Source organism: Pseudomonas sp. R2-37-08W, assembly GCF_003851705.1.
Classification (GTDB): Bacteria; Pseudomonadota; Gammaproteobacteria; order Pseudomonadales; family Pseudomonadaceae; genus Aquipseudomonas.
Genome location: NZ_CP027728.1, coordinates 2,861,435 through 2,976,777 on the forward strand (window position 1 = coordinate 2,861,435; position 115,343 = coordinate 2,976,777).

Annotated in this window: 91 protein-coding genes and 5 pseudogenes (2 of these 96 running past the window's edge); 45 read left to right on the forward strand and 51 right to left on the reverse strand. The window is 60.8% G+C overall.

The features are described 5' to 3' along the window. The 17 genes from C4J93_RS13155 to C4J93_RS13235 form a co-directional block, all read right to left on the reverse strand. A protein-coding gene (locus C4J93_RS13155) for a TolC family outer membrane protein (RefSeq protein ID WP_124366965.1) crosses the window boundary here: on the reverse strand, nucleotides 1–1,109 show its 5' portion. 235 nt of this gene lie to the left of the window's left edge; the window shows 1,109 of its 1,344 coding nt (coding positions 1–1,109); it begins with the start codon at nucleotides 1,107–1,109; its stop codon lies beyond the left edge, outside the window. Nucleotides 1,110–1,131: 22 nt separating this feature from the next. After that, the gene (locus C4J93_RS13160) at nucleotides 1,132–2,649 is read right to left on the reverse strand and encodes a DHA2 family efflux MFS transporter permease subunit (RefSeq protein ID WP_124366966.1); all 1,518 of its coding nucleotides are present in this window, start codon (nucleotides 2,647–2,649) and stop codon (nucleotides 1,132–1,134) included. Beyond that, nucleotides 2,646–3,713, reverse strand: a complete 1,068-nt coding sequence (locus tag C4J93_RS13165; protein WP_124409792.1) for an HlyD family secretion protein — start codon at nucleotides 3,711–3,713, stop codon at nucleotides 2,646–2,648. The genes C4J93_RS13160 and C4J93_RS13165 overlap by 4 nt, the downstream gene beginning before the upstream one ends. A 29-nt stretch (nucleotides 3,714–3,742) precedes the next feature. Then, nucleotides 3,743–4,558, reverse strand: coding sequence for a DUF3050 domain-containing protein (locus C4J93_RS13170; RefSeq protein WP_124407142.1), 816 nt, complete (start codon nucleotides 4,556–4,558; stop codon nucleotides 3,743–3,745). Nucleotides 4,559–4,605: 47 nt separating this feature from the next. Continuing rightward, nucleotides 4,606–5,565, reverse strand: a complete 960-nt coding sequence (locus tag C4J93_RS13175) for a fatty acid desaturase (protein WP_124429559.1) — start codon at nucleotides 5,563–5,565, stop codon at nucleotides 4,606–4,608. A 10-nt stretch (nucleotides 5,566–5,575) separates the two neighbouring features. Beyond that, a complete protein-coding gene (locus tag C4J93_RS13180; RefSeq protein ID WP_124429560.1) occupies nucleotides 5,576–6,403 on the reverse strand; it encodes an SDR family oxidoreductase in 828 nt (275 codons plus the stop codon). Continuing rightward, nucleotides 6,400–7,542 carry an acyl-CoA/acyl-ACP dehydrogenase gene (locus tag C4J93_RS13185; RefSeq protein WP_124429561.1) on the reverse strand — a complete coding sequence of 381 codons (1,143 nt, stop codon included), beginning with the start codon at nucleotides 7,540–7,542 and terminating at the stop codon, nucleotides 6,400–6,402. Before C4J93_RS13185 ends, C4J93_RS13180 begins: the two co-directional genes overlap by 4 nt. Before the next feature lie 3 nt (nucleotides 7,543–7,545). Further along, the gene (locus C4J93_RS13190; protein ID WP_124366971.1) at nucleotides 7,546–7,989 is read right to left on the reverse strand and encodes a type II toxin-antitoxin system RatA family toxin; all 444 of its coding nucleotides are present in this window, start codon (nucleotides 7,987–7,989) and stop codon (nucleotides 7,546–7,548) included. Between the two features lie 15 nt (nucleotides 7,990–8,004). After that, nucleotides 8,005–9,264, reverse strand: coding sequence for an aspartate aminotransferase family protein (locus C4J93_RS13195; RefSeq protein ID WP_124429562.1), 1,260 nt, complete (start codon nucleotides 9,262–9,264; stop codon nucleotides 8,005–8,007). Beyond that, a complete protein-coding gene (locus tag C4J93_RS13200) occupies nucleotides 9,261–10,325 on the reverse strand; it encodes an SDR family oxidoreductase (protein ID WP_124366973.1) in 1,065 nt (354 codons plus the stop codon). Before C4J93_RS13200 ends, C4J93_RS13195 begins: the two co-directional genes overlap by 4 nt. A 182-nt stretch (nucleotides 10,326–10,507) precedes the next feature. After that, nucleotides 10,508–11,236, reverse strand: a complete 729-nt coding sequence (locus C4J93_RS13205) for an AraC family transcriptional regulator (RefSeq protein ID WP_124429563.1) — start codon at nucleotides 11,234–11,236, stop codon at nucleotides 10,508–10,510. A 241-nt stretch (nucleotides 11,237–11,477) separates the two neighbouring features. Next, nucleotides 11,478–12,809 carry an ABC transporter substrate-binding protein gene (locus tag C4J93_RS13210; protein WP_124407147.1) on the reverse strand — a complete coding sequence of 444 codons (1,332 nt, stop codon included), beginning with the start codon at nucleotides 12,807–12,809 and terminating at the stop codon, nucleotides 11,478–11,480. A 28-nt stretch (nucleotides 12,810–12,837) separates the two neighbouring features. Then, the gene (locus C4J93_RS13215; protein ID WP_124429564.1) at nucleotides 12,838–13,905 is read right to left on the reverse strand and encodes a branched-chain amino acid ABC transporter permease; all 1,068 of its coding nucleotides are present in this window, start codon (nucleotides 13,903–13,905) and stop codon (nucleotides 12,838–12,840) included. Nucleotides 13,906–13,927: 22 nt separating this feature from the next. Then, nucleotides 13,928–14,809: a branched-chain amino acid ABC transporter permease gene (locus tag C4J93_RS13220; protein ID WP_124366977.1), complete on the reverse strand. Its 882-nt coding sequence runs from the start codon at nucleotides 14,807–14,809 to the stop codon at nucleotides 13,928–13,930. 2 nt (nucleotides 14,810–14,811) lie between these two features. Then, a complete protein-coding gene (locus C4J93_RS13225; RefSeq protein WP_124370652.1) occupies nucleotides 14,812–15,588 on the reverse strand; it encodes an ABC transporter ATP-binding protein in 777 nt (258 codons plus the stop codon). Nucleotides 15,589–15,598: 10 nt separating this feature from the next. Continuing rightward, a complete protein-coding gene (locus C4J93_RS13230; protein WP_124370653.1) occupies nucleotides 15,599–16,654 on the reverse strand; it encodes an AMP-binding protein in 1,056 nt (351 codons plus the stop codon). Nucleotides 16,655–16,884: 230 nt separating this feature from the next. Continuing rightward, a complete protein-coding gene (locus C4J93_RS13235) occupies nucleotides 16,885–17,823 on the reverse strand; it encodes a LysR family transcriptional regulator (protein WP_124429565.1) in 939 nt (312 codons plus the stop codon). 122 nt (nucleotides 17,824–17,945) lie between these two features. Here C4J93_RS13235 and C4J93_RS13240 point away from each other — a divergent pair, with 122 nt between their 5' ends. From C4J93_RS13240 to C4J93_RS13250, 4 genes are all read left to right on the forward strand, one after another. Then, nucleotides 17,946–18,791 carry an SDR family NAD(P)-dependent oxidoreductase gene (locus C4J93_RS13240; RefSeq protein WP_124429566.1) on the forward strand — a complete coding sequence of 282 codons (846 nt, stop codon included), beginning with the start codon at nucleotides 17,946–17,948 and terminating at the stop codon, nucleotides 18,789–18,791. Nucleotides 18,792–18,980: 189 nt separating this feature from the next. Next, complete coding sequence (locus C4J93_RS27685; RefSeq protein WP_372238165.1) at nucleotides 18,981–20,096, forward strand: HAMP domain-containing protein; 1,116 nt, start codon at nucleotides 18,981–18,983, stop codon at nucleotides 20,094–20,096. Between the two features lie 164 nt (nucleotides 20,097–20,260). Beyond that, nucleotides 20,261–20,965, forward strand: a complete 705-nt coding sequence (locus C4J93_RS27690) for a methyl-accepting chemotaxis protein (protein WP_372238181.1) — start codon at nucleotides 20,261–20,263, stop codon at nucleotides 20,963–20,965. 17 nt (nucleotides 20,966–20,982) lie between these two features. After that, entirely contained in the window at nucleotides 20,983–21,903 is a 921-nt protein-coding gene (locus tag C4J93_RS13250) for a substrate-binding domain-containing protein (RefSeq protein ID WP_124414659.1), read from the forward strand. A gap of 452 nt (nucleotides 21,904–22,355) precedes the next feature. Here the strand turns inward: C4J93_RS13250 and C4J93_RS13260 are convergent, their stop codons facing one another. From C4J93_RS13260 to C4J93_RS13270, 3 genes and pseudogenes are all read right to left on the reverse strand, one after another. Then, complete coding sequence (locus C4J93_RS13260; protein WP_124429567.1) at nucleotides 22,356–23,291, reverse strand: DMT family transporter; 936 nt, start codon at nucleotides 23,289–23,291, stop codon at nucleotides 22,356–22,358. A gap of 70 nt (nucleotides 23,292–23,361) precedes the next feature. Further along, nucleotides 23,362–23,492 (reverse strand): annotated as a pseudogene (locus C4J93_RS13265) (AraC family transcriptional regulator N-terminal domain-containing protein); the annotation flags it as partial. Nucleotides 23,493–23,559: 67 nt separating this feature from the next. Next, nucleotides 23,560–24,456 (reverse strand): LysR family transcriptional regulator, encoded by an 897-nt coding sequence (locus C4J93_RS13270; RefSeq protein ID WP_124429568.1) that lies wholly within the window; start codon nucleotides 24,454–24,456, stop codon nucleotides 23,560–23,562. 152 nt (nucleotides 24,457–24,608) lie between these two features. Between C4J93_RS13270 and C4J93_RS13275 the strand changes: the two genes are divergently transcribed. The 4 genes from C4J93_RS13275 (at nucleotide 24,609) to C4J93_RS13290 (ending at nucleotide 27,107) form a co-directional block, all read left to right on the forward strand. Next, on the forward strand, nucleotides 24,609–25,262 hold the full coding sequence (locus tag C4J93_RS13275) for a hydrolase (protein WP_124404140.1): 654 nt from the start codon (nucleotides 24,609–24,611) through the stop codon (nucleotides 25,260–25,262). A gap of 168 nt (nucleotides 25,263–25,430) precedes the next feature. Further along, nucleotides 25,431–25,733 (forward strand): helix-turn-helix transcriptional regulator, encoded by a 303-nt coding sequence (locus tag C4J93_RS13280; protein ID WP_124429569.1) that lies wholly within the window; start codon nucleotides 25,431–25,433, stop codon nucleotides 25,731–25,733. Between the two features lie 63 nt (nucleotides 25,734–25,796). Beyond that, complete coding sequence (locus tag C4J93_RS13285) at nucleotides 25,797–26,771, forward strand: zinc-dependent alcohol dehydrogenase family protein (RefSeq protein WP_124429570.1); 975 nt, start codon at nucleotides 25,797–25,799, stop codon at nucleotides 26,769–26,771. A 42-nt stretch (nucleotides 26,772–26,813) separates the two neighbouring features. After that, on the forward strand, nucleotides 26,814–27,107 hold the full coding sequence (locus C4J93_RS13290; RefSeq protein ID WP_124429571.1) for an antibiotic biosynthesis monooxygenase: 294 nt from the start codon (nucleotides 26,814–26,816) through the stop codon (nucleotides 27,105–27,107). A gap of 46 nt (nucleotides 27,108–27,153) precedes the next feature. Here the strand turns inward: C4J93_RS13290 and C4J93_RS13295 are convergent, their stop codons facing one another. Beyond that, nucleotides 27,154–29,013 carry an ABC transporter ATP-binding protein gene (locus tag C4J93_RS13295; RefSeq protein WP_124429572.1) on the reverse strand — a complete coding sequence of 620 codons (1,860 nt, stop codon included), beginning with the start codon at nucleotides 29,011–29,013 and terminating at the stop codon, nucleotides 27,154–27,156. 144 nt (nucleotides 29,014–29,157) lie between these two features. On the opposite strand from C4J93_RS13295, the pseudogene C4J93_RS27390 reads away from it, so the two are divergent. From C4J93_RS27390 to C4J93_RS13315, 4 genes and pseudogenes are all read left to right on the forward strand, one after another. Next, nucleotides 29,158–29,596, forward strand: a pseudogene (locus tag C4J93_RS27390) (adenylate kinase). 113 nt (nucleotides 29,597–29,709) lie between these two features. Next, entirely contained in the window at nucleotides 29,710–29,958 is a 249-nt protein-coding gene (locus tag C4J93_RS13305) for a hypothetical protein (RefSeq protein WP_124429573.1), read from the forward strand. Nucleotides 29,959–30,046: 88 nt separating this feature from the next. Next, nucleotides 30,047–30,505, forward strand: a complete 459-nt coding sequence (locus C4J93_RS13310; protein ID WP_372238166.1) for an Rrf2 family transcriptional regulator — start codon at nucleotides 30,047–30,049, stop codon at nucleotides 30,503–30,505. 269 nt (nucleotides 30,506–30,774) lie between these two features. Then, nucleotides 30,775–31,683, forward strand: a complete 909-nt coding sequence (locus C4J93_RS13315; RefSeq protein ID WP_124429574.1) for a LysR family transcriptional regulator — start codon at nucleotides 30,775–30,777, stop codon at nucleotides 31,681–31,683. Nucleotides 31,684–31,721: 38 nt separating this feature from the next. Here C4J93_RS13315 and C4J93_RS13320 read toward each other — a convergent pair whose 3' ends face one another. Both C4J93_RS13320 and C4J93_RS13325 read right to left on the reverse strand, forming a co-directional pair. Next, nucleotides 31,722–32,810, reverse strand: coding sequence for an alkene reductase (locus C4J93_RS13320; protein ID WP_124429575.1), 1,089 nt, complete (start codon nucleotides 32,808–32,810; stop codon nucleotides 31,722–31,724). 34 nt (nucleotides 32,811–32,844) lie between these two features. Beyond that, on the reverse strand, nucleotides 32,845–33,603 hold the full coding sequence (locus C4J93_RS13325; RefSeq protein WP_124429576.1) for an SDR family oxidoreductase: 759 nt from the start codon (nucleotides 33,601–33,603) through the stop codon (nucleotides 32,845–32,847). Nucleotides 33,604–33,703: 100 nt separating this feature from the next. Here C4J93_RS13325 and C4J93_RS13330 point away from each other — a divergent pair, with 100 nt between their 5' ends. Further along, a complete protein-coding gene (locus C4J93_RS13330; protein ID WP_124429577.1) occupies nucleotides 33,704–34,660 on the forward strand; it encodes a LysR family transcriptional regulator in 957 nt (318 codons plus the stop codon). Nucleotides 34,661–34,681: 21 nt separating this feature from the next. Here the strand turns inward: C4J93_RS13330 and C4J93_RS13335 are convergent, their stop codons facing one another. The 12 genes from C4J93_RS13335 to C4J93_RS13390 all read right to left on the reverse strand — a co-directional run bounded on the left by C4J93_RS13335 (nucleotide 34,682) and on the right by C4J93_RS13390 (nucleotide 49,508). Then, the gene (locus C4J93_RS13335) at nucleotides 34,682–35,248 is read right to left on the reverse strand and encodes a thioredoxin domain-containing protein (protein WP_177413532.1); all 567 of its coding nucleotides are present in this window, start codon (nucleotides 35,246–35,248) and stop codon (nucleotides 34,682–34,684) included. A 69-nt stretch (nucleotides 35,249–35,317) separates the two neighbouring features. Then, the gene (locus C4J93_RS13340) at nucleotides 35,318–35,965 is read right to left on the reverse strand and encodes a hypothetical protein (RefSeq protein ID WP_124429578.1); all 648 of its coding nucleotides are present in this window, start codon (nucleotides 35,963–35,965) and stop codon (nucleotides 35,318–35,320) included. Between the two features lie 90 nt (nucleotides 35,966–36,055). After that, nucleotides 36,056–37,477, reverse strand: coding sequence for a mechanosensitive ion channel family protein (locus C4J93_RS13345; RefSeq protein WP_256657482.1), 1,422 nt, complete (start codon nucleotides 37,475–37,477; stop codon nucleotides 36,056–36,058). Between the two features lie 60 nt (nucleotides 37,478–37,537). Beyond that, nucleotides 37,538–38,386 (reverse strand): alpha/beta fold hydrolase, encoded by an 849-nt coding sequence (locus tag C4J93_RS13350; protein ID WP_164485255.1) that lies wholly within the window; start codon nucleotides 38,384–38,386, stop codon nucleotides 37,538–37,540. A gap of 117 nt (nucleotides 38,387–38,503) precedes the next feature. Continuing rightward, entirely contained in the window at nucleotides 38,504–39,520 is a 1,017-nt protein-coding gene (locus tag C4J93_RS13355; protein ID WP_124404149.1) for an alpha/beta hydrolase, read from the reverse strand. A gap of 246 nt (nucleotides 39,521–39,766) precedes the next feature. After that, nucleotides 39,767–40,519, reverse strand: a complete 753-nt coding sequence (locus C4J93_RS13360) for an SDR family oxidoreductase (RefSeq protein WP_124429580.1) — start codon at nucleotides 40,517–40,519, stop codon at nucleotides 39,767–39,769. 53 nt (nucleotides 40,520–40,572) lie between these two features. Continuing rightward, nucleotides 40,573–41,103, reverse strand: coding sequence for a DJ-1/PfpI family protein (locus C4J93_RS13365; protein WP_124429581.1), 531 nt, complete (start codon nucleotides 41,101–41,103; stop codon nucleotides 40,573–40,575). An 880-nt stretch (nucleotides 41,104–41,983) separates the two neighbouring features. After that, on the reverse strand, nucleotides 41,984–43,597 hold the full coding sequence (locus C4J93_RS13370) for an ABC transporter ATP-binding protein (protein WP_124429582.1): 1,614 nt from the start codon (nucleotides 43,595–43,597) through the stop codon (nucleotides 41,984–41,986). Continuing rightward, entirely contained in the window at nucleotides 43,594–44,478 is an 885-nt protein-coding gene (locus tag C4J93_RS13375) for an ABC transporter permease (protein ID WP_124429583.1), read from the reverse strand. Before C4J93_RS13375 ends, C4J93_RS13370 begins: the two co-directional genes overlap by 4 nt. Nucleotides 44,479–44,481: 3 nt before the next feature. Then, nucleotides 44,482–45,432 carry an ABC transporter permease gene (locus tag C4J93_RS13380; protein WP_124429584.1) on the reverse strand — a complete coding sequence of 317 codons (951 nt, stop codon included), beginning with the start codon at nucleotides 45,430–45,432 and terminating at the stop codon, nucleotides 44,482–44,484. Further along, entirely contained in the window at nucleotides 45,429–47,042 is a 1,614-nt protein-coding gene (locus tag C4J93_RS13385; RefSeq protein WP_124430873.1) for an ABC transporter substrate-binding protein, read from the reverse strand. The genes C4J93_RS13380 and C4J93_RS13385 overlap by 4 nt, the downstream gene beginning before the upstream one ends. A 45-nt stretch (nucleotides 47,043–47,087) precedes the next feature. Next, entirely contained in the window at nucleotides 47,088–49,508 is a 2,421-nt protein-coding gene (locus tag C4J93_RS13390) for a TonB-dependent siderophore receptor (RefSeq protein ID WP_124429585.1), read from the reverse strand. 247 nt (nucleotides 49,509–49,755) lie between these two features. Between C4J93_RS13390 and C4J93_RS13395 the strand changes: the two genes are divergently transcribed. The 5 genes and pseudogenes from C4J93_RS13395 to C4J93_RS27705 all read left to right on the forward strand — a co-directional run. Then, nucleotides 49,756–51,564, forward strand: a complete 1,809-nt coding sequence (locus C4J93_RS13395; protein ID WP_124429586.1) for an ABC transporter ATP-binding protein — start codon at nucleotides 49,756–49,758, stop codon at nucleotides 51,562–51,564. A gap of 277 nt (nucleotides 51,565–51,841) precedes the next feature. Continuing rightward, nucleotides 51,842–52,939, forward strand: a complete 1,098-nt coding sequence (locus C4J93_RS13400; RefSeq protein WP_124429587.1) for an ABC transporter substrate-binding protein — start codon at nucleotides 51,842–51,844, stop codon at nucleotides 52,937–52,939. A 1,294-nt stretch (nucleotides 52,940–54,233) separates the two neighbouring features. Then, nucleotides 54,234–55,283: pseudogene (locus C4J93_RS27695) on the forward strand (sensor histidine kinase); the annotation flags it as partial. Nucleotides 55,284–55,481: 198 nt separating this feature from the next. After that, nucleotides 55,482–55,817, forward strand: a pseudogene (locus C4J93_RS27700) (response regulator transcription factor); the annotation flags it as partial. Nucleotides 55,818–56,336: 519 nt separating this feature from the next. After that, nucleotides 56,337–56,675, forward strand: a pseudogene (locus tag C4J93_RS27705) (ATP-binding protein); the annotation flags it as partial. A 164-nt stretch (nucleotides 56,676–56,839) separates the two neighbouring features. Here the strand turns inward: C4J93_RS27705 and C4J93_RS13410 are convergent. Next, nucleotides 56,840–57,754, reverse strand: coding sequence for a LysR family transcriptional regulator (locus tag C4J93_RS13410; RefSeq protein ID WP_124367023.1), 915 nt, complete (start codon nucleotides 57,752–57,754; stop codon nucleotides 56,840–56,842). Between the two features lie 269 nt (nucleotides 57,755–58,023). Between C4J93_RS13410 and C4J93_RS13415 the strand changes: the two genes are divergently transcribed. The 4 genes from C4J93_RS13415 to pgm all read left to right on the forward strand — a co-directional run bounded on the left by C4J93_RS13415 (nucleotide 58,024) and on the right by pgm (nucleotide 64,359). After that, nucleotides 58,024–59,046 (forward strand): zinc-dependent alcohol dehydrogenase family protein, encoded by a 1,023-nt coding sequence (locus C4J93_RS13415; RefSeq protein WP_124362828.1) that lies wholly within the window; start codon nucleotides 58,024–58,026, stop codon nucleotides 59,044–59,046. A 702-nt stretch (nucleotides 59,047–59,748) separates the two neighbouring features. Then, nucleotides 59,749–61,167, forward strand: a complete 1,419-nt coding sequence (locus C4J93_RS13420) for a hypothetical protein (protein ID WP_124429589.1) — start codon at nucleotides 59,749–59,751, stop codon at nucleotides 61,165–61,167. 36 nt (nucleotides 61,168–61,203) lie between these two features. Next, on the forward strand, nucleotides 61,204–62,607 hold the full coding sequence (locus C4J93_RS13425; protein ID WP_124429590.1) for a PLP-dependent aminotransferase family protein: 1,404 nt from the start codon (nucleotides 61,204–61,206) through the stop codon (nucleotides 62,605–62,607). Between the two features lie 108 nt (nucleotides 62,608–62,715). Continuing rightward, the gene (gene pgm, locus C4J93_RS13430; RefSeq protein ID WP_124429591.1) at nucleotides 62,716–64,359 is read left to right on the forward strand and encodes a phosphoglucomutase (alpha-D-glucose-1,6-bisphosphate-dependent); all 1,644 of its coding nucleotides are present in this window, start codon (nucleotides 62,716–62,718) and stop codon (nucleotides 64,357–64,359) included. A gap of 125 nt (nucleotides 64,360–64,484) precedes the next feature. On the opposite strand, the gene C4J93_RS13435 is transcribed toward pgm, so the two are convergent. After that, on the reverse strand, nucleotides 64,485–65,180 hold the full coding sequence (locus C4J93_RS13435) for a pirin family protein (RefSeq protein WP_124429592.1): 696 nt from the start codon (nucleotides 65,178–65,180) through the stop codon (nucleotides 64,485–64,487). A 217-nt stretch (nucleotides 65,181–65,397) separates the two neighbouring features. Here C4J93_RS13435 and C4J93_RS13440 point away from each other — a divergent pair, with 217 nt between their 5' ends. Continuing rightward, complete coding sequence (locus tag C4J93_RS13440; RefSeq protein ID WP_124429593.1) at nucleotides 65,398–67,845, forward strand: UvrD-helicase domain-containing protein; 2,448 nt, start codon at nucleotides 65,398–65,400, stop codon at nucleotides 67,843–67,845. A gap of 57 nt (nucleotides 67,846–67,902) precedes the next feature. Here the strand turns inward: C4J93_RS13440 and C4J93_RS13445 are convergent, their stop codons facing one another. Then, the gene (locus tag C4J93_RS13445) at nucleotides 67,903–68,175 is read right to left on the reverse strand and encodes a DUF1652 domain-containing protein (protein ID WP_124367027.1); all 273 of its coding nucleotides are present in this window, start codon (nucleotides 68,173–68,175) and stop codon (nucleotides 67,903–67,905) included. 578 nt (nucleotides 68,176–68,753) lie between these two features. Between C4J93_RS13445 and C4J93_RS13450 the strand changes: the two genes are divergently transcribed. The 8 genes from C4J93_RS13450 (at nucleotide 68,754) to C4J93_RS13485 (ending at nucleotide 82,946) form a co-directional block, all read left to right on the forward strand. Continuing rightward, on the forward strand, nucleotides 68,754–70,187 hold the full coding sequence (locus C4J93_RS13450; protein ID WP_124370688.1) for a serralysin family metalloprotease: 1,434 nt from the start codon (nucleotides 68,754–68,756) through the stop codon (nucleotides 70,185–70,187). Nucleotides 70,188–70,234: 47 nt separating this feature from the next. Further along, nucleotides 70,235–70,591: a protease inhibitor Inh/omp19 family protein gene (locus C4J93_RS13455; protein WP_124429594.1), complete on the forward strand. Its 357-nt coding sequence runs from the start codon at nucleotides 70,235–70,237 to the stop codon at nucleotides 70,589–70,591. A 103-nt stretch (nucleotides 70,592–70,694) separates the two neighbouring features. Beyond that, nucleotides 70,695–72,446 carry a type I secretion system permease/ATPase gene (locus C4J93_RS13460; protein ID WP_124429595.1) on the forward strand — a complete coding sequence of 584 codons (1,752 nt, stop codon included), beginning with the start codon at nucleotides 70,695–70,697 and terminating at the stop codon, nucleotides 72,444–72,446. Then, a complete protein-coding gene (locus C4J93_RS13465) occupies nucleotides 72,443–73,744 on the forward strand; it encodes an HlyD family type I secretion periplasmic adaptor subunit (protein ID WP_124429596.1) in 1,302 nt (433 codons plus the stop codon). The genes C4J93_RS13460 and C4J93_RS13465 overlap by 4 nt, the downstream gene beginning before the upstream one ends. 2 nt (nucleotides 73,745–73,746) lie before the next feature. Then, nucleotides 73,747–75,087, forward strand: a complete 1,341-nt coding sequence (locus tag C4J93_RS13470) for a TolC family outer membrane protein (RefSeq protein WP_124429597.1) — start codon at nucleotides 73,747–73,749, stop codon at nucleotides 75,085–75,087. Between the two features lie 32 nt (nucleotides 75,088–75,119). Beyond that, complete coding sequence (locus C4J93_RS13475) at nucleotides 75,120–78,077, forward strand: autotransporter serine protease (protein ID WP_124429598.1); 2,958 nt, start codon at nucleotides 75,120–75,122, stop codon at nucleotides 78,075–78,077. Nucleotides 78,078–78,235: 158 nt separating this feature from the next. Further along, nucleotides 78,236–81,343, forward strand: a complete 3,108-nt coding sequence (locus C4J93_RS13480) for an autotransporter serine protease (protein ID WP_124429599.1) — start codon at nucleotides 78,236–78,238, stop codon at nucleotides 81,341–81,343. 178 nt (nucleotides 81,344–81,521) lie between these two features. Next, nucleotides 81,522–82,946, forward strand: a complete 1,425-nt coding sequence (locus tag C4J93_RS13485; RefSeq protein ID WP_124429600.1) for a lipase — start codon at nucleotides 81,522–81,524, stop codon at nucleotides 82,944–82,946. Between the two features lie 133 nt (nucleotides 82,947–83,079). Here the strand turns inward: C4J93_RS13485 and C4J93_RS13490 are convergent, their stop codons facing one another. After that, on the reverse strand, nucleotides 83,080–83,304 hold the full coding sequence (locus C4J93_RS13490; RefSeq protein WP_124367036.1) for a YgdI/YgdR family lipoprotein: 225 nt from the start codon (nucleotides 83,302–83,304) through the stop codon (nucleotides 83,080–83,082). Nucleotides 83,305–83,491: 187 nt separating this feature from the next. Between C4J93_RS13490 and C4J93_RS13495 the strand changes: the two genes are divergently transcribed. Beyond that, entirely contained in the window at nucleotides 83,492–85,138 is a 1,647-nt protein-coding gene (locus tag C4J93_RS13495; protein WP_124429601.1) for a VRR-NUC domain-containing protein, read from the forward strand. Beyond that, complete coding sequence (locus C4J93_RS13500) at nucleotides 85,135–87,393, forward strand: ATP-dependent DNA helicase (protein ID WP_124429602.1); 2,259 nt, start codon at nucleotides 85,135–85,137, stop codon at nucleotides 87,391–87,393. Before C4J93_RS13495 ends, C4J93_RS13500 begins: the two co-directional genes overlap by 4 nt. Before the next feature lie 126 nt (nucleotides 87,394–87,519). Here C4J93_RS13500 and C4J93_RS13505 read toward each other — a convergent pair whose 3' ends face one another. Both C4J93_RS13505 and C4J93_RS13510 read right to left on the reverse strand, forming a co-directional pair. Next, nucleotides 87,520–88,470 carry an alpha-E domain-containing protein gene (locus tag C4J93_RS13505; protein WP_124362847.1) on the reverse strand — a complete coding sequence of 317 codons (951 nt, stop codon included), beginning with the start codon at nucleotides 88,468–88,470 and terminating at the stop codon, nucleotides 87,520–87,522. A 2-nt stretch (nucleotides 88,471–88,472) separates the two neighbouring features. Further along, complete coding sequence (locus C4J93_RS13510; protein WP_124362848.1) at nucleotides 88,473–89,882, reverse strand: circularly permuted type 2 ATP-grasp protein; 1,410 nt, start codon at nucleotides 89,880–89,882, stop codon at nucleotides 88,473–88,475. A gap of 350 nt (nucleotides 89,883–90,232) precedes the next feature. Here C4J93_RS13510 and C4J93_RS13515 point away from each other — a divergent pair, with 350 nt between their 5' ends. The 3 genes from C4J93_RS13515 (at nucleotide 90,233) to C4J93_RS27395 (ending at nucleotide 91,225) form a co-directional block, all read left to right on the forward strand. After that, a complete protein-coding gene (locus tag C4J93_RS13515) occupies nucleotides 90,233–90,778 on the forward strand; it encodes a hypothetical protein (RefSeq protein ID WP_124367040.1) in 546 nt (181 codons plus the stop codon). A gap of 85 nt (nucleotides 90,779–90,863) precedes the next feature. Next, nucleotides 90,864–91,079: a hypothetical protein gene (locus C4J93_RS13520; RefSeq protein WP_124429603.1), complete on the forward strand. Its 216-nt coding sequence runs from the start codon at nucleotides 90,864–90,866 to the stop codon at nucleotides 91,077–91,079. A gap of 11 nt (nucleotides 91,080–91,090) precedes the next feature. Beyond that, complete coding sequence (locus C4J93_RS27395) at nucleotides 91,091–91,225, forward strand: hypothetical protein (protein WP_256658857.1); 135 nt, start codon at nucleotides 91,091–91,093, stop codon at nucleotides 91,223–91,225. A 35-nt stretch (nucleotides 91,226–91,260) separates the two neighbouring features. Here C4J93_RS27395 and C4J93_RS13525 read toward each other — a convergent pair whose 3' ends face one another. The 6 genes from C4J93_RS13525 to C4J93_RS13550 form a co-directional block, all read right to left on the reverse strand. Then, nucleotides 91,261–96,234 carry a glycosyltransferase family 32 protein gene (locus tag C4J93_RS13525; RefSeq protein ID WP_124429604.1) on the reverse strand — a complete coding sequence of 1,658 codons (4,974 nt, stop codon included), beginning with the start codon at nucleotides 96,232–96,234 and terminating at the stop codon, nucleotides 91,261–91,263. Between the two features lie 136 nt (nucleotides 96,235–96,370). After that, nucleotides 96,371–97,720 (reverse strand): sodium:proton antiporter, encoded by a 1,350-nt coding sequence (locus C4J93_RS13530; RefSeq protein WP_124404172.1) that lies wholly within the window; start codon nucleotides 97,718–97,720, stop codon nucleotides 96,371–96,373. Between the two features lie 111 nt (nucleotides 97,721–97,831). Then, nucleotides 97,832–99,088, reverse strand: coding sequence for an EAL domain-containing response regulator (locus C4J93_RS13535; RefSeq protein ID WP_124404173.1), 1,257 nt, complete (start codon nucleotides 99,086–99,088; stop codon nucleotides 97,832–97,834). Between the two features lie 9 nt (nucleotides 99,089–99,097). After that, complete coding sequence (locus C4J93_RS13540; protein ID WP_124362853.1) at nucleotides 99,098–99,481, reverse strand: response regulator; 384 nt, start codon at nucleotides 99,479–99,481, stop codon at nucleotides 99,098–99,100. After that, entirely contained in the window at nucleotides 99,466–100,806 is a 1,341-nt protein-coding gene (locus C4J93_RS13545; protein WP_124429605.1) for a HAMP domain-containing sensor histidine kinase, read from the reverse strand. Before C4J93_RS13545 ends, C4J93_RS13540 begins: the two co-directional genes overlap by 16 nt. Nucleotides 100,807–100,927: 121 nt before the next feature. Then, the gene (locus C4J93_RS13550; RefSeq protein WP_124429606.1) at nucleotides 100,928–101,122 is read right to left on the reverse strand and encodes a hypothetical protein; all 195 of its coding nucleotides are present in this window, start codon (nucleotides 101,120–101,122) and stop codon (nucleotides 100,928–100,930) included. Here C4J93_RS13550 and C4J93_RS13555 point away from each other — a divergent pair. From C4J93_RS13555 to xylB, 5 genes are read left to right on the forward strand one after another with little or no spacing between them, the layout of a single operon-like run. Continuing rightward, entirely contained in the window at nucleotides 101,121–102,653 is a 1,533-nt protein-coding gene (locus C4J93_RS13555) for a sugar ABC transporter ATP-binding protein (RefSeq protein ID WP_124367047.1), read from the forward strand. The genes C4J93_RS13550 and C4J93_RS13555 overlap by 2 nt on opposite strands. Next, nucleotides 102,646–103,626: a ribose ABC transporter permease gene (locus tag C4J93_RS13560; RefSeq protein ID WP_124429607.1), complete on the forward strand. Its 981-nt coding sequence runs from the start codon at nucleotides 102,646–102,648 to the stop codon at nucleotides 103,624–103,626. Before C4J93_RS13555 ends, C4J93_RS13560 begins: the two co-directional genes overlap by 8 nt. A gap of 34 nt (nucleotides 103,627–103,660) precedes the next feature. Beyond that, nucleotides 103,661–104,593, forward strand: a complete 933-nt coding sequence (locus tag C4J93_RS13565) for an ABC transporter substrate-binding protein (protein WP_124429608.1) — start codon at nucleotides 103,661–103,663, stop codon at nucleotides 104,591–104,593. Nucleotides 104,594–104,614: 21 nt separating this feature from the next. Beyond that, nucleotides 104,615–105,607 (forward strand): LacI family DNA-binding transcriptional regulator, encoded by a 993-nt coding sequence (locus C4J93_RS13570; RefSeq protein ID WP_124429609.1) that lies wholly within the window; start codon nucleotides 104,615–104,617, stop codon nucleotides 105,605–105,607. A 15-nt stretch (nucleotides 105,608–105,622) separates the two neighbouring features. Beyond that, on the forward strand, nucleotides 105,623–107,083 hold the full coding sequence (gene xylB / locus C4J93_RS13575; RefSeq protein ID WP_124429610.1) for a xylulokinase: 1,461 nt from the start codon (nucleotides 105,623–105,625) through the stop codon (nucleotides 107,081–107,083). Between the two features lie 129 nt (nucleotides 107,084–107,212). On the opposite strand, the gene C4J93_RS13580 is transcribed toward xylB, so the two are convergent. Beyond that, nucleotides 107,213–107,653 (reverse strand): Lrp/AsnC family transcriptional regulator, encoded by a 441-nt coding sequence (locus C4J93_RS13580; RefSeq protein WP_124362860.1) that lies wholly within the window; start codon nucleotides 107,651–107,653, stop codon nucleotides 107,213–107,215. A 109-nt stretch (nucleotides 107,654–107,762) separates the two neighbouring features. Here C4J93_RS13580 and C4J93_RS13585 point away from each other — a divergent pair, with 109 nt between their 5' ends. Beyond that, nucleotides 107,763–108,665 (forward strand): DMT family transporter, encoded by a 903-nt coding sequence (locus C4J93_RS13585; protein WP_124429611.1) that lies wholly within the window; start codon nucleotides 107,763–107,765, stop codon nucleotides 108,663–108,665. Here the strand turns inward: C4J93_RS13585 and C4J93_RS13590 are convergent. The 3 genes from C4J93_RS13590 to C4J93_RS13600 form a co-directional block, all read right to left on the reverse strand. After that, on the reverse strand, nucleotides 108,643–110,622 hold the full coding sequence (locus C4J93_RS13590) for a U32 family peptidase (protein WP_124429612.1): 1,980 nt from the start codon (nucleotides 110,620–110,622) through the stop codon (nucleotides 108,643–108,645). The genes C4J93_RS13585 and C4J93_RS13590 overlap by 23 nt on opposite strands. Before the next feature lie 357 nt (nucleotides 110,623–110,979). Next, complete coding sequence (locus C4J93_RS13595; protein WP_124404182.1) at nucleotides 110,980–111,360, reverse strand: RidA family protein; 381 nt, start codon at nucleotides 111,358–111,360, stop codon at nucleotides 110,980–110,982. A 72-nt stretch (nucleotides 111,361–111,432) separates the two neighbouring features. Next, a complete protein-coding gene (locus C4J93_RS13600) occupies nucleotides 111,433–112,302 on the reverse strand; it encodes an oxaloacetate decarboxylase (RefSeq protein WP_124362864.1) in 870 nt (289 codons plus the stop codon). 290 nt (nucleotides 112,303–112,592) lie between these two features. Here C4J93_RS13600 and C4J93_RS13605 point away from each other — a divergent pair, with 290 nt between their 5' ends. The 3 genes from C4J93_RS13605 to C4J93_RS13615 all read left to right on the forward strand — a co-directional run. After that, complete coding sequence (locus C4J93_RS13605) at nucleotides 112,593–113,549, forward strand: ABC transporter substrate-binding protein (RefSeq protein WP_124429613.1); 957 nt, start codon at nucleotides 112,593–112,595, stop codon at nucleotides 113,547–113,549. A gap of 23 nt (nucleotides 113,550–113,572) precedes the next feature. After that, the gene (locus C4J93_RS13610; RefSeq protein ID WP_124429614.1) at nucleotides 113,573–114,895 is read left to right on the forward strand and encodes an LLM class flavin-dependent oxidoreductase; all 1,323 of its coding nucleotides are present in this window, start codon (nucleotides 113,573–113,575) and stop codon (nucleotides 114,893–114,895) included. A gap of 136 nt (nucleotides 114,896–115,031) precedes the next feature. Then, nucleotides 115,032–115,343 carry the 5' end (the start) of a cupin gene (locus C4J93_RS13615; RefSeq protein ID WP_124429615.1) on the forward strand. It continues 621 nt past the right edge of the window, so only the first 312 of its 933 coding nucleotides appear in the window; it begins with the start codon at nucleotides 115,032–115,034; its stop codon lies beyond the right edge, outside the window.

Here is a 115,343-nt window from a genome sequence, read left to right on the forward strand (position 1 = left end):
GCCTGGTATTGGCTTATGCCGTTAGTGACTTGCAGGTAGGCCTGACGTGCCATCAGCCCGGCGTTACGGCGCGCCTCTTCCACTTCATCCGCAGCCTTGCTTTGCAGTGCGTGAGCTTCGCGCACGCGGCTGCTGGTACGGCCGCCGCTGTAAAGTGGAACGCTCAACTTGACCCCTACCACGGTCTGGTTATAGCGATTCTGCGGCAACGTGACGTCGTACACATCACCGCCGACCGAAGCGAAGCGGCCATGGGCGGCGATCAGGTCAAGGGTCGGCAAGTGGCCGGCCCGTTCCTTGTCGATGTCCATTTCAGCCAGGCGCTGGGCAATCTGTGCCGATTGCACGGCCAGGTTGCCTTGTTGCGCGGTGCTGGCCCAATCACCAATGGCGGCGGGCATCGGGGCACTGAACTGCGGCTCTTTGCTTGACCAAGGGCGCGCCTGTGTGGCGGTCAATTGGGTGAGCGTTTCGTTGGCAATGTCCAATGCTCCACGCGCGCCAATCTGTTCGGCAAATGCCTGGTCGTACTTGGCCTGCACCTGTGCGAGCGTGTTGGCGGTGGTGGCGCCATCGGCCAGCAGTCGTCGGCTGCGATCCAGACGCTCGCGCAGCGTTTGCAGTTGTTGCGTGCGTGTATTCAACAGTTCCTGGTTGAGCAGTACATCGAAATAAGCGCGAGCAACGCGCAGCATCAGGTCCTGGCGCGCCTGTTCGGTGTGGACTTCACTGGCGCTGATCAATAGCTTGCTCTGATCGTGGGCGATCACGTTCTGCCAGCGCAGCAGTGGTTGTGTGAGGACCACAGCGTAGGCGTTGGTGTTATTGCGATTGCGGTGGTAGTCGGATGAATCCTCGGCATCGACCCAGGCCGCGCCGCCGGTGACAGACAAGTCCGGCAGCAGGTCGGCGCGGCTTTGCGGTTCCTTTTCCGCCGTGGCCAGTTGCTGGGCCTGTGCAGCGGCGAACTGCATGTCATGGGTCAGCGCCTTTTGGTACAGGTGATACAGGTCATCTGCCGACACCTGTGCGGGCGCGCAGGCCAGGGCCAGCAAGCACAGGGGCGTGAGCAGTGTGGTGGTTTCGAGACGCAGGCCTGGAATACGCAAGGGATGTGCTCCACTGAAAAATTTATCGACTGACGGTGCTTCTACGCATCATCAGCACCATTGGAATACCGATGGCCATCACGGCGCCCAAGGTGCCGAACAACATGCTGAACGCCAGCATTTGCCCCTGCTCGCGCGCTTGCAGGTAAGGCATCAGGGCTATGGCTTGCTGGTGGCTGGCCAGGCCCAGGGAGAGAAACAACGGGTCGGTCTCCACGCCTCCCCAGCCGCTCGCGACGAGACTGGATTCGGTGACGTGTTCGGAGAGCAGGCGATAGCGCTCCCACGAGAATCGCGTGAGCAGCGTGGCGGCGATGGCGATGCCGACACTGCCGCCCAGCTGGCGCATCAGGTTCAGGACCCCCGAGGCGCCGGAGATCAATGTCAGCGGCAGGCGGCGCATCGCCAGGTTGGTCAGCGGTACGAAGATCATGCCCAGGCCCAGGCCACGGATCACCAAGGGCCAGTAAAGCGTGTCCGGGTTACTGTCGAGGGTGAACTGGGTGTGCAGGAACATGGCATAGCAGTACATCACGATGCCCAAGGTCACGAACACGCGCTCGTCGATCCTGTTTTCCTGGGACAGCTTGCCGATCACCAGGGTGCTGATGGCGCTGGCCACCGCTCCTGGAAAAATCACCAGCCCGCTCTGGTAGGCGCTCTGTGCCAATAAGGTCTGCAGGAACAGCGGCACCATGAACAGGGTGCTGTACAGCCCGAAACCCACGCAAAAGGCACAGATGCAGCCCATCAGGAATTCTCGGTTCTGAAACAGGGCGACATTGACGATCGGATTGGTCACCCGCCGTTCCCACCAGAAGAAGCCCACCAGGCTGAAGCTGCTGAGCAACAGGCAGGCGACGGTCCAGTTGGACGCCATCCAGTCCCAGTGTTCGCCTCGCTCGAGCAGGATCTGCAGGCTACCGACCCCCACGGCCAGCAAGCAGAAGCCGCTGTAGTCGACGCTGGTGGGTTTTTGCTCGTTGGGCGAGTCATTGATACACATCCAGCACAGCAGCAGGGCCACGGCGCCGATCGGCAGGTTGATCAGGAAGATCCAATGCCACGACAACGTGTCGATCAGGTAGCCGCCGACGGTCGGGCCCAGAGTCGGCCCCATCATCACGCCCACGCCGTACAACGCCATGCCGCTGTTGACCTTTTCCTTGGGGAACACGTCGTAGATGATCGCCTGGGAAATCCCTAGCAACCCGCCGCCTGCCAGGCCTTGCAACACCCGGAACGCGACCAGTTGCCACAGTTCGGCCGACAGTGCGCAGCCCAGGGATGCCAGCACGAACACTGCGGTCGATACCAGGTAATAGGTACGCCGCCCAAACCACGCCGACAGCCAGCCACTGACCGGCAGAATGACCACGTTGGCCACGACGTAACCGGTGGAGACCCACGAGATTTCATCGACCGAGGCACCGTAGGTGCCCATCAGGCTGGGAATCGCCACGTTGACGATGGTGACATCCAGCAACTCCATCATCGACACCAGCGTGACGGTGAACGCAATCAGGTAGGGCGACCTCATAGCGTCTGGCTGCCGTTGTGGTGCGTGGCGACTTCAACAAAGGCACTCATGCCCGGGCTCAACAGCGCCTTGTAGTTATCCGGCACACCGGTAAGCGCGATGCGTACCTGCACACGCTGAACCACCTTGGTGAAGTTACCCGTGGCGTTTTCCTGGGGCAGCAAGGAGAACTTCGCCCCGGTGGCCGGTGCCAGGCTTTCGACGACGCCGTCGAAGGTGTGCCCGGGGAATGCGTCCACGGTGACGCGGGCATTCTGGCCGACGCGTACGCGGCCCACCTGGGTCTCCTTGAAGTTGGCGGTGATCCACAGCGGGTCGGTTGCAATCAGGCTCATGAGCTTTTGGCCGGCAACCACGAACTGGCCGGGCTCCACCTCTTTTTTCGAAACAATGCTGCGCACCGGCGCGGTCTGGCGGGCGTCGTTCAGCTTGATCCTGGCTTGTTCCACTTCGGCTTGCGCGGCGGCGATCCGGTAGTCCTGCACCTTGAGTTCAGCCTTGTTGGCCAAGGTACTTTGAGTGGCGGCCTGGGTATTACTGCGCGCCACTTCCTGAGCATGACGAAGGGCGTCGAAACGCGCCTTGGCCACTTCCTGGTCCTGAATGCTCAGCGCACCTTGAGCACCCAGGCGACGGGCACGTTGGTAGTCGTTACGCGCTTGCTCAAGGTTGGCGCTCGACTGCGCCAGGGCCGCCTGCGCGGCTTCGCGCAGGGCAACCGCACCGAGGACCTGGCTGTCCAGCGCACCCGGGGCTCCGGCGCGCCCGGCGGCGGCAAGCAACGCTTGCCATTGTGCTTCGCGCTGCTGCAGCTGGTAGTGATATTCACTGTCGCGGATTTGAAACAACAGGTCACCGCTTTGTACGGTGACGTTGTCCATCACCGGCACACTGATCACGACGCCCGATAGCTTGGCCCGCACCGGGATAATCACCCCATCGAGTTCTGCATTGTCGGTACTCACGTAGGTGCTGGAATACTGCCAGCGCTGCCAGCCCAGCATCAGCAGCCCGCCCACCACGACGCCGCACAGCGTCAGTTTTACCAGCTTGCCTTTGGTCATGAGGTACTCCCTGTAGTTGCGCGTCTGTGTCAAGCAGGCTCAGAAACGGTTTCGACCTCACGCACAGGGCGATCCGCAGTGGAATGGGCCTTGTCCAGCAGGAACTGCTGCACGCTGTTCCACAGCTCGATCCGTGAATTGATCGCGGTCTTGGCACTCTCGACCATATGCAGGTGTTGCGCAGGTGTGGTGACGATCTCGGCGATGATGCGCTTGGCTGCCGGACCATGGTCGTCGCCGTCCATTTCGATGTGGCGCTTCAAGTAGTACGTGAGCATCGGTACATCGTGCTCACTGACCGACCATTGCGACAGCAGTCGGCCGAACATATCGGGGATGATGTCTTCACGACCAAAGAAAAAGTACGCCAGCACCGCTTCGGTCGTGCCGTGTTGTGCAATGTCGAGGGTCTGGCACATGAACACTTTGGCGGCCGTTGGGATAGCCGGGTCGTTGAGCGCCTTTGCCAGGGGGACCTGGGCCTTGATCGCTGCCAGGAAGCGGCGGAATACCGTGCTGTCGGCACCGATTTCATCCATGGCCGTGAGGTACAGGTCCAAGTGGCTGATAAAACCGCCATCGGGGTGTTCGTCGGTTTCTTCGCCGACCACGATTTCATTGATCAGACGGGCGGCGGTGATGTGTACCGGCGGCACCCAAGGCAACTCCACACAGGTAAGGTCGCGCTGGATGCGCTTGAGCAAGGTCATGAAGTCCCACACGGCGAACACATGAAACTCCATCAGGGTGCGCACGTCTTCTACGGTGCGGATGTTTGCAAACAGCGGATGGCTGAACAGCTGTTCGCGTTCGGTTTCAATGTGGCTATCGATGTTAAAAGGCATAGGTGCTCCTGCGGCCTGAGGGTTCAGGCGGAAAATCCATGGGGAAATTAAGGGTGTTTGTCGTTCAGCGTGTTTCCACGATAGGGGTGGCGACTGCAGGCGTATCGGAAGGACCGAACGAAGCGCTTTTCAAGCAGGTATTGCCGGCCTGCATACCACCCCGCGTCCAACAGGTGGCGGTGTACCTGGGGCAGTCGCCAGCAGGGTACCGCGGGATAAAAATGATGCTCCAGGTGAAAGTTCGAGCCGGCGTGCAGCCAGGTGTTGACGCGCGAGGTGCGTGAGCGCGCTGGCGGCTGTTGATGGCCCGCTTCGAAAGCATGTTCCTGATAGGCATTGACCGCCGAGATCAGGAACGCCACCGCCAGGCTCAAGGAAAACCCCAGAAGCAGCCCGTCGATGCGCCAGATAACCAGCCCGTAAAGGCTGAGCCATCCAGCCTGGCAGGCAATATTGCAGCGAGCCAGCCGTTGCACCTCAATCGCACTCAGCGGCAGTGGCGATGGCGTGTTCAGTGGGCCGAAGGCCAGGCGCCAGGTGGCCTGCAGATAGCGCAGGGTGGCGACCAGGCGCGACAGCATGATGCGGCTTGCCAGCGTGTGGTAACGCGAAAAGAGCCGGTAGTCCGGGTCCTTCTCGCTGTTGCTGTAACGATGGTGTTGCCAATGGTCCACGAAATAACCGGTCACGCAGAACCCTGGCAGCAACGAACTGGTGGCAATGCCCAAGTAGCAACTGTGCAAGGGGTTCGCACTCAAGTTGAAGTGGAAACCTTCATGCCCAAGGATCGCTTGCAGAAACAACCCATATCCGGCCAATACCACCAACGGCGAGCACACCAGCACCCAAAAAACGGAGGAGGTGTTCACCACCCACACAAACAGCGCGAGAGGTAACAGGTAGAGACTCAAGGCGTAGGCAATGATCAGCAAGGACTCTGCTGATCGGACCCTGAACAAGGCACGGTCGAGGCGGACCTGGGGTTTGGGGTGCAGGTGACTGGCCATTGGCGGCGGCTTACTCGATCAGTTCAGGCTTGAGCGCCAGGTGGCCGCCACGCGTGAGCGTGCGCAGGCGCAGGGCGATAAAGGTATCAACCACGCTTGGCATGCAGCGCGCGGTGTACATGGCCAGCGTGCCCATGAACGTCAGCCCACGGTTGCGCAGGCCATTTTTCTGGCAGGCGCGCACCAGGCCGGCAGCGGCTGCCTCCAGTTTTTCTTCCAGCGACAGCAGGGTCTTGTCACCCCACTTGAACGTCACCAGGCGCTTGACCGACAGGCCCATACGCTGGGCCGGCAAGTGGATCGCAGTGTCAATGAACCCCGGGTACACCGTGACCACGTCGAGTTCGCCGCGATACTGCATGCGCAATACATCCGAATAAGCGCTCAGTGCGCGTTTGCTGGCAGCGTAGGCGGCCACGTAGGGCGCGTTCACCAGCGCGAACAGTGACGACACGTTGACCACTTTGCCGCGTTTGCGCAGCAACCCCGGCAGGAACCCCGAAACCAATTGCCACGGCGCGAACAGATTCACATCGACCGCGCGGGTCACTTCATCGGTAACGCCGGTTTCGCCGCGTTCCAGGGTGAGGATGCCGGCGTTATTGACCAAAATGTCGATGTCACCGAAATCGGTGCTGATAGCGCTGATTGCGGCGGCCAGGGCGTGACGGTCGCACAGGTCGACTTGATAAAACGCGTCCAGCAAGCTGCCGTCCTGCGGCGTAAGGATGTCGAGACCAATCACCGTGGCGCCCTGTTGCTTGAGCTTGCTGGCGGTCGCCAAGCCCAGGCCGCGCGCAGTGCCGGTGATTACGATGATTTTTCCGAGCAGGTTCATGGGTGCGCTCCGGTCATGCTGAAGGTTGAGTCGGTCAAGTAGGTGTCGAGGTTGGTCGCCATCGAGATCTTTGCCGGGGGATGGAATTGCAGGCCGCGGCAGGCCAGTAAGCCGTTGGAACTCTGGTTGCTGGTGATGAACGCCATCCCGCCCAACATGGCGTGGGCCTGGTCGGAAAGCTGGGCAAGCCGCTGCTCGATGCCGTAGCGGACCAGCAGCAGGCGGGCCAGCACGTTCGGCAAGTCCTGCGGGTTGCGCTCGATATCCAGGGCTGCGCCTTCCAGCGCACTGATCGCCAATTGCAGGTCGGCTGCCAGGTCCACGCGGTGATGGGCGTTCCAGCGTGCAGCGTCGGTCACTGACTCGACCAGACCCGCGCAGGCGCCTACATAAGACGCGCAAATCAGCAGTTCGAACCAGATAAACCCCACGGTCTGCACGTCACCCAGCAGGTGGGTGTAGCCGGCGGAAAACAGCATTCGCTCAGGCACCAGCACTTCGTTCAGGCGCACTTCGACGCTTTCAGCAGCGGCCAGGGCGCTGTTCTGCCAGAAGGCACTGCGGCTGATGCCCGATGCAGTGGCGGGAATCAAAGCGACCATCAGTTCTTCACCCGCCGGGGTTTGGCGGATATAGCTGGCAGTGAGCAGGTCCATCGACTGCCCGAGGCAGCAGGGCTTTTTGCTGCCGCTGAGCAATACCCCTTCTGGGGTGTGCACCGCCTGCATGGCCGAATCGAGGATCCCGGCGCCCGATGTGCCCTCGGCAAATCCCGACGACAGCAGCAGGCGGTTTTGTGCGACGGCGGCCAGCAACAGGCCTTCGGCGCCGCCGCCGTTTTGTGTGAGTGCCAACAAGCTCGCCACGGAAAACTGGTGCATGGTGCTGGCAACCGCCAGTGAGGGTGACCGTGCGCCAATAGCGATCTGCACATGCATTGCGTCGAGGATGTCCGCACCCAGCCCGCCTGCTGCGTGGTTGACCAACAGGCCCACCGGGCCATGTTGCTTGAACAGGGCGATGACGTCGCTTTGGGGGGCTTCGCGCTGGCCGGCCGGGATCGCCGCCAGACGCTCGTCAAAACCCGGGGCGTAGCGTTGAAGCAGGGCGCGCGAGCGGTTCAGCAGTGACAGTGACATGGTTCACGCCTTCAAGTAGCTCGCCGGAAACAGGCCGGTGATGATTGAGTGGATGTTTTCCCGAATGGCCTGTGTGGCCACCGGGTCGAGCATGTCCGCAAGCATCGGAAGGCCCAGGTCGAAGCGGGATTCAAAGGTGATGATCGCGTCTTTGCCGTCCGGCAAAACGTGCCAGGTGCCGGAGAAGTGATCGACATCGCCGGCCATTTGCTCGAAATGAATTTCCCGGGTCTGGGCATTGAACGTGTCGCGCTCCTGCCACTTGAGGATGCCGCTGTGGAAGTTGACCTCCCAGGAGGTGAACGAGACCTGGTCGCTGACTTTGTTGACGGTGATATTACGCACCGATTTACACAGCTCGACGTACTTGCTGAAATCGCTGATCACGGCAAATACTTCATCAGCGCAGGCATGGGGAATATGGGCCTGCACGTTGACTTCTTGCATGGGGAAAAACTCCATTCAAAGGGATGGCATTGAGGTGGTCAGCGCCTGCGCGAAGCCTTCGAGCAACCAGTTGCAATCCTCGGTGCTCAACAACGGCGACGGCGTGAGCCTCAGCACCCGATGATCATTGAGCGAGTGGCACACAATGATTCGTTGCTCGATAAGGGCCATGACCATGTTTGCTGCGATCGAGGCGTCGGCAAATTCAAAGCCGAACAGCAAACCCGCGCTGCGCAGCTCGACGCGCTCGGCCCAGCCCCGTTGTTGCAACAGCGCGCTGAAGCGGGCATGCAGGTCCTGGCCGAGCAGCCGAGCACGCGCTACCAGGTCTTCTTGCACCATCACCTGCAGCGTGGCCTGTACCGCCGCCATCGCCAGCGGATTGGCGCCAAAGGTCGAGGTATGGACCGTGGGGTTGCGGTTGAAAGGCGCATAGATCGTAGCGCTGGCAACCATGGCACTCACCGGTACGCAGCCGCCCGACAGGCTTTTACCTACCAGCATGATGTCGGGCACCACCTGCTCATGGTCGCAGCCCCACCAGTAGCCGGTGCGGCCCAGGCCCGACTGGATTTCATCGATAATCAGCACGGCGCCATATTGATTACACAGCTCGCGTACGCGTCGAAGGTAGCCCGGTGGCGGCAGGACCACCCCAGCTTCGGCCTGGATCGGTTCGAGGATCACGCAAGCCTTTTGCGACGATGCCCGCAGTTGCAGCTCCAGTGCCACGCTGTCGCCAAACGGCACAAAGTCGCTGTCGCTGAGCAATCCACTGAACGGCTCGCGATAGCTTTCGCGGCCGGTGACGGCGAGGGCACCGAGGGTCTTGCCGTGGAAGCCGCCGAGAGTTGACAACGTGCGGCGGCAGCCGTTGAGGCGGGCGAGTTTAAGACCGGCTTCAGTGGCCTCGGCGCCCGAGTTGCAAAAGAACACATACTCAAGATTGCCTGGGCAATGTGCAGCCAGTGCGTGCGCGGCGAAAGCCTGCTGCGGATTGAGCAACAGCTTGCTCGCCAGCGCATTTTTCTGCAGTTGCCGGGCGACCGCTTCCACGATCACCGGATGGCCATGGCCCAGGAAAAACACGCCGTATCCGCCGGCGTCCAGGTACTGGCGGCCTTGGTCGTCATAGATGTAGACGCCACGGCTGGACTGCTCGATCGGCAGGTTCATCAGCGAAGCGAGGCGTGCGTAGCCCGAGTTGACGTGCTTGCGTAAATACTGGTCGACCTGTGCGGCGTCGATGGCGGGTTCGACGACAAGCGGGTTCATGCCGCGCTCGCTTGTGTGGACGGTAACACCGGCTGCTTGAGCATCCTCGTCAAGGCTCCCAGCTTGGGTGCCAGGTGGTTGAGCGACAGCAGTAACTCACGGCTGACATCGCGCTGGCTGAACGCCGTTTCGCCGAGTAACTGCGGCAAGGACGTGGGCAGCGGCGTGCGCAGGCAGGCATAGCGGCACAGCTGCGTGGCGCGGGTCAGGGCGGCCTGGATATTGCCGGTCAGCGCCGGAAGAAATACCGGGCGGATCAACCGTTCGTAAATGTCCGGCGCCAGGCATCGTGGCCGTGTGAACGGTTGCGCCTGGGCTTGCATGGACTGGCACATCAGGTCCAGCAGACCATCTAGATCAAGGGACTGGGGACCGCTCGTAAGAAAATAGTCTTCGCCGATCAAACGCTGGCGCAGCGCATTGGTAATGGCCTGTGCCGCGACATCACGGGCGATCAGGTCGACATAGCCGGCAGACGGGCAGGGCACGATGGGCAGCACGCCGGACATCATCAGCCCCATGGTCATATGGAAGCCCTGGAAGTTAGGCATGAACCCGGTCTTCGCATCGCCAATGATGATGGATGGACGAAAAATCGACACATCGATACCGGCCGAGCGAACCAGGGTTTCGGCTTGGCGCTTGGCGACTTCGTAAGGGGTCTCGGCTTGCACGCCTTCGTAATAGTCGCAGGGATGGGTGAAGGCGGTGCTGATGTGATACAGCGGAACCTTGGCTTGCTTCACAAAGGCCACTACGTTTTCGGTGCCGAGATAGTTCACCGAAAAAATCTGATCGATATCGCCGTCCAGGCGAGTCACCGCTGCGGCGTGGATCACCCAGTCGACACGCTCAAGCAGCGCTGAATGAACGTCGGCGGCCAGCCCCAGGCGAGGGCTGCAGATATCGCCCGTGAGCACTTCCACTCGGGGATCGCGGATGCGGCTTTTACGCGCCAGGCAGACCAGGTCAAAGTCTTCCGCCAGGCAGTCGATCAGTGACTCACCCAGTACGCCTGAGCCTCCCGTGAGAAGAACAGTTAATTTTTGCTGTGCTGACATGTAGTTGCGCTTCCCTGCGGACTCATCGAAACAATTAACGGGGCCATTCGCCGAATCGCAGGCACAGGTGCCCCGAGCGAACACTTTTATTCACGGTCGGTGCCGCTGAGTTGCTCTGGAGGGAGACGATCAGCGCTTACCGTTTTTGCGAATAAGATGCGATCGATATTGGCGTTTTGATATCAGCGCGTCTTGAACGAAACGCTTGTCTTGCGCAAAACCTCTGCGGCGGTGCGCGGCGTCATACCGATCATGCGACGCATGATGCGGGCCAGGTGCGCCTGGTCGGAGAAGCCACCTTCGGCGGCGGCGTCCGATAACGTCGAACCGCCGGCCAGGGATTTGGAGGCCTGTTCCAATTTGTTCCAGATGATCCACTGGGAAAGGGACACCCCCATCTGGTGGGTGGCGACGCAGCGCAAGCGTGGGCTGGACAACCCCACCGCATGGGCAGCGCGACTGACGCAACCGGGACCGTCGCGGTCCAGGCGCAGAATATTCAGGGCTTTGTACAGCCTATGGTCGATCGGCGTGGTAATCGCGAGCAAACGCGAGAGGGCGTCGACAAATTGCAGGAGGGATGTGGCGCGGCGAAAGCACTCCAGTAATTCGTCACTGGCCAGGGCGATGCCATTGTTTTGCAGCAATGCACTGAGCGCACGGCCCAATGCCGAGTCCGGGCTGACATACACAAACGCCACTGGATGACTGTCGGCCACGGCCCGGTGTTCGACATTGGGGCCGATGATCACACCCGCTGCGCGGATCGACTGTCCGGGCAGTTCCAGGGTGACGGGTTGATCCAGACCGATGCACAGCTGAATGGCAACATGGGAGTGGGCGGTGTTTTGATCAGCACGGCCAATGTAGCCGGCCCACGAGTCGCCAAAGGTAACGCTGCCATCCCACATTTAAGGTCTTCCTGACGCATTGGGTGAGTGTTGCACGCGTGCAGGGTAGGCCTTCGCAGGTCTGGATTCAAGTGAGTGGCGTCCTCCAAAGCATGCCTGCGGGGTAGCGCGGGAACGCAATGGTGCTCGGTGGCACAGTCCTTTTGAAATGGCTGTGCCACCTGCCTTTGCGGTAGTTACGGGTTGTCGATGCCTATCGATGCAGATGAACAACTCACTGACAGCCCGGAACGCAAATGCCTCACTGCTCCTGGCTGCAATCACGCGGGGTGATGCCTTTCTCTTTCGCGTACCCGGCCGCGGAGGCTTCGATGATCGGTCGCAGCAGCGCACGGTCGGCTTGTACCCAGTCGCTGATCAGGTTCCAGCGCTGGCCGTCCCATTGCTGGAAGCGCACGGCGCCGCCGCCTTCGTGGTCGGCGCAGGACAGTTTCAGCGGTTGCACCAGGCCCTTGGCGCCCAGCGCTTGCAGGCGCGCGTCGTCCAGGTTCAGGTGTTCGAAGCCCCAGCGCACTTGCTCGCCCGTGAGGGGCTTCTGGCCATATTTTTCCTGGGCCAGGCGCAGGGCTTCGACGTTGAGAATGCCGTTGACCACGCCCAGGTTGTAATACACGGTGCCAAATCGTTTGGGGTCGGCCAGGTTGCCCTTGCCGGCATTCACCACGCTTTGCGCGATGCCTTGCAGCACCGGGAAGTCAGTGCCCGACGGGTGCGTGGTGATCGAGATAAACCCCTTGGCGGCGGCACCGGCCGGCACCACGTCTTCTTCGGAGTTGCTCCAGATATTGCCGATGATGTGATCGGCCGGGTAGCCGACTTTCTGCGCGGATTTGAGCGCCACCGGGTTCATCACGCCCCAGCCGCGCAGGATCACCCAGTCGGGCTTTAGGCGACGGATGTTCAGCCATTGCGATTGTTGCTCGTTACCGGGGTGCGGCACTTCCAGCAAGGTCAGTTCGAAGCCGGCGTTTTTCGCCAGGGTCTGGAGCACGCCGTTGGTTTCCTTGCCGTAGGGCGAACCGTGATAGAGCACCGCGATTTTCTTGCCCTTGAGCTTGTCGGCACCGCCTTCGCGCTGGCCGATGTAGTTGATGATCGCCGAGACTTCCGAATACGGGTTCAACTGCAACGGGAATACGTAAGGGAATACGCTGCCGTCGGTGGAGTCGGTGCGGCCATGGTTGATGGTGATCAGCGGCAACTTGTCGGCCGTGGAGCGTTCCAGCGTGGCGTAGGCGATGCCCACTGACAGCGGGTTGGTGGCGGCGGCCGGCGCACCGTTGAGCCCGCCCTTGAGGCGTTCATAGCATTCGACGCCTTTTTCCACCACGTACTCGGTCTCGCATTCGCTCCAGGTCAGCTTGACGCCGTTCACTCCGCCGTTGGCATTGATGTATTGCAGATAGTCGATGAAACCGCCGAAGAAACCGGTACCGCCAGCGGCGTAAGGGCCGACCCGGTAGCTCTGCAAGGGGAAGTACTGTTCGTTGGCGGCCTGGGCGCCGGCCGTGAGCCCAGCGGTGATCAGGGCCAGGCACAGGGCCAGGCGGCGCAGCGATAAGCGGTGTGTCATGGAGGTCATTCCTGGGGGGTTATTGAGTTCAGTAACGCAGCGGCCAGACCCTGGCCCGTTGACGAAAGCGCTGCCACAGACGGGCCAGCCCCTCCGGTTCCTTGATCAGAAAAACGATGATCAGCGCGCCAAACAGCATCTTCTGGATGTTCTCCAGTTGGCCCGCATCCATCAGCCCGGCGGGCAACAGGGCGAAGAGGTTGCCCAGCAGGATCGGGAATAACACGATGAACGCGGCGCCGAGGAGGTTGCCGAGCACGCTGCCCAGCCCGCCGATAATGATGATGAACAGCACCTGGAACGAACGGCTCAGGTCAAAGCCGTGAGGTTCCACCGTGCCCAGGTAGGCGAACGCCCACAGGGACCCGGCGACGCCCAGGTAGAAGCCGCTGATTGCAAACGCCAGCAGCTTGGCCTTCAACAGCCCAATACCGATCACGGCAGCGGCGGTGTCCATGTCGCGCACGGCCATCCAGTTACGCCCCAGTTCGCTGCGCACCAGGTTTTTACCCAGCCAGAACAGCGCCACCACCACGGCCAGCGTCAGTACGTAGCGGCCGCGCGGGGAACTGAAATCCAGTCCGGCAATCAGCAGCGGCGGGGAGGTGATCACGCCGGACGCGTTGTCGTTGGTAAACCAGCTGAAGCGGGTGAGCACCCACTCCACCACGAATTGCGCGGCGAGGGTCGCCACCAGCAGGTAAAACCCTTTGATGCGCAGGCTCGGCAACCCGAAGAACACCGCCACCCCGGCGGCGATCACGCCACCCAGGGCAAAGCTCACCAGCAGCGGCAGGCCGGGCAGGCGTAAATGCAGGTTGTAGGCGGCAAACGCGCCAACGGCCATGAACGCCGCCGAGCCCAGTGAGAGTTGCCCGGCGTAGCCCGTCAGCAGGTTGAGCCCCAGCCCGGCCAACGACAGCACCAGCAGCGGCACCAGGATCGCGCTGAACCAGTAGTCATTGCCCAGCCAAGGCACCGCAAAAAACGCCACGCCCAGCAGCAGCCACAGCGCGACGCGGTCCTGACGCAGGCGAAAGGTGCGGCGCTCGGCCGCATAGGAGGTGCTGATTTGACCGGTTTCTTGATACAGCATGCAGGTAGTTCCCCAAGGACAATCAAACCCGTTCGATGGCGCGCTCGCCGAACAGCCCGGCAGGCCGCACCAGCAGGAACAGCAACGCCAGGACATACGGCACCCAGTTTTCAATGCCGCTGCCGATGAGCGGGCCGAGGTAGATCTCGGCGACTTTCTCTGCCGCGCCGATGATCAAGCCGCCGACAATCGCCCCGCCGATGGACGAGAACCCGCCGATGATCAGCACCGGCAGCGCCTTGAGCACCACCAGCGAAAGCGAGAACTGCACGCCCAGACGCGCACCCCAGAGCAACCCGGCCACCAGGCCGACACACCCTGCCACCGCCCACACCAGGGCCCAGATGCGGGGCAGGCGGATACCGATGGCCATGGACGCCAGCGGGTCGTCGGCCACCGCGCGCAACGACAGGCCCACCCGCGTCTTGTTGAACAGCAGCGACAGGACGATCACCAGCACGGCTGCGGTGCCGGCGGCAAACAGATCGAATTGCGAGAGCAGCATGCCGCGGATTTCCAGCGGTTCGTCGGCGATGCCCAGGTCCAGTCCGTGCACCTGTGCGCCCCACAGGAACTGCGCAAACCCTTCGATCATGTAGGACAGCCCAAGGGTGACCATGAACAGGATGATCGGTGGCCGGTTGACCAGCGGGCGCAGCACGACCTTTTCAATCAGCAGCGCCAGCACCACCATGCTCGCCAGGGTGACCAGGAACGCCCAGGCGAACGGGAAGCCTCGCTCCAACAGGCTGACAAACGTCAGCGCGGCAAACAGCACCATGGCGCCCTGGGCAAAATTGAACACGCCGGAGGCCTTGTAGATCAGCACAAAACCAATCGCCACCAAGGCATACATCACACCCGCCAGCAGCCCGCCGATCAGCACTTCGAAGAAAAATTCCATGCTCAGGTACCCAGGTAGGCGGCGATCACATCGGGGTTGGCGCGCACCTGTTGCGGGGTGCCGTCGCCGATCTTGCGGCCGTAGTCGAGCACCACCACGTGGTCGCACAGGCCCATGACCACGCCGATGTCGTGTTCGATCAACACCACGGTGGTGCCGAACTCGCGGTTGATGTCGCGGATGAACTGGCTCATCTGCGCCTTCTCCTGGGCGTTCATGCCGGCCATGGGTTCATCCAGCAACAGCAGGGTGGGTTCGGCGGCCAGTGCGCGGGCCAGTTCGACACGTTTTTGCAGGCCATAGGGCAGGGTGCCGACCAGCACATGGCGCCAGGGATGGATCTGCAGAAAGGCAATCACCTTTTCCGCTTGCAGGCGGTGCGCGTCGTCCTCACGCGGTGCCCGGCCCAGGCGCAGCATTTGCTCGATCCAACTGCTGCGGCGCTTGAGGTTGCGCCCGGTGAGCACGTTATCGAGCACGCTCATGCCCTTGAACAGCGCGATATTCTGGAAGGTCCGCGCAATGCCGCCTTCGGCCGCCTGGTGCGAACGCATGCGTTTGCGGGTCTGGCCTGCGTACTGGATGCTGCCGCTTTGGGGGTGGTAGACCCCATTGATTACATTCAGCAACGAGCTTTTACCCGCGCCGTTAGGGCCGATCAGGCCGCAGATGTCGCCGGCCTTGACCTCGAAGCTGATGGAGGTGATGGCCTTGATGCCTTTGAACGACAGAGAGATGTCATCGAGCCGCAGTAATACCGCTTCAGTGGGTGTGCGCATGGAAGGCTCGTCAGGCAGATTGAGGCAGCAAGTGGTCGCTGGGTTCGTGGCGGGAAGCGGGTTCTTGCCAATGGCCGGGACGGATGCCCAGGGCACCGAAGAACGCCGCACTGTCCGGATTCAACGCTGGCCCGACCAACAAAGGCACGCGCAGGCGGCTCATCCCCAGTACATCCAGCAGTGGCCGACGGACCAGCCAGTGCCCCAGCCAGCGGCGTAGGGGGGATCGGCTCGGCTGCATGCCCCAGCGGTACACGCGATGGCTGAACGTTCCCGGCAGCGGCAGGCGTTCACGCACCCACTGCTCCAGGCGTGCATAGGATTCGCGGGTGCCCAGCACCAGGGTCGGGCCCAGTTCGCGACGGTCGGTGTCGCGGGTGGCCAGGGCCTCCGGAAAGTTCAGCCCAAAGCCGGCATGCAGCCAGGGCGCAAGCAGGTAGCGTGCTTGCCCGCTGGCGGCAAACACGCGTGCGGCCAGGGCCTCGTCGTCGGCGCCGAGGTGTTCCCGGTCGACCAGCGCACGGGCGCCCACGAGCAACTGCGCATGGGTCAGGCGCAGGGTGGTCTCGGCATGAAAGACGAAGGCCGTGGCGTCGGGTTGCGGCGTGTGGGCGGGGGGCGGGGCATCGGGACGCAAGTCGGCATAGTCGATCAAGCCGGCGTCCGGGTACTGGCTCAGGCCACGCCCGTCGAGGAACACCACCACGTCGCGCTCACGCAGTTGTTGCAACGTGTCCAGGTCTTGCACGACCACGAAGCGCGGCCGCAGCACGTTCAACAACGCCTGGTTGTCGCGCTCCGGGTCGAGCAGTGTGACGCTGGCGCCCAACCATTGCGCCGCCAGCGCCAGCAACAACGCTTCGGGACGCGCCTGGCTGATGATCAACAGGTCATCGTCACGCCCCAAGCTGCGCTGATGCAAGGCAGCGGCGAGCTGGCTGACCTCGCGAGCCACCTCGCTCCAGCTGCGCTCATGCCAGATGCCCAGGCGCTTGTAGCGCAAGGCGATCGCCGACCCGCGGATGTGGGCTTGACGCAACAGCGCCTGGGGCAATGTCTGGGGCATGGATACATCCTTCGGGGTAGGAGCAAAGGTGATTGCATGCGCCATGCCAGAGGGATAAATGCTTTTATTTCAATTAGATACGTAACATATCTGGTAATTGGCGTGTGTTGATTCAGTACAAGCTGTCCAGGCACTGTTGGTGCGTGAACAGTGCGGTCAGCCGGCGGCCGGGGGCAGAAGCAAACGCTGTAGCCCATGGGCGCATCGCTCAAGAATTACCCACTGGCGCTCTAACTGACCTGGACGGCCAGCGTCCTTTCAACCTGGGGGGCTGCGTTGAAGTCGAGCATGGAAATGAAGCTGTGCATCAACGGTGATTCGTTGTGGGTGTTCCAGCTCATATACAGGCCGATTGCCGGGTTGGGGGAGGCGGTCACCGGGTAGATCCGGCGGAACAGGACCTTGTCGCGCATGATTGAGCTGGCAATCGACTCAGGCACCAGGGCAACGCCGAAGCCACAGGCGACCAGGCCGATCAGGGTATGGATCTGTGCGGCCTCCTGCACCACCCTGGGATAAAAACCGGCGGCTTCACACAAGGCGATCAGCTGACTGTGATAGCCGGTGCCCAGGGCTTCGGGGGTGAATACGAAGTCTTCCCCGGCGAAGTCCCGCAAGTCGATCTGGCCTTCCTTCGCCTTGGGGTGATGGGCGGGCAGCGCCATCACGATCTCTTCATCCAGCAACAGGCGTGATTCCACGTTTTCTGCCGAAATCGGCATCTTGCGCATGAAGGCTATATCCGCTTCTCCCGCCAGAATGGCCTTGGCCTGGCTGGAGGAGGGCATATCCTTGATGATCAACTGGACTTTGGGGTAGGTCTCGCGGAACTGGCGCAGGGTACTGAGCAGTGACTCGTAGTAGGCGATGGACACCGCCGTCACCGTGAGTTTGCCGGCAATCCCCTCGGATACCTGACGTGCGTGTTCGGTGCCCAACTCCAGCTCTTTGAGGGTGCTATAGGCCGTGTTCAGGAACGCACCGCCGGCCGGGGTCAGTTTGACCCCGCGCTTATTACGGGTGAACAGGCTGAATCCCAGTTTGTCTTCGAGGCGATTGATGGCTTGGCTCAACGGGGGCTGGGCCATGTGCAGGCGAATAGCAGCCCTGTGGAAATGCAGTTCTTCAGCCACGGCGATGAATTGGCGTAACAGGCGGGTTTCGATCATTTCTTCTGTTCCTTCATTTGAACTGATTGATAGGCGCCAAGTATCAACTTGCGCCGCCGTTAGTATTAAACAGCGCGGATACACCTTGTTAAGGTGAGTTGGTACTCAAGAGGAAATCGCCAATGAACTTTACAGGAAAGACTGCGGTTATAACGGGCGCTGGCCGAGGGCTGGGTTTTAGTTACGCACAGGCGTTGGCCACGCTGGGCGCCAATGTGGTGATCAATGATGTCGGCGCAGATACGCTGGGCGCGGGAGGCGATGGCTCGATCGCCATGGAGGCTGCCAAGACCCTCAGGGACAAGGGCTTCAACGTGGTAGGGCATCATGGCGATCTGAGTAGCGAACAGGGTTGCGAGCAATTGATGGCAGCGGCCATCGAGGCGTTTGGCCAACTTGATATCTTGATTCACAACGCTGGCTGGGTCGGTTATCAACCCATTGAAGAAGCCGACGCGACCTTCATCGGCCGCGCAGTGGATATCAATATCTATACACCTGTGTGGTTATGCAAACATGCCTGGAAACACCTCAAGCAGTCCTCCGCCGCACGGGTGGTACTAACGTCGTCCGACCGTGCAATGTACCAGCAATATGCGCAAACGGGCCTGGTGGCCTATGCCGCCGGCAAGATGGCGCAATTGGGCATCATGAATGCGTTGAGCATGGAAGGCGCGGAGGTGGGCATCCTGGTTAATGCGGTATCGCCCGTGGCCAAGACGCGTATGTGGGGTGTTACCGGCGAACCGGAAAACCTCAAGCCCGAATGGGTTGCGCCTGGGGTGGTCTTTCTGGCATCCCAGCAATGCGAGGATTCTGGCTATGTCCTGCGCGCCAGCAACGGACAATTTACGGCGACGCGGTTTGTCGAAAACCCGGGTGTCGACTATCCCGTCGATCTGGCCCGAGTCAAAGCCGCCAGTGCCGAGCAGGTTGCTCAACTTTGGAACCAGATCAAGGAGTGTTGAATGAAGTCGGGTAGGGCGGCCACGCCCAGCCCGCAAAGGTCAATCTTAAAAACGCCGCTCAGGCGCTTTCTCCTTTCAAGTTCCTGGCTGCGCGGCCGATCCAGTCCTTAGCGCTCCGAGCAGTCTCCCTCGAAGTACGCCGACGCTTCAAACCAGCTCCACAACAATAAAAACCTAACGGGGTTAGCCATGACCATTTTACAGCGGGTTATCGGGGGCTTTGCGGTGCTTGTGCTGTTGCTGCTGACCATGGCAGGGGTCAGCTATCAAAGCACGCATTCCATAAGCGAGCGTCTGGGCATCATCACGAGCCAATCGGCACCATTGAGTCGTGCGGCCAGTGAGTTGTACGTGCATATCCTGCGCGCCAACCAGGCGTTGCTGGCCATGTTGATCAGCACCGATGTCAAACAGATCGACGCCGGCAAGCAAGCGTTCACCGACAGCATTACCCAGTTCAATCGCTTGCTCGACAGCACGGCGGTCTATGTGGTCGACCGCGACGAGCTGAAGGCTGGCCTCGCCCAGCAGCGCCAGTTAGTGACGGCCTACGCCGACCAGGCGCAAACCCTGATGGCCTCGCACCGTGAGCATGTGCAGCAACTCGCGTTGACGCGAGTGCTGCAAGGTTACAGCAGCGCCCAGGGTTCGCAGTTGGCGGGTTACCTGCGCGATTACATTGCTCGGGCCCGCAGTGCCGGCGACGTACAACAGGTGGCGGCGGCTGAAAAACTGCTGTTGGAAGTCAATAAATCCTATGACGGGCTGGCCGCGCATGCGGCGACGCCAGCCATCGACACCTTGCAACGCGTGCTGAACCTGCAGGACGAGGTCATCAGCACGCGCCTTCAGGCGCTGTTGGCCGTTGACCCCAGAGGCGGGCGGATTGCCGCCGTGATGGTCAATCGTCTACTCACCGATCTGACCGGCGCCGACGGCGTGTTCCATGCCTACCTCGCCGAGGCAAAATTGAGCGCGCAGGTTGTGCAGCAACGCACGGCGGTAGAAGTTGCCCTGCAATCCACCCTGGGCAAGATTGGCGAATTTGGCAGCCAGGCCCTTGAGGTCGCCAATCACGCCCGGGACGATGCCAACGCCACCATCGGCACCAGCCGCAGCCTGGTGTTGATCGCCTGTGTACTGGCGGTGCTGGCCGCCGTGCTGATCGGCATTTGGGTCGCCTTCAGCCTGCGTCGTCCCCTGGCGGCGTTTCGCGAGGTGCTCAAGCAACTGACAGCCGGCGATATGCGCGTCAGTTTCGATGTCTCGCGCAAGGACGAGTTCGGGGAACTGGGGGCTACCTGAATGAACTGACCATCGCCCTGCGCAAAACCTTCCGTGAGCTGATCAGCTCCGCCGATGCCCTGGCGACCACGGCGGACAACAATGCCTTGAGCAGCGAGCAGACCACTCGCGTAGTGGATGAGCAAAAAGACAGGTTGCAGTCGGCGGCCTCGGCCATGACTGAGATGGAAAGTACCGTGGAAGAAGTCGCACGGCGCGCGCAAGACACCCGCAAGGCGGTGGACGACACCAGTGACCTCACCGATCAAGTGCAGGAGCGTGTGGCCGAGACCATCGTCAACATTCGCCTTCAGGCCGAGCAGGTAAACAAAGCCACCGAGGTTACCGACGAACTGCAGAAGTACGGCCACAATATCGAAGGCATTGTGGTTGCCATTCGTACCATCGCCGAACAGACCAACTTGCTCGCACTCAACGCGGCTATCGAAGCCGCGCGTGCGGGCGAACAAGGTCGAGGTTTTGCAGTCGTCGCCGATGAAGTGCGCTCCCTGGCAAGTCGTACCCAGACCTCTACCAGCGAGATCCAGGAAATGATCGGACGGATGCAGGAAAAAATTCATTCCGTGGTCCAGGTGATGAACGAGAGCCAGGTGCAGTCGGGCCAATGCGTGTCGCTGGCCTCGGGTGCCGGTGAATTGCTGCATTCGATGAGCGAGGCGGTCGGCACGATTCGCGACATGAACATCCAGATTGCTGCGGCCACCGAGCAGCAGAGCGCCACCGTGGCGGAAACCAGCCGGATGGTCATCCAGATCAATGATTCGGCGCAGCAGACGGCCGAAGGCGCCGAGCAATCGGCCAGCAGCAGCCAACGCTTATCGGCCATGGCCAAAGTGCAGCGTGAACTGCTTCATCAATTCAGCGTTTGATCCTCGGGAGCTAGAAAATGAAAGCATGGTTCAGATGTTTCCTGGGGTCGGCGCTGTTAACCACAGGCCTGGCCCAGGCCTCTACGCCGCTGGTGGGCGTGGCCATGGCCAAATACGACGATAATTTCCAGGCGTTGCTGCGCAATGGCGTTCAGCAAAAGTCGGCGGCGATGGATATCGATATCTTTATGGAGAATGGGCAGGACAATTCCGAATTGCAGCTGCGGCAGTTTCGCAACCTGATCCATTCCAAAGTCGACGCGATCATCGTGGCCGTGGTCGACGGCAAAAGCACGCCGCAGATGATGCAGTTGGCCAGCGAAGCGAATATTCCCCTGGTCTTCGTCAACCGCAATCCCTCGCCCGAAAAGCTCACCGCGCGCGCTGCGTTTGTCGGCTCCAATGAACTGGAGTCAGGCACGTTGCAGATGGAAGAGCTGGCACGCCGGGCCGGCTACAAGGGCAACGTGGTGATTCTGGTCGGCGACCCCGCCAATGCGTCCTCATTGATGCGCACCGAGGACGTTGAAAAAGTCGTCGCCAAGTACCCGGACATGAAAGTCGTGCAGAAAAAAGTCGCCAACTGGGAGCGTAGCCAGGCCGCCACGGTGGTCATGGACTGGGTGAAGCAGGGCGTCGATTTTTCGATTGTCGCCGCCAATAACGACGAAATGGCGATCGGCGCGATCATGGGCCTGGAGAAGGCCGGCAAGCAGGCCAAGGATTACTGGGTAGGCGGCATCGACGGTACGTCGGATGGGCTCAAGCTCATGGCGGATGGAAAGATGGCTGTCAGTGTGTTCCAGGATGCCGTGGGGCAGGCGAGTGGAGCCGTTGATGCGGCTGTCCGCCTGGCGCGTGGCGAAAAGCTGGATACACCGATCATCTGGGTGCCGTTCCAGTTGATTACTCCGGAGAATCGTCAGCAGTTCGAGTGACGGGCGATGACGCTGATCATCGACTACTTCGAGGCGCAGAGCCCGGCTGAGCGAAAATTGATGCCACACCAGGCCGTGCCTCTGGCTGATTCGCTGCGGAACTTGGGGCTGGGAACGGCAATCGGTTGCCTCAGATCGGCCGGATCAGGTTGACGTCACCAGCGCCGTCGCCTGGTCGTTCATACAGTTGATGGTCGCTGATGTGGTCAGGGCGGCTGCTTTCCCAGCCTTGCAGGCTCACGCGGCACGCTGGGAAGCCACCGAGCTGTTTAAACGCTACCCTCAGGCTTGATGGCACCAGAGTGCCTGATGGTCAGTCCTTTATCAGGGGCCAGGGGCGTTGGCGTGCTTTGCGTCTTCATGAGTAAACGAGATTTATCAGTATGTCTGCAGCGAGTAATGCGACTGCCAGCATAAACAGCTCCTTGTTAAGGCCTGTGCATGTGAAGCGTTCAGCGCGCAGCAGTGGGCTTTTTCAGCAGGATGAAGCCTGAAATCAGGATAAGGGCCAGACCGACCGCGGTCCGGCCATTGAGCACTTCATTGAACAGCAACGCCCCCCAGGCAATCGCGAAGATCAGGTAGGTGTAATCGAATGCGCCGATGATCGAGGTCTCGCCGATTTGATAGGCCCGGGCGATGCCGGTACTGACCAGTACCATCAGAATCGCCAGCACCACCATCACGCCCCAGTCGCTGATCGCCATGGGCGACCAGCCGCCCACCAGAAACCGCAGGCCCTCGTTGGCCGGCAGGTGAGGGCCAGTCTGTGCAACGACAATGCTGCCGACCGCCCCCATCAACAACAGGACGATGTTCAGCGCCAGGGCCAGGTGCATGGGCACCTCATTGGCGCACTTGCCCTTGGTCACGACCGCTGCGAGGGCATAGAAAATCGCAGCGAGCACGGGCAGCAATGTCCATAGGTTGAAGTCAGCCTGGCTGGGTGCGAGCGCGACCAGCACCCCGGCGAACCCCACCAGAATGGCCACCCATTTGCGCGGTGTGACATGCTCGTCCAGGGTGACTGCCGAGAATAAAGCGATAAACAAAGGCGTCGTATAGATTGCCAATGCGGCTATGGTCAGGCTGATGAAGGGCAGTGCGCTGTAAAAGGCGAGCCACATCAAGGCAAGCAGCAGGCTTCTTGCGCCTATCCACAAAGGGGAAAGCGGCCGTTGCTGCAATGTGCCGCGGCGGTACATCAACAAGGCGACGAGCATGCCAATGGCCAGTAGCGAACGAATCACGTAGAGCTGCCACATCGATGTCTCGGCGCTGGTGGCCTTGATAAGAGCGTCTGACACCGACAACAGGAACACCGAACCTACGACGATGAGTATGCTTTGTCGGTTTTCAGCGGCGGTAACGGTTGTGGTTGCAGACATGATGGATCCTGATGTGATCGACCTGGAGGATTCTGGTTGAACTCGTAGTGCATTTAAAGTGACTTATGGTTTCCCGCAGCATCCAGCCATGGGGGCTCTGGAGCACACGAAAGATGATCTCCCGTTCATAAACCGGGGCCAGGGCTGCGATGGCGTCCGGATGCCCATTAATCGCAACATTCGCACCCACGCATCCATCAGGGCCTATCTTGGTCAACAACAAGCGCTCAGCACAGCAGGCAGCCACTCACTCAAACACCTCCCCCAATCAAACAGCAACATCTCCCGCAAAATACGGAGATTTCCCGAAATACTCGATCAACAATTGCGCAAAGACCCGGATCTTCTGCGCAGGATGCTGACCGGCCGGGCGGACTAAGTAAGCACCCGCTGGCGGTGGTGGATAACGCGTCATGATCGGCACCAGTGCGCCGGATGCCACGCTGTCATACGTGAGGCAATCGGGCAGGTACGCGACCCCGAGTCCTGCGACTGCGGCGGCGACTAGCGCGATGCCGTTGTCAGCCTTGAAGCGTCCTTGCGGGCGAATGGCGACGATCTTGTCGCCATCCATGAATTGCCAAGCTTCGGTGCTTTGCATCAGGGCTTGATGGGCGACTATCTCCTCAGGTTTCTCGGGTGAACCATAAGCCTTGATATAGCCCGGACTCGCGACCAGCTTGCCGTTGATCGGGCCGATGCGTCTTGCGATCAGGTTGGAATCCTGAAGGTAGCCAACGCGGATCGCGCAATCGTAACCTTCGGCGATGAGGTCAACGAAGCGGTCGCTGTAGCAGGTCTGGATCTGAAGTTGCGGGTGCCGCACGGCCATTTCCGCCAGTACGGGGGCGAAGTGAGTCGGGCCAAAAGAAAGCGGCGCGGCCACTCGTAAACGACCCTGCAGCGCTCCGGCAGGCAGGATCGCTTCCCTGGCTAACTCCATTTCTGAGCAGACCCTCGCTGCATAATCGCGAAAGGTCGCGCCGGCCTCAGTCAGCGCCGCGCCGCGAGTCGAGCGTGTCAGCAACTGCACGCCAAGCTGCGCTTCCAATCGCGCCAGCCTGCGACTGACGATTGACTTGGACACGCCCAGCCGGGCTGCGGCAGGCGAAACGCCCCCCGCGTCAGCAACCTCTACGAATGTCTGAAGCTCTTCGATATCCAAACGGTGTTCCTCATTTCGCGACACAGCCAAACACTTGGCAACACTACCGGATTAAGCATCGAAACAGCACAGTGTTGTTCGCAGGCAGCGTCGGCGCTGGCGTATGCCGCTCATTACCAATCCAATTCATAACGACAACACGGGATCTACTAATGACTTTTCGTAACGGCCTTACATCGCTTCTTCGTCCTGAAGATTCGGTACTCGTTCTGATCGACCACCAGCCATTCCAGCTCACTAATCTGAACAGCCATGAGCCGCAAATGGTGGTCAACAATGCGACGGCGTTGGCGAAGGCAGCCAAGGCGTTCAACGTGCCTACCATCTTGACCAGCGTGATCGCCGAGCGGGGCGGTTTCATCTTTCCGCAAATCCTCGATGTTTTCCCCGGCCAAGAGGTGATTGATCGGACGCTGATCAACACCTGGGAAGACCAGAAGGTGGTGGACGCGGTAAAAGCGACGGGCCGCAAGCAACTGGTTATTGCGGGTCTGTGGACCGAAGTCTGCGTCGCCATGCCGGTGATCCAGGCACTCGGCGAAGGTTGGGATGTAACGGTGATCACTGACGCATCCGGCGCGGTTTCGGTCGAGGCCCATCAAGTGGCGATCCAGCGCATGATTGCGGCGGGTGCGAACATGATGACTTGGCTCGCTCTCGCTGCAGAGTGGCAACGTGACTGGGCTCGGGAGGAAACCGCCGGTGCGCTGACCGATGTGCTGCTGCAGCATGCTGCCGGTAGCGGTATTGCGTATCTGTGGGAGCAGCAGTTGCTCAACGCGCCAGTGCCGGCCACCGCCGGGTGATCTGAGTGGGGGATGAAGAGCTGGTTGATCGATGTCTGGCCACAGACATTGCGAGCCTTCATCTCCTCTCGCAGCAACTGGAGAGGTCTGTTCAGCAGCATGTGAGCCGTCGGTCGCGAAGGGAAATCGGGTATTGATATATCGGAAAATCTCGATATCATCCGAACTATGGACTTACTCGAAATATTCAAAGCACTCTCAAATCCGGTACGCCTTCAAATTCTGAAAGGCTTGAAGGACCCCGTGAGCAATTTCCCTGCGCAGGATGAGGGTGACGTTTTCACGGTGGGTGTCTGCGTCAGCAGTATCCAGGAGGGTATCGGGCTGTCGCAGTCTACGGTGTCGGGTTATCTGGCAACCCTGCAACGAGTGGGCCTGGTCGAAGTCAGGCGCATCGGTCAGTGGACGTACTACAAACGCAATGAAGCAAGTATCAGTGCCCTTGCCGAGTTGATCGGGAAAGATCTGTAATTTTTTTACTGCATGATATCGAGATATCTCGATATTCCTTTTTATCGATACGAGGATTTCAAAATGAAAGCGATGCTACTCAAATCATTTGGCGGCCCGGAATCGTTCGAACTCTGCGACGTACCCAAGCCAGTGCCGGGTGTGGGACAGGTCTTGGTGCGGGTATACGCAACCTCCATCAACCCCTTGGATTTTCAGGTTCGGCGCGGCGATTATGCTGACCTGGTGCCACTGCCGGCGATCACCGGACATGACGTTTCGGGCGTTGTCGAAGAAGTCGGGCCGGGGGTGACGGGCTTCGCTCCGGGGGACGAAGTCTGGTACACCCCGCAAATATTCGACGGGCCAGGCAGTTATGCCGAGTACCACGTTGCGGCCGAAAGCATCATCGGCCACAAACCGCCATCGCTGAGCCATCTTGAGGCGGCAAGTCTGACTCTGGTTGGCGGCACGGTGTGGGAAGCACTGACCGTGCGAGCGGCGCTCAGGGTAGGGGAAAGCATTCTGATACACGGCGGCGCGGGAGGTGTGGGTCATGTCGCGATCCAAGTCGCAAAAGCCATTGGCGCGCGGGTCTTCACCACCGTGCGCGAAGCAAACTTTGAGTTCGCCCGTAGCATGGGTGCCGATGTGCTCATCGACTACAGAAAGGAAGATTACGTCGACGCCATCCTGCGCGAAACCGGCGGCCAAGGCGTGGATGTGGTGTTCGACACCATAGGCGGCGACACCCTGTCGCGAAGCCCGGATGCGCTGGCTCAACTGGGCCGTGTGGTCTCGATTGTCGACATCGCGCAGCCGCAAAATCTCGTTCAGGCCTGGGGCAAGAACGCCAGCTATCACTTCGTCTTCACCCGACAAAACCGCGGCAAGCTTGATGAGCTGAGCACGTTGGTGGCTCGCGGTCAGTTGCGCCCACACGTTGGCGCGGTCTATTCGCTGGCCGATATCGGCCTGGCCCATGCTCGGTTGGAAAGTCCCGAGAACGGCCTTCAAGGCAAAATCGCGATTGCAGTTGAGCCATCGCTTATTTCCTAAGCGCCTATTTTCAGCCGTCTAAGTCGTATCAGAGGAAATGCCATGATTTATGAAATTGCTCTGCTTCCCGTACACAAAGAACGCATTGAACACTTCAAAAGTGCCTTCGCCGAGGTCGCGCCGTTGCTCACCCGCGCGAAGGGTTACGGCGGCCACTTGCTCGCGCAAGGAATCGAAACCCCCGAGCATTTCAACCTGATAGTGCGCTGGGCTTCACTTGAAGATCACTCGCCGGGCTTCGAGGCGAGTGATGACCATCAGATGTTCATGCTGGGCCTTAAGGACTATTTTTCTGAAGAACCGAAGGTCCACCATATCGAAGGAGCAGTTTTCTAACTGGATCGATGCTCAGTGGACGGCATCGCTCGCCGCACTCCACCATTCACACCTGATCCAACGCCTCAATCACACCTTTGTCCTCGCCCAGAAAACCACCGCTCTGGTGCTGCCAAAGCCGCGCATAAACGCCATTCTTCGCCAGCAGTTCACTGTGGGTTCCCTGTTCGATAATGCGCCCGTCATCCATCACGATGAGCCGGTCCATGGCGGCAATCGTCGACAGTCGATGGGCGATGGCGATGACAGTTTTGCCTTGCATCATCTCATCGAGGCTTTCCTGGATTGCGACTTCGACTTCCGAGTCCAGCGCGCTGGTGGCTTCGTCGAGCAACAGGATCGGGGCGTTTTTGAGCATGACCCGGGCAATTGCCACGCGCTGGCGTTGGCCGCCCGACAACTTGATGCCGCGCTCACCGACCAAGGTGTCGTAGCCGCTATGACCTTGGCGGTCGCTGAGTTGGCTGATGAACTCGTCGGCCTGCGCATTGGCGGCGGCGCTGCGGATTTGTTCGTCGGTCGCGTCGGGTCGGCCGTAGGCAATGTTGTCGCGGATCGAACGGTGCAGCAGGGACGTATCCTGCGTGACCATTCCGATTGAGGCGCGCAGGCTGTCTTGCGTCACTTTTGCGATGTTTTGGCCGTCGATGCAAATCTCGCCGCTGTCGACGTCATAGAAACGCAGCAGCAGGTTGATCAGCGTGGATTTACCCGCACCGGAGCGTCCGACCAGGCCGATTTTTTCGCCAGGACGGATGTTCAGGTTGAGGCCGCTGAGCACTTGGCGCTCGCCGTTGTAGTTGAAGCTGACATTGTTGAAAGTCACCGCGCCGCCGGTGGTCTGCAGCGCGCCCGCATCCGGCGCGTCCTGCACTTTGGTGCCGAGGGTCAGCGTCGCCATGCCATCCTGGGCGGTGCCGATGCTTTCGAACAGCGAAGTCATTTGCCACATGATCCAGTTCGACATGCCGTTGATCCGCAACGCCATCGCAGTGATCGCCGCCACGGCACCCGCGCCGACCGCACCGTCATGCCAGAGCCACAACGCATAACCGCCCGCCGACATGATCAACGCCACTACCAGTGCCTGATTGACGATCTCGAACTGGCTGACCAGGCGCATCTGGCGGAAACCGGTTTGCTTGAAATCCTCCATCGCCGCACGCGCGAAATGCGCTTCGCGATTGGAGTGGGAAAACAGTTTCACCGTGGTGATGTTGGTGTAAGCGTCCGAAATTCGCCCGGTCATCATCGACCGTGCGTTGGCCTGCTCCTGACCGACTTTGCCCAGACGCGGCACGAAATACCACATGGCCAAGCCGAACAACACGAACCAGGCCATGAAGGGCAGGATCAGCTTCAGCGCGAAGCCGCCGGCCAGCGCGATGATCGCGATGAAATACACGCCGATCCCCGGCAGGATCTCGATCATTGTGAACAGCACGTCGCGCACGGCCAGCGCAGTCTGCATGACTTTGGTGGTAACGCGGCCGGAGAATTCATCGGAAAAAAACGCGAGGCTTTGTCGCAGCATCAGGCGATGGAAATCCCAGCGCAGCCGCAAAGGCAAGTTGATCGCCAATACCTGGTGCTGCAACATCGTGCGCAACGCCACCAGCCCGACGCTGGTCACCATGACAATGCCCATGCCCCACAACACGCGGCTTTCCTGCGCCGCCGCTTCACCGCCGGCCTGCCAGGTCGAGAGCAGGTCGACGATTTGCCCCAGAAACGAAAACAGCCACGCTTCGTAGATCGACACACCGGCACTCAGCACCGCCAGCGCCAGGATGTAACCGCGAGCGCCGCGCGTGCAGGCCCATAGGAACCGGGCCAGGCCCGCGGGCGGCGGTGGCACTTCGTCAGGCGGGAAGGGGTCGAGTCTTCGTTCAAATACACGAAGCATGCTGGTCTCCAAAACGATCAAGTTGAGGGGATTCTGCCATTGAACGGATGCTTTGAGGGTTTTGCGAACGTTGGGGGCGGCGATGAGGCGAGGTATGCGATATCTCGCCGACCTCGAAATCGGCTCATATTCATGGAGGAAAAAATGCGGATGTACATCACAGGTGCCTCGTGTGCGGGCGTCACCAAACTAGGGCTAAACCTCGCAACGCTGCTCGGTGTACGGCATGTCGATGTAATGATTTTTTCTGGATGCCGACCAATCCTCCTTTCACCACCAAGCGACCTGCCGAAGAACACGTGGCGCTGATCCAGCGAAAAAATTCGCTGACGCAGATTGGGTGCTGAGCGGCTCATGTATGGGGTGGGGAGAAGCGCTGATTGCTCATATCGATCTGATTGTATTCGTCGTGACGCCGACGCACGACGATCCCAATTTTTCAGGACGCAATCGAGTTTGGCACGAGGCTTTGGTATCTCGGCAGAAGGCGCCGGTGTTGCGTGTTGATGGGGTGGAGAGTGCTGAGAGGATAGTTGCGGGCGTGGTTCAGGAGGTGCGGATGCGACACGGAGCGATTCTGTAAATTACCCGGTCATTAATCGAATCAATAACGACCATTAACTCAATGAAGTTCTCATATCAGCACCGCGGCGTAAGATCGGCTCAATTCCAAACCACTCCACGGAGCACATGATAATGAAACGCCAAACCATCCTCGGCATCGCTTTCTCGATCTTCGCGCTGAATGCTTTCGCAGCGACTGCTGCCCAACCTGTGGTCGCTGAAGGCGGCTCGGATCGTCTGTTCAGCGACGCGGTCGCCGCTGCTACGCAAACCGATCCGCTGTTCAGCGATGCCGTCGCAGAGGATGGTTCGGATCGTTTGAAAGGCAACCTGGTTGCCGAAGGTGGCGCAGAACGTCTGCTCGAACGCCGTGCGGTCTGAATGCATGGTTCCAACGTAAGACTCGACGAAAAGCCCGGCCTCATCAGCCGGGCTTTTTTGCTTTAGAAATGACACGCGGCGGTCTCGCATGCTGCATGTGCTGTTCCACATGGCGCGCCACGACCAACCGGCCACGTCCGACACCATCGCGCAGATGCTCGGCACCAATCCGGTGGTGGTTCGGCGGACCATGGCACTGTTGAAAAAGGAAGGTTATGTGCGCTCGGAAAAGGCCCACAGGGGAGGGTGGACGCTGGCAAAAACGCTGGCAGAAATGACTCTGCTGGACATCCATCAGGCGCTGGGCTCGTCTTCGCTGTTTGCCATCGGTTTATCGACCGACCACCCACAATGCCTGGTCGAACAAGCGGTGAATGCCGCGCTGACCGAAGCGTTTGACGCGGCGCAGGCATTGCTGATTGATAGCTTACACCGTCTGCGGCGGGCAGGACCGGTGACCAAGCCCATTTGTGCCACCGCGGCATGTCTGAAATTCCATCTGATCGCATTTCCCTGGCTCCCCGAAACCCCTAATTTAGACGCCTAAGCATGTGATTGAAGGATGAAAGTTATTCTTCAAGTAGCGCTCGACCACTGTTGATCAACCCTGCAAAGCGCTTGGCGTCCAGAGGTGGAATGCGCGTTCAGGCGGTGACGACGTAGTACGCAGCCTCGGGTATGCGGTTAATGCACATGAATTGATTCAGGGAAATGATCAAAAAATTATGCCCCACGTGGAATGCCTATTTTTCTTCTGCCGTCTTATATGGCCTTTTAATTAAATGTCTATGGGTTTCATATTAATAGAGCGCAGTAATGATCAGATTTAATGACCTAGCCATTTTTGTGCGTGTGGCAACCGTTGACAGTTTCTCCGTCGTGGCTAGGGAAATGGATCTCTTTCCTGCTCAAATCAGCGCCGCTATCAAGCGCTTGGAGTGTGAACTTGATACGCGCCTGTTTGCGAGATCAACACGAAGTCTGCGCCTAACAGCCGAAGGCGAACGTTATCTGCCTTACGCTCGGGAGGTTTTGAATACGCTCAGTGAGGGGCGAGCCGGGTTACAACAGGATGATCGTAAACTCCATGGCGTCTTGCAGATCGCCAGTGCCTCAGATTTCGGGAGAAATGTGTTGCTTCCCTGGCTGATCGATTTTCGACGAGACAACCCTGGTCTGGTGCTTCGGGTGATGTTGTCCGATAGCGTCTCGGACATCTTTCGCGATCCGATAGACGTAGCCGTCAGGTATGGCACAGTACAAAACGCCGACTTTATCTCGTTGCCTTTAGTACCTGACAATCGCCGCGTACTGGCTGCATCGCCGGCTTATATAGCGCTGCACGGGCGGCCCAAGTCCGTGGAAGATCTTAAGACTCATGCGTGTCTTCGTTTCCATATGAATGGAAAACTCTACGACAGATGGATATTTCCCAAGTTGCCGGAAAGTGACTTCGTTATTGTAAACGGCCCGGTTTTAAGCGATGACGCAGACGTCATTCGACGATGCGCCATCGCGGGAGAGGGGATTTTGTACAAATCATGGATGGATGTTTGTGAAGATGTCAGTGCCGGTCACTTGGAAGTATTACTACCTGAGGTTCCAGGTGAGCTTTACCCTTTGAGTTTCGTTTGCCCGCACAGGAAACAGTTTACCCCGGCGATTCGTTTGCTTTACGCGTACTTGAAAGATAAGTGTGAATCGCTGTTGATGACGCACGCCTAGGCGTGCGCAAGCCGTTATTGTGCCAACACCTGGCTGTTTCAACCTGACTGGACAGAAAGCCCGGGATAGTCGGTGTAGCCTTCCTTCCCTTGGCTGAACCACGTCGAACGATCCTCCTGCCTCAATGGCAAGCGACGGCGAAGTACCTCTGGCAGCTGGGGATTAGCGATAAATGGTCGTCCGAACGCCACGGCATCGGCAATACCCGCTTCCACAACGGCCTTGGCCCGAGCCGAATCGTAATCTGAGTTGAGGATAAGCGTGCCTTTGAAGGCATTACGAATAATGGCTGCGCTTGGAGGGTATTCCGAGACGCCAAAACTCCCATCAGCCGGCGGCTCGCGAAGCTCGAGATGGGCGACACCGATCTCGGATAACACGTCAGCGGCATGGGTAAACAAAGGCACAGGATTACTGTCCCTCACGCCCTGGTCATGACTGCTGGGGGTTAATCGAACACCCGTCCGATCTGCTCCAACGACTCCCGCGACCGCTTGCGTCACTTCCTTGAGCAGCCTGACCCTGTTCTCAATTGAGCCTCCATAGGCATCGGTGCGAAAGTTGCCGCTGTCGCGTAAAAACTGATCGATCAGGTATCCGTTGGCGGCGTGAATCTGGACGCCATCAAACCCCGCCAGCAACGCATTCCTGCCTGCCTGGGCGAAATCGGCAATCAGTGACGGGATCTCCTCGAGCGGTAGCGCTCGAGCTTGGGAGTAGGGTTGTTTCCCTGCGTAGGTATGGGCCAGTCCAGGTGCTGTCGTCACCGAGGGACCTATGGGTTGTGCGCCATCAAGGAAGCTGGGATGTACCACCCGGCCCATGTGCCACAGTTGAGCGATTATTCGACCACCGCCAGCGTGCACTGCGTCGGTAACCAGTCGCCAGCCGGCAATTTGCTCAGCGGACCAGATACCGGTTGCATAGGCCCATCCCAGGCCTTGCTGGCTGATGCCGATCGCCTCGCTGATGATAAGCCCCGCCGTCGCACGTTGGGCATAGTAGTCGACCATGATCGGGGTAGGGACGTGGTTCTGCGTTCCCCTGGCCCGAGTCATTGGGGCCATGATGATGCGGTTGGGTAATGTCATGGCGCCCAGACGCAGAGACTCGAACAGTGTGGCCATGTGGATCTCCTTTGTGTTGACGAAATTGTCAGGTTTAAACCAGGCGTGCGCCGCCATCGACGTTGATCGTGGCGCCGTTCATGAAACCGTTGCTCATCAGGAAAACCACTGCCGCGGCCGCTTCGTCGGCAGTGCCCAGACGGTGCAGAGGCAAGGTTTTCTCCAGTGCAGCGACAAAGCCATCGCGCGCATCGCCCATGGCTTTCGCGAGGATCGGCGTATCGATAGGGCCTGGAGACAGGGTGTTGACCCGAATAGGCGCCAATTCGAGGGCCAGGCCGCGGGCGAATGCCTCCATGGCAGCTGATGCAGCGGCGAGCACCGCCGTGCCGTGCGCATTGGGTCTATCTGCGAGCGCACCGGAAATAAAGGTGACGGAGCCGTCTTTGGCAAGGCGATTACCAAGCGCTCTCAAGGCATATACCGAGGCCCAGATTCGCTCGTCGAAAGCGCGTTGCAAATACGCCACATCCGCTTCGAGCACTTTGCCGGCGACGAACGTACCGGCCAGCAGCACCAGGTGATCAACCTTTGGGATATCGGCCAGAGCGACCTCGATTTGTTCGGGCTTAGTGACATCAGCGGCACGCCAGCCATCCAGCTCGTGGGTATTGGCGGCTTGCTGTGCCCGGTCCGGATTGGAGCCGATCACGAAGACCTTTGCACCAGACGCCTTGGCCTGAATTGCAGTTGAAAGGCCGATTCCCGATGTGCCGCCCACGACTACCACGGTTTGACCCAGAAGGGGGTGTGGGCGTACGTTGCTATGGCCTGGGTTGGAAATATCAATCATCACTGTTGGCTCCTCTAGGGCATCGAATTGATGCTGTGAGGACAGCCTATGGGCAACCTTCAAAGTTGATAATAGGGGTTCAGGTAGTTACTATTGTTCCATGAAAGCACAAATTGGATTGGACCGCCTGACAGGCCTTATTGCGTTTGCTCGCACGGCCTCGCTGGGCAGCTATACAGCCGCTGCACGGGATCTCTCCGTGTCACCCTCGGCCGTCAGCAAAAGCGTTCAGCGCCTGGAAGAGCATTTAGGTCTGCGCCTCTTCAGTCGCACCACCCGCTCGCTGACCCTGACTCCCGAGGGACGTGAACTGTACGAACGTGCATTGCGGGTGATCCGAGAAATCGAGGACATTGAGCAGACTGCGGTAGCGTCGAGAGGCGAGCCGTCAGGCACTCTGAAAGTAACTGCGCCGCTTCCCATCGGCGTCAACATTCTTGCTCCTGCGCTCCCGGCGTTCCGTGAGCGTTACCCGAAACTGGCGGTGGACCTGCGGCTTGGCGATCACTTCGCCGACATTATCGAGCAGGGGATAGATGTCGCCATCAGGGTCGGCAACCTGGCTGACTCCAGGCTGGTTTCCAAGCCTCTCGGCCCACATCGAATCTGCACCTTCGCATCGCCCGGCTATCTCGCCAGAAAGGGCAAACCGCGCAACATCGATGATCTGGTCAATCATGATTGCATCAATTTCCGTTATCAGAGTTCGGGACAGGCGCTACGCTGGCCCTTCCAGGTGGGGGAGCGCGTTGTCGAGATCACTCCCGACGCCACCATGACCATTGATGTGAGCGACGCGGTCGCGATGACGCTCGCCGCAGGCGGCGGTATTGGTATCTCTCCGACTTATGTTGCCGCGCCTTATGTGCTTAGGGGTGAGTTGGTACCGGTGTTTCCCGAATATGCGGTAGACAGGTTCGTCATCACCGCTCTCTGGCCCGAAAGCCGCAGAGGCAATCCAAACGTGAAGGTATTTGTAGACTTTCTACAAGAAGTGTTCCCGGTACCGGCCCCTTGGGATGTGATAGTCGAATCGGCGGGTAATACTCATCCCTAAGGACGTACGATAGCGCAGCGCTCAGTTGAGTCGCTCGATCCAGGAGGACACCGGGTCACCACTGCTCATGTTCGGCCGGATAATCCCGTTGATCATGAACGTGGGCGAAACGTGGACGCCGTTCTGTCGAGCATACTTGCACTGCCATTTGATGGCCTGATCCAGGGTTGGAGTTGCGAAAGCCTCTGCCAGTTTGACGCCACTATAACGCTCAAGGCGCTCAATGATGTCTCTGGGCGTTACGTCCAGATTGGGACCTTCAGCGTGATTGTCGAATTCGAATTCCCTCCGGTGCGCTGCGACAGCGGCCATGACACCCTTGGCATTTTTTTTGCCGCCCTCAAGCGTCGCCGCGGCAAGGATGCACCGGATGATGACGCCTGAAAACATATGCCAGGGCTGGGACTGCAGGCGAATGATCAACGTGATCCGGTCTTCGCCGGCCTGTGCGAGGAGCGCATCGAATTTGAGGAACGCCTTGACGGAATAGGGGCAGGTGGGCTCAAGAAAAACTTCAAACAGGTGAGGGCCATGGCCCCACGAAAGCGTGTCCACTTTCACTGGCCGGTCGTTTTCAGGTTTTTGCATAAAGGTACCTTTCAGTGAATCAGATCGAAGTGAGGGGCCCCTGTGGGAGACAAAATAGCCTGAATGCACTCAGGCATAGAGCACATCCCAGAGCCGTTTCAACTTTAATGTCATATTGGTTTCAGACACGCTCTGAAGTGTTATGGCTTCTTTGAAATATTTGGCGTAAATCGCTTCAGTTACGTGTCGGACCTCGCCGTTTTCATCCAGTTCGACATCGGAAAATCGAAGGATACCTACAGGCTCGAACCCCGCACGCTCAGTGAACTGCTGCATGGCTTTCGACTTCATCGTGACGTATGAAAAAGCCATTGCGATACCCATCGCTTGAGCCAGGGCATCCACAATATAAGCCGCAAAAAGAGTAGCGCCCGTGCCCCGATGCGCCGGAGCGCACACACCATAGCGGCTATGGAGAGTCAGCGCGTCTCGATCCACTTCCAGGCACAAGGCGCAGACAATTTCCTCGCCGTGTCGACCGATGTAAACGATAACGTCCTTCGCCTTTTCACCCGAAAAGTAAACCTTTGTCTCATAGAATCGTGGCTCAATATACTTTTTGCCAGATCCGACACTGATGTCCGGATACCACGATTTGATAAGCGCGCATAGAAGGTCAATATCATTACGTTCCAATTGCTCGTAGTTATATTCAGTCGGAGTGATGGTATTTTTGGGCAGCTCCGTGAGTAGCGGCCAGGATGCGTGTTTTATCATGTCGATCTCGTTAAAGTTCAGGCGTGATGCTGCTGACGATTTGAAAGCAGTTGTTTGCCCGAAGTTATGGATTTTTAGGCTCGAAGCCGATCAGTGGTGCCTTAGCCATTTCAGAAACCCTCCAGGTACCGCCGTCGGCGCTTTCTGCATAAGAATGGAGCGGGCATGTTGCTGTCGGAGCATTTGGAGGCGGGTGAGGGACATGCGCAATTGCGACCTTTCACCCATACACCGACGTACTTCATCCCGATGCAGTTGAAGTACTTTCACGGCGGAAAGCGCAATGAATTGCGCGCCGTTTGGCTTGTTATCCATGACGCCTTCTTCGCCTAATACTTCCCCTGGCCCCATCCGCGCGACTTCGACCCAATGGGCTCCATCGTTCAACTGGACGGACACCACTCCACTGCCGATAACCAACAAGTGTTCGCTGATTGCGTTGGCTTTCAACACAAAGTCGCCAGTTGCCAGCCAGGTTGATAGCAGGTTCATGGCAAGACGGTCTTTATCCTCTGAAGTGAAACTTGCGAAAATGCGCACGTCGTCCAGCACAAAGCGAGTGATACCGGCCACCGGGATTTCAGCGGAATTGGCGATATCAACGCCGGATGCGCGTAGATGCCTGTAAGCAATGTCGTAAAGGCGATTACGTGCTGCAATTTTTTCGGCAGGCGTGCCGACAAAACCGATGACCTCATACTCCAATAAGCCTTCCGTTATGTTTTTGAGGATGACCTTGGGCGCAGGAACTGGCAGTAGCGCTGAATAACCCAGCAGCGCCTGCTCGAGTATTTCCTGGACGCGTTCGGGTCGAAACCGCAGAGGCAGGTGCAGGCTTATCGTCACCCCGTGTTGATCTTGGGGCCTGCTCATGTTTTGTATTTTGGTTTTCGCCGCCACCGAATTGGGTATGACGACGGTGCTGCCTTGCGAGGTCAGCAACAATGTGGCGCGCCAATCGATGTCGGTGACCCTGCCTTCCATGCCATCGATTTGAATCCAGTCGCCCACTTGATAAGGGCGAGTGGCATTCAGGACAATCCCGCTGAATACATCGCTGAGTGTGCTTTGCAAAGCCAGGCCGACGATAATGGCCAACGCGCCAGAAGTGGCGAGCAATCCTTTGACGGGAAGTTCCAGTACGTAGGCTGCCGCTGCGACGGTGGCGACCAGAAAAATCAGAGCGCCGAGCACTTCCCTGAGCAAGCGACCGCCTCCCTCAGTTCTGGATATCAGGATTGCGCCGAGCAACTCCGTCAGCATCCGCGCGCTTAAAAACCACCAGACGAGTACCAGCAGTGTTGCAGCCAACTGCCAGGAACCAGAGTCAGGATCGCGCACGGGTTGCAAGGGGGAGTTGCCGGACAGAAAGATGGCAGCGCTGTAACAGGCGTAGAGACAAATATTAATGCCCACGCGCAACCCCTGCAGCCTTCGGGGAACAACCCACCAACCAATAATATCGGCGATTAATATCGCCCCGAGGAGGGCGCACAGCCATTCAAGTGTCACGATGTGGCCCTCCCGGAGTCTGGTGCATTCGTGCTTTTCCACAAGCGGCGGAACAGGCGATCAAATGGCGACGCCACGCCAGAACTGGTGGAGTTCAGCACTGATGAATTCAGGCTTTTCCTCAAATACCCAATGTCCACACTGCGCGATGACACCACCTTTTGCCGACAGCGCGATGTGTTTTGCCGAGGTAAAACAATGGTCGCCAAATGACACTTCGCCACCCCAGGCCAACACTGGGATCTTTAGCTTCCCCTTGGTCAGTTGCGCGGTCTGCTCTGCCATTTGCGGGATAGAGCCATAGTGATTCAGGCTGGCACGCAGGTTGCCCGGTTGGCGCATCTGCATGACGTAATAGTCGATGCCGTTCTCGGGCATTGCCGTCGGGTTGTAGGCAAAATCTCTGAAGAAGTGCCGCAGGTACATATCCTCCCGACCTTCAATAAGGGCACGGCTGATGTCCATGTTCATGTGCATGCTCAGATGCCAGTAGGGCACCCGCGGATCGACATAACCGGGAAAATCCAGGCCAAAAAAAGGTGTTTCGATAGTGGCCAACGACAAAGCGCGTTCAGCCGCCAGGTAGGCCAGGGCAACCGAAGGCGGACCTCCCAGGTCATGGCTGAGGATGTGGAATGTATGAGCCTGTTCAACCTCCAGCAGACCGAGCATGTCTTTAGCGATATTGATGGGGTCGTAACCTTGATACGGCTTATCGCTGTCGGCGAAGCCGCGGAGGTCGGGGGCGATGAACGTGTAATGTTCTGCGAGCCTGTCGATGACCGGCATGAACTCTCGATGATTTTGTGGCCAGCCGTGCATACAGAGGACCACGGGGCCTTTCCCGGCAACCACGTAGTTGAGTCGAACACCGTTAACGGTGGCGCGTTTGTGCGTCAGGTTGGTCATGGCGAGTGCCTTTTTTGTCCCGTCTGACCCGGGCCTTTCGAGCCCGGGAGCGTAAGGCGGGTGTGCAATGTGATGCATGCCGGACCCGGCCGGGTGAACGGCATGCGCAAGGCTTGCTTAGTTAAGGTGAGCCTTGAGTTCTGTGCCCGCCTGCCTCATGGCCGCCTTGACTTCCGGTACCTGGCTCAACGGGTTCAGCAGGCCATAGTCATGGATCATGCCGTTGTAGCGAACCGCCGTGACATCGACCCCGGCCGCGTCCAGCTTCTGCGCGTAGGCTTCGCCTTCATCGCGCAACACGTCCAGCCCCGCAGTCTGTACGAGGGCAGGTGGAAGTCCTTTTAACTGATCGATGCTGGCCTTGAGCGGGGAGGCATGAATTTCCGCCCTGGCTTTCAGGTCGGTTGTGTAACTGTCCCAGAACCAGGTCATCATGTTCCTGGTCAGGAAGTGGCCTTCAGCGAACTGCTTGTAGGTGTCCGTCTCGAAGTTGGAGTCCGTGACCGGCCAGAGGAGCAGCTGAAATCGAATTTTCGGAGTGGCTTTTTCTTTAGCCATCAGGCTCACGACAGCGGCCATGTTGCCGCCGACACTGTTACCGGCCACCGCCAGGCGCTTGCCATCCACGTTGATCTGTTTGCCGTTTTCCGCCACCCACTTGGTGGCCGCGTAAGCCTGGTTAATGGCGGTGGGATAATGGGCCTCAGGGGATGGTGTGTAATCGACGTACACCGCGACCGCACCGGAGGAGACGACAAGGTCGCGAATCAGGCGCGCATGGGTGGGATAATCCCCCAGGACCCAGCCGCCACCATGAAAGAACATAAAAACAGGAAGCTCGCCTTTGGCTTTTTCAGGCCGAACCACCGTCAGCTTGATCGTCTTGCCATCGGCGGTAATGGTCTTGTCACTCACCTCAACGCCCGATAGATCAACCTTTACCGAGTTTTGCGCGCCCGTCAGCACCGCGCGGGCTTCTGTTGGACTCAATTGCTCGAGCGGCTTGCCGCCACCCGCCGCCAGCGCACTCAGAAAGTCTTGGGTTTGATGTTCCGGTATTGGATTGCCGGCGGCCATTGCGGACCCGACCGATAGGGCGATCATCGCCGGCACTGCTTTCACGACGTTTTTCATGTTGCCTCCTGAAGCCATTGGTTTGTATGAAGCGTGTAAGAACGAGGGCGACTATCGGTGTCATCCGGCCAGCCTCGTATGGGGGTTATTGGGCGAGATAACCGTTGCGGGCGATTGCGAAGCAGGCGGCTCGACCAATCCCGGTTAATGCTCCGGTCACAAGAACGACGTTGCTCATCATGGTTTCCTTTTTTCTAATAAGGCATGGTCACGTCAGGACGACGCAGCGCGTGAGGTGTCTCGACGTCAAACCAGTCGCGAACCTCCATCGATATTGATCGTGGCGCCGTTCATGAAGCCGTTGCTCATCAGAAACACCACGGCTGCACCCGCTTCGTCCGCCGTGCCGAGGCGATGCAGCGGCAGGGTTTGCTCCAGCGCGGCGACATAGCCATCGCGCGCATCGCCCAAGGCTTTCGCAAGGATCGGCGTGTTGATGGGCCCCGGAGACAGGGTGTTGACCCGGATAGGTGCAAGTTCCAGAGCAAGGCCACGGGCCAATGCCTCCATGGCAGCCGATGCAGCGGCGAGCACCGCGGTGCCGTAAGCGTTTGGCCGATCTGCCAACGCACCTGAAATCAAAGTCACCGAGCCCTTTTTGGAAAGGCGATCGCCGAGAGCCCGCAAGGCATGTACCGACGCCCAGATCCGCTCATCAAAAGCGCGCTGCAAGTACGGGATGTCCGCTTCGAGGACTTTGCCGGCGACGAAGGTCCCTGCCAACAGCACCAAATGGTCAACCTGCTGTATGTCTGCCAGCGCGGCATGGATCTGTTCGGGCCTGGTGATATCGGCCGCACGCCAGCCGTCCAGCTCATGGGTCTTGGCGGCCTGCTCTGCGCGTTGCGGATCTGAACCCAGAACAATGACCTTTGCACCCCGGCCCTTGGCCTGAATCGCGACAGCCAGGCCAATTCCGGAGGTCCCCCCAAAGACAACAATGTTTTTGCCTGCTAAATCACCGGTTAAGGCGTCCTGCGCGGAAGTAATAGAGTTCATGTCTTAATCCTCATACTGATAGCGGTGGTGTATTTTTGAAGTCTTGTCCGACGCTACTTGATGGTCTGCCGGAGGGACGTTCGGAGCCAGTTCGATACGGCCTGTGCAAAGGCTTCAACGTCTTTTCCATTGCCAGTGATGATCCACTTCAAGGCCACAACATCGTCGGGCATAAATATCGCGCCATAACTACTCAACTGAATCACCAATTCGACGGAGTTATTGATGGTTGCTTTTTTTCCAACCAAGATGCCTGCCTGGGCAAGCACTATTGCGCCAAGTCCAATTCCCGCAACCAACTTTCGGGCTTTATCGAATTCTTGTAGTTGAGCGATAACATTGATGTTATTCCACAAATACTCTTTAGTCCCCGCTCCCCCCATCACAGCGATGGCATCGAAACATTCGCTGTACAGCTCTTCCAGATCTTGAGTCTTGATGTGTTCAAAAGTCATTCCGTGCGTAATGCGTGCATCGACGGAGAAAATTTTCAGGTTATATTCTTTGCGCCATACACCCAGGCACGATAAGAGCATCGGTGCGTCTATACGTCTCGGCGGGATAATGATGGCTAAGCTTTTCATAGATGTATCCTAACGACCCAGCTAACTAAAGGTGTCGAAGTGCATATTGGCTATCGCTGTTACCTGTAGCCGCTGCACCGATTGCAGCTCTGGAGTGAGCATCACCCTGTCGCATTTAAAAATACAGGTGCGCTACGGATTAACACCTAAACTCTTGCGATGTAAATGCGTGCAGCCCAGAGTTTTAAAGGCGTAGTGGCATTAGCACTAAATTCATTTAAGTCCTAAATGCTGGCGTGCGTTCTCTTCTTCGCTGCTTGGAAATATGATCCAACTGCAAAGGGTTTACTCGTTGATCAATCTGCACGGTGACCCTTCTAAGGCGGCATGTCGTCAATTGAACATGTTAAGGAAATCCGTGAGGTGTAGAATGAGCGAGCCATCGGAAAAGCTGCAGGTGTTCGTAAGCTATAATCAAATCCGGGTGCAGTTCCATGCCTCTCCACCTCGGCCTTGCGCTGAACTTCAAGATGCCCTTGATCGCCTCGCATCGTTGCCTGGGTGCGTTAATTACGGATTAAGCTATTGGACACATAGTGCATTCCAATGGTCGATTATGGGTGTGTGGACTGACGAGGAAGACCGTGATCGTCATTACTGTAGTGAACAGATTCAAGTTCTTTTCAATTGCCTTATTCAGCAACATGCCGCATTGATCTGTTGCAGCGAGGGGCAGATTTGAGCTTTGTGGCGGGGAGCGTCTGAGCGTCCTACATGCGGGAGAATAAAAGTAATGAGCTTCGAAAAGCGTTATCAACCTTATCGCGGCCCCGCAGCAGGATGGGGAGCTCTTTTGTCCGTTGCGAAATATTGGATGCGAAGTGGTAATGCAATGAAAAATGTCCGCGCGCTTCGACTGTGCTGCCGAGTAAAGCGCCGCTCAGGCGGCGCTCGCGGTAGCGTGCCGGCCCGGGATGGCGCCAATCAGCTCACGGGTGTAATCGCTGGTCGGGCGGTTGAAGATGTGCTCCACCGAGCCCTGTTCGATCACCCGGCCATTGCGTAACACCAGCACCTCATGGGCGAAGTTGGCGACCACCGACAAGTCGTGGGACACCAGCACGTAGGCGATGCCCATGTCCCGTTGCAGCTCTTGCAGCAGTTCAAGGATGTGCGCCTGCACGGACACGTCGAGGGCGCTGACCGGTTCATCCAATAGCAATAGATCCGGTTTCAGCACCAGGGCGCGGGCGATGGCGATACGTTGGCACTGGCCGCCGGAAAGCTCGCGCGGCAGGCGATCGAGGAAACTCACCGGCAAATGCACGCGACTGATCAGCTCGCGCGCGGCCTGTTCCAGGGCCGCGCCCTTGAGCAAGCCGAACGACACCAGCGGTTCGACGATGCTGTCGAACACGGTGAAGCGTGGGTCCAGCGCCGCAAACGGGTTTTGTTGCACCAGTTGCAGGCGCTGGCGCAGCGGGCGGAAGTCGCGCCAGCTGAGGTCGGTGACGTCCTGTTGCTCGAACCACACCCGCCCGCGGCTGGGTTTTTCCAGGCCGAGGGCGATGCGCAACGCGGTGCTTTTGCCTGAGCCGGACTCGCCGACAATCGCCAGGGTCTGCCCGGGGTAGACCTGCAGGCTCAGGTCCTCCAGCGCTACAAAGGTCGCGTCTTCGCCCTTGACCTTGGGCAGCGCGAACGTCTTGCCAACGTTTTGCAGTTGCAGGATCGGCGGCTGCGTCGGGTTCGGTCGAACCAGTGGCTGGCGGCGCTTGGCGAACGCCGGCGCGGCGGCGATCAAGGCGCGGGTGTAGTCATGCAGCGGCGCGCCGAGAATCTGCCGGGGTGCCCCTTGCTCCACCACTTGCCCTTGTTGCATCACCAGGACGCGGTTGGCGCGATCCAGCGCCACGCCAAGGTCATGGGTGATGATCAGCAACGAAATCCCGCGCTCACTGACCAGCCGTTGCAGGTGGTCGAGGATCTTGCGCTGCACGGTGACGTCCAGAGCACTGGTCGGCTCGTCGGCGATGATCAAGCGTGGGTTGCCGGCCAGGGCGATGGCGATCAGCACGCGCTGGCGCATGCCGCCGGAGAGTTCATGCGGGTACTGGCGCGCGCGCAGTACCGGCTTGTCGATACCGACCTGTTGCAGCAGCTCGACGATATCGGCATCGACGCCGGGGTAGCGCTTGCCCTTGGCCAGGATCAGCGCCTCGGCAATCTGCTGGCCAATGCGCAGGGTCGGGTTGAGGCTGACCATCGGGTCCTGGGGCACCAGGCCGATGGTGCGCCCGCGCAGGCCGCGTCTCTGGCGTTCGCCGGCGTGGGTGAGGTTGTTGCCGTCCACCCACAGCTCGCCGGCGCTGATGGTTGCGCTTTCCGGCAACAGGCCGAGAATCGCGTTGGCCAGGGTGGATTTACCCGAGCCGGACTCGCCGACAATCGCCAGCGTCTCGCCTTGGGCGATGGTCAGTGACAGCTGGTTTACCGCCAGGTTGCCGTGCCGGTAGCTGACACTAAGCTGGCGAACATCCACTAAAGCATTCATCGCTGAACCTCCTCGAACGTGCGGGCAATGTGGTTGAGGCTGAACACCACCGCGACCAGGAACAGGCCGGGCAGCAACGACACCCAGGGGGCGGTGATCAAAAAGTGCCGACCGTTGGCGATCAACGTGCCCCATTCGGCGGCTGGCGGCGCGGCGCCAAAACCTAGAAAACTCAGGCCGGCGGTGGCGAGGATGGCTGCACCGAAATCCAGGGTCGCCAGTACCGCAACCGGGCCCCACGCGTTGGGCAGGATGTGCCGCAGCAAGGTGCGGCCCCAGCTGGCGCCGCCCAGGCGTGCGGCTTCCACGTACGGCAAGGTCTTGACCCGCAGCACTTCGGCGCGGGTGGTGCGGGCGAATCCGGGGATAATCCCGACGCCCACGGCGATAGCCACCGGCACCGTGCCGAAGCCGATGGCGGTGACAATCGCCAGGGCCAGCAGCAAGCCGGGCAGGGCGAGCAACACGTCGACAAACCGCATGATCACCGCATCGATACGTCCACCGGCAAAGCCGGACAGAATGCCCAGCCCGAGCCCGCCCAACAATGCGATCCCCACCGCCAGAAAGGCCGCCAGCACCGACAGCCTGGAGCCGTAGACCACCCGGGTGTACAGGTCGCGGCCCAGCTCGTCGGTGCCGAACCAGTAGCTCAGGTTCGGCGCCGTGAGCTTGACCGCAGGTGCGGTGGCATAGGGGTCGAAGCTGGTCAACCACTGCGGCGCCACGGCGGCCAGCAATGAAAACACCACAATCAACACCGCCAGGCTGAAACCCGGTCGCCGCAGCAAGGGCATTACTGCCGCCGTGGCACGCTGTCGGCGGGTGCGGCGTTGCCAGAGTGGGGGCGCAAGGCCGAGGTTTTGCTCAAGGATAGTCATGGTCTAGGACACCTTTGGCGTGTGGGAGATGCGCGGGTCGAGCCACGGGTACAGCAAGTCCACCAGCAGGTTGACCAGCACAAAGGCTGCCGCCGACACCGTGACAATCGCCAGCACCACCGGGATGTCCTGGCGCAGCACGGCCTCCTGGGCCAGGCGGCCGATACCGGAGCGGGCGAAGATGGTTTCCACCAGCACCGCACCGGACACCGTGTTGCCCACCTGCAGGCCGATCAGCGTGAGAATCGGCAGCGCCGCGTTGCGAAACCCATGGCGCGCCTGCACCTGGCCACGGCTCAGGCCCTTGGCGTAGGCGGTGACGATATACGACTCCTGCCACACTCCCTGGAAGCTGCGCTGCAGTACTTGGGCATACACCGCCGCACTTGGAATCGCCAGGGTGATCGCCGGCAGTACCAGGCTTTCAAAGCCCCGGCTGCCGGTGGCGGGGAACCAGCCGAGGCCGAAGGCGAACACCTGGATCAGCAACAGGCCCATCCAGAACACCGGCACCGAAAACCCCAGGGATGGCAGGCGCGCCAGGGCTTTTTTCAGCGGTTGCCAGCGGATATAGGCGGTCAGGTAGGCCAGGCCGACACCGCCGACCAGCGACAACACAATCGCCAGGCCGGCCAGGGACAGGGTTTGCGGCAGGCGCTCGGCGAGCAACTCGGCGACCGGGCGGTTCAGCGACAGGGACTGGCCGAAATCTCCGTGCAAGGTGCCCAGTAGCAGGTCGACATATTGCTCGAAGAGGCCCTTGTCCAGGCCGTAATAGGCGCGTGCCTTGGCCAGGTCGGCCACCGACAGCGAATCGGCCTCCATGCCTGAGGCGCTGAGCATGATTGACAGCGTGTCGCCCGGCAGCAGATAGAGGATGAAGTAGGTGATGCTATAGGCCCCCCACAGCACCAGCAGGGCCTGGCCGACGCGGCCGATCAGGTAGCGGCTCATGGCGTGCCGATCTCGATATCACCCAGCAGCGCGAAGCCCTCGGCGGTCCAGCGAAAGTTCTTCACCTTGGGCGACGTTGCAGCCTGCCACACGCGCTCGTACACCGGGAACGCCGAGCTTTCGTCGATCAGCAGGTCCTGCAGGTCGCCATAGGCGGCGGCACGTTGTGCGCCTTGGGTGGCTGTAATGCCGGCATCGAACAAGCCCTTGGCTTTTTCCAGGGTGGCTGGTTCGTAGGTGTTAGTGGCCACGGTGGAGCTGTTGGCGCTGCGCGGGTCGAGGATGGTTTGCAGGATGATCGGGTCGGCGCGGGTCATGTAGTTGATGGTCAGGTCGTAGTTGCCGGCGGAGTTGTTGGCCACCCATTCGGCGCGGGTCACCACGGCGAGTTTCAACTCGATGCCGACCTTGCGCAGTTGGTCCTGGATCAGCACGTCACCCGCGGTTTCGGCCGGGCTGATGTTGTAGCTCAGGCTCAGGCGCTTGCCGTTTTTGCTGCGGTAACCGTCCGCGCCCTTGGCCCAGCCGGCTTGATCCAACAGTTTTTCGGCAGCTGCCGGGTCGTAGCCGAGCTTGCTGCCCTGGCTTTTGAAGTAAGGCGTGGTCACGTCGAAGATGCCGTCCACTACCGGGAACTCGGCGTTATACACGGTGCTGGCGTAGCTCTTGCGGTCGATGGACTTCTGCACGGCCAGGCGCACGTGTTGATCGGCGAGAATGCGTTCGCCACGCGTGTTGGGGTACAGGTTCAGCGCCGGGCCCGGCAGCGAGCGGCTCTGGATGGTCGCGCCCTTGGACTGGAACAGCTTCAGGTCGACTTCCGAAAACGGGTTGCGTGGCCACAGGATGTCGGCCTTGCCCTGCAGGAACAGGCCGTTGCGCACGCTTTCTTCGGGGATGTAGCTGATGTCGACGGCGTCCAGGTGTGCCTCACCCGGGTTCTTCATATTCGCCGAGGGCCACGCGTAGCCCTTGCGTTTGGTCAGGTGCGCGCCGACTTCCGGGGTATAGCTGGCCAGCACAAATGGCCCGGTGCCGACGATCTTGCCCAGCGAGCGCTCCTTGACCGTGAGTGCATAGGACGCGGGCGCGAGGATTGCCAGGTTGGTGGTGGAGGTGGCTTGTAAAAAGCCCGCGTTGGGTTTGGCCAGTACCAGCTTGACGGTGAAATCGTCGACCACTTCGGCGTGGTCATAACCGGCCAGGTAGGTGGCGCCGAAGGTCGCCGGCAGCTCGGTGGCCAGGGCCTTGTCGCTGTCGAACGCGGTTTTCACCGCTTTTGCGTCGAAGCGCTCGCCGTTGCTGAACGTCACGTTGTCGCGCAGGTGAAAGGTGTAGGTCAACGCGTCGTCACTGATCTCCCAGCTCTTGGCCAGCCAGGGGATGATCTTGCCGGTGGCCGGGTCCTGGTCGGTGAGCGACTCGGCGACGTTGCGCAGCAGCACGCGGTGTTCCAGCCAGTAGACCTGGAACGGGTCGACGCTGACCAGGGTGGTGTTGTCGCCAAAAAATGCAATATTCAGGGTTTTGTTCGCTTGCGCCTGGTCACCCGAAGGTGAGCAGGCGGCCAGGCTGATCGCCAGGGCGCAGGGGGCCAGCAGACGGCTCATCAAGTTGGAGGTGTTCAATGGGGTGCCCTCGTTTGGCGATGTGAATCAGAAGTCGTAGGCCAGCTTTGTGTACCAGTAGCCGCCGCCCGGATAGAACGGCGGGTTGCCGTAAGGCGCCAGGCCCAGGTTGCTGTAGACGGCGTGCCGGTCGGGGCGCACGTCGAAGATGTTGGTGCCGCCGATGCTGACGGTGATGCTGTCGACGAAGGTGTAGCTGACGTCGAGGTCGGTGATCCATTTGGCGCCGAAGCTGCGATCCCCGGTGGGGTTGACCGCCAGGGTCTTGACCGCGCCGTAGCGGGCGGTTTGCAGGTTGACCGCGAGGTCCTCGACCTTCCAGTTCGCGCCGAGGATCCACTTGGTCTTGGGCGACGCCTGCGTGAGGTCACCCTCGCGGTCGCGGCCCACCAGGGTCACGCCGGAACCGTTCAGTGCGGCGGGGGTGTCGCGGGCGCCTTCGACGGTGGTCTTGTTCCAGTTAAAGCCCAGGCTCCAGCGCACGTCGCCCCAGGCATCCAGCGCCGTGGTGTGGTCGGCCACCACATCCAGGCCACGAGTGCGGGTGTCGAAGGCGTTGGTGTAATAGTTGACCCAGGTGCCGGTGGGCACGCCCTGGGCGGCGAGGATCGCGTTGACTGCGCCATTGCCCTGATCATAGATATTGCTGGTCAGGGCGATGCGGTCGTCGATGTCGATCAGGTAGGCGTCGGCGGTGATGCTGGTGCGCGGCGCGGGTTGCCAGGTGAGGCCCAGGCCGAGGTTGCGCGACTTCTCCGGTTTCAGGTCATCGCCCCCCAGCGCCTTGGCCAGGTTGCTGCCCGACGGGGTCAGGCGGGTGACTGCCGGAACCACGTTGCCGTTGACGTCGGTGGCCACGCGGTTGTCCGCCACGGTGTAGCCTATCTGGGTCAGCGACGGCGCACGAAAACCAGTGCCGACGGTGCCGCGCACCGCCACGCTGTCGGTCAGCTCGTAGCGCGAGTTCACCTTGAAACCGAAGGTGTTGCCCGAGTCATCGTCGTAATGTTCGACCCGCCCGGCCACATCGAGGAACCAGCGCTCGGTGAGGTCAAAGCCCAGGTCCAGGTAGCCGGCGTAGTTGTTGCGGATCAGGCTGACCTCATCTTCGGGGCGAATGGTCACTGCCGCCTGCGCGCCCGATGCCGCCGGGTAGGTGCCGGTGATGTAGGCCTCGGGGTCGCCGGCGAAGGTGCTGAAATGCTCCCAGCGATGCTCCAGGCCGGCCGACACCTGCACCGGCGACGTGAGGTTGAACAGGCTGTCGTAACGGCGGGTGACGTCGAGGTTGTTGACCCATTGCTCGAAGCGGAAGGTCGCCAGGTTGTCGAATTGGGTCGGCGAGGCGGTGCCCAGCGACGGGTTGATATTCAGGTCGCTGGAGTGGTGCACATTGTTGCGCCCGTAGGTGGTACTCAGGTCCCAGTTCCACTCCGCCACTTGGCCCTTGCCGCCAAACAGCAACTGGTAGTCGCGGTCCTTGATGTTGTTCAGCGGGAAGTAACCGTCGGAGAACACCTCGGGCACCGCCGCGCGGCCGGTGGGCAGGCGCAAATAGTTGGCCGCTTCGGCGTCGCGCTCGCCGTAGGTGGAGAACGAATAAAGAGTCAGGTCTTGCAGCGCCAGCTCGGCGTTGTAGGCCAGGTTGAAGGCCTTGAGGTCGGGGTCGCCGTTCTTGATTGCCACCCGGTCCCATGCCGCTTCCTTGGCCGGATCGTTGAACGCACGTACGCTGCTGTCGGCCTTGTCGTTCCAGGAGGCTTCGCCGCGTTTGCGCGCATCGGCCGAGAGGTGGAAGAAGCCGCCATCGCCGAGTTTGAAACCCTGGTCGCCGGCGACCTTGATGGTTTCGCCCTGGCCGGAATACAACTGCCCATAGCTGGTCTCCAGGTGCCCGCCGTTGTTGGCGGACTTGAGGATGATGTTGATCACCCCAGCCACCGCATCCGAGCCGTACTGGGCGGCGGCGCTGTCCTTGAGTACTTCGATATGGTCGACCGAGCTGACCGGGATCAGGTCGATGTCCACGGCATTCGCGCCGCTGTTGTCGATCGAGCCGCGCTGGCCGGTGGCGCCGTTGTGGCGCCGTTTGCCGTTGACCAGCACCAGGGTGTAGGCCGGGCCGAGGCTGCGGTTGCTCAGCGGGCGGGTCACCGAGTTGTAACCAGCGATATTGGTGCCGAAGTTGAAGGAGGGCAGCAGCTTGGCAATCGCCTCGGACAACTCGGCGCGGCCGGTCTTGAGCAACTGCTCGCTGTTGATCACATCAATGGGTGCCGGGCTGTCGGCGACCGTGCGCTCCTGGCCGCGCAAACCGGTGGAAATCACAGTTACCGTGCCGAGCTTGGCGTCCTCGGCGCAGACGGGCACCGCCGCCAGCAGCAGCGAGCTGGTTAACAGCGACAGGCGGAATTTTTTCAGCGGGCCGGGGAGAGAAATATCTGGCATATCGAGAGAGATCCATGTCAGGAGTACGTCCTCCGCCAGGCATGGGGTCGGTCTGTGAGGTGAAGATATCTCTATAAAAAACTGCGGGGAAAGTCTTTTTTGGAATAAGCTAATTATTAGATAATGTTATTTTTCCGATTAATAAGATCATCTATTTTTATTATCTGGCCGTTGGATGTGCGCGACGTCATCGCCTGTCATAATCCACCCGTCTCACCCCAGCCCCCACACGGAGTCCATCCCATTGATGGTGCTGTTCAATCGATTGAGCGCGTTTTCCATCCAGGCGCGCAGGGCGCTGAAGCTGGTGTGGGGGACGTCGCGGCCCTTATTCATAGGCCTGCTGCTGGCAACCATCGTTGCCGGTCTGTTGCCTGCGCTGGCGGCCTGGATCGGCCAGCGTATTGTCGATGGCGTGGTGCACGCGATGCAGATTCACGCAGCCGGCAGCCAGGCGCCCGTGTGGCCAGTGATGCAGTACGTGCTGGCCGAGGCGGGCGTGTTGGCGCTGCTGGCCGCCGCCCAGCGCGCGTTGTCGATGCAGCAATCGTTGCTGCGGGTGCAGTTGGGGGTGAAGGTCAACCTGATGATTCTGGAGAAAGCCCAGACCCTCTCACTCCTGCAATTTGAAGACGCCGAGTTCCACGACAAGCTGGTGCGCGTGCGCCAGGGCGCGTCGACACGGCCGCTGAGCCTGGTCACCAAGGGCCTGGGGCTGGTGCAGAACCTGATCTCGCTGATCAGCTTTGCCGTGCTGTTAGTGCACTTTTCGCCGTGGGCGCTGGTGATTCTGGTGGTCGGCGCCTTACCGGTGTTCTTCGCCGAGACGCATTTCTCGGGCAATGCGTTTCGCCTGTTCCACCGGCGCGCGCCCGAGACCCGTCAGCAGAATTACCTGGAATCGCTGCTGTCCCACGAGACCCATGCCAAAGAGGTCAAGCTGTTCGGCCTGGCGCCGCTGTTCCTCAAGCGCTACCGCGACAACGCCCGGCGCTTGTACACCGAAGACCGCCAGTTGACGGTGCGCCGGGATGCCTGGGGCTTTGCCCTGGGCCTGCTGGGCACCGCGGCGTTTTATGTGGCTTACGCCTGGGTGGTGCTGGACACCGTGCGCGGCCAGACCAGCCTGGGACAGATGACCATGTATATCGTGCTGTTCAAGCAGGGGCAAAGCGCGATCACCGCCAGCCTCAGCGCGATTGCCGGCCTGTATGACGACAGTCTGTTTCTGTCGGACCTTTATGAGTACCTGCTGACCCCGGTGGTCGTGCCAAGTGGCCGGCTTACCCAGGGCGCGCGTCCCGGCGACGGTCTGCGCTGCGAGCACGTGGGGTTCAGTTACCCAGGCGCTGAGCGGCCGGCATTGACTGACATCAACCTGCACTTGGCGCCGGGGCAAAGCCTGGCCCTGGTGGGCGAGAATGGCTCGGGCAAAACCAGCCTGATCAAACTGCTCACGCGCCTTTACACCCCGCACGAGGGGCGCATTCTGCTGGATGGCAGCGACTTGCAAGACTGGGATGAACAGACACTGCGCCAGCGCACTGGGGTGATTTTCCAGGATTACATCCGCTACCAGATGACCGTCGGCGAGAACCTTGGAGTGGGTGACGTCGATGCGCTGAACGACGAGGCGCGCTGGCGCACTGCCGCAACCCAGGGGGTGGCCGCCGAATTCATCGAGCGCCTGAGCAAGACCTACGGCACACAGTTAGGGCGCTGGCTTGGCGGCCAGGAGTTGTCGGGTGGGCAATGGCAGAAAGTCGCCTTGTCACGCGCGTATATGCGCCAGGAGGCGGATCTGCTGATTCTTGACGAGCCCACGGCCGCGCTGGACGCCGGCGCCGAGGCGGCGGTGTTCGAGCACTTTCGCGAACACGCCAAGGGCCGCATGACGTTGTTGATTTCCCATCGATTCTCCAGCGTGCGCAATGCCGACCACATCATCGTGCTGGACGGCGGGCGAATCCTGGAGGAGGGCAGCCATCACCAGCTGATGGCGGCGGGTGGGCGCTATGCCGAGTTGTTCGATGTTCAGGCGCGGGGTTATCGCTAGGTCTCCGAGCGCTCGTCCAGTCCATGGGGGCAGTCAGCTCGATTTCGCGCGCAGCAGGTCTGTTGAGACTATGCTCATTCCCACCTCAGGCCATGTGCTGGCTTCAGTTGTCGTCCGCCAAGGAAAGGAGTCTGTACATGTCTGGTTCTTCATACCGGGTTCTATTGTTGCACTGGCCGAACGAGCAGTCCGGCCTACTGAAATGGCTTCATCGACAGGCTGTCGGCAGGTGTAGAGGGATGACTGTGGGTCAATCCCAGGCGCGATGGAGGACGGCATGAAGACTCAACCGATCCACACAATCATGTGGCGCTTCGCCGGCTGCCTGGGTGGGCTAATGATGATTGCCGCCAATCCGGTCCAGGCCGCCGACGGTGGTATCGCCGGCGGCCCTACCGCAAGCTATGGCATTGCCTTCAGCAACTCCTATGCGGGCAGTGATTTTCGCAAGGTGATGGTGCGCAACTGGCAGGAGATTGCGCTCCAGGCGCAAAAAGAGGGTTTGATCGGCGAGGCTCCGGTGGTCAGCGCCAATAACTCGGCCTCGGAACAAGCGGCCCATATCCAGGAGATGATCGTCAACGGCGTCAACGCCATCGTCATCCTGGCCGCGTCCGACACGGCCCTCAACGGGGTCATCCGCGATGCCTGCAACGCCGGCATCGTGGTGGTGGTCATGGCCAGCCTGGTCACCGAACCCTGTGTCTATACGGTGGACTACAACTGGTCCGCCATGGGCCGCGTGGAAATGGATTACATTGCCGAGCGCCTCAAGGGCAAAGGGACACTGCTGGAAATCCGCGGCATTGCCGGCGATGCCACCGATAAAAATATCAGCGACGGCATTCGCAAGGCCGCCAGTGACTATCCGGGCCTGAGGTTCGCCAAGACCGTGTACGGGAACTGGACGGAGTCTGTCGCACGCAAGGAGGTGGCGCTGGCGTTGCCATCGCTGCCCGACATTGATGCCGTTGCTACTCAGGGAGGCGACGGTTATGGCGCGGCCATGGCGTTCAAGGCGGCGGGGCGCCCTTTGCCGATCATCGTGATGGGGAATCGTCAGGACGAACTCACCCTGTGGCAACAGGAGCGCGATGCCAACGGCTACGAGACCGTCTCCGTTTCCGCTTCTCCAAGTGTCTCCCAGGTGGGGTTCTGGGTGGCCCAGCAGGTGCTGGCGGGCAAGCAGGTGCCGAAGTTCGTCGAAGTACCGCTGGTGCGTATCGATGCGAAAGACCTCGACGCCTGGCTCGCCAGCATGCCGGTGGGCGGCGCCGCCAACCCGCTCTACAGCCAGGCTTCCGTCGCGGCGATGATCGACGCGGCCGCCAACCATACGGCGCCGCCGGCGCCTTTGCCGGAAGTTGCGAAGTAGTGGCGGGCGGGGGGCGCGGCTGCGGGGCGCCATGTTGATATTCAAACCCGTCAGTGATCGGCCCATTGCCGTCAAAATTGGCTTGGCGGTCGCCGCCCTGGTGTTCCTGATGTTGACGGTGTCTCTGGTGAACCTCTACGGCCTGCGAGGCATGGTGCGCGCGGTGGACTCGGCCAGTCATTCCGCAGAAATTCTGGCGTCGGTCAACGCGGCCACCGGGCGGGTGGAAAACTTCATTGCCACCCGCGATCAGGAAAGCTTGTCCCAGGCCGAGGGCAGGGTGGCGACGGCTATCGCTGGCCTCACCGCCATTCCGGTGGCCGAGGCGGAATCGCTCAAGGGCAGTCTGGAGCGGCTTGCCGCCGCGATTGCCGCCTTGCGCGCGGCGAGCCTCACCATGGATGGCGAAACGGAGAACATGACCGCCCATTACGGCCGGATGCGAGAGGCGACGACTCTCGTCGAACAGGGCATCGCCGATGGGTTGAAGGCGGTCGACGCTCGCGCCGTTGAGCACCAGGCGCGAGTGAGCAACATCGAAAGTGCCCACCGCATCCTCGATGTCCTGCGCAACGGCGAACGGCTCATCACCGCCAACGTGGCCAGGATCCTGGTGACCGGTGACGGGGTCGCCGCCACTGCGGTGCGTAATGCCTGCGCGGCACTCCAGCCCCTGGTCGAACAGTTGCGCGAGGTGATGGGGACGTCGCAGGAGAGCGAGGTCCTCGACCAGTTGGCCGCGGCGCTCGCGGCTGCCAGTGTGGCGATAGAGCGTCTTGGCGAGGCACCCAGGCTGCGCGCAGAGGAAGTTTTGCGGCATCTCTCCGCCGTGGGGGATGTGGCCGGGCGCCTTGAGGCGCTGTTGAGTGATGTGGATGGGGACGTTGCCCATGACGCCAGCGACATTCAGGCAGCCACCGGTTTGCTGCACAATGCAGCGGCGTTATCCAAGCGTTTCGCCGAGCGTGTGGCGACCCTGGAAGCGCAGACCCTGTCGTTTCGTCTGTCACCGTCGGCCGAGATCGCCGGCGCCGTCGGCACCCTCCTGGACGAGCTACTCCGTCTCTCTCGGGTGCTTCCTTCCTCCGTGGGGCTGCAAGGCACGGCTACGCCGCTGACTGTCAACGAGCAGATTGCCGGCTACCGGGCGGCATTCGCCAGGTTCCATCAGGCAAGCAACGCCTTGAGCGACGCGCGCGACCAGGTTCGCAACGAGGCCCGCAGCGCCGGCCTGTTGGTTGCGCGCTTCGCGGGTCAAGCGCGCTCCGACGCCCTGGTCCACAATGATCGCGGCATGCTTGCGACGATCATTGCGGTTACCGTCGCCATCCTGCTGGCTGGCGCCATTGCCTGGAGCACGTCGCGATTTGTCGCGCAGCCCATCGTGGCGCTGGCCTCGGTCATGCGTCGGCTTGCGGCCGGCGACCTGCACGCCGAGATCGCCAGCGTCGGACGCGGCGACGAGATTGGCATCATGACCCGCGCCGTTCGGGTGTTCCAGGAGAATGCCCTGCGCATCCGGGTGCTGGAGGCCGAAGCCGAAACCGAACGACAGCAAGTCCAGGCCTCTTTGGAGAGAATGGTCGCCGAACGCACCGATACGCTGCACCAACAGACCGAAGTGCTGGAAGCGCAGGCCGTCGAACTTATCCAGGCGCGCAACCAGGCCGAGACGGCCAACCAGGCGAAGAGCGATTTCGTGGCCACGGTCAGCCACGAATTGCGCACCCCCCTGACCCTCATTCTCGCACCCCTGGAGCAGCTCTCGGCGGCGGCCACCCCGCCCGTGGATTGGCGCGTGCAGATCGAGCGCGCCCAACGCAATGCGCTGCGCCTGATGAACCGGGTGAACGATATCCTCGATTTCTCCAAGGCTGAAGCGGGCAAGTTTGAGTTATGTCCAACGTCGGTTGATTTGAACAAAGCGGTGGGGGTGCTGGCCGAGGATGCCGCCATGGTGGCCGAGGGCAAGGGTTGCACCTTGACCTGCAGCATCGACCCCGCGCTCGGCACCGTGTTCCTGGACCCCCGACACTTCGAGAAGATCCTGCTCAACCTGCTGAGCAATGCCATCAAGTTCACGCCCGCTGGCGGCACGGTGCACCTGGCAGTGACGCCGATCGATGGCGAGCGATTTGAACTGGCGGTTCACGACTCGGGGATTGGCATCGCGCCCGACAAACTGCCGCTGCTGTTCCAGCGCTTTTCCCAGATCGACAATTCCGCCACGCGCCACTACAGCGGCACAGGCATCGGCCTGGCCCTGGTCAAGGATCTGGTCGAATTGATGGGCGGCGAAGTCGGCGTCAACAGCGAGCCCGGACGGGGCTCGTGTTTCTTTGTTCGACTTCCGCTGGGGGCTGAGCAAGACAGGATAGCGACCGAAGGCGGCCCTCTGTATGAGCAGCCGTCACTGAGCACAACAAGCTCAACCGAGCAGCGCCACCTGCGGTTTGACGACGGCCACCAGGGCGCTCCAATGCCAGACGCAGACGAGGAGCAGCCCCCGGAACACGCCTCGCGGTCCAGAGTGCTGGTGGTAGACGACAGCCCGGAAATGCTCAGCTATCTCACCGAGCTTTTGCACGACGACTACAGTGTCGCCACTGCAACGGATGGAGAGCAGGCCTGGGCGCTCCTGCAGCGTCGACCGATCGATGTCGTCGTTTCGGATGTGATGATGCCGCTGCTCGACGGCTTCGGCCTGACCGCCAGAATCAAGGCCAGCACCGGTTTTGCCCATTTGCCCGTAATCCTGGTGACCGCCCGCGGCGGCGGTGACGCCTGCGTTTCAGGGCTGGAAAGTGGCGCCGATGACTACATCGCCAAACCCTTCTCGCCGCTGGAGCTCAAGGCTCGCGTTCGCGCGGCGCTGCGCATGAGCCAGGTGCAAAGCGAACTGCATGCCAAATCGCGCCAGGCGGGCATGGCCGAAATCGCCACGGCTGTGCTGCACAACGTCGGCAATGTCCTCAACAGCGTGAACGTCTCGGCAGACCTGGTCAGCAACCAGTTGCGTGCATCCAAAGTCCATGGCCTGGGCAAGGTCGCTCAACTGCTGAACGAACACGTCAACGACCTGAGCGATTTTCTTACCCAGGACCCCAAAGGCAAGATGCTGCCCGACTACCTGCTCAAGCTGGCGCAGGTGGTGACGGCAGAGCAAAAAGGCACTATCGAAGAGCTCGGGCAACTCACCAAGGGCATTGACCACATCAAAACCATTGTCGCTGCCCAGCAGTCCTATGCCGTTGCTGTCAGTGTCGTGGAGACAGTGTCGGTCAGCGCATTAATCGATGATGCCTTGCGCATGAGCGCCGGCTCGCTGGAGCGTCAGGGGGTGACGGTGGTCAAGGAAATTGCCGATGTGCCTCTGCTCGCGCTGGACCGTCACCGTGTGCTGCTGATTCTGGTGAACCTGATCAGCAATGCCAAGCACGCGGTGGAAGGCGTGGCCGATCGCAGCCCATGCGTCACGCTCGATGCCGCCCTCGTTGACTCATCAGGGCTGCGTATTTCGGTGACCGACAACGGCAGCGGGATTACGCCAGAGCACCTGGCGCGGATCTTTTCGCATGGCTTCACCACACGCAAAGAGGGCCACGGCTTCGGCCTGCACAGCTGTGCACTGGCTGCGCAGGAAATGGGTGGCCGCTTGACTGTACACAGCGACGGCGCCGGACAAGGCGCAACGTTTACCCTGGATATCCCCCTTGATGCTTCGCTGAGTCAGTGATGAACAGCGGGAAAATGGATTACGCGCTGCGCCAGCCTGCCCAGAGAAGGAAAATCTTGCCCCCATGGGCTCTGGAGTCCAGTGGAACTGGACGGACGTGACTGAATTAAATTTCGCCGGAACCTTATGTTAATAAAGGCTTTTTGGACTTTAGTGGAATTCCATTACAGGCTATCGGGGTCCCCAAAAAACATCTGAATCCGCGACCGCAACCACCGCTCCCCCGGATCATTATCCTGCGACCCACGCCACGCCATGTGCAGCTCAAACGAACGCACCGGCAGCGGCGGGTCTTCCGCTCGCAAACCACCCGCCGAGGTCAGCGCCTCTGCCGCGTAATCCGGTACGGTGGCGAGGATGTCGGTGCCTGCCAGCAGCGTGCCCAGCCCATTGAACTGCGGCACGGCCAGCACGACGTGGCGTTTGCGATCGAGCTTTTCCAGCTCTTCGTCGATGAACCCGCTCAGGTCACCGGCAAACGAGACCAAGGCATGCGGCCGCGCGCAGAAGTCGTCCAGGCTCAGTGGGCCGGGTACGCTGTCGGCGCGCAGCAGTTTCGGCAGGCTGCGGCGCAAGACCTTGCGCTTGGCGTTGGCCGGCAGGTCGGCGGTGTAGCTGACGCCGATGGAGATTTCGCCGGAGGCCAGCAAGCCGGGCATCAGGATGTAGTTGACGCGACGCACCACCAGCACGATGCCGGGGGCTTCGGCGCGCAGGCGTTTGAGCAATTGCGGCAGCAGGGCGAATTCCACGTCATCGGACAGGCCGATACGGAATACCGCAGTGCTGGTAGCTGGATCGAATTCGGCGGCGCGGCTGACGGCGGTGGAAATCGAGTCCAGGGCCGGGGAGAGCAGGGCGAAGATTTCCACGGCGCGGGCCGTTGGCTCCATGCTGCGCCCGGTGCGTACGAACAGCGGGTCGTCAAACAGCCCGCGCAGGCGTGACAAGGCCGCGCTGATGGCCGGCTGGCCGAGAAACAGTTTCTCGGCGGCGCGGGTCACGCTGCGCTCGTGCATCAAGGTTTCGAATACGATCAAGAGGTTAAGGTCGACACGACGCAGGTCGTTACGGTTCATCTTGTGTCCTGGAAGAGTCAGCGAACTTGACGAGAGCGGCCATATCCAGAACCTCCAAGGTTCCGTTCAGAAGCATGACCGGCATGAATCTTACGGGGAAAGGCTGGTACTCTGCACAAGATAATTGAGTTTTCCTACGATAGCTGAGGTCTATGCCTCACATGCGGAATCAATGACAGGCATGTCGACTATTAATGGCGACCGGTGGTCTTACCGGGAAAGCCCAGATAGAGTTCATGGCATTAGAGGTTACTTTGACGAGGTTTGCGATGTCCCGCACGATTCGTTTTCACAAGTTTGGTCCGGCCGAGGTGCTCAAATGCGAAGAGCATGCAACCGCGCAGCCCGCACCGGGCGAAGTGCAGGTGCGTGTCGACGCGATTGGTATCAGCTGGTACGACGTTTTGTGGCGCCAGAACCTGGCGTCGTCCCATGCACGCCTGCCGTCTGGCCTTGGCCATGAAATGGCCGGCGTGGTTGTCGCCCTGGGCGACGGCGTGGATGACTTGGCGGTGGGCGACAAGGTCGCCAGTTTTCCTGCCGAAAGTCCTAACGATTACCCGGTGTATGGCGAGCAGATCGTCCTGCCCCGTTCGGCCCTGACCCGTTACCCGGATGTCTTGAGCCCCATTGAAGCGAGCGTGCACTACACGCCGCTGCTGATTGCCTACTTTGCCTACATGGACCTGGCGCGGGTCAAGCCTGGGCAATTTGCCTTGGTGACCGATGCCAGCCACTGCGCCGGGCCTTCGTTCGTGCAGTTGGGCAAAGCCTTGGGGGTACGGGTGATTGCCGCGACCAAAGACAGCGCGGAGCGTGAATACCTGCTGTCGCTGGGGGCGGAAAAGGTCATCGTCACCGAAGAGCAGGACCTGCTCATGCAAATCAACAAAATCACGGGTGACCGTGGCGTCGATGTGGTGTTCGACGGCCTGGGCGGGCCGCAGATGTCGCTGCTCGGTGATGTGCTGGCGCCGCGTGGCAGCCTGGTGTTGTATGGCCTGCAAGGCGGTAACCAGACACCTTTCCCGGCCTGCGCCGCGTTCCAGAAGAATATTCAGTTTTTCGTGCATTGCATCGGCAACTTCACCGGCAAGCCGGAGTTGGGCATCATTCAGGACCAGGTGGCGTTGCAGCGCGCCTTGCGGGATATCAACCAACTGACTGCCGACCGGGTACTGGTGCCGTTGAAAACCACGGTGTTTCCGTTCAGTCAATTCGTCGAAGCCCACCGCTATATGGACGAATGCCCGTGCCGCGAACGAGTTGCGTTGCAGGTTGAAGCTGTTTGAGCTGTAGGAGTATTCGCAAATGAATACTCCAGCGTCTGCGCGGATGCAGCAGATGCGCTATTTGTCAGGGCTTAACCCGCGAACGGGTTGAGCCACTCCGAGGGCGTTGCGCCCTGCAAACAATACCTTTGGCCCTTATGCCGCCCTGAAATCCAGCGCGGCGCTGTTGTGTGGGCGTCACTGAAGTTCGCGCCGCAGATCATCTGAACTGCTTTCCTGCGCGGTTCTGTATCTATTAATCATTAGTTGAGTGCCGATAATTGCGGCTTAACCATCATCTCAAGGATTGAGCAATGATCAGCTGCCCGACATTACTGTCTTGCATCAGCAAACTAACGAGGCGTTACCTTGCCCGTCGAAAAAAACGTTCGAAACATCCCTTCTTCTTGCAAGAAGCCAGATTAAGTGGGTGATTTATTATTTGTCGGAGGTTTCGCTAATTAATTAGTTAACGCGCTGTAGGGTAGTGTCGGAACATTCCTAGGAGCTGCCACTTGAGCACACGCGACTGCGGGTTAGCGCGTCTGTCTGTGGGATGGGTTGCCCGCGACTCAGGTGTCCGCTCCGGTAATTTTGTTGCAGGCTGCTAATGTTTAATCATTCTTATGCCCTGCCGCGCAAGACAGACCTACAGATGTAATGGTCAGGCAACGACGTCGCAGAGTTGCTTGAAACTGATATTTCAACTCAGGTAGTAGAACAATGAGCGCAATTCACGAACAAGCCATGAACTATGTTTATCAGCAAGTTCTGCAACGTTTGATGGGGCACTTCACGCGCGCCGAACGGACTGCACTTCAATTGTTGATCCAGCGAATCGTGGTGGCGGCAGGCGGCATGGAACATGTGGGTAACTATAAAGTATTGATCGCCCACGGCGGCGGCGAAGTCAGCAGTTATACGTTGGCGCTGCTGCGTGCGGCGCAGTTGAGCATCGCCGGCCGTACGCCCAAGACCTTTCACCTGCGCGTGGCGACGCTGCGGCATGCAGGGATGACCCAGGCCACACTGGGCAGGCTGAATGAGGGCTACAGCGCGCTGTTTTTTCACGATGACCCGCGGGTGGAGGTGCTGATGGTGGAAAATCAGGAGGTGCAGCCTTTCAATCATCAGCGGCCCGCTTCCAGCGCCGGCCGTGAGGTCAACCAACGCGACCGGCTGATGATCGGGCACCTGACGTCCGGGGATGTGCGGGCCACGCTGTGCACTGACACTTACCTGGCCCTGGGGGATTTCTACCAGCGTGTGAGCACGTGGAACGGCGGCGTGCATGCGCTGGTCAGCGGCGACTCTGCGCGCAAGCAAAGCCAATACCTGGCCTGGCTGAAGCGTTCGGCCCTGGCTGCGGGTGTCGCTGTCCCGCCGCGCCGGCCCGCGTCGCTCAACATTCTGTTTGCGCGCATGGAAGAATGGAGTACCGGTTGCTACCGTGACCTCTACGGCGAGCAATACGTGGAGGCCCAGAGCCCGGGCCGTGGCGGGCACCGCCATGTGGCTTATATCGGGGTTGCCGACCTGCTCGACGAGGTCGACGTTGCCTCGTCACCGCTGCTCACCGAGTTCCTGGCCCACAAATCGGACCCGTTCGACTTTCACTTCAGTCATCCTGACTATCCCAACCCGTTGCTCATGGCGCATCTGCACGGGTTGCAGGCCCAATGCCTGCGTGAGCTGTCCTACGGCGAAGGCGTCGAGGCTTTTGTGCGGCAGGCGAGGGACGCGATGAGCCGTCGACACATTCCAGACACCTTGATCGATGCATTGGGCGGCCACGATGGGCGCATATTGTCGACGACCTATGCCCAGGAATTCTTCGGCCTGGACGAGGGCCAGTTGACTTGCCTGTTGTTCTCTCCCTTCATCCATCATGGCGAGCGCCTCGAGGGTTACCTGCGCCAATGCCACCCCGGCATGCTGGTGGGGCTTCCCGAGTTGCACAAGGCGCTGCAGGGCAGGCCCGCCGCAGAGATGCTGCAGCAGTGGCTGATTGATACCAGCGGCCTGCCATTGCCTCTGTTACAAAACCTGTACCGCAAGCGTCCTCAGCAGGCGGGTCGTGGTACCCAGGCGCGCAAACGGCGTGGGGCGCAGGCGCAGATTGCGCAAGTGTCGGGGCGTTAGCCGCGTGCCTGTGCGTGCGAACCCGGGCGGGCGCTCATGAAACTGCGCGGGGAGCGGCAAGCGGATTTTGCCTACCAGGCGGTGTATCGCTACATGATCAACCTGATCAACGAAGTCAGCCTGGAAAAACCGGTAAAGCTGCCGTCCCTGCGGCAGTTGTCGACCCGCTTGAAGGTGTCGATCTCGACGATCCAGTACGCCTACTCGATATTGGAAAAGGAAGGGCGGATCTACTCGGTGGCCAAGTCCGGCTACTTTGCCTGGCCGGTGGCCGCCAACGCGCCAGTGGCCACGAGTGGGGACTTGCTTGAGCGCCTTTACGCGGCAGCGCGGCGGCCTGGCATGGTGGTACTCAGTGGCGACGAACCGGCGCTGCTGGGCTCACTCGATGGTGCGTTGCTTTCACTGGAGCGCCAACTGATCCGCCGCTATCCGCACCACCTGCAAACCCACTCGCAACCCTCCGGCGTCTGGGAGCTGCGCGCGGCGCTGGCGGCACGTTATACCTCATCGCCCACGCGCTGCTGGCAGGCGGATGAGGTGTATATCGGCGCCGACGTGCGTGGCGTCCTGGAGATCCTGATTGACGCCCTGGGCCTCAAAGGCAGCGTGGTGGTGGCCGAATCACCCTGCGATTACCTGGTCTTGCGCCTGTTGCAGGGGGCCGGCGTGCGGGTAATCGAATTGCCCTGGCTCGCCGACGGCCGCTTCGATCTGAGCACCTTTGAACACCTGCTCAGCCACGAGCCGGTGCACTTGGTGGTGCTGTCATCGGCGGTGAGCATGCCGTCGGGCAGCGTGCTGTCGGTTCAGGAGCGCATGCAGGTGGCGCAGTTGCTGGACCGATTCGGCTGCTGGCTGCTGGAGAATGACACCTTTGGCGAACTGAGCTTCGCACCGTCCTCCGTGCCCCTGCGGCACCTGGTCGAGCCTGAACGGCTGATAGTGTTCTCCTCGTTCGAGAAGATCCTCGGCCCGGAAGCACCGTTTGGTTTTGTACTGTCGCGCCAGCTGAGCCGCGAGCTGCAGCGTCAGTTTTTATTGCGTGCATTCCGCTTGTCGTCGATTCGTCAGCGCGCCATTGCCCGCTTGTACGAAAGCGGGCGGTATGACCAGCATGTGCAGACGTTACGCCAGCGCCTGCGTGAGCAGGCACAGGCCATGAGCCTGCGCCTGGAGGCGCGTCTGGAGGGGCGGGTGAGCTATCGGGTGCCCGGCGCCGGCGCGAGTTTCTGGTTGCAGTCGACGGCGGCAGTGGACATGCGCCATGTGTTCCAGCGCATGGTCACGCAGCAGGTGGTGATCGCTCCCGGTGAGCTGTTCAGCCTCAGCGGTTTGCATCACCAGCATATGCGCCTGGGGCACGCGTTCAGCGGGCATCCGAACCTGGACATCGCCTTGGACGCATTGGCAGAGGCACTGCAGCAGGCGCAGATTTGACGCGTATGAAATTTCTGTATTAGTTGTTGGATCGATACCGTCGCGCCGTAGTCCAAGTCACCGTAAACTGTCATTTTTCCGAATCCTTATTTTTCTCGAGGTTTATGCATGACTATCAGTCCTTTTGCGGGCAAGCCGGCGCCAGCCCAGTTGCTGGTGGACATCCCGCGACTGGTCACGGCCTATTACACCGGCCAGCCTGATGCAGCGATCTCCACCCAGCGCGTGGCCTTTGGTACCTCCGGGCACCGTGGCAGCTCGTTCGAGCTGAGCTTCAACGAATGGCATGTGCTCGCGATCAGCCAGGCCATCTGCCTGTACCGCCAGGCCCAGGGCATCGACGGCCCGTTGTTTGTCGGCCTGGACACCCACGCGCTGTCGACGCCGGCCGGCGCCAGCGCGCTGGAAGTGCTCGCCGCCAATGGCGTGCACGTAATGCTCGCCGAGGGCGACGAATACACACCCACGCCGGCAATTTCCCACGCGATCATCTGCTACAACCGTGGCCGCACCAGCGGGCTGGCGGACGGTATCGTCATCACGCCGTCCCACAACCCGCCGCAAAGTGGCGGCTACAAGTACAACCCGCCTAACGGTGGCCCGGCCGACACCCACGTCACCAAGTGGATCGAAGCCAAGGCCAACGAGCTGCTGGCCAACAAGCTCGCCGGGGTCAAGCGCATCACCCACGCCCAGGCGCTGAAGGCCGATACCACGCACCGGCATGATTACCTCAACAGCTACGTGGCCGACCTGGTCAATGTGATCGACATGGACGCCATCCGCAGCGCCGGCCTGCGCCTGGGCGTCGACCCACTGGGCGGAGCAGGGGTGCGCTACTGGTCGGCGATTGCCGAGCACTACCGGCTGAACCTGGACGTGGTGAACACCGAAGTCGACGCTACTTTCCGCTTCATGAGCGTCGACTGGGACGGCCAGATCCGCATGGACCCGTCTTCCAGCTACGCCATGCAAGGCCTGATTGGCCTCAAGGAGCGCTTCGATGTGGCGTTTGCCTGCGACCCGGACCACGACCGTCACGGTATCGTGACCCCGTCCGGCGGGCTGTTGGCGCCGAATAACTACCTGGCGGTGTCCATCGATTATCTGTTCCAGAACCGTCCCGACTGGCGCGCCGATGCGGCGGTGGGCAAAACCGTGGTCAGCAGTGGCCTGATCGATCGCGTCGCCGCGCGCATCGGTCGGCGTTTGTACGAAGTGCCGGTGGGCTTCAAATGGTTTGCTGACGGTCTGTTTGATGGGTCGCTGGGGTTTGGTGGCGAAGAAAGCGCCGGGGCTTCGTTCCTGCGCAAAGACGGTACGGTCTGGAGCACCGACAAGGACGGCCTGATCCCGGCTTTGCTTGCGGCCGAAATTACCTCGCGCAAAGGCCAGGACCCGAGTCAGATCTATCGCGGCCTGACCGACGCCCTCGGCGAACCCTTTGCCATCCGCGTCGATGCCAAAGCCACGCCAGCGCAAAAAGCCCTGCTGGGCAAACTGTCGCCGGAGCAGGTGACGTCCACGCAATTGGCCGGCGAAAGCATCCAGCAGATCCTCAGCCATGCGCCGGGTAACAACCAGGCGATCGGCGGCTTGAAGGTGATGACCGAAAACGGCTGGTTCGCCGCCCGTCCGTCGGGCACCGAGGACATCTACAAGATCTATGCCGAGAGCTTTATCGGCGAAGATCACCTCAAGCAGCTGGTGGAAGAGGCTCAGGTACTGGTAGACGGAGCAATCTCCCAGTAATCACGCAACACCCATGTGGGAGGGGGCTTGCCCCCGATAGCGATGTGTCAGTCGATATATTCGATGCTGATCCACCGCGATCGGGAGCAAGCCCCTCCCACATTAGAGGCCAACAAGGCTTGAGATCAGGCGAGATCGACCAACACAATCTCGCTGTCTTCAATCGCCGTCACCCGCAACACCTGCTCATCCGCAACCGCCACCCCGTCTCGAGCCTGCGCACGCAAGCCGTTGACTTCAATCGTCCCCGTTGCCGGCACCAGGTACGCCCGGCGGCCGCTGTCCAGCCGATACTCGGCACTTTCCCCGGTCTTCAGATTGGCCGCCACCAGGCGTGCATCGGCACGAATGCGCAGGCTCTGCGTGTCTCCGGCCTTGCCGCTGGCCAGGGTCACGAAGCCTTCGCGCGCACCCTGTGGAAACGGCCTGGCGCCCCAGGAGGGCGGCAGGCCGGCCTCATTCGGGATGATCCAGATCTGGAAGATCTTGGTCGGCGTGGCTTCCAGGTTGTATTCGCTGTGAGCGATCCCGGTGCCAGCGCTCATCACCTGTACGTCGCCAGCCTCGGTGCGGCCCTTGTTGCCCAGGTTATCGGCATGACTGATCGCGCCTTCACGCACGTAGGTGATGATTTCCATGTCGCGGTGCGCGTGCTGCGGGAAGCCGCTGCCCGGCGCGATGATGTCGTCGTTCCACACCCGCAGGTTGCCCCAGTGCATACGCTCGGGGTCATGGTATTCGGCAAATGAAAAGTGATGATGGGCGTCGAGCCAGCCATGGTGGGCGCCGCCCAGGGTGTTGAAGGGTCGAAGTTCAAGCATGATCGTCTCCTGTGGATAGCTCTATGGTCCATCAGTGCATGATCGATAAAAAGCGTAAAAAATGCCTGATTCCTATCTGTTTATTTGATGTTTATCTCAGGTATCAACTTTCACTTCATCGCCTAACCGCATGAGATCAAAGCATTTGGCTGGAACTGAGCGGCAATTCCGGCGACCATGGCGCACTGTAAAAACCTAGCTCATCGCAGGAGTCCGCGTGCCGCACCCACAGCCTGATCTGCCCCCTGAACTGCGCCCCCTGGCTGAAATGCCGCTACTGAAACGGCTTGCCGCGCGCCTGTTCGGCCATGGCCTCACGCGTTTGCGCGCTCAGCATCGGTTTTCGTGGTTGCATGGCCAGGCCGACGGTTTTCGCAGCGGGCATGAAGCCGGGGTGGAATATGGTTACCGCGAGGGCAAGGCGGACGGTTTGGAGGAGGGCCGGCAAGTCCTGCTGATCCGCGATTTCCGGTCCGATGAACCCCGTGCGCCAGGCATTGATGACAGCCTGTTCGATAACTGGCGATTGCCGCTCACCGCTGACATAAAAAAGCGCATCAAGGCCGACGTTGCACGTTTGCTGCCGGCACACGCCCAGCCCAGTGCGGCGCAGTGGAAGATGATCTTCAGCGACACGCCGTCCACTTCGGTGATTGCCGGTGCCGGTGCGGGCAAGTCCACCTCTCTGGTACTGCGCATTCTGTTGCTCACCCATTACCTGGGCTTCGAGTTGAGTTCGATGACCGTGGTGACGTTTACTCGCGAATCGCGCAAAGACTTCATCCAAAAGCTCATGCACATTCTCAGCTTATGGGGCCAACCCCTTGACCATAAAGAGGCCCAGGCGGTGGTGCGCACCTTTCACTCACGCATCCTGCCGATGGTGCGCAGCCTGCCGGGCTTTGAGCGACTGCAAGCCTTCGAGAACCTCAGCGCCGGGTTCGAGGATGCCGACAGCAACCCGTTCGACCTGCGCATCAACGACGCCCAGCGCCAGCAGATGAACGCGTGTTACCACCGCTTGCACGGCCGCCATGCGCGTTTTCGCGAGTTGATCGCACCGCTGGCACGCCATGGGCTGCAGCTCAAGGAACTGGAGCGTGATCATCCCGATGTGCAGAAGCGCGTGGCGGTCACGGAATTGGCGGCCAAGCGTGACGAAGAACTCTGTGACGTCATCGAGGACCTGTGGTTTCGTGCTGGCGCCTGGCCCATCAAGGGCATCGAACCGAGCCGGCAGACGTTCGAGATCAATGGCGCGCAGTTTCATTGCCATGGCTATATCCCTGAACTGGACGCCTGGGTAGTGCTGGGCTTCGATTCGCGGGAAAACCCCCAGATCAGCCGGCCAAATGCCAAGCTATCCGTGCGCGCAGAGTGGGCGGTAAAGCGCACGCTGTTTCAAGCTTTCTGTCGTAAGCCATTGATATGGATAGAAAGCTATGAATCTTCAAAGCGATTGTTAAGTTGCCTGGCGGGCGATGCCACGGCCGGGCCCGGGTTTGATTACAAGGTCAAGGGCGAGCTTGCCTCGGCGCCGCTCCTCGACAGCTTCGTCATGGCCGCCGGCTTTATCGAGAACCTCGGGTTGGATGTGCCCACCGCCGTGGGCCGGATGAGCTTCGCCAAAGACGATCCGGACCGCTTGTTCTTCGAGGCCCTGGGTATTTTCTGGAAAGCCCTGGAAGACCACTTGCTTGAGCAATCGCCGCCGATCATGACCTATAACCGCATGTTTTCGTTGTTTGGCGAAAACACCCCAGAGAACCTCAAGCTGCTCAGCGACGCGCTGCTGCGGCCGATGTCGCACCTGATGATCGACGAATTCCAGGATGTGTCGCCGCAGATCGTCTCGTGGATCCGCGCCAGCCTGCGTGAAATCCGCAGCCGTGGCCCGGCCATGCACGTGGGTCGCGGGGCGCAGCGTTCATCGTTGCTGTGCGTAGGGGATGACTGGCAGTCCATCTATGGCTGGCGCGGTAGCTCGCCCACGTACTTCATGGAATTCAACAAGGAGTTCACCTCGCCGAGCACCACCCGCGTCATGCTGAGTGAGAATTACCGTAGCCACCAACACATCATCGACGCTGCCGAGCACATCGTGCGCAGTGCCCCGGCCATTCCCGGCAAGAAGGCGAAGGCCGCTGGCGAGCCCAGGCCCTTGGTGCCGGTGACGGTGCTGGAGCGCGACGATGCGGCGTTGGCCCGGCAGTTGATCGAGCACTATCAGCGGGGCGGTACAGTATTAATGCTGTATCGAAAAAGCAGCGATAAGCTGTTGATACAAGAGCATATTCAGGCGGTAGTTAATCTGGATTCGAGTTTGCCACCGCAGGCGCGCAGGCTGAAACAGCTGACCTACCACAGCGCCAAGGGCCTGCAGGCGGATGCGGTGTTTCTACTCGGGGACTGCCAACACCTGACCAGCTCGCCTTACAAGAACCAGGTCTACCGCATGGCGGGCCTGGGCAGGGACGGCGACAGCGAGGCGTACGACAACGCCCAAAAAGACGAAGTGCTGCGCCTGGCCTATGTCGGCATCACTCGAGCAGTCAGCCACTGCTATTGGTATGTGGAAAAGCCGGAAGGCCAGGCGGTGAATGTGCCGAAGGCGTCGGAACGGGTGGACGGCAAAAAAGTGTTTTTCGACGATCAGCGCGGTTAATGTGGGAGGGGGCTTGCCCCCTCCCACAGTTGGATCTCACAGGTCTGCAGCAATTGATCAGGCCCGCAACGACAGAGGCGGCACAAAACACTCCAGCTCAGCTTCCACCGCCTCGATAATGCGCTCCACATCGGCGGCGTTCATCACCGTAGCGCAGGGAATGCCAGCGATCGCGATCAGCGTCTCGCCGCTGGCCCGGTCGAACAGGCGGGCAACCATGCTGCCGGGGGCGTCCATGCTCCCTTCGAAGCCCATCGGATGAAAATGCCAGCGCATCAGCTGACAGGCATTGGGGAATGTCACTTTGTTCATGTTGCCTACCTTGTTCATTGAGCGCTTCCTTTAGCTCGCGGCAGGGGCCAGGACCTTCACTAGTCATGGCATCGAACCCTCAAAATAGCATTCGTTCGCAAGCACGGCGCGACTTTTTCAGGCCCGTTCGGCGGTTCTTTGAACGGACATTGACCTGGATCATGTCCCAAACCCCAGGGTGTCCAGGTCACGCCCCAATGTGTGGATAAACAACGAGCGTATGTCCCAGTAAAAGGGGACAGCGGAGTCTATTACTTACAAGTAGTGGCTCTTTAATGTCGCTAATGACACCGTGACAATATATTGGATCCATTAAATACGGCGCTCAACTAGAGCGGCTTATGGGTATTTAATATTTAAATATCACTTTGGCCTATTTGGTCGTTCAAATACAACCGTCCCCAACAAACGCGGCGCGCGACTTCTCCAAGTTGCCTGCGGGTCAGCTTTTCCCTGCTGAAATATGTGTAGACGAAAGATTTCAGATTGTGTCAGTTTTCTTACGCCTTCAAAAGAGGTGAGTGATAGGACTATCCTCGCCCGCGAGGTTCCTATCGAACAAAGACTGATGCACTTGCAAACAAGGAAGTACGTTTATGTCAAAAGTAAAAGACAAGGCTATTGTATCTGCCGCGCAAGCCAGCACTGCTTACTCGCAAATCGATAGCTTCAGCCATTTGTATGACCGTGGCGGCAACCTGACGGTCAATGGCAAACCGTCCTACAGCGTGGACCAGGCAGCGACCCAGCTGCTGCGGGATGGCGCCGCCTACCGGGACTTTGATGGCAACGGCAAGATCGATCTGACCTACACCTTCCTCACCTCGGCATCCTCGAGCACCATGAACAAGCATGGCATCTCGGGCTTCAGCCAATTCAACGCCCAGCAGAAAGCACAGGCCGCACTGGCCATGCAATCCTGGTCGGATGTTGCCAACGTGACCTTTACCGAAAAGGCTTCCGGCGGTGACGCACATATGACCTTCGGCAACTACAGCGGCGGCCAGGATGGCGCGGCGGCTTTCGCCTACCTGCCCGGCACCGGTGCAGGCTACGACGGCACCTCGTGGTACCTGACCAACAACAGCTACACGCCGAACAAAACCCCGGACCTGAACAACTATGGCCGGCAGACCCTGACCCACGAAATCGGCCACACCCTGGGCCTGGCTCACCCTGGCGACTACAACGCCGGGAATGGCAACCCGACCTATAACGACGCGACCTATGGACAGGACACGCGTGGCTATAGCGTCATGAGTTACTGGAGCGAGAGCAACACCAACCAGAACTTCAGCAAAGGCGGAGTGGAGGCTTACGCTTCCGGTCCGCTGATCGACGATATCGCCGCGATCCAGAAGCTCTACGGTGCCAACCTCAATACCCGCGCCGGTGACACCACCTACGGTTTCAACTCCAACACCGGGCGCGATTTCCTCAGCGCCACGTCCAACGCCGACAAGCTGGTGTTCTCGGTATGGGACGGTGGTGGCAATGACACCCTGGACTTCTCCGGCTTCACGCAAAACCAGAAGATCAACCTCAATGCCACCTCGTTCTCCGACGTCGGCGGCTTGGTGGGCAACGTTTCCATCGCCAAGGGCGTGACGGTCGAGAACGCCTTCGGTGGCGCGGGCAACGACCTGATCATTGGTAACCAGGCCGCCAACCTCATCAAGGGCGGGGCTGGCAACGACCTCATCTACGGTGGCGGCGGTGCGGACCAACTGTGGGGCGGCGCCGGCAGCGACACCTTTGTGTTCGGTGCCGTGTCCGATTCCAAGCCAGGGGCGGCGGACAAGATCTTTGACTTCACCTCAGGTTCCGACAAGATCGACCTGTCCGGTATCACCAAAGGCGCGGGCGTGAGCTTCGTCAACGCGTTTACCGGGCATGCCGGCGACGCGGTGCTGTCCTACGCCTCGGGTACTAACCTGGGTACGTTGGCCGTTGACTTCTCCGGGCACGGCGTGGCGGATTTCCTCGTCACCACCGTTGGCCAGGCGGCTGCCAGCGACATCGTGGCGTGATGTAAAGCGCGGCGCTCCGGCGCCGCGTTCCAGGATGGAGCCAAACGATGCAGCGTTTTTCCAAGTGGTTGACCCTTTTGATCGTGTCGGCAGGAGCCCATGCAATGGCGAGCAGTCTTGTTTTACCCAGCACCGCGCAGTTGGCGGGGCATTGGCAGTTGCACCAGGGTGACCAGGTGTGCGCGCTGGACCTGCTCGAGCAGTCCAACAGCCTGGGGGGCGATGTGGCGTGTGTCGCACAATGGCTGGGCGATAAACCGCTGACGTGGTCGCCGACGCCGGACGGTATCTGGCTGATGAATGCCGAAGGCAGTGGCATTACGCACTTGAATCGCCAGAAGGAGGGCGAATATCAGGCCCGCACTAAATCTGGAGCCGTCGTGGTGCTGCAACGTACACCTTAGTTTCAGGTTATAAGCTTATAACTTCATTTGTTAGTTGACCGCCCGCTATTCAGGGGTAGGGCAACTAGTGCGCGTACTTTGGGTTCATGGAAGATAAGAAGATATGACCAAGCCCCATACCGTTGCACCCTTGTTCAAGGCGCTGGGTGAATACAAGAGCATCTTGATCAGCGTTGGCTGTTTTACCGCGTTGATTAACCTGTTGATGCTGGTGCCATCGATTTACATGCTGCAAGTGTACGACCGCGTGCTGTCCTCCCAGAATGAAACCACCCTGGTGATGTTGACGTTGATGGTCGTGGGGTTCTTTGCGTTTATAGGCCTGCTGGAAGTTATCCGCAGTTTTATCGTGATCCGCATCGGCGCCCAGTTGGAGCGGCGGTTCAACTTGCGCGTGTACAAAGCCGCATTCGAACGCAACCTGCAACGCGGCCAGGGACACGCCGGGCAGTCCTTGGGCGACTTGACCCATATTCGCCAGTTCATCACCGGGCCTGCGTTATTCGCATTTTTCGATGCGCCGTGGTTTCCCATCTACCTGTTTGTGATTTTCCTGTTCAACCTGTGGCTCGGCGTGTTGGCCACGGCCGGCGCGGTGCTGTTGATTGCACTGGCCTGCCTCAACGAATACCTGACCAAAAAGCCCCTGGGCGAAGCCAGCGGTTATTCCCAACAGTCGACTCAGTTGGCCACCAGCCATTTGCACAATGCCGAAACCATCCAGGCCATGGGCATGCTCGGCGCGCTGCGCCAGCGTTGGTTCGCGGTGCATTCGCAGTTCCTCGGCTTGCAGAACAAGGCCAGCGACACCGGTTCGGTGATCACCTCCCTGAGCAAATCCCTGCGCCTTTGCCTGCAATCCTTGGTGTTGGGTCTCGGTGCGCTGCTGGTGATCAAGGGCGATATGACCGCCGGGATGATGATCGCCGGTTCCATCCTGATGGGCCGGGTACTCAGCCCCATCGACCAGTTGATCGCCGTGTGGAAGCAGTGGAGCTCGGCCAAGCTGGCCTACCAGCGCCTCGACGAGCTGCTGCGCGAATTCCCGCCGCAGGCCGAGCAGATGGCCTTACCGGCGCCCAACGGCCAGGTGAGCTTCGAGCAGGTCAGCGCCGGCCCGCCGGGTCGGCGCCTGGCGACCCTGCACCACGTCAACTTCAACCTCGGCGCCGGTGAAGTGCTGGGCGTGCTCGGCGCCTCGGGTTCCGGTAAATCCACCCTGGCGCGCGTACTGGTAGGCGTGTGGCCGACCCTGGCCGGCACCGTGCGCCTGGACGGCGCGGATATTCACCGCTGGGACCGCGACGACCTCGGCCCGCATATCGGCTACTTGCCCCAGGACATCGAACTGTTCAGCGGCAGCATCGCCGACAACATCGCGCGCTTTCGCCAGGCCGACCCGCAGCTTGTGGTGAAGGCGGCGCAACAGGCCGGGGTGCACGAGTTGATCCTGCGCCTGCCCCAGGGCTACGACACCCTGCTGGGCGACAACGGCGGCGGCCTGTCCGGCGGGCAGAAGCAACGCGTGGCCCTGGCCCGCGCACTGTATGGCGGCCCGCGGCTGATCGTGCTGGATGAGCCCAACTCAAACCTCGACACCGTCGGCGAAGCCGCGCTGGCCAGCGCCATCGTGCAGATGAAGGCTCAGGGCAGCAGCGTGGTGCTGGTGACGCACCGTTCCTCCGCATTGGCCCAGGCTGACAAGTTGCTGATCCTCAACGAAGGTCAATTGCAGGCCTTCGGACCCAGCCAGGAAGTGCTGCGCGCGTTGTCCGGGCAGCAGGAAGCACCGAAGGAAAAACCCGGCGTCAGCTTTAGTCGCCAGTATCAGGCCGGAAGGAATCCAGGCGCATGAGCAGCCTTATCGTTGAACAACACGACGCACGTTTCTTCGTCCGCATGGGCTGGCTGCTGACTGTGGTGGGCGCCGGTGGTTTTTTCCTCTGGGCCAGCCTGGCGCCGCTGGACCAAGGCATCCCGGTGCAGGGCACGGTGGTGGTGTCGGGCAAGCGCAAGGCCGTGCAAACCCTAAGCCCCGGCGTGGTCAGCCGGATTCTGGTGCGCGAAGGCGAGGTGGTGAAGCAGGGCCAGCCGCTGTTTCGCCTCGACCAGACCCAGCACCAGGCCGACGTGCAGTCGCTGCAAGCGCAGTACCGCATGGCCTGGGCCAGCGCCGCGCGCTGGCAGAGCGAACGTGACAACCTGCCAGGCGTGCGCTTTCCGGCCGAACTGAGCGCCAACCCCGACCCGGCCCTGGCGCTGGTGCTCGAAGGCCAACGCCAACTGTTCAGCAGTCGGCGCGAAGCCTTTGCCCGTGAGCAGGCGGGCATCCGTGCAAGCATCGACGGCGCCACGTCGCAGTTGGGCGGCATGCGCCGCGCCCGCACTGACCTGAGCGCCCAGGCGCAATCCCTGCGTGAGCAACTGAGCAACCTGCAACCCCTGGCCGATAACGGCTACATCCCGCGCAATCGGCTGATGGACTACCAGCGCCAGTTGTCCCAGGTGCAGCAGGACCTGGCGCAAAACGCCGGCGAGACCGGCCGCGTCGAGCAGGGCATTGTCGAATCGCGCCTCAAATTGCAGCAGCACAGCGAGGAATATCAGAAGGAAGTGCGCAGCCAACTGGCCGATGCGCAACTGCGCAGCCTGACCCTGGAGCAGCAACTCACCTCCGCCGGGTTCGACCTGCAGCACAGCGAAATCAACGCGCCGGCCGATGGCATCGCGGTCAACCTCAGCGTACACACCGAAGGCGCCGTAGTGCGGGCCGGTGAAACCCTGCTGGAGATCGTGCCCCAAGGCACGCGCCTGGAAGTGGAAGGGCACTTGCCGGTGCACCTGGTGGACAAGGTCGGCACGCACCTGCCGGTGGACATCCTCTTCACCGCCTTCAACCAGAGCCGCACCCCGCGCGTGCCGGGGGAGGTGAGCCTGATTTCCGCCGACCAGATGCTCGATGAAAAGACCGGCGCCCCCTATTACGTGTTGCGCACCACGGTCAGCGAGGCAGCGCTGGAAAAACTCCACGGCCTGGTGATCAAGCCGGGCATGCCCGCCGAGATGTTCGTGCGCACCGGCGAGCGCTCGTTGCTCAATTACCTGTTCAAGCCGCTGCTCGACCGCGCCGGCTCCGCGTTGACCGAGGAATGAACATGAAACCTGTGTTCATCGCCTTGCTGTTCAGCTGCGCCAGCGCGCACGCCGCCATGGGCCCGTTCGATGTGTACGAGCAAGCCCTGCGCAATGACCCGGTGTTCCTCGGCGCGATCAAGGAGCGCGACGCCGGCCTGGAAAACCGCACCATCGGCCGCGCCGGCTTGTTGCCCAGGCTGTCGTACAACTACAACAAGGGCCGCAACAACTCCGAGGCGCACTTGCCCGATGGGCGCGGTGGCAGCTATCGCGACGACCGCAACTACAACAGCTACGGCTCCACCTTCAGCCTGCAACAGCCGCTGTTCGACTACGAAGCCTATGCCAACTACCGCAAGGGCGTGGCCCAGGCGCTGTTTGCCGATGAAAGCTTTCGCGACAAGAGCCAGGCGCTGCTGGTGCGGGTGTTGAGCTACTACACCCAGGCGCTGTTCGCCCAGGACCAGATCGACATCGCCCGTGCCAAGAAAAAAGCCTTCGAGCAACAGTTCCAACAGAACCAGCACCTGTTCCAGCAAGGCGAGGGCACCCGCACCGATATTCTCGAGGCGGAATCGCGTTATGAGCTGGTCACCGCCGAAGAGATCCAGGCCCTGGATGAGCAGGATGCGTCCCTGCGCGAGCTGGGTGCGTTGATCGGCGTGCAAAGCGTCAACATCAACGACCTGGCACCGCTGAACCAGGGTTTCGCCGCGTTCACCCTGTCGCCGGCCAACTATGACACCTGGCATGAACTGGCGATCAGCAACAACCCGACGCTCGCCTCCCAGCGCCAGGCCCTGGAAGTGGCGCGCTATGAAGTGGAGCGCAACCGCGCCGGGCATTTGCCCAAGGTCACTGCGTACGCCAGTTCGCGCAAGCAGGAGTCCGACAGCGGCAACACTTACAACCAGCGCTACGACACCAACACCATCGGCGTCGAGGTCAGCGTGCCGCTGTATGCCGGTGGTGGCATCTCGGCGTCCACGCGCCAGGCCAGCCGCGCCATGGAACAGGCCGAGTACGAACTGGAAGGCAAGACCCGCGAAACCCTGATCGAACTGCGCCGCCAGTTCAGCGCGTGCCTGTCCGGGGTGAGCAAGCTGCGCGCCTATCAAAAAGCCCTGGCCTCCGCCGAGGCGCTGGTGGTGTCGACCAAGCACAGCATCCTCGGCGGCGAGCGGGTCAACCTCGATGCATTGAATGCCGAGCAGCAGCTCTACAGCACCCGCCGCGACCTCGCCCAGGCGCGGTACGACTACCTGATGGCCTGGACCAAATTGCACTACTACGCGGGCAACTTGCGTGACACCGACCTGGCCAAGGTGGATGAAGCCTTCGGCCCGGAGAGAAAATTGTAGGCGTGTGAATAACAATAAACAGGAGTGTACGGATGATCACGGATTCACCACGTTTCAAACCTTTCACCGCAGGCTCATTGCTGCTGTTGTCCGTTGCGGCACAGGCGCAATACGCCGAAACCGGCCAGCCGGGTGATCCCGCCAGCTGGCGTTCCGCCGAGTACCAGAGCGACTGGGGCCTGGGGCGCATGAAGGCGGATGAAGCCTATGCCGCCGGAATCAGCGGCAATGGCGTGAAAATCGGTGCGCTGGACTCGGGTTTCGATACCAATCACCCCGAAGCGGCCAAAGACCGTTTCCACCTGGTCACCGCCAGCGGCACCTACGTCGACGGCAGCGCCTTCAACACCACCGGCGCGCTCAACCCGAACAACGACTCCCACGGCACCCACGTCACCGGCACCATGGGCGCGGCCCGCGACGGCGTGGGCATGCACGGCGTGGCGTATAACGCGCAGGTGTATGTCGGCAACACCAACGCCGACGACAGCTTCCTGTTCGGCCCCACCCCGGACCCCAAGTATTTCAAGGCGGTGTACACCGCCCTGGTGGATTCCGGCGTGCGCGCCATCAACAACAGCTGGGGCAGCCAGCCCAAAGACGTCAGCTACCAGACCCTGGACGACCTGCACGCGGCCTACGCCCAGCACTACAACCGCGGCACCTGGCTGGACGCGGCGGCGGACGTGGCCAAGGCCGGCGTGATCAACGTGTTCAGCGCCGGCAACAGCGGTTACGCGAACGCCAGCGTGCGCTCGGCGTTGCCCTACTTTCAGCCGGAACTGGAAGGCCACTGGCTGGCGGTGTCGGGGCTGGATAAAGCCAACAACCAGAAGTACAACAAGTGCGGCATCGCCAAGTACTGGTGTATTTCCACGCCCGGTGCGCTGATCAACAGCACCATCCCGGACGGCGGTTATGGTGTGAAATCCGGCACTTCGATGTCGGCGCCCCATGCCACGGGCGCATTGGCGCTGGTGATGGAACGCTACCCCTACATGACCAACGAGCAGGCGCTGCAGGTGCTGTTGACCACCGCCACCCAGCTCGACGGCTCGATCACCCAGGCGCCCAACGCCATCGTCGGCTGGGGCGTACCGGACCTGGGCCGGGCGATGCACGGGCCGGGGCAGTTGCTCGGTGCGATGGACGTGAACCTGGCAGCCGGGCAGGGCGATGTGTGGAGCAATGGTATTTCTGACCAGGCATTGCTCCAGCGTCAGGCAGAAGACCGCGCCGAGCACAGCGCCTGGCAGCAGACCCTGCTCGATAAGGGCTGGCAAAACGGCGTGGGTGCCACGGCCAGCCAGCAGGACCAGACCGACTACGCCGTGGGCAACGCGCGCGATCAAGCTGCAGCGAATCGCGTGTACGAAGGCAGCCTGATCAAATCCGGCGCGGGTAGCCTGGTGCTCAGCGGCGACAGCACCTATCGCGGCGCGACCACCGTCAACGGCGGCCTGCTGGCCGTGAACGGCTCGTTGACCTCGGCCGTCACCGTCAATAACAGCGCCACCTTGGGCGGTTCCGGGCGTATCGGCGCGCTGTCGGTCAACAACGGCGGGCGTGTCGCGCCGGGCAATTCAGTGGGCACATTGCAGGTGGCGGGGGATGTGAACCTGGGCGCAGGCTCTACCTACGCGGTCGAACTGACCCCGACCAGCAGCGACCGCATTGTCGCCGGCGGCAAGGCCGTGCTCGGCGGCGGTACGGTGACCCTGGCCCTGGAAAACAGCCCGACCTTATTGAGCCAGAGCCAGGCCCAGAGCCTGATCGGTCGCCAATACTCGATCCTTGAAGCGGCCGGCGGTATCCAGGGCCAGTTCGGCCAAGTGCTGCCGAACTACCTGTTCCTCGGCGGCACCCTCGACTATGCCGCCAACGGCGTGCAATTGGCGGTCGGGCGCAATGACGCCAGCTTTGCCAGCGTCGGCGCCACCCGAAACCAGCGCGCCGTCGCCACGGCCGCCGAGCAATTGGGCGCCGGCAACCCGGTGTATGAAAGCCTGCTGCAGTCGGACTCGGTTGCCACGGCGCAACAGGGCTTGCAGCAACTGTCCGGTGAAATCTACCCGGCCGTGGACGCGATGTTGATCAACGACAGCCGCCAACTGCGTGACGCGGTAGGCGAACGTCTGCGCCATGTGCCGGTGGCCGGTGAAAGCAACCTGTGGCTCAAGGCCCTGGGCGCCTGGGGCAAGTCGGACACTCGCAGTGAAACGGCGGGCGCCACTACCTCCATCGGCGGCTTGCTGGCCGGGGTCGACGGCGCACTCGACGAACAGACCCGCATCGGCGTGGTCGCCGGCTACAGCGACAGCTCCTTGAGCCTGGGCAGCGGCACGCATTCATCGGCGTCCATCGACAGCTACCACTTCGGCGCGTATGCCGGGCGTGAGCTGGGCGCCTGGAGGGTGAGCGTCGGCGGTGCCTACAGCTGGCATCGTGGCGATGTGAAACGTGACCTGCAATACGGCGAGGTCAGCGGCAAGCAGAAAACCAAGCTGGATGCGCGCACCGCACAGCTGTTCACCGAAGCCGCCTACCGCATTCACCTGCAGCCGCTGGCACTGGAGCCGTTTGCCAACTTGGCCTACGTGCACCTGGACAGTGAGTCGTTCCACGAAAAAGGCGCCGCAGCGGCCCTGGAACGTGGCAGTGATCGACGTGATGCGGTGCTCGGCACCCTGGGGCTGCGGGCGTTGAAAAGCCTGGCGTTGAACGACCACCAGCAGCTTGAGCTGTCGGGCTCCCTGGGCTGGCAACACAGCCTCACTGCCGTCGAATCCGAAGAACACCTGGCGTTTGTCGCAGGTGGCCCTTCATTCGCCGTGCGCAGCGCGCCGTTGCTGCGCGACGCGGCCCTGGTGGGCGTGCAGGCGAGCCTGGCGCTGAGCCCGTCGACGCGGGTCAACCTGGATTACAACGGCCAATTGGGTGGACGCGAGAAAACCCAGGGCGTGGGGCTGAGCCTGAACTGGCAGTTCTAGGGGAAACACCGCAGTTCAACTGTGGGAGGGGGCTTGCTCCCGAAGGCGGCGTGTCAGACGCCCGTTGTGCCGACTGATACATCGCCATCGGGAGCAAGCCCCCTCCCACATGGGAAGTGGTTCACATACTGGCAATAAGAAAACTAAGGAAGGTCACCGTGAAAAAACGCAAGTCAGGGTTAACTACCGCCATCCCCACAGGCCCGGGCTATCCGCTCAAGGCCTTGAGCAGCGTGCCATACGGCGCGTTGTTGTGTTGCCTGGCAAGCCTGGGGACCGCCCAGGCCGCACCCTATGTGGAAACCGGCAAGCTGGGCGACGCCGCCAGTTGGCGCAGCAATGAGTTCAAGGCCGATTGGGGCCTGGGCGCGGTGCATGCCGACACCGCGTATGCGGCGGGCTACACCGGCAAAGGCGTCAAGCTGGGCATCTTCGACCAGCCGGTGTATGCCCAGCACCCGGAATTCGCCAGCCCCAACAAAGTGGTGACGATCGTCACCGAGGGCATCCGCCAATACACCGACCCGTATATCCCGGTGAAGGCAGGTGATGCGTTTCGCTATGACGGCACGCCGTCCCTGGGCTCCAATGGCAAGCTGGGCAACCACGGTACCCATGTCGGCGGCATTGCGGCCGGTAACCGCGACGGCGGACCGATGCATGGCGTGGCGTTCAACGCGCAGATCATCAGCGCCGAAAACGGTGACCCAGGCCCGGAAGACGGGATCATCCTGGGCAACGATGGTGCGGTGTACAAAGCCGGTTGGGATGCACTGGTGGCCAGTGGCGCGCGGATCATCAACAACAGTTGGGGCATTGGCATCGGTGACCAGTACGCCAAGGGCGGCCGCGATCCGGCCTTTCCCAACTTCACGGTCAATGAAGCCCAGGCGCAGTTCAACACCATCCGGCCGATTCTCGGCACGATTGCCGGCGGTGCTTACCAAGGTGCGATCGACGCCGCCCGCAGCGGTGTGCTGACCATCTTTGCCGCCGGTAACGACTACAACCGCAACAACCCGGATGCCATTTCGGGCCTGGCGTATTTCGTGCCGGACATTGCGCCGAACTGGCTGTCGGTGGCGGCCCTGCAGCAGAACCCGGACACCAGCAGTGCCAACCCGTACGTGATCAGCACCTTCTCTTCGCGCTGCGGCTATGCGGCGAGTTTCTGTGTGTCGGCACCGGGCACCAAGATTTTCAGTTCGATCATCAACGGCACCAACCTGGACAACCTCACCACCGACTACGCCAACTTCAACGGCACCTCCATGGCCGCGCCCCACGTGGCCGGCAGTGCGGCGGTGCTGATGGAGCGCTTCCCGTACATGAGTGGCGACCAGATCTCCACGCTGCTCAAGACCACCGCCACCGACCTCGGCGCGCCGGGCATCGACTCGCTGTACGGCTGGGGCATGATCAACCTGGGCAAGGCAGTCAATGGCCCGGGGATGTTCATTACCGCCGAGGATATTCCGGCTGAGTTTCGCATCGACGGCGCCTATGGCACTGGCCAGTTCGTCGCGGACCTGCCGGGCATCGGCGCGGTGGTGGATGCCGGCAAACCGACCCAGCGCGTGTGCAACGACGTGCATTGCGGGCTGGATGTGTGGAGCAACGACATCGCCGGGCATGGTGGCCTGACCAAGCAGGGCATTGGCGCCCTGGTGCTGACCGGCGCCAACACCTACAGCGGCCCGACCCTGGTTAACCAGGGGTTGCTGGCGATCAACGGCTCGGTTACCTCCGACGTGACGGTCAGCCAGAGTGGCATCGTCGGTGGCTCCGGGCGCATCGGTTCGCTGAGCGCAAACAGCGGCGGCACCGTGGCGCCGGGCAACTCCATCGGCACGCTGAACGTGGCGGGCAATGTCACCTTCGAGCCGGGCTCGACTTACGCGGTGGAATTGTCACCCACCAGCAGCGACCGTATCGTTGCCGGCGGCACCGCCACGCTGAACGGCGGCACCGTGACCCTGGCCCTGGAAAACAGTCCGACCCTGTTGAGCGCGACCCAGGCGCAAAGCCTGATCGGCCGCCAGTACAACATCCTGCAAGCCGCAGGTGGCGTCACTGGCAGCTTTGGTGCGGTACTGCCTGACTACCTGTTCATTGGCGGCACCTTGAACTACGCGGCCAATGGTGTGCAGCTGGACGTGGCACGCACCAACAGCTTCGCCAGTGTGGCCGCTACGCCGAACCAACGCGCCGTCGCCGCCGCCGCCGAGCAATTGGGCGCGGGCAATGGGGTGTATGAAAGCTTGCTGCTGGCACCGACGGCGGCCTCGGCGCAAGGCGCGTTCCAGCAACTGAGCGGCGAAGTCTATCCGGCGTTGGAAACGGCGTTGGTCAATGACAGCCGCTACGTACGCGAAGCGGTCGGCGAGCGCCTGCGCAACGGTGAAATGGGCGCGACCAGCCAGGCCATCGACAGCCGTGGCAACGTGTGGGTCAAGGCGCTGGGTGCATGGGGCAAGACCGACAGCCGCAACGACACAGCGGGCTACACCACGTCCATCGGCGGCATGCTCGCCGGTGTCGACGGTGCCCTCGACGACGCGACACGCATCGGCCTGGTGGCGGGCTACAGCGATACCTCGTTGAACATGGGCAGCGATACCCATAGCCGCGCGTCGGTCGACAGCTACCACTTCGGCGCGTATGCCGGGCATGAAATCGGCGCCTGGCGCCTGAGCGGCGGCGCCACCTACAGCTGGCACCGCGCCGATGTGAAGCGCGACCTGCAATACGGTGACGTCAGCGGCAAGCAAAAAGCCAAGGTCGATGCCCACAGCACCCAGCTGTTCACCGAGGCGGCATACCGCATCAACCTGCAACCACTGGCCCTGGAGCCGTTCGCCAACCTGGCCTACGTGCACCTGGACACCGATGGCTTCACCGAGAAGGGCGATGCCGCCGCGCTGAAAAGCGGCGACGACAGCCGCGACCTGGTGCTGAGCACCCTGGGTGTGCGCGCCTTGAAGACCTTCAATGTCAACGATCACCAGCAACTGGAAGTGTCCGGCACCCTGGGCTGGCAGCTCAACCTGAGCAGCACCGACTCCGAACAGCACCTGGCGTTCGCCTCGGGTGGCCCTTCGTTCGCGGTGGAAAGCGCGCCAATGGTGCGTGATGCCGCTCTGGTCGGTGCGCGGGTGAGCCTGGCGTTGAGCAAGGATGCGCGGGTGAACTTCGATTACAACGGTTTGCTGGCCAGCAAGGAGAAGGTGCACGGCGTTGGTTTGAGCCTGGACTGGGCGTTCTAAGGCTTTAAAAACCACTGTAGGAGCGAGCTTGCTCGCGAAGATCGTCAACGATGACGCGCTCTACCTGAAAAAACGCGGCGCCTTTTAGTTTTTCGCGAGCAAGCTCGCTCCTACAGTCGGTAACGGATAACAGGTTTTTTGGCTTTCTCTACAAATCCAACAACAGAGAGGCAGTGCCATGGGTATCTTTGACTACAAAAACCTCGGGACCGAGGGCTCCAAAGCGTTGTTCGCCGATGCGATGGCGATCACGTTGTATTCCTACCACAACCTGGATAACGGCTTCGCCGTGGGGTATCAGCACAATGGCCTGGGCTTGGGCCTGCCGGCCACGCTGGTCGGGGCCTTGCTGGGTAGCACCGATTCCCAGGGGGTGATTCCCGGCCTGCCCTGGAACCCCGATTCGGAAAAAGCCGCGTTAGAGGCGGTGCAACAGGCCGGCTGGACGCCCATCAGCGCCAGCACCCTCGGCTACACCGGCAAGGTCGATGCGCGGGGTACCTTTTTCGGCGAGAAGCCCGGCTACACCACCGCACAGGTCGAGGTGCTGGGCAAGTACGATGACGCGGGCACGTTGCTGGAGATCGGTATCGGTTTTCGCGGTACGTCCGGGCCGCGTGAAAACTTGATCACCGATTCCATCGGCGACCTGGTCAGCGACCTGCTTGCTGCCCTCGGCCCCAAGGACTATGCGAAAAACTACGCCGGCGAAGCCTTCGGCGGCCTGCTCAAGAACGTCGCCGAGTATGCCGGTGCCCACGGCCTGAGCGGCCACGACGTGGTGGTCAGCGGCCACAGCCTGGGAGGGCTTGCGGTCAACAGCATGGCCGACTTGAGCGACAGCAAATGGTCGAGCTTTTACAAGGATTCCAACTACGTGGCCTATGCCTCGCCGACCCAGAGTGCCGGTGACAAGGTGCTGAACGTGGGCTACGAAAATGACCCGGTATTCCGTGCGCTGGATGGCTACTCCTCCAACCTGTCGTCGTTTGGCGTGCACGACAAGCCCCACGCGTCCAGTACCGATAATATCGTCAGCTTCAACGACCACTACGCGTCGACGCTATGGAACGCGCTGCCGTTTTCCATCCTCAACCTGCCGACCTGGGTATCGCACTTGCCCACCGGCTATGGCGACGGCATGACGCGCATCCTCGACTCTGGCTTCTACGAGCAGATGACCCGCGACTCCACGGTGATTGTCGCCAACCTGTCCGACCCGGCGCGGGCCACCACCTGGGTGCAAGACCTCAACCGTAACGCCGAAGCGCACCAGGGCAATACGTTCATTATCGGCAGCCACGGCAACGACCTGATCCAGGGCGGCAAGGGCGCAGACTTTATCGAGGGTGGCAAAGGTAACGACACGATTCGCGACAGCAGCGGGCATAACACCTTTCTGTTCAGCGGGCAGTTTGGCAATGACCGGGTGATCGGCTATCAGGCGACGGATAAGCTGGTGTTCGACGGGGTAGGGGGCAGCACGGATTATCGTGACCACGCCAAGGTGGTGGGCGGCGATACGGTGATCAGCTTCGGCGCCGACTCGGTGACACTGGTGGGTGTGAGCAGTTTGTCGGGGGAGGGGATTGTGATCGGCTAACTATTGGAATGCAGTTAAAACTGTGGGAGGGGGCTTGCTCCCGATAGCGGTGGTCCAGTCACTTCATGTGTCGACTGTCATACCGTCATCGGGAGCAAGCCCCCTCCCACATTTGGTATAGGCCAGCCTGAGATTATTTTTCCTCGCGCACCGTCGCCACATCATCGGCCTTGATGCGGATGCGCTTGCCAGCGATATCGGTGAACTCATAGAAGCCGTCGGCGGTTTTGGCGTTGGGTGTGTCCTTGGTCAAATACTGTGTGCCGTTTTGCAACGTCACCACGGTTTGCGTGGAGCAACCGGCCAATACCAGAAAAGTGAGTGCAACCAGCGGCAGACCCAAATTCTTCATGTTCATTACCCTTACCTTTACCTTGAAAAGCCCCGCAGCGTCTGGCTGCGGGGCATAAATGTTACGCGATCAGCTCCCACATCTGATCGCTTTTTTGCAAAAAGTTGCAGGCGCCATTTATCTATTACCGATTGCAACAATGCGTTTGCAACGGCACTCTGTATGCATAACCAGTAGTTGATTGCTCTGCGCCATGGCCCACCCCCTCGAAGACCCCTTGTATTACCTGCACAACTTCCGCCAAGTGCTGATTGGGTTGCAGCAGCGCTACGCCGATTTGCTCGACCCGGACGAATTGCAGTTCATTCAGCAATTCGACAGGTTGCCGCAAGCGTCCCAGGCGTTATTGGTACGCATGGTCATGCGCAAGGGTGTGCATTTTCGTGGAGCAAAGCTCGATTACCTGGAAATCGGCTGCCCCCATGCGGCCATGCAGCCACTGCTGGCGAGCGGTTGGGTCGATGATCAATGCCTGTTGGGCTTTGATGAGCTGTTCGGCTTGCTGCAAAAAGGCGAACTGCTCATGGCCTTCAAGCCCTGGATCGACCAGCCCAACGCCAGGAAATCCGACTGGCTGGCGCCATTGGCTTCGCGGTTCAGTGAACGCCGCAGCTTTGCCCGTTGGTGCCCCGAGCTGCAGGACGTGCTCTACAGCCTTACGGTAATGGAGCTGTGCGACCGCCTGCGCCTGATGTTTTTCGGCAATCTCTATCAGGACTGGTCGGAGTTCGTGCTGGCGGACCTGGGCATCTACACCTACGAGAAGGTGCCGTTCTGCGCCGAGTCCCGTGGCTTGCGCAGCCGCGCCGACGTGGAGGGCTGTGTGTTCCTGCACCAGTGCCAGCAAGCGTTTGAGGCGGGTGAGGCGCTGGAAACGGTGTTGGCCCACATCGCCAGCTTGCACACCGACAACCCCTGGCTGGAAAAACGCCGCGCCAAGTTGCTGTTCCAGATCGGCCAATGCTGTGAACGCAGCGCTGAACTGGGCTTGGCCGAGCAGATCTATCGCGGCTGCAGCTATCCCGGCGCGCGCGCACGATTGATCCGCGTATTGGAGCGCCAGGAGGCTTATGCGCCCGCCCTGGCGTTGGCCGTCGCCGCGCAACAGGCGCCGGAAAGCGCCGCCGAGCAGCAACACCTGCTGCGCGTAGTGCCGCGCCTGCGGCGCAAGCTGGGTGAGCCGAAGGTGGCGAAGGCCAAGCCGCGGGCCCTCACGCGCCTGGACCTCGCCTTGGCATTCCCCGAGCCGCTGATGTCGGTGGAATATTGCGTGCAGGCCCATCTGAGCGAGCCGGACGCGCCGGTGCATTATGTGGAAAATGGCCTGATCAATTCGCTGTTCGGCCTGCTGTGCTGGGACGTGATCTTCGCGCCGCTGCCGGGCGCGTTTTTCCACCCGTTCCAGCGCGGGCCCGCCGACCTGCACAGCGAAGACTTCCAGCAACGCCGCGCCGCTTTGTTCAGCGCGTGCTTCGAGCAACTGCGCGACGAGCGCTACAAAACCACCATCCGCCAACGCTACGTGGACAAATGGGGAATTCAATCGCCCTTTGTGTTCTGGAACCTGCTCAGCGAAGAGCTGCTGGAACAAGCCCTGACGTGCCTGCCTGCCGAACATTTGCGCTACTGGTTCGAGCGGCTGCTGCTGGACATCCGCGCCAACCGCACCGGGATGCCCGATTTGATCCAGTTCTGGCCGGCGCAAAAAACCTACCGCATGATCGAGGTCAAGGGCCCTGGCGACCGCCTGCAGGACAACCAGCTGCGCTGGCTGGAATTCTGCGGTGAGTACCAGATGCCGGTCACGGTCTGTTATGTGCGCTGGGCAGAGTCCGCTTGAGCTATAGCGTTGCGGTGCGGGCGTTGTGTGAGTTCACGGCCAAGGTCGGTGACCTGGACTTGCGCTTTACCCCATCGCCCAGCGCCCAGGAAGGCATCGTCGGCCATCGCACGGTGGCATCGCGGCGCAGCGCCCACTATCAGAACGAAGTGGCGCTCGAAGGCGAGTATCAGCAACTCAAGGTACGCGGCAGGGCGGACGGCTATGACCCGGACAGCAATCGCCTCGAAGAGGTAAAAACCTATCGCGGTGACCTTCAGGCCCAGCCGGCCAACCATCGGCAACTGCATTGGGCCCAGGTCAAGGTCTACGGCTGGTTGATGTGCCAGAAGCTCGGCCTCGATGACATCGAACTGGCGCTGGTGTACTTCGATATCGTCGGCGAGGGCGAAACCCTGCTCAAGCAACGCTTTGCCGCGCCCGACCTCGAACACTTCTTCAACCAGCAATGCGCGCTGTTTCTGCGCTGGGCCCACCAGCAGATGCAGCACCGTGAAGCGCGCAACCGCGCCGCGCAGAGCCTGGCGTTTCCCCATGCCGAGTTTCGCAGCGGCCAACGCGCGCTGGCCGAATCGGTGTACAAGGCGGTGAGTACCGGCCGCTGCCTGATGGCCCAGGCGCCTACCGGCATCGGCAAGACCGTCGGCACGCTGTTTCCGCTGCTCAAGGCCCTGGCACCACAGCAACTGGACACGGTGTTTTTTCTCACCGCCAAAACCCCCGGTCGCAAGCTGGCGCTGGATGCCGCCCAAGTGCTGTACGACAGCAGCCCCGACTTGCCTTTGCGGGTGCTGGAACTGGTGGCGCGGGACAAGGCGTGCGAGCACCCGGATAAAGCCTGTCACGGCGATTCGTGCCCGCTGGCCAAGGGCTTTTACGACCGTTTGCCCGCCGCGCGCCAGGCGGCGTCCGGGGTTCGCCTGCTTGATCAACGTAATCTGCGCGAGGTGGCGCTGGCCCACGACGTGTGCCCGTATTACCTGAGCCAGGAAATGGCGCGCTGGACCGACGTCGTGGTCGCCGACTACAACTACTATTTCGATTTTGGCGCGATGCTCTTTGGCTTGGCCCAGCTCAACCAATGGCGCGTCGCAGTGCTGGTGGACGAAGCCCATAACCTGGTCGAGCGCGCGCGTTCGATGTACAGCGCCAGCCTCGATCAGTACAGCCTCAAGACCCTGCGCGAGAGTGCGCCCGAGGTGCTGAAAAAGCCCTTGCAGCGCCTGAACCGTGAGTGGAACGCCTTGCACAAGGACCAGCTCGCGCCGTATCAGGCCTACGCGGCCAAACCCGACAAGCTGCTCCAGGCCCTGAGCCTGTGTGCCAGCGCCATGGGCGATTACTTCAACGACCATCCCGAAGCGCTCAATGGCGACCTGCAAGCCTTCTACTTCGAGGCGCTGCAATTTGCCAAGGTGGCCGAGCTGTTCAATGAGCACTTCATCTTCGACATCAGCAAGCGCACGTTCAGCGGCAAGCGCAGCAGCTCGACCCTGTGCCTGCGCAACGTGGTGCCGGCCGAATTCATCCGGCCCCGGTTGACCGCCGCGCGCAGCAGCGTGCTGTTTTCCGCAACCCTTAGCCCACGCCACTATTACGCCGACCTGCTCGGACTGCCGACGGACACCGCCTGGATCGACGTCGAATCGCCGTTCCAGGCCGAGCAATTGCGGGTGAGTATCGTCGAGCGTATTTCCACGCGGTTCGTGCATCGCCAAGCGTCGCTGGAACCCATTGTGGCCTTGATCGCCCAGCAATTTGCCGAGCAACCCGGCAACTACCTGGCGTTTTTCTCAAGCTTCGATTACCTGCAACAGGTGGCGCAGCTGATGGCCGAGCGTCATCCGCAGATTGCGCTGTGGTTGCAGTCGCGGGGCATGGCCGAGGCGCAGCGCCAGGCCTTTCTGGACCAGTTCACCCAGCACAGCCAGGGCATCGGCTTTGCGGTGCTGGGCGGCGCCTTTGGCGAAGGCATCGATTTGCCCGGTGCGCGCCTGATCGGGGCGTTTATCGCCACCTTGGGCTTGCCGCAGCTCAACCCGGTGAATGAACAGATGAAGACACGCATGGGCGCGATCTTCGGCGCGGGGTATGACTACACCTATTTGTACCCCGGTATCCAGAAAGTCGTGCAGGCGGCGGGGAGGGTGATCCGCAGCCAGCACGACCGCGGGGTGGTGATGTTGATCGATGATCGCTTTGGCGAGGCGCGGGTGCGGCAGTTGTTGCCCAAATGGTGGTCGATCAATACCTGACAGGTGGACTGCGGTCCATGTGGGAGGGGGCTTGCTCCCGATAGCGGTGGGTCAGCTACAAATAGGCTGGCTGATACACCGCCATCGGGAGCAAGCCCCCTCCCACAGTTTTGATCTGGGGTGCGCTTAGACCACTTCCAGATACGAGCTTTGTATCGATCGCGCCAACTCGCGCACGCTGTCGATAAAGTCCGTCAGCCGTGTGTGCAGCCCGTCTTCCAGTATTTCATCGATGCCCGTGTACCTCAGCCGCGCCTCGAACTCCGCCGCCAGGCGCTGCGCCGTGCGCCCGTAGCTGCCGGGCAGGTCGGCGAGGATATGGCTAAGTTCCTCGATGCACGCATGCAGCGAGCGCGGCACATCACTGCGCAACAGCAGCAACTCCGACACCGAGCGTGCATTCAAGGCGTTCGGGTACAACTCGGTATACGCCTCGAACGACGATAACGCGCGCAGCAGGGCGCTCCACTGGTAATAACCGCGTGCCGACAGGTCGCTGACTTCCTCGGACTCTTCACCGAACATCTCATACCGCGCATCCAGCAGGCGCAGGGTGTTGTCCGCACGTTCGACAAAGGTGCCCAGGCGAATGAATCTGTAGGCGTCGTTGCGCATGATGGTGCCGGAGGTGGCACCGCGAAACAGGTGCGAGCGTTGCTTGACCCAGTCACAGAAGTGGCTGATGCCGTGTCGCGCCAGGCCGCCGGCGGCGATGCTGCGCATTTCCAGCCAGGTGGCGTTGAGGTTTTCCCACATGTCGGCGGTGATGCGTCCGCGCACCGCGTGGGCGTTGCTGCGGGCGGCGCGCAGGCAGTTGTAGATGCTCGCCGGGTTTTCTTCATCCAGTGCGAAGAAATGCAGCATGCGTTCGGCGTCCAGTTGCGTGTGGCGCTCCAGGTAACTGTCCAGGGTGCCGCTGCTGAGCAGTGACATCGCCAGTTCGTCCAGCCCATCGCTGCGCCCGGCCTGGGGCATCAACGACAGCGAATAACTGACTTCCAGCATGCGCGCCAGGTTCTCGGCGCGTTCCAGGTAGCGCGACATCCAGTACAAGTCTGCGGCGGTTCTACTCAACATGCTCAGCCCTCCACCACCCAGGTGTCCTTGGTTCCGCCGCCTTGCGACGAGTTGACGATCAGCGAGCCTTCACGCAACGCCACGCGCGTCAGGCCACCGGGCACCAGGCGCGTTTCCTTGCCCGACAGCACGAAGGGGCGCAGGTCGATATGCCGTGGCGCGATGCCGTTTTCGACAAAGGTCGGGCAGGTCGACAGGCTCAGGGTCGGCTGTGCAATGTAGGCGTGGGGCCGGGCCTTGATGCGCTGGCGGAAGTCCTCGATCTCGGCGGCGCTGGACGCCGGGCCGACCAGCATGCCGTAGCCGCCGGAGCCCTGGGTTTCCTTGACCACCAGGTGCTCAAGGTTGGCCAGCACATGGGACAGCTCCTCCGGTTTGCGGCACTGGAAGGTCGGCACGTTTTGCAGCACCGGCTCTTCATCCAGGTAGAAGCGGATCATGGCCGGGACATAGGGGTAGATCGACTTGTCATCCGCCACGCCGGTGCCGATGGCGTTGGCCAGCACCACGTTGCCGGCGCAATACGCCGCGACCAGGCCGGGCACGCCGAGCATCGAGTCGGGATTGAACGCCTCGGGGTCGAGGAACGCGTCGTCAATGCGCCGGTAAATCACGTCAACCGCCTTGGGGCCGTCGGTGGTGCGCATGAACACCTTGAGGTCGTGGACGAACAGGTCGGCGCCTTCCACCAGCTCCACGCCCATCTCCCGGGCGAGGAAGGCGTGTTCGAAAAACGCGCTGTTGAAGCGGCCCGGCGTCAGCACCACCACGTTGGGGTTGTCCAGGCGGCTCGAGCTTTTCAGGGTCTTGAGCAGCAGGTTGGGGTAGTGGTCCACCGGCGCAATGCGCTGCTTGGCGAACACTTCCGGGAACAGGCGCATCATCATCTTGCGGTCTTCGAGCATGTAGCTCACGCCGCTGGGGGTGCGCAGGTTGTCTTCGAGCACGTAGTAGGTGCCGTCGCCGTCGCGCACCAGGTCCACCCCGGAAATATGCGAATAGATGCCCCGGTGCAGGTCGAGGCCGACCATTGCCTGTTGATAGCCCTCGTTGCCCAGCACCTGGTCGGCCGGGATGATCCCGGCCTTGATGATGCGCTGGTCGTGGTAGATGTCGGCGAGGAACATGTTCAGCGCGTTGACCCGCTGGATGCAGCCGCGCTCGATCACGCTCCATTCGCTGGCGGGGATGCTGCGCGGGATGATATCGAAGGGGATCAGGCGCTCGGTGTCCTGTTCGTCGCCATAGAGGGTGAAGGTGATCCCGGCGCGGTGGAACAGCAAATCGGCTTCGCGGCGTCGCTGGGCCAGCAGTTCCGGCGGCGTGTTGGCCAGCCAGCGGGAGAAATCCTGGTAGTGCGCGCGGCAAACGCCTTGCGCGTCATTCATTTCGTCAAAGAAAGATCGAGCCATTCCAGTACCTTGTCAGTGCCGAGGGGAGCGCGGGGGGCACTGCCGCTTTTAAACGCATTTTTTATGAGCCCGTGGTCGAGGGTGCCAACGGGCCTGGTCCTTACTTTCTTATGGGGTCGGCTCTGGGTCGGGGGGTAACGAATGCTCCTGAATGTGGACAGATGAATGGTTTAAGCAAGGCGTGTGCCGGAACCGCTGAGGCACGGTGATTATCCCGTGGCGTGGGCGTTTGCCGCCGCTGGCTGCGAGGCGGCCCTCACCACGGCGCCTCAATTTGGTGCGCGACAAACTTGAACTTCCTCCAGACGCGCTTCTTCTAATAAGCCTTGAAACCTTGTGGAGCCCCCGTCGTGCCCAGAATCATTTCGCCCAACTCCCCGGAAGCGGCGCTGACCGATCACAGCGAGCACAACGCCAAGATCTTCGGTTCGCCCAAGGACCGTCTCGACTTCTATCGTCGCGAGATCCAGTACGAAACCAGCATCCTGGCCAACCGCACCGACGCCTACCTTACCGCCCAGTCATTCCTGGTCATTGCCTTCGTCTCCGGGATGGGCAATCTCAACCCGGAGTGGGGCAAGCTGTTCACCCTGCTGGTGCCGGCCATTCTCGCCGCGCTGGGGATCCTCAGCTCACTCAACGCCTGGCCGGGCATACGCGCCGCCTACGAGATCATCGATCACTGGCACTACAAGCAAAGCGAGCTGCTGCGCAGTGAACCGGTGATGGGCATGGCCTACGATGACTCGCCGTTGTTTTCCGAAATGGAGTCGACCCACAAGGGCTATCGCAAATCGCTGCTGTTTTCCATGCGCGCGCCTTGGTTATTCATGGGGTTCTGGCTGGTATTGGGCATCTATGCCTTCTACATCCAGGTCGACAACCCATTGCACTGAGCAATCGGACTGAACTTCATCCCGTAACGCGGCGCCTTAGCATTACGGGGTACAGATGCCCCACAGGCCTGTAAAGAGGTGTGCCATGACGACTAACAACGATCCTCAAACCAGTAACCGCAACGACCCAGCGATCGACGGTGCCGAGCCGGCCCCCAGCACTGGCGCCGATGCCCCCAAAGACCCAAAGCCGGCAAGCGACCCAGAGGCCAAGGAAAACGACTACAGTCCAGACTTCAAGCCTGAGCCGCTCGAGCCCAAGCCTGAAACCGATGCTGATATCGATACCCAAGGCGGTTAGAGGAGATGGTCATGTCAAAAGAACTGGACGAAGAACTCAACGATCCTGGAAATGAAGACCCAGGCTCGTTGATGGACGATGCCGAAGTGCCGCTCAACGACCTGGATGAAGCGGCGGACGTCGGCAACACCGAGGAGCAGGACTGATCCGTCCGGACGGGTAGAGGTTGAACGAGGGGCGATCAGCCAGTCTTCCAGGAATGGTCGGCCCCTGGTTTCACGTTGAATTTATGGCGAAGCGGGAAATAATGCTCGCGCATTTTACTGATATGAAGGCGCAGCAGCAGGGGCGGCTTAATACCCCGTTCTCGATATAAGTCCAGGGCTCTCTCTTCGTTGTTGACGACCGGCCCAGACGAGACCAGTTCTCCGTCCACGACATTCGTATCTTTTGAGAACCCTTCCAGTCCAAGCTCATACATATCGGGTCGTTTTACCTTGAGTGTGTCGTTGAGCAGGGTAGGGCCCGTCGTTTCGAATAGTTTTTTCCCGTATTCGTCGAGATCAGAGGTAAATGCACCACCGTTGATAGACTGCCGGGCCACCGGGCGGTTGCTCACAAAATAGGGTTTGTTCGCGGCAAAGCGCTTGTGCATTTCAGTGATGACTTCTTTCATCAACGGGTTGCCAGGCTGGGTGGCAAAGTTACTGTTGTTATAGAAAGGTTTGAAGTCGGTGGACCGATGCACAACCGGGTGACCGAGCAGGACATCATTGGCCCCCGCCATTAACGCGCCGGAATCGACGTTGGTCTGGATGAGGTCATCGGTGTCCAGGTAAACCCCACCATGCTTGTGCATGATTTGATAACGCGCGACATCCGAAGTGGCGGCCAGGTTTTTACCTTGTCCTTGACGGAAATAATTGTACATTTCGTCATTTTTCAACTGTGTGTAGAGAGCATCCTCACGAAAGTTCTTGACCGTCACGCCGGGGGCTTTGTCTTTCAGGGTGGTTTTTATCTTTTCAAAAATTTCAGGGGTATCGGCGTCAACATGGATGACTGAGGTGTATCCGGGCGCACGTCGGCTGTTTTTAGCCAGGTTGTCGGCCAAATGGGCGGGGAGGTCCTGGCCGGCCCAAAAATAATGCAAGCTCTGGGGTAAGGGGGTGACCTCTTTCGGGACTTTCGGGATCGCCGAAACATCGACGAATTGGTAGTGATGAGCGTCTGCCTTTTTAGCGCGAAGAAAGTCATTAATGTTGCCTTGCTGCCACGCTCCTTTAGGATTTCGCCAGAAATAGGGAGCGTCCAGGCTTGAAGAGACACCTCGCCAGGCGCCGTGTGTACTGTCAAAGTCGACGGCGTGGTCGACGCCCTTGACGTTGATCCTGAAAGGCGGGGCAGCGTTTTCCACCACCTTGATACCGTCCATCGGCACGACATACGTGTTATCGCCCAATTGCCATGGTGTATGAAATTCCTTTGCGCCCCCCAGCAGACCGACAGACCTGGAGCGAGGCTCCCACCCGGAAATGCCGAGATCCTTGACCGGTATGTCAGGGCCCTTGCCTGTGGGGTGGAGGATGAATCGCTGGCCGTCCTTGACTTTGGATTCATACAGCGCTCCATCGACCTTCACATATTCCTTTTTACTGCGGCCTTGATACACGTTGCCCTGCAGGCCTTTGCTCGAGAGCTCTCGCGGTTCGATGTAGTTGGCTTGATACCCCAGCAAATCGGCATCCGCGACCCGTACTTCGCCACTGGCCGCTACCCGACTGGGGGTGAAGTCTTTCAATGGAGGGCCGATAGGTTGTTTTTTCAGCGGGTCGTATTGATGCCAATTGCCCTGAAACATCACGACGTTGCCTTCAACGCTCTTCTGTCCGACCTTGAATGTGCCGGCGGCTGCCAAGCCATGGCGTTGGCTGACGGTCTTTATCGCGTCGTTACTGCCGATCGCGTCCAATCCCCCCCGTGGGCCAACACTGAACTGCTCGAGGGACTTGCCATAGGCCTGTTGCGTACGCGGGTCAAATGCAAACCACCTTTGCGTGCCTTCGTCGAATTTGGCCAGGGCAGGAATTTCATTGCCGTTACCGGCCAACTTGTAGGTGCCTTCGGCGATATCGGGCCTTTTGGCCAATTGCAGCAGGTCGACGCTGCGGTGGTGATTGCGCAGGTGGTTAATACCCTTATAGCTTGCGTTGACGGCTTTTTTTCCAAGATGCAGGGCGCCTCGCGCTAGATCAGCAGCCCCGTCCAACGGGTTCAGCGCGCCGAGTGCTGCTCGGCCGATGATTCTGACGACCTGACCTGCTTTTGCGAGCGTCGATGCACCCCTCGCCAGGGCGCTCAGGCCTTTGACCGCACCGCCGAAGCCCACCACGAAACCAAAGATATCAATAGCCAGTTCGACGGCACCTTCCTTGATGTTGCCCGCGATCAAGTTCTCGATGCTCGACTTGAAGGGAATCAGCCCCACCACGATTGCTTCAATGGTCTTATGCAGGGGTACTTGGGTATCAAAGGTTGTCGCCCCTCGGGCGTAACGCTCTACCTCGGGCAAGTTCATGTCCGCAAACAGCGTGTCGATGATGTATTGGGTACTGGCGCTGTTGAAACTGTCAGGCGCACCGTGCCCGGCTGTTTTCCCGTCGGGCAGTGCTGGCGGTTGCGAACCCTCAGGTTTGACGGTGTCGTACCTTTGGCCCAATTGCGGAATAGTGCCATTTCTAGGTGGGTATTCGACGTAAGTCTGATCGGGCCGCCGAGTCACGGTGCCCTTGATCCGATCAATCGCGTAGGTCATTTTCTTGCCGTTGCGCTCGGTGTTGAACAGCAGTACGCCTTCTTCCACGACCCGGGGATGATCGTCTCGGTAATACCTGATGAGCTTGCGAACGGGCAGTTTGATGAACGCCAGGTTCTCGCGGTCTTCCAGCGGAAGTTTGGCGATCATCTGTTTGAACTGTGCGGACTTGATTTTCTTCAAGGCGCTTGAGAACTCAGCGTATTGCGGCTCGAACAGCTCTCTGGGGCGTGGCAGGGTTTTCAGCGTTTGAGTCACCTTGTCAAGGTCGAACTCTTTTGATGAGGATACCCAGGCTGCTGGCCGTGAATCTGGTCGCTCCTCGTTTTCCCTGGATACGAAAAGATTTTTGAAGTTGCGTGCTTCTTCCGACCAGAACTCCTCCCGGTTGGGCGTCCAGAAAAGCGGTCGGCCATCGATGTAGGCGTCCAGTATCGAGTAAGGCCCGGGGAACCGTTTATGGGGAGGGTCTATGGTGATGCATTTTTTCTCGAACAGTTTGGGGTCCATGTCCGGCAGCGCTTTTTTTAACTGCGTCAGTGCTATTTCTTTGGCCGTTGGCAGGTTGCCGAGTGATGTTTCGCTAGCCTCCCTCAGTTCGTTGATCATCGCACTGAACGTTTTGCGCACTTCGCCCATTACAAGGGGGGTGAGCGGCGGTTTTCTCCCGTTGGCGATGGCCCAATCCTTGAGCGCGTCATTCTGGGCGGCATATTCAATGTGGCGCTCTTGTTCACTGATCGGTGCGATGCTGCTTTCAAGCATGACTTGCGCAAAGGTCATGCCTGCCGTCGAGCCTGGCGCTTTTGCTTCGATGCGCGAAACAGCGGTGGCGAAACTGACCCAAGCGTGAGTGCCGATGGTGACCTCCTTCGGAATATCCTTGATCAGGAATTCCGGCGCTCTGCTGGTCAGCAAAAGGTGTGCTTGAATGGCGGCGGTTTCGGGGGACGAAGCCTTGTCGCTGGCGAGCAGATGATCGGTCAATGCCTTGACGACTGTTGAGGCGGTTTTGTTGGTGTTTTCAGCGCTGACCAGTCGATAGCCTTCAATGGTCAGTCCATCGCCGTCCTCTGTGTTTTCCTCCAGGCCCATAGCGGCGAGCAACCAATCGTTGGCGCTGCCCTTGATTTCGCGCGCTTCGAATGCAGCCTGAATCGCCTCTCCCAGGGCCTTGCTTTCAGGGGCTTCGATCAAGGTATCGATCAACTTGCGTGGATCATTGAGGTCGGCAGCCGTGACCCTCCTGCCGTCGAGCAGATATTCCAGGACATTCTTGAAGGGGCTCACATTGATGTTGCCGAACTTGCCTGCGCCGATGTCTGCCTTGAGCTGCTGCTGGCTTTGCGTATCAAGCGGCACGGGCCAGGCCAGCGCCCCGCCCAGGTTGCCATTGGGGGGCGAGTAGGGAGGCAGTGTGGAAAGCGATGAGACCAGGTTTGCTAGCTCGTTGTGATTGCCGGGGATGTCCAAGCCATGATCCCGCAGATAGTCAAACACACTGATGGTGTTCGCTGGTTGATGGTCGGCGGAGGGGTAGGTGGAGGGATAGGTGGAGGGATAGGTGTTATGAGCAGGCAGGGAGAGTTTCTTGCGCTTTAACTGGTTTTCAAGATCATCGGGGTGTTCGAAGCCGTCCTTTGGCAAGGGCGGCACCTCCTTTAGTTCGAAGACGACCTGATTGCGGATGAGGATATCGCCCACTAACGCTTGCTGGTGCAAGAGCGCGTCCTCGCTGCGGGATTCGATCAAGCCAGCGTCGGTGCCAGCATCAAGGGTCTTGAAGCTTGAGTTGCGCAGAATGCCCTGCGCCTGTGTACGCAGGTCACTCGCCGTCAGCGCCGGCGGCTGTTCCTGGTAAAAACGCGCGATTATCGATCCCGGAATTTGCACATCCTGAAGAACCTCCTGAGGCATGAAGGCTGTATCAGGATACCCGGCGCAGATAACCTGTGCGGCGTGAAGGATAGGCCCACGGATAGCGGCCCATTGCCGGTCTTCTGGACCAACCGTGTGCAGTTTCTGTTGGGGGTCAAGGTGGCGCTTGAGCTTGAAGGAAACTTGCCCTGACTGCGTGTTGAGTATCAGCGACGAAACGTCGATCCCTTTGTCTTGAGCCCACTGAACAACGTCGGGTAACTGAAGGGTGTTTTTCAACTGCTCGCGCCACTGGCCGAAGGTGGAGTGTGGGTCAATCGCGTTGATACGCACATCCGTACCGGCCTTGGCCGCGCGTAGCATTGCAAACCCATACTCGTTGGCCAACTCGCGATCGCCCGCGACACGCGAGTTATCAGCTGTTTCCAGCGCCGGGGTTTCACGTTTGGGGCGAGAGAGGGGCTCGGGTGGGATGTCCGTGCGCGGGAGGTACGAAGCGATGCGGCTCAAAGTGGGAGTCATGTGTGCTGTCATCTCAGGGGGCAGGATGGTTCCAAGGCGTAGATTTGCTTGGTTTACCCCTGAGTAACTCTCGAACTTCATCGGTTCCAGCGTTTGTCAATACAGAGTTATCCGCTTATTTCCAATCGGCGTCTCTTCATTTTCCCATCGCTTGGCTGCGACGCTCGTACCACGCCAGCATCGGCTGGGTGCTCAGGCCATGCACGACAATGCTCAAAGCGATCACCGACACCGTGAGGTCCACGGCTACCGCGCTGCTGGTGCCGATCAGGCCGTGATTGAGGGCATAGAACAGGTAGAAGATACTGCCGATTCCGCGAATGCCGAACCAGCCCATCAAGCCGCGTTGGCGAAGATCGATCAGGCGTCCCCAGGGCATCGCCAATACGCTCAACGGCCGGATCACGCAGAACAACAACGCCGCTATCGGCAGGGCGCGCCAATCCCAATGACTGGCCAGCACGATCCCCAGCACCGTCACCAGGAACACTTCCATCGAACGCTCCACCAGCCCGCCGAACGCGAGCATGTCGCCCATCATGACCCCGGCGGCAATTTGCGTGTCTTCCAGCGCGCTGACATCGCCGTGCAAGGCTTTTTCCGGCGCCACTTCCAGATGCCCGACCACGGGTCGCGCCAGGTGCTCGGACGGTGTCTGCGCTTTGCCGCTGGATTTGAATTCGGCCTGGCGCAACCCCAGCCCGGCGGCGAATACCGCCAGGAAGCCATAGCCACCCACGGCTTGCGCCGCCACGTAAGCCAAGGCAATCAGGGCCAGGGTCAGGTAATCGTTGGGCGACAGGGTGCTGTCGGCATTGGCGATGCGCATGCGCAAGGTCACACGCCCGATGCCCCGGCCCATCCAATAGCCAATCAACAAGCCGGCCGGCACTGCCCACAGCAGGTTCTTCAGTACCCAGCCACCCAGCCAGTCACCGTCGAAGCCGCCGTGCTGCATGAACAGCAGCGCGAAAATCACAAAGGGAAAAGCGGTGCCATCGTTCAGCCCGGCTTCACCGGACAAACCGAAACGCAACGGGTCATCGTCCTGGGCATTGTTGACCTGGACCAGGCCGGCCAGCACCGGGTCAGTCGGTGCGAGCATCGCGCCGACCAGCAATGACACGCCCCATGACAACCCCAACAGATAGTGCAACGCCAGGCACACGCCGAGGATGGTCAACAACATCACCGGCCCGGCCATGCCGAAGGCGATACGCCAGGTGCGATGCTTGAGGGGCAGTCGCAGTTTCAGGCCGCTGACGAACAGTGAAAACAGCACCGCAACTTCGGTCAGGTGCTCCATCCAGCGGGCCGAGCCCTTGATGTCCAGGTGCAGCAGGTCCGCACCCAGTGGGCCGATGGCGACCCCCAGCAACAGGCACACCGCCGAGGTGGTCACCGGCATCCAGCGCAGATAGGAGGAGGTGAGGGCCAGTATCAGCAAAATAGCCCCGAGTACGGCCATCCATAAAATAAACGTCATCAAGCGTGCATCCGGCCGTGGTCTATGCAGGTTGGAGAGGCATGGCCGGATACAGGTTCAATGTGGTTTGACGCTTGCTGGCCGCAGTATCAAGAGCGCCGGAGTCAGCGATCAAGGTGCGGGGGCCAGGCGCTCCAGCAGCAGGCGCTCCAGGGTGGAAGCCGGCAACGGTCGGCTGAACAGGTAGCCCTGGATCTGGTCACACCCGGCCTCCTTCAAAAACGCCAGCTGATCCTGGGTTTCCACGCCTTCGGCCACTACCCGCAGGTTCAGGCTGTGGGCCAGTTCGATGATGGTGCGGGTGATGGCCGCATCCTGTGGGTTGGTGGTGACTTCGCGGATGAAGGCGATATCGATCTTCAAGGTGTCGAGGGGAAAACGGCGCAGATACGCCAGGCTTGAATAGCCGGTGCCGAAGTCATCGATGGAAATTTTCACGCCCATGGCGCGCAGGCGCTGCAGGCTGGCGATGGTGCGTTGGGTGTTCTCCATCAGCGAGCTTTCGGTCAGTTCGACCTCCAGGTAATGGGCCTGAACCCCGGTCCTGGCCAGGGTATGGGCGATATCGGCAATCAGGTCGCCTTCGATCAATTGATGCCCCGAGACATTCACTGACACCTCCACAGCGCCGATAACGCCGCGTTGCCAGGTCGCGATCTGTCGGCACACGCTGTCGATCACCCAGCGCCCGACAATCACGATCAAGCCCATGCTCTCCAGTATAGGAATGAACACCGCCGGAGACACCGGCCCATAGCCTGGGCGCTCCCAGCGCAGCAACGCCTCCAGGGCGCATATCTGGCCACCGGCCAACTCGATCTTGGGCTGGTAGTGCAGGGTGAAATCCTGTTGCTCAACCGCCAGGCGCAAGTCCTTTTCCAGGTCCTGGCGCGCCAGGTCGTGCACGCTCATGCCGGTGGTCTGATCGGTTTGCCGCTGCAGTTGCTGCTCAAGCAACAGGCTATGGTTTTTCAACTGGTCGCCACGGGCCTTGAGTCGCAGCAGGTTGCGCACCCGCAGCCATAACTCGACGCGCTCCACCGGCTTGCTGAGGAACTCCTCGGCGCCGGTTTCCAGGCCACTGACGCGGGCGCTGGACTCGCTCAGGGCCGAGAGCATGATGATCGGGATGCTGGCCGTGGTTTCATCACCCTTCAAGTGGCTGGCCACCTCGTAGCCGTCCATGCCGGGCATCATGATGTCCAGCAGGATCAGGTCTGGCGGCTGTTGCGCCACCAAAAGCAGGGCTTCTTCACCGCTGGCGGCGCTCAGGGTCTGGTAGCCCTCATGCTGCAACAGGGTTTCCAGCAGCTTGCGAACCTGGGGTTCGTCGTCAACGATCAACAGCGTGGCGGGTTGGCTGGCCATGGAGAGGGCTCATGTGAGGGGGTTGATAGTCTTTTGCAGCAAGCTGTCGATCACCTGGTACAGCTCTTTGTAGCGCAGCGGTTTGATGATGTAGGCATCGCAACCGGCCAGTCGGGTTTTTTCGCGGTCCTCCTTCATCGCCATCGCGGTCAGGGCGATCACCGGGATATGGGCGGTGATGGGGTCTTGCTTGAGCAGGGATGTGGCGGCCAGGCCGTCCATGCCCGGCAGTTGGATGTCCATCAGGATCAGGGCCGGTTGTTTTTCCCGGGCCAGGGTCAGGCCGATTTCGGCGTCGGCGGCCCACAGCACCGTGTGCCCGGCGTTGATCAGCAGCAGGCGGGCCAGGCGCATGTTGGCCTCGTTGTCTTCGACGATCAGGATGTCGGCCATGACGCCTCCGGGGCACGATGCAATGGCAGCCACACTACGAAGCGGGCGCCCAGGCCCACGCGACTGGCCACAGCGACGCTGCCGCCGTGCAGGTCGGTCAGTTGCTTGACCATCGCCAGCCCCAGGCCCGTGCCTTCAAACTTGCGCGCCAGGCTGCTGTCGATCTGGCTGAAGGCCTTGAACAGCTTGCTCATGTCGTCTTCGGCGATACCGATGCCGGCGTCACTCACGCTCAGTTCCAGAAACCGCTGGTGCGCGCTGGGTTGCAGGGCGAAGCCATGGGCCGGCCAATCCCCCGACACCTGGCCGACCTGGTCGCGGCTGACTTCGCGCACCGCCAGGGTCACGCGGCCGCCGTGTTCACTGAACTTCACCGCATTGGCCAGCAGGTTGTAGATGATCTGCTTGGTCTTGCGCAGGTCCAGGGCCAGCACGCCGAAATCCGTCGCGCATTCGAGCTTCAACTCGATGCGCTGCAGCGCGGCCTTTTCCCGCACGATCAGCAAGCTGTTGGCCAGCAACCCGTCGAGCGCCACGGCTTCCAGCTCCAGGTCCATCATCCCGGCCTCGACCTTGGACAGGTCGAGAATGTCGTTGATCAGCGACAGCAAGTGCTGACCGCTGGTGAAAATATCGCCGATGTATTCGCGCTGCACTTCGCTCATATCGCCCACCAGGCCATCCTTGAGCGCTTCGGAAAAGCCGATCACCGCGTTCAGCGGCGTGCGCAACTCGTGGGACATGGTCGCAAGGAACTCGGACTTCATGTGGCTGGCGTGCTCCAGCTCCAGGTTCTTTTCTTCCAGCGCGCGCTCGAAGCCTTTGCGTTCGGCTTCCTCCTGCTTGCGTGCGGTGTTGTCGGTACCGATCAGCAGGTAGCCAATGATGGTGTCATGGCGGTTGCGCAAGGCGGTCACCGAGACCATGGCCGACAGGCGACTGCCGTCCTTGCGGATATAGGTCAGTTCATAAATGTCTTCGATGCCACGGGAAGCCTTGAACACCAGGGCTTCGAAACCCGGGGTGATCGGCGTGTCGAGTTCCAGGCTGAGGGCAGCGGCGCGGGTGATCAGTTCGGCAGGGTCGGAGATGTCGGCGGGTGTGATGCGGTTGAGCACATCCGCAGCTGCGTAGCCGAGCATGCGTTCGGCGCCGACGTTGAAGATCTGGATCACACCTTTTTCGTCAGTGGCGATGCTGGAGAAATACGCGCTGTTGAAGATCGCGTCCTGCAGCGCACCAGTCTTGAGCAAGGTTTTCTGGCGTTTGAACTCAACGATCTTTTCAGCGCGTGATTGGGGCGGGTCGGGTAGAGGGGTGTCCATTGCCAAGCATTCCGTGAACTTCAGGCCTGCCATCGGCAAAACACGATGGCGTGGAGCATGCTCATTGACGATCGCGCGAACGCGACGCGCAGGAGATGCGTTCCTGGGACAATAGCAGAAATCATGGCGTTTTGATGGCTACGCCATCCATTTGACGCGTAAAAGCCGGCGCGGCAAGGCTTCGCGTATTTTTGGCTGGGTGAAACGTTTCATCAAGCAAATAAATGCGCACGCAAGCGCTTGCGTAAGCAAATGTATCTGGACTAGAGTCGGCAGCACTCGACAACAAAAACAATAAATCCAGGAGCTCATCCATGAGCCTTGAACCCTTGCTTGAGATGCAGGGCATCAGCAAAACCTTCAACGGTTTGCGCGTGCTCAAAAGCGTCGGCCTGAAGGTCTACCCCGGGGAAATCCACGCCTTGATGGGGGAGAACGGCGCCGGCAAATCCACGCTGATGAAAATCCTCTCCGGCGCCTATCAGGCCGACCCCGGCGGCGAAATCCGCATCGATGGCCAGCCCGTCGCCACCTTCACCCCTGCGACCGCAAAAGCCCTCGGCATCGCTGTGATCTATCAGGAACTGAGCCTGTGCCCGAACCTGAGCGTGGCCGAGAACATCTACCTGGGCCGCGAGCTGCGGCGTGGCTGGACCATCGACCGCAAGGGCATGCAGGACGGCTGCATCGAGGTGTTGCAACGCCTGGGCGCCGAGTTCAAACCCTCGACGCCGGTCAGCAGCCTGTCGATTGCCGAGCGCCAACTGGTGGAAATCGCCCGCGCCCTGCATGCCCACGCCCGGATCCTGGTGATGGACGAGCCGACCACGCCGCTGTCCTCCCGCGAGACCGACCGCCTGTTTGCCTTGATCAAACAACTGCGCGGCCAGGGCCTGGCGATCATCTACATCAGCCACCGCATGGCCGAGATCTACGAGTTGTCGGACCGTGTGTCGGTGCTGCGCGACGGCCAGTACATCGGCGAACTGAGCCGCGATGCGTTGTCGGCCGAAGTGCTGGTGAAAATGATGGTCGGCCGCGATCTTTCCGGCTTCTACAAGAAAGAACACGCTGCCTATAACCCTGGCAACGTGGTGATGCGCGTGCGTGACATGGCCGACGGCAAACGCGTGCGCCAGTGCAGCTTCGACCTGCATGCCGGCGAAGTGCTGGGCATCGCCGGGCTGGTCGGGGCAGGGCGCACGGAGCTGGCGCGGCTGATCTTCGCCGCCGACCCACGCACCAGCGGCACCCTCGAAGTGGTCGGCAAGCACGTCACCCAATTGCGCACCCCGGCCGATGCGATCCGCGCCGGCGTGGTGTACCTCACCGAGGACCGCAAGGCCCAGGGCCTGTTCCTCGACATGAGCGTGGCCGACAACATCAATGTGTGCGCCTGTGTGCCGGATGCCCATGCCGGCGGTGTGCTGGATCGCAGCCATGGCGCACAGCGCGCCAACGACGCGATCAAGGCGCTGTCGATCCGCGTGGCGTCGGGCAAGGTCAATGTGGGCGCGCTGTCCGGTGGCAACCAGCAAAAGGTGTTGCTGGCGCGGCTGCTGGAGGTCAAGCCCCATGTGCTGATCCTGGATGAGCCCACCCGTGGCGTGGACATCGGCTCCAAATCCGAGATCTACCGCATCATCAATCAATTGGCCCAGGCGGGTGTCGGCATCGTGGTGATCTCCAGCGAGCTGCCGGAAATCATCGGCACCTGCGACCGTGTGCTGGTCATGCGCGAAGGCCAGTTGGTGGCTGAAGTCGGCGGGGCCTCCGGTCACGTCATCTCCCAGGAACGTATTATCGACCTCGCCACCGGTGGCGATCAGGTGGTGGTCAATGGCTGAATTGAATATCGCAACAACGACGGGCAAGGCTGAACGCGTACGCGAGCTGATGCGCACGGTGGGCATGTTGCCGGTGCTGGTGCTGCTACTGGTGGGCTTTGCCCTGGCCAGCGAAAACTTCCTGACGATGCAGAACCTGTCGATCATCACGCAGCAGGCCTCAGTGAATGTGGTGTTGGCGGCCGGCATGACGTTCGTGATTCTGACGGCGGGTATCGACCTGTCCGTCGGCGCGATCCTCGCGGCGTCGGCGGTGGTCGCCCTGCAGGCCTCGATGTCGCCGCAGTTCGGCATGTTCGGGATTGCCGCCGGTATCGGCTTCGGGCTGTTGCTGGGCCTGGTCAACGGCGGGTTGATCGCGTTCATGCGCCTGCCGCCGTTTATCGTCACCCTCGGCGCGCTGACCGCCATGCGCGGCCTGGCGCGCTTGCTGGCCGATGACAAGACGGTATTCAACCCGGACTTGCCGTTTGCCTTTATCGGCAACGACTCGATCCTCGGCGTGCCGTGGCTGGTGGTCATCGCCGTGGCCGTGGTGGCGCTGTCGTGGTTCATTCTGCGCCGCACAGTGATGGGCGTGCAGATCTACTCGGTGGGCGGCAACCCGGAAGCCGCGCGGTTGTCGGGAATCAAGGTGTGGAAAGTGCTGTTGTTCGTCTATGCCATGTCCGGCGCCCTGGCCGGGCTTGGCGCGGTGATGAGCGCCTCGCGCCTGTTCGCCGCCAATGGCTTGCAATTGGGCCAATCCTACGAGCTGGATGCGATCGCGGCGGTGATCCTCGGCGGCACCAGTTTCACCGGCGGCGTCGGCACCATCGGCGGCACGCTGATCGGCGCACTGATCATCGCGGTGCTCACCAATGGCCTGGTGCTGCTGGGGGTATCGGATATCTGGCAGTACATCATCAAGGGCATCGTGATCATCGGCGCGGTGGCGCTGGATCGCTATCGCCAGTCCGGCGCCCGAACCTGAGTTCACTCCTACAACAATCACAAGAGAGACCGCCATGAACGTCAAACATATCTTCCCCGTCATTGCCTTGGCTGCCCTGATGTCCCAGGCCGTGCAGGCCCGTGAACTCAAGGCCCTGGGCATCAGCATGGGCTCTTTGGGCAACCCGTATTTCGTGACCCTGGCCGACGGCGCCACGGCGCGGGCGAAGGCACTCAACCCCAACGTCAAGGTGACATCGGTGTCGGCTGACTATGATTTGAGCAAGCAGTTCTCGCAGATCGACAACTTCATCTCGTCCAAGGTCGACCTGATCCTGATCAACGCCGTCGACCCGTCCGCCATGGCCTCGGCGATCAAGAAAGCCCGCGACGCCGGCATTGTGGTGGTGGCGGTAGATGTGGACGCCAAGGGTGTGAACGCCACGGTGCAGACCGACAACGTCGAAGCTGGCAAGCTGGCCTGCCAGTACTTGGTGGACAAGCTGTCGGGCAAAGGCAATGTGATCATCCAGAACGGCCCGCAAGTCACCGCCGTGACCGACCGCGTCAAAGGCTGCAAGGCCGCACTGGCCACCGCGCCGGATATCAAGCTGCTGTCCGATGACCAGGACGCCAAGGGCTCGCGCGAAGGCGGCCTGAACGCGATGCAGGGTTACCTGACACGCTTCCCGAAAATCGACGGCCTGTTCGCGATCAACGACCCGCAAGCCATCGGCAGCGACCTGGCGGCCAAGCAGCTCAAGCGCAGCGGCATCATTATTACCTCGGTGGACGGCGCGCCGGATATCGAGAATGCGCTCAAGACCGACACACAGATCCAGGCCTCCGCCAGCCAGGACCCGTGGGCCATGGCCCAGACGGCGGTGAACGTCGGTAATGACCTGCTCAATGACAAGGCCCCGGCCGAAGCGGTGACCCTGCTCACGCCCAAACTCATCACCCGCGACAACGTCGGCAGCTACAGCGGCTGGTCGAGCAAGCACTGATTGACTCAAGGGGGGCGCGCCGTGGTCACCATGGACGACGTGGCAAGCAGGGCCGGCGTGTCGCCGTCGACCGTGTCCCACGTGTTGAACGGCACCCGCAAGGTCAGCCCGGCCACGGTGCAGGCGGTACAGCGTGCGATCCGGGAGCTGGGCTACATCCCCAACACCCTGGCGCGCGCGCTGGCCCGTTCCACCACCAACACTATTGGCGTGGCGATCTCGGCGCTGTCCAACCATTACTTCAGCGAGACGGTGCACGCGATTGAAACCGAGTGCGCCCGGCACGGCTACATGATGCTGTTTGTCGACACCCACGACGATCCGGAGCAGGAATTGCGCGTGGTCACCGCGCTGCATCACCGGCGGGTCGATGGGATTGTGCTGGCGCCGTCGAACGGCTCGTTGGCGCTGGACTACCTGCGCGCCAATGAGCTGCCTGCGGTGCTGGTGGATCGCATGATGAGCGAGCAGTTCGATCAGGTCGGGGTGGAGAATAGCCAGGCCACCCAGGCGTTGATCGAGCACCTGATCGCCCACGGGCACCGGCGCATCGGCTTTATCGCCGGTCGTGCGGGCTTCAGCACCACCGATGAGCGGGTGGCGGGCTACCAGGCCGCGTTGCAGGCGGCGGGGCTGGCGTTCGATCCGCAGTTGCTGGTCAACGGCGGCTCCAATACCGAGCCGGCCCGCCAGGCCACCCGACAGTTGCTGAGCCTGGCCGAACCGCCGACCGCCATCATGGCCGGCAATAACCTGATGACCCTCGGCGCCATGCACGCTCTGCGTGACGCCCACATCGACGTGCCGGGGCAAATGGCGTTGGTCGGCTTCGATGATTTCGAATGGGCGGACTTTTTCGTGCCGCGCCTGACCTTGATCGCCCAGCCGGTCCAGCAACTTGGAGCCCGCGCTGTCGAGCTGTTGCTGCAACGCATGGCGACCCCCACTGCACCCAAGCACAGCGTGCGCCTGGCGCCACGCCTGCAGGTGCGTAATTCCTGTGGCTGTGATTGATCGGACCCACCCCGTATGAACCGTCCTGTTTCCCTTGGTATAGACCTTGGCACCTCCGAACTCAAAGCCATCCTCATGGACCTCGACGGCAGCGTGCTGGCCCGCGCGGGCGTGCACTTGAGTGTGTCGCGCCGCCATGGCGGCTGGTCCGAGCAGGCGCCCGAAGACTGGTGGCAGGCCTGCCTGCAGGCACTGGACTCACTGCGCACCCACGAGGCGTTTGCCCGCGTGGCCTGTATCGGCCTGTCGGGGCAGATGCACGGCGCGGTATTGCTGGGGGCCGACAACCGCGTGTTGTACCCGGCAATCCTGTGGGACGACTCCCGTGCAGTCTTGCAGGCAGAACAACTGGGCACCGGCTATGCCGAGATCACCGGCAGCTTGCCGATGGCCGGGTTGACCGCGCCGAAACTACTCTGGCTGCAACAGCATGAGCCCGAGGTGTTCAAGGCGATTGATTGCGTGCTGTCGCCCAAGGATTACCTGCGCTTGCGCCTGTGCGGGGAGCGGATCAGCGAGATGTCGGACGCCGCCGGCACCCTGTGGCTGGATGTGGCGCGGCGTGAGTGGTTTACCCCGATGCTGCACGCGACCGGCCTGACGCCTAAGCAGATGCCCAGGCTGGTGGAGGGCGGTGCCGCCAGTGCTTGTGTCACAGCCGCTGGCTTGGGCTTGTCGCCGCAGGTGGTGATCGCCGGGGGCGGCGGCGATAACCCGGTAGCGGCCGTCGGGATCGGCGCTATTGATGCCGGTGACGGGTTTATCACCCTGGGCACCAGCGCGGCGATTGTCGCGATTACCGCTCACGCCGCCGGCAACCCGGCCAGTGCGGTGCACAGCTTCTGCCATGCGCTGCCCGAGCGCGGGTACACCATGGGCGCCATGCTGGCCGGCGCCAGTTGCTTGCGCTGGGTAACGCGCCTGACGGGCATGGCGGATGAACAAACGCTGTTGGACCAGGTGCAGGCGCAACTGCCGATCGAGCACCCGGTGCCGCTGTCCACCCCGTTGTTTCTGCCGTATCTGGCGGGTGAGCGTACGCCGCATAACGACCCCTTGCTGCGCGGCGGCTTCATGGGGCTTGGCCATGACTGCGCACCGGCGATGCTTGGCTATGCGGTGATGGAAGGCGTGGGTTTTGGCTTGCTCGACGCCTGGCGCGCGGTGCAGTCGACCGGGGCTGAGGTCAAATCCTTCGCGCTCGTCGGCGGAGGGGCGCGCAGTGAGTATTGGGCGCAACTGCTGGCGAACATTCTGCAGCGGGAGGTTTTTACCCTGCATGGCAGCGAACTGAGCGCGTGCATCGGGGCGGCGAAATTGGGGTTCATGGCCATCGGGGAGGGCGCTGATTTGCTGGCGGCGGGGATGCCGGTGAAGGCGCGGTATGTACCTGATGAGGGGGTGCAGCCGGTATTGGCGGCGCGGTATGGCAAATTCCAGGGGTTGCTCGCTGCAGCGAAAGCGCTCCAGGATTAAATCGACGGCTGGAGCAGTCTAGTGTGGGAGGGGGCTTGCTCCCGATAGCGGAGTGTCAGTCAGCGCATCTGAAACTGACACTCCGCTATCGGGAGCAAGCCCCCTCCCACATGTTTGTGCAGTGCACTTTCAGTCAGTCAGCGGCGGCAAGCGCCGCTTGACCGGGGTTTTCTTGACGATGGCGGTGTTGGTTTCGGCATACCCGTTGATCCGGTCGAGCAGGCTGTCCAGGTGGTCCATGGTGCGCACATGCAGGCGGGCGATGAAGCAGTCTTCGCCGGTGACTTTGTCGCATTCGGTGAATTCGGGGATTGCCTGAATCTGCCGTTCCACTTCCTGCAACTTGCCGGGCAGCGGGCGGATGCGCACGATGGCTTGCAGCAGGTAGCCAAAGTGTTTGGGATCGATATCGACGGTGTAGTGGGTCAGCACGCCGCGCTCCTCCAGGCGGCGCAAGCGCTCGCCGACGCTTGGCGAAGACAGCCCGGTGATACCTGCCAGGGCTTTGAGGGACAGACGCGAGTCATCCATCAAGGCGGCGATCAGTTGCTGGTCGATGGTGTCAATCATGCTGTTCGCCTAATAAGAAAAGGTAGTTTGAGGTTTTGGCCTTTTTTAGTCACTGGAGCGGCTGTGAGCCAGCTTGCCATAATTGAGCCTCACTTGAGGAGCATCAATCATGGATACAGCTGTCCGTCGCGGAACCTGGGAAATGATCGCCGCCATGCTGATCTCCGGCACCATCGGCTGGTTTGTGCTGGTGTCCGGCGTGTCGGTGATCGAAGTGGTGTTCTGGCGCTGCGTGATCGGCGCGCTGGCGCTGCTGCTGGTGTGCGCATGGCTCGGCTACTTGAGGCTGGACTTGCTCAGTTGGGCCAAGTTCGGGCTGGCGGTACTCAGCGGTGTGGCCATCGTCGGCAACTGGCTGCTGCTGTTCGAATCCTACTCGCGTGCGTCAATCGCCATCAGTACGGCGGTGTACAACGTGCAACCGTTTCTATTGGTGATGCTGGCGGCGCTGTTTCTCGGTGAGAAAATCACCCTGCAGAAGATGGCTTGGCTGAGCGTGGCGTTCCTGGGCATGCTGGCCATCGTCACGGCCCATGGTGAACAACCGGCTGGCGATGACTACTTGGCCGGCATTGCACTGGCCCTGGGCGCGGCGTTGTTGTATGCGATTGCAGCGCTGATCATCAAGCAACTCAAGCAAGTGCCGCCGCATTTGATGGCGTTGATCCAGGTGACTACCGGCGCGGTATTGCTGGCGCCGCTGGTGCCTTGGGACCACTTGCCCGCATCGACCGATGCCTGGGCGGCACTCGCCACCCTCGGCCTGGTGCACACCGGGTTGATGTATGTGTTGTTGTACGGGGCGATACAGAAGCTGCCGACTGCGATGACCGGCGCCTTGTCGTTCATCTACCCGATTGCGGCGATTTTCGTCGACTGGATTGCCTTCGGACATCGCCTGGGATGGCTGCAATGGTTGGGCGTGGCGGCGATTCTGCTGGCGGCGGCAGGGTTGCAGCGGGGCTGGTGGTGGCCCCGCTTGCAGAGGGTCAGTGCGTGCCCTGAAAGATGATATTTTCCGGGTTGAAATGCTCCACCGCGCTGCCCGGCTGCGGCAATCCGAGGATATGCCCCTTGATCTTGCCGACCACATGCATTTCGCACGGTTTGCAGTCGAACTTCAGCGTCAGTACCTCATCGCCATGGATCAACTGCATCGGCGCCACCTTGGTCTTCACCCCCGTCACGCCCTTGGCCTGTTTAGGGCACAGGTTGAACGAGAAACGCAGGCAGTGCTTGGTGATCATCACCGGCACTTCGCCGGTTTCTTCGTGGGCCTCGAAGGCGGCATCGATCAGCTTCACACCGTGACGGTGGTAAAAATCGCGGGCCTTCTGGTTGTAGACGTTGGCCAGGAACGATAGGTGCGCGTCCGGGTACACCGGCGGCGGCGTGGTCTCGGCTTTGCGTGCACCCCGCGGGTGCGCGGCGACGCGAGCGACGGTCAGGGCTTCGATCACTTCACGGCGCAGCGCCTTGAGCTGCGAGTTGGGAATGAAGAATGCCTGCGGCGCGTCCAGTTCGATGCGGGTGGCGTGGTACTCGGTAGTACCGAGTTGGCCGAGCAGGTCGCGCAAGGTATCCAGCGCCTGCTCCGGTTTGTTGGCCACGCCAAACGGGCCGGGCAGGGTGACGCTGGCGCTGATGCCTTCTTCGCTGCTAGCGGTGACTTCCAGCTGTTCTTCGCGCAGACGAGCCGCCCAGGTCAGGCCGATACGACGCTCGGACGAGGTCTTGAGCAGCGCCTGTTGCCAGTTGTGGTCCAGATTGCGGTTCAACGGGTGATTCGGGCGCAGCTGGTGCAGGCCCGCCGGCATTTCGTTCGGTTCGACGCGGTAGCGATAGCGCTTCTCGCCGTCTTCCTCGAATTCGCCCTTGGGCTCGGCGATGTTGGCGCGGAACCCCACCACTTCACGCTTGACCAGCACATTGAGGCCGTCGCCGTTGGACAGCGGCTCATGGGTGACCACCTGCAAGTCGCGCTTGCCGGCTTTTTCCACCACACCCACCGGCAGGCCGGTGAAGGTCGGGGTGTCGAAGGCGCCGATATCGATCTTGCGGTCGCTGACAAAGTAGTCGGTACTGCCACGGTGGAAGGTTTTTTCCGGGTCGGGCAGGAAGAAGTGTGCGGTACGCCCGCTGGAAGCGCGGGCCAGGTCCGGGCGGTCTTCGAGGATTTCGTCGAGGCGCTGGCGGTAGTAGGCGGTGATGTTCTTCACATAGCCCATGTCCTTGTAGCGGCCTTCGATCTTGAACGAACGCACGCCGGCTTCGACCAACGCGCGAATGTTGGCGCTCTGGTTGTTGTCTTTCATCGACAGCAGGTGCTTTTCAAAGGCGACGACGCGGCCCTGGTCATCTTTCAAGGTATACGGCAGGCGGCACGCCTGGGAGCAATCGCCACGGTTGGCGCTGCGGCCGTTCTGCGCGTGGGAAATATTGCACTGCCCGGAGAACGCCACGCACAAGGCGCCATGGATGAAGAACTCAATCGCGGCCTCGGTCTCATCGGCGATGGCGCGGATTTCTTGCAGGTTCAGCTCGCGCGCCAGCACCAACTGGGAGAAACCGGCCTGGTCGAGAAACTTTGCCCGGCCCAGGGTGCGAATATCGGTCTGGGTGCTGGCGTGCAGCTCGATGGGCGGAATATCCAGCTCCATCACGCCCAGGTCTTGCACGATCAACGCATCGACACCGGCGTCGTAGAGCTGGTGGATCAGCTTGCGCGCCGGCTCCAGCTCGTTGTCATGCAAGATGGTGTTGATGGTGGTGAAAACGCGAGCGTGGTAACGGCGGGCGAATTCCACCAGTTGCGCGATATCGCTCACTTCGTTACAGGCATTGTGACGCGCGCCGAAGCTCGGCCCGCCGATATAAATGGCGTCGGCGCCATGCAGGATAGCCTCGCGTGCGATGGCCACATCGCGGGCAGGGCTGAGCAATTCCAGGTGATGCTTGGGCAAGGACATAGTTTTTTTAGTCAGGCTTGTCACGGTCGAGGCGGGCATTGTAGCTGCGAAAAGTCTTACCGGCATCTACCACAGGGCTGTCGGGCTCATGGACCTGCCGCTGATGGCGGTGGGTCAGTCACACATGCACTTGCTGACACTGCCCCATCGGGAGCAAGCCCCCTCCCACAGTTCTGACCGAGTACGGCATCCCGAACCGGTTGGCTCCGAGACCTTCTCACTGTGTTTACCAAGGCTGTCGGCATGCGCCGAACCAATGTGGGAGGGGGCTTGCCCCCGATGGCGGTGGGTCAGTTACACATGCACTTGCTGACACTGCCTCATCGGGGCAAGCCCCCTCCCACAGTTTTGACCCAGTCAGGCCTTGGCAGCCATTGCCGTTACTTCAACACGCATACCTTCTACAGCCAACGCGGCAACACCCACCGCAGCCCGTACCGGCCATGGCTTGGCGAAAAAGCGTTTGTAGACTTCGTTGAACGCGGCGCGGTCGGCCATGTCGGTCAGGTAGATGGTCAGGTGCATCACCCGGTCCATGGAGCTGCCGGCTTTTTCCAGCGCGACTTTCAGCGCTTGCAGGGTGCATTCGCTTTGCAGCGTGATATCGCCCAGCTCCAGGCTGCCGTCGGCGTGGGTTGGAATCTGGGTGGAGACCAGGATGCCGTTGAAGCCGATCACGTCGGAGGAGATCGAATCGGCATCCGGATCGGGTGTGAAGGTCAGGTCGTGGTTGGCCATGGGCGCCTCATGTTGGCAGGAACGAAAAGGCGCCATGGTCCCTGAAAAAACCACCTGGGGCAAACCAGGGGTTTACTCTTTCACGTCCATGAACTCCTCAGCCCACGCCACATAGCTCTCCGGCAATGTATAGGTGTGGGTCAGCTCGGTCGCGCTGAGGTTGGAAGTGCTGTGGGTCAACTGCCGTTGCGCGCGCAGGCTGTCGTAAGTGGCCTTGATCGCAGCAAAGTAGGCGCCATGCCCGGCCACCACGATGCGCACGCCCAGGCTCGCCAGGCGCTCGCTGTCGTGCAGTTGGGGGTTGCCGTAGGTCACCAGCATCAGCGGCACCGTGAGGTTCTCGGCGATTTTCTCCAGGTGGTCGAAGTCTTTGACGCCGACCATGCAGATGCCATCGGCGCCGGCCTTTTCATAGGCCTGGGTGCGCGCAATCACGTCTTCGGTGGGCAATACGCCGGCGTTGGTGCGGGCAATGATCGACAGTTCAGGATCGACACGCGCCTCCAGAGCCGCCTTGACCTTGCCGATGCCTTCTTCGACGGAGATCAGGTCCGTGGATTTACGCCCGAATTGCGCAGGCAGCAGGGTATCTTCAATGGTCAGCGCCGCGACGCCAGCGCGTTCCAGCTCTTCAACCGTACGCATCACGTTCAGGGCATTGCCGTAGCCGTGGTCGGCGTCTGCAATGAACGGCAACTGTGCGACGCGGCCGATGCGGGTGGCCTGTTCGACGAACTCACTCAGGGTAATCAACGCAAAATCAGGTGCCGCCAGTACCTGCAGGGAAGCGACGGAGCCGCCGAGAATACCCACTTCAAAACCCAGGTCGGCCGCGATACGGGCGGACATGGGGTCGAAAACCGAGGCGGTTTCAACACAGATGGGCGTGGCAAGCAGTTCGCGGAAGTGACGGCGCAGCGCTGAGTGAGAAATCTTGGGCATGTTCTTTCCTGGCTTTGGTCATCGTCAAGTGACGATCAATGTCTATTCGTGGTGGCGTGAGATTACCACGCAGACGGGCAGGGGTTGATGACGTTTGAAGGCGCACGATGCGTCTCGCGCGGCGATGCGCGAATAAAATGCAATATGTGCATTTTTAGTGAATTACGTTATGCAATATAAATATTTTACATGTCTTTCTTATAACCTCATCGTAATGCCCCTTACGACTATCGCCGAGACCGCACGCGCGGATCGACTTGACGTGCCTCCCATGGCATCTGGAGACGAACGTGCGTTACCTGTCAAAACTGGCGACCGGCATGGCCGCCGCATTGATCTGCCTCACCGCCCATGCGCAAACGCTGGTAGTGGGCGATCAAAGCTATAACGCCCAAGCCGCGATGGAAGCGGCGGGGGTGCTTGAGGATCTTCCCTACACCCTTGAATGGAAGCAGTTCACGGCCGGATCGCCGGTGGCCGAAGCGCTCAACGTCGGCAGCCTGGATATCGGCCTGCTCGGCGACGCGCCGGTGTTGTTCCTGGGCGCATTGGGCGCGCCGATCAAGGTAATCGCCGTCAGCCGGCAAAACCTGGCGGGCGTGGCGATTCTGGTCAAGCAGGACTCGTCGATCCACAGCCTGGCAGACCTGGCGGGCAAACGTGCAGCCATCTGGAAAGGCTCCTGGAGCCAGCAACTGCTGCTGAGCGCACTGGATAACGCCGGCGTTGCCCGCGACGCGCTGCAGTTGCGTTACCTCAGCGCACTGGATGCGTCCCATGCGCTCGAAGGCGGCTCGGTCGATGTCATCGCCACCTGGGAGCCTTATGTGACCCAGCAGGAACGCCAAGGTGCACGGGTACTCGCGACGGCCGAGGGGTTGATTCCCGCCCAGAGTTTTATCGCCGCCAACGCCACGGCGGTCGACGAAAAACGCGCGCCCATCAACGACTTTCTCCAGCGCCTGAAAAAAGCCCGTGACTGGGCACGCCAGAGCCCGGCCAACACCAACGCCTACGCTGACGCATGGGCCAAACGCACCCGCGCCGACGCTGAAATCGCCCGCGCCTGGTTTGCCCGGGCACGCACCACGGTCGAACCGCTGACCGCCCAGGCACCGGTCGAGGCGCAAAAGACCGTGGACTTCTTCGCCAGCGAAGGGCTGATCAAGGCTTACCCGGCCGCCAGCCTGTTCGACCCGTCATTCGCCGCGGCCCTGCAGCCCGCCGTCGCCCAGGCACAACCCTGAATACACCAAGGAATCTCTCTGACATGACCAAACGACAGCTCAAACTGGGCGCCTTGACCATGGGTTGCGGTGGGCCGGGCCGCCACAACCTGTGGCTCGACCCGCAATTGCCGGCCGACGCCAGCGTGAACATCGACTGGTACATCGATATCGCGCGCCAGGCCGAGGCGGCGTTGTTCGACTTGATCTTTATCGTCGACAGCCAGTTCATCACCCCCGGCTCGCCTTCCCATTACCTCAATCGCCTCGAGCCGCTGACGCTGTTGTCGGCGCTGGCCGTGAGCACGCGGCATATCGGCCTGGTCGGTACGCTGACCACCTCCTACAACGCGCCGTATAACGTTGCGCGGCGCCTGGCTTCCCTGGACCTGATCAGCAAAGGCCGCGCCGGCTGGAACGTGGTGACCAGCGGCGATGCCGGTACCGCCGGCAATTACAGCCTTGATGAGCATTATGACTACACCACGCGTTACAGCCGCGCCGCCGAACACGTCCAGGTGGTGCAGGGGCTGTGGAACTCCTATGAGGACGACGCCTTCGTGCGCGACCGCGCCACCGGCCAGTTTCTCGATCCGAGCAAGCTGCATAGCCTGAATCACCAAGGCGAGCACTTTGCGGTGGTCGGCCCGCTGAACATCCAGCGCTCACCCCAGGGGCAGCCGGTGATCTTCCAGGCCGGGGATTCCGAACAAGGCCGCGACCTGGGCGCCGCTACCGCCGACGTCATCTTCACCCATGCCGCCAGCATCGAGCAGGGCCAGGCGTTTTACCGGGATATAAAGGGCAGGGCGCTGCAACGCGGGCGCGATCCGGAGCAGTTACTGATCATGCCCGGCGCGGAAATCTATGTGGGCGACACCGATGCCCACGCCCGCGAAATCGAGCAGCATTATCATCAAGTCGACCATAGTTTTGCGCTTGCGCTGAAAGAATTCGGGCGTAATTTCGGCTGGCATGACTTCAGCCAGTACGACCTGGATGCGCCATTCCCTCAAGAAAGCCTGGAGGCTGCGCGCAGCAGCTTTTTCACTGCTGCCAAACGCATCGCCGATCAGGCCCGCGAGAAGGGTTTCAGCCTGCGCCAGGCCGTCGAGTTTGGTCGCCAATTGCGTCCGGGAGCCTTCACCGGCACGGCTGACACGGTGGCGCAAAAAATGGCGGATTGGCTGCACGCCCGCGCCGTGGATGGTTTCAACATCTACATCGGGCACCCGGAGCAGTTCACTCGCTTTACCCGAGAAGTCATACCGTTGCTACAGGAACGCGGTGTTTACCGGACCGCGTATGAAGGGAGTACGTTACGCGAGCGCCTGGGGCTGGAAATTCCGCAGTTTGCACGGCGTTAAGCCGCTGCCATCGTTTGACCTGACTGCCGTGCGGATCAAGGGATGCATCCGCCGGCGCGCTATGCCTATAGTTCACTCACCCCCACAGCGCACTCAACGGCGCTGTGCAAACCCGCCGAAGACTGAGGTGAGCCTGATGAACCGTGAATTGAGCCGCGCATTGTCCGATCCCCACCAAGTGGACGCCGAGTACTTCGAGTACAGCAAGGCCGCCAACCCCATCAGTGCCAATCTCATACCGCGCATTCCCTACCACAGTTTTCCTGCCGCGCTGTATGACAGCGGCCCTTCACGCGTCGTGCCGCTGGACCTCAGCGACGCCCTGGGCTGCGAAGGCCCGGCCACAGGTCCCGGATTGTGCGCCAACTTTATGCGACTCAACCGTGGCGACACACTGACCGTGCAACCCAACGCGACCTCCCAGGTGTTCTACGTGATCGCCGGGGAG

Excerpts from the sequence above, each read along its gene's own strand:
- C4J93_RS13160 (WP_124366966.1), bottom strand. The coding sequence starts at position 2,649 with ATGAGGTCGCCCTACCTGATTGCGTTCACCGTCACGCTGGTGTCGATG.
- C4J93_RS13165 (WP_124409792.1), bottom strand. The coding sequence starts at position 3,713 with ATGACCAAAGGCAAGCTGGTAAAACTGACGCTGTGCGGCGTCGTGGTG.
- C4J93_RS13170 (WP_124407142.1), bottom strand. The coding sequence starts at position 4,558 with ATGCCTTTTAACATCGATAGCCACATTGAAACCGAACGCGAACAGCTG.
- C4J93_RS13175 (WP_124429559.1), bottom strand. The coding sequence starts at position 5,565 with ATGGCCAGTCACCTGCACCCCAAACCCCAGGTCCGCCTCGACCGTGCC.
- C4J93_RS13180 (WP_124429560.1), bottom strand. The coding sequence starts at position 6,403 with ATGAACCTGCTCGGAAAAATCATCGTAATCACCGGCACTGCGCGCGGC.
- C4J93_RS13185 (WP_124429561.1), bottom strand. The coding sequence starts at position 7,542 with ATGTCACTGTCACTGCTGAACCGCTCGCGCGCCCTGCTTCAACGCTAC.
- C4J93_RS13190 (WP_124366971.1), bottom strand. The coding sequence starts at position 7,989 with ATGCAAGAAGTCAACGTGCAGGCCCATATTCCCCATGCCTGCGCTGAT.
- C4J93_RS13195 (WP_124429562.1), bottom strand. The coding sequence starts at position 9,264 with ATGAACCCGCTTGTCGTCGAACCCGCCATCGACGCCGCACAGGTCGAC.
- C4J93_RS13200 (WP_124366973.1), bottom strand. The coding sequence starts at position 10,325 with ATGTCAGCACAGCAAAAATTAACTGTTCTTCTCACGGGAGGCTCAGGC.
- C4J93_RS13205 (WP_124429563.1), bottom strand. The coding sequence starts at position 11,236 with ATGTGGGATGGCAGCGTTACCTTTGGCGACTCGTGGGCCGGCTACATT.
- C4J93_RS13210 (WP_124407147.1), bottom strand. The coding sequence starts at position 12,809 with ATGACACACCGCTTATCGCTGCGCCGCCTGGCCCTGTGCCTGGCCCTG.
- C4J93_RS13215 (WP_124429564.1), bottom strand. The coding sequence starts at position 13,905 with ATGCTGTATCAAGAAACCGGTCAAATCAGCACCTCCTATGCGGCCGAG.
- C4J93_RS13220 (WP_124366977.1), bottom strand. The coding sequence starts at position 14,809 with ATGGAATTTTTCTTCGAAGTGCTGATCGGCGGGCTGCTGGCGGGTGTG.
- C4J93_RS13225 (WP_124370652.1), bottom strand. The coding sequence starts at position 15,588 with ATGCGCACACCCACTGAAGCGGTATTACTGCGGCTCGATGACATCTCT.
- C4J93_RS13230 (WP_124370653.1), bottom strand. The coding sequence starts at position 16,654 with ATGCCCCAGACATTGCCCCAGGCGCTGTTGCGTCAAGCCCACATCCGC.
- C4J93_RS13235 (WP_124429565.1), bottom strand. The coding sequence starts at position 17,823 with ATGATCGAAACCCGCCTGTTACGCCAATTCATCGCCGTGGCTGAAGAA.
- C4J93_RS13240 (WP_124429566.1), top strand. The coding sequence starts at position 17,946 with ATGAACTTTACAGGAAAGACTGCGGTTATAACGGGCGCTGGCCGAGGG.
- C4J93_RS27685 (WP_372238165.1), top strand. The coding sequence starts at position 18,981 with ATGACCATTTTACAGCGGGTTATCGGGGGCTTTGCGGTGCTTGTGCTG.
- C4J93_RS27690 (WP_372238181.1), top strand. The coding sequence starts at position 20,261 with ATGGAAAGTACCGTGGAAGAAGTCGCACGGCGCGCGCAAGACACCCGC.
- C4J93_RS13250 (WP_124414659.1), top strand. The coding sequence starts at position 20,983 with ATGAAAGCATGGTTCAGATGTTTCCTGGGGTCGGCGCTGTTAACCACA.
- C4J93_RS13260 (WP_124429567.1), bottom strand. The coding sequence starts at position 23,291 with ATGTCTGCAACCACAACCGTTACCGCCGCTGAAAACCGACAAAGCATA.
- C4J93_RS13275 (WP_124404140.1), top strand. The coding sequence starts at position 24,609 with ATGACTTTTCGTAACGGCCTTACATCGCTTCTTCGTCCTGAAGATTCG.
- C4J93_RS13280 (WP_124429569.1), top strand. The coding sequence starts at position 25,431 with ATGGACTTACTCGAAATATTCAAAGCACTCTCAAATCCGGTACGCCTT.
- C4J93_RS13285 (WP_124429570.1), top strand. The coding sequence starts at position 25,797 with ATGAAAGCGATGCTACTCAAATCATTTGGCGGCCCGGAATCGTTCGAA.
- C4J93_RS13290 (WP_124429571.1), top strand. The coding sequence starts at position 26,814 with ATGATTTATGAAATTGCTCTGCTTCCCGTACACAAAGAACGCATTGAA.
- C4J93_RS13295 (WP_124429572.1), bottom strand. The coding sequence starts at position 29,013 with ATGCTTCGTGTATTTGAACGAAGACTCGACCCCTTCCCGCCTGACGAA.
- C4J93_RS13305 (WP_124429573.1), top strand. The coding sequence starts at position 29,710 with ATGAAACGCCAAACCATCCTCGGCATCGCTTTCTCGATCTTCGCGCTG.
- C4J93_RS13310 (WP_372238166.1), top strand. The coding sequence starts at position 30,047 with ATGCTGCATGTGCTGTTCCACATGGCGCGCCACGACCAACCGGCCACG.
- C4J93_RS13315 (WP_124429574.1), top strand. The coding sequence starts at position 30,775 with ATGATCAGATTTAATGACCTAGCCATTTTTGTGCGTGTGGCAACCGTT.
- C4J93_RS13320 (WP_124429575.1), bottom strand. The coding sequence starts at position 32,810 with ATGGCCACACTGTTCGAGTCTCTGCGTCTGGGCGCCATGACATTACCC.
- C4J93_RS13325 (WP_124429576.1), bottom strand. The coding sequence starts at position 33,603 with ATGATTGATATTTCCAACCCAGGCCATAGCAACGTACGCCCACACCCC.
- C4J93_RS13330 (WP_124429577.1), top strand. The coding sequence starts at position 33,704 with ATGAAAGCACAAATTGGATTGGACCGCCTGACAGGCCTTATTGCGTTT.
- C4J93_RS13335 (WP_177413532.1), bottom strand. The coding sequence starts at position 35,248 with ATGCAAAAACCTGAAAACGACCGGCCAGTGAAAGTGGACACGCTTTCG.
- C4J93_RS13340 (WP_124429578.1), bottom strand. The coding sequence starts at position 35,965 with ATGATAAAACACGCATCCTGGCCGCTACTCACGGAGCTGCCCAAAAAT.
- C4J93_RS13350 (WP_164485255.1), bottom strand. The coding sequence starts at position 38,386 with ATGACCAACCTGACGCACAAACGCGCCACCGTTAACGGTGTTCGACTC.
- C4J93_RS13355 (WP_124404149.1), bottom strand. The coding sequence starts at position 39,520 with ATGAAAAACGTCGTGAAAGCAGTGCCGGCGATGATCGCCCTATCGGTC.
- C4J93_RS13360 (WP_124429580.1), bottom strand. The coding sequence starts at position 40,519 with ATGAACTCTATTACTTCCGCGCAGGACGCCTTAACCGGTGATTTAGCA.
- C4J93_RS13365 (WP_124429581.1), bottom strand. The coding sequence starts at position 41,103 with ATGAAAAGCTTAGCCATCATTATCCCGCCGAGACGTATAGACGCACCG.
- C4J93_RS13370 (WP_124429582.1), bottom strand. The coding sequence starts at position 43,597 with ATGAATGCTTTAGTGGATGTTCGCCAGCTTAGTGTCAGCTACCGGCAC.
- C4J93_RS13375 (WP_124429583.1), bottom strand. The coding sequence starts at position 44,478 with ATGACTATCCTTGAGCAAAACCTCGGCCTTGCGCCCCCACTCTGGCAA.
- C4J93_RS13380 (WP_124429584.1), bottom strand. The coding sequence starts at position 45,432 with ATGAGCCGCTACCTGATCGGCCGCGTCGGCCAGGCCCTGCTGGTGCTG.
- C4J93_RS13385 (WP_124430873.1), bottom strand. The coding sequence starts at position 47,042 with ATGAGCCGTCTGCTGGCCCCCTGCGCCCTGGCGATCAGCCTGGCCGCC.
- C4J93_RS13390 (WP_124429585.1), bottom strand. The coding sequence starts at position 49,508 with ATGCCAGATATTTCTCTCCCCGGCCCGCTGAAAAAATTCCGCCTGTCG.
- C4J93_RS13395 (WP_124429586.1), top strand. The coding sequence starts at position 49,756 with ATGGTGCTGTTCAATCGATTGAGCGCGTTTTCCATCCAGGCGCGCAGG.
- C4J93_RS13400 (WP_124429587.1), top strand. The coding sequence starts at position 51,842 with ATGAAGACTCAACCGATCCACACAATCATGTGGCGCTTCGCCGGCTGC.
- C4J93_RS13410 (WP_124367023.1), bottom strand. The coding sequence starts at position 57,754 with ATGAACCGTAACGACCTGCGTCGTGTCGACCTTAACCTCTTGATCGTA.
- C4J93_RS13415 (WP_124362828.1), top strand. The coding sequence starts at position 58,024 with ATGTCCCGCACGATTCGTTTTCACAAGTTTGGTCCGGCCGAGGTGCTC.
- C4J93_RS13420 (WP_124429589.1), top strand. The coding sequence starts at position 59,749 with ATGAGCGCAATTCACGAACAAGCCATGAACTATGTTTATCAGCAAGTT.
- C4J93_RS13425 (WP_124429590.1), top strand. The coding sequence starts at position 61,204 with ATGAAACTGCGCGGGGAGCGGCAAGCGGATTTTGCCTACCAGGCGGTG.
- pgm (WP_124429591.1), top strand. The coding sequence starts at position 62,716 with ATGACTATCAGTCCTTTTGCGGGCAAGCCGGCGCCAGCCCAGTTGCTG.
- C4J93_RS13435 (WP_124429592.1), bottom strand. The coding sequence starts at position 65,180 with ATGCTTGAACTTCGACCCTTCAACACCCTGGGCGGCGCCCACCATGGC.
- C4J93_RS13445 (WP_124367027.1), bottom strand. The coding sequence starts at position 68,175 with ATGAACAAGGTAGGCAACATGAACAAAGTGACATTCCCCAATGCCTGT.
- C4J93_RS13450 (WP_124370688.1), top strand. The coding sequence starts at position 68,754 with ATGTCAAAAGTAAAAGACAAGGCTATTGTATCTGCCGCGCAAGCCAGC.
- C4J93_RS13455 (WP_124429594.1), top strand. The coding sequence starts at position 70,235 with ATGCAGCGTTTTTCCAAGTGGTTGACCCTTTTGATCGTGTCGGCAGGA.
- C4J93_RS13460 (WP_124429595.1), top strand. The coding sequence starts at position 70,695 with ATGACCAAGCCCCATACCGTTGCACCCTTGTTCAAGGCGCTGGGTGAA.
- C4J93_RS13465 (WP_124429596.1), top strand. The coding sequence starts at position 72,443 with ATGAGCAGCCTTATCGTTGAACAACACGACGCACGTTTCTTCGTCCGC.
- C4J93_RS13470 (WP_124429597.1), top strand. The coding sequence starts at position 73,747 with ATGAAACCTGTGTTCATCGCCTTGCTGTTCAGCTGCGCCAGCGCGCAC.
- C4J93_RS13475 (WP_124429598.1), top strand. The coding sequence starts at position 75,120 with ATGATCACGGATTCACCACGTTTCAAACCTTTCACCGCAGGCTCATTG.
- C4J93_RS13485 (WP_124429600.1), top strand. The coding sequence starts at position 81,522 with ATGGGTATCTTTGACTACAAAAACCTCGGGACCGAGGGCTCCAAAGCG.
- C4J93_RS13490 (WP_124367036.1), bottom strand. The coding sequence starts at position 83,304 with ATGAACATGAAGAATTTGGGTCTGCCGCTGGTTGCACTCACTTTTCTG.
- C4J93_RS13495 (WP_124429601.1), top strand. The coding sequence starts at position 83,492 with ATGGCCCACCCCCTCGAAGACCCCTTGTATTACCTGCACAACTTCCGC.
- C4J93_RS13505 (WP_124362847.1), bottom strand. The coding sequence starts at position 88,470 with ATGTTGAGTAGAACCGCCGCAGACTTGTACTGGATGTCGCGCTACCTG.
- C4J93_RS13510 (WP_124362848.1), bottom strand. The coding sequence starts at position 89,882 with ATGGCTCGATCTTTCTTTGACGAAATGAATGACGCGCAAGGCGTTTGC.
- C4J93_RS13520 (WP_124429603.1), top strand. The coding sequence starts at position 90,864 with ATGACGACTAACAACGATCCTCAAACCAGTAACCGCAACGACCCAGCG.
- C4J93_RS27395 (WP_256658857.1), top strand. The coding sequence starts at position 91,091 with ATGTCAAAAGAACTGGACGAAGAACTCAACGATCCTGGAAATGAAGAC.
- C4J93_RS13525 (WP_124429604.1), bottom strand. The coding sequence starts at position 96,234 with ATGACTCCCACTTTGAGCCGCATCGCTTCGTACCTCCCGCGCACGGAC.
- C4J93_RS13530 (WP_124404172.1), bottom strand. The coding sequence starts at position 97,720 with ATGACGTTTATTTTATGGATGGCCGTACTCGGGGCTATTTTGCTGATA.
- C4J93_RS13535 (WP_124404173.1), bottom strand. The coding sequence starts at position 99,088 with ATGGCCAGCCAACCCGCCACGCTGTTGATCGTTGACGACGAACCCCAG.
- C4J93_RS13540 (WP_124362853.1), bottom strand. The coding sequence starts at position 99,481 with ATGGCCGACATCCTGATCGTCGAAGACAACGAGGCCAACATGCGCCTG.
- C4J93_RS13545 (WP_124429605.1), bottom strand. The coding sequence starts at position 100,806 with ATGGACACCCCTCTACCCGACCCGCCCCAATCACGCGCTGAAAAGATC.
- C4J93_RS13555 (WP_124367047.1), top strand. The coding sequence starts at position 101,121 with ATGAGCCTTGAACCCTTGCTTGAGATGCAGGGCATCAGCAAAACCTTC.
- C4J93_RS13550 (WP_124429606.1), bottom strand. The coding sequence starts at position 101,122 with ATGGATGAGCTCCTGGATTTATTGTTTTTGTTGTCGAGTGCTGCCGAC.
- C4J93_RS13560 (WP_124429607.1), top strand. The coding sequence starts at position 102,646 with ATGGCTGAATTGAATATCGCAACAACGACGGGCAAGGCTGAACGCGTA.
- C4J93_RS13565 (WP_124429608.1), top strand. The coding sequence starts at position 103,661 with ATGAACGTCAAACATATCTTCCCCGTCATTGCCTTGGCTGCCCTGATG.
- xylB (WP_124429610.1), top strand. The coding sequence starts at position 105,623 with ATGAACCGTCCTGTTTCCCTTGGTATAGACCTTGGCACCTCCGAACTC.
- C4J93_RS13580 (WP_124362860.1), bottom strand. The coding sequence starts at position 107,653 with ATGATTGACACCATCGACCAGCAACTGATCGCCGCCTTGATGGATGAC.
- C4J93_RS13585 (WP_124429611.1), top strand. The coding sequence starts at position 107,763 with ATGGATACAGCTGTCCGTCGCGGAACCTGGGAAATGATCGCCGCCATG.
- C4J93_RS13590 (WP_124429612.1), bottom strand. The coding sequence starts at position 110,622 with ATGTCCTTGCCCAAGCATCACCTGGAATTGCTCAGCCCTGCCCGCGAT.
- C4J93_RS13595 (WP_124404182.1), bottom strand. The coding sequence starts at position 111,360 with ATGGCCAACCACGACCTGACCTTCACACCCGATCCGGATGCCGATTCG.
- C4J93_RS13600 (WP_124362864.1), bottom strand. The coding sequence starts at position 112,302 with ATGCCCAAGATTTCTCACTCAGCGCTGCGCCGTCACTTCCGCGAACTG.
- C4J93_RS13610 (WP_124429614.1), top strand. The coding sequence starts at position 113,573 with ATGACCAAACGACAGCTCAAACTGGGCGCCTTGACCATGGGTTGCGGT.